Consider the following 115343-nt stretch of genomic DNA (forward strand, 5'->3'; position numbering starts at 1 on the left):
ATGCGTAGAACAAAGAACTTAGAGCCTTTCCGTCTTCAACGGAAAAGCTCTATAGCATTTCCAGCAAAAGTGCGCAGCGGTTTTGCGTCCGGAAATGCGTAGAACAAAGAACTTAGAGCCTTTCCGTTTTCAACGGAAAAGCTCTATAGAAGCGCATCAACAGGAAGGTATGCCCAATGACTGGTTTGGTTCGCAGCAGCTCTGATCTTGACCCGCGCCGCAGGCGCATTTTGTTTCGCTGCTGGCATCGCGGCATCCGCGAGATGGATTTGGTGTTGGGACAGTTTGCCGAGGCCGAAATTGCCAATTTGAGTGATGCCGAGCTGGATGAGCTGGAACGGATCATGCAGGAAGAAGACAATGATCTGGTGAAATGGGTCACGGGTGCGCAAGAAACGCCAGACCATATCAAAGGTCCGCTTTTTACCCGCATTGCTGCCATCCGTCCCGATTTCTCGCCCGTTGTTGATCAATGATTTCTGTGTTTGATGCAAAAAAGGCGGCAGCCGCCAAGGCTGCTGTCACGCTTTCGCCTGTGCCGGATGGCATGGATGCGTTTTTGGTGGCGGAGCTTGCCCGTCAGGGCAGGCCGGTGGCGTATCTGCTGTCCGATTCCAGCCGGATGGCGGATATTGAGCAGATGCTGGGCTTTTGCGCGCCGGAAATTCCCGTGCTGTCGCTGCCCGCTTGGGACTGCCTGCCCTATGACCGCGTATCGCCCAGCGCCGATATTTCGGCAAAGCGCCTGTCTGCGCTCACAGGCCTGATTGCTCACGCTAAAAAGCCGCATCCGGGTATTGTGCTGGTCACCGCCAATGCCATGCTGCAAAAGATGGTGCCAGCCGAGATTATTGACAGTCTGTCCTTTTCGGCCCGTCCTGGCAATCAGGTGCGGATGGATGATATTGCCGCGCGCCTTGAGCGCAACGGCTTTGACCGTGTGGCCACCGTGCGTGAGGTGGGCGAATATGCCGTGCGCGGCGGTATTCTCGATGTTTTTGTGCCCGGCTCGGAAGAGCCGGTGCGGCTGGATTTCTTTGGCGATACGCTGGAGACCATCCGCAGCTTTGATCCCGCAAGCCAGCGCACCATTGCGCAGGTGCGTGAACTGAGCTTAAACCCGATGAGCGAAGTGACGCTGACGCCGGAGAGCATTGGCCGTTTTCGCAAAAACTATCTCTCGCTGTTTGGCGCATCCACGCGGGATGACGCGCTCTATACGGCGGTGTCTGAAGGTCGCCGCTATGCAGGCATGGAACATTGGCTGCCGTTGTTTCATGAAAAGATGGAAACTGTCTTTGATTATCTTCAGGGCTTTTTGCTGGTCACCGATCACACGGTGCGCGAATCGGCCGAAGAGCGCGCCAAGCTGATCCGTGACTATTATGAAGCCCGTCTGGATTCGGCCACGCCCGGTAAAGGTCATCTTGGGCAAGGCGCACCTTACAAGCCTATTCCGCCAGAATATCTCTATCTGAATGCCGAGGACTTCACCAAGGCGCTGGATGGGCTTAATCCGGTTCGCCTGACACCTTTTGCCGAAGTTGGCACGGCAAATCGCAAGATTATTGAAATATCTGCTCATTCCGGTCCACGCTGGGCCAAGGCGGCATCGGCAGAAAAGCCAGAAGACGGAGAGCGCGCCAACGTCTTTAATCAGGCGGTCACATATATCGCCGACAAGCGCGCCGCGGGCTCAAAGGTGCTGATCACCGGCTGGTCGGAAGGCTCACTGGATCGGCTGTTGCAGGTGCTTAACGAGCACGGGTTGGAGCGGCTGAAAAACGTCGCAAAGCTGGACGATCTGGAAAAGCTCAAGAAAGGCGAGGCGGCAGCCGCCGTTCTCAGCCTTGAGGGTGGGTTTGAAGCCAGCGATCTGGTGGTGGTTGGCGAGCAGGATATTCTTGGCGACCGCATGGTGCGCCGCTCCAGGCGTCGCAAGCGGGCTGCCGATTTTATCTCGGAAGTCGCAGGTCTGGATGAAGGCTCGATCGTGGTGCACGCCGAGCACGGCATTGGCCGCTTTGTTGGCCTTCGCACCATTGCGGCCGCAGGCGGCCAGCACGCCTGTCTTGAGCTGCAATACGCCGACGAGGCCAAGCTGTTCTTGCCCGTCGAAAACATCGATCTTCTATCGCGTTATGGCTCTGAGGGCAGCGAGGCGCAGCTGGATAAGCTGGGCGGTGGCGCATGGCAAATGCGCAAGGCCAAGCTGAAAAAACAGTTGCTGGATATGGCCGGCGGGCTGATCCGGGTGGCGGCTGAACGCATGATGCGCTCGGCACCCGTTTTATCCACAACGGAAGGTTTTTACGACGAATTTGCCGCGCGTTTTCCTTATGAGGAAACCGAGGACCAGATGAACGCGATTGAGGCCGTGCGCGGCGATCTCGGCGCTGGCCGCCCGATGGACCGCCTGGTGTGTGGCGACGTTGGTTTTGGCAAGACGGAAGTGGCACTGCGCGCCGCCTTCATTGCTGCCATGAACGGTATTCAGGTGGCCGTGGTGGTGCCCACCACGCTGTTGGCGCGCCAGCATTTCAAGACTTTTTCAGAGCGTTTTCGTGATCTGCCGATCCGCATTCAGCAGGCATCGCGCCTTGTGGGCACCAAAGAGCTGAACTTGGTTAAAAAGGAAGTGGCAGAGGGCAAGACCGATATTGTGGTGGGCACCCATGCCCTGCTCGGTGCCGGGATCAAATTTGCCAACCTTGGCCTGTTGATTATCGATGAAGAACAGCATTTTGGCGTCAAGCATAAGGAACGCCTGAAAGAGCTGAAATCCGATGTGCACGTGCTCACCCTTTCGGCAACGCCTATTCCGCGCACGCTGCAATTGGCGATGACCGGTGTGCGGGAACTGTCGCTGATTACCACGCCGCCGGTGGATCGCATGGCGGTGCGCACCTTTATCTCGCCGTTTGATGGCCTTGTGATTCGCGAAACCTTGATGCGCGAGCATTATCGCGGCGGTCAGAGCTTTTACGTCTGCCCGCGTCTGGCGGACCTTGCTGACATCAAGGCGTTTTTGGATTCGGATGTGCCGGAATTGCGGGTGGCGATTGCCCATGGGCAAATGGCAGCGGGCGAGCTGGAAGACATTATGAACGCCTTCTATGAGGGGCGCTATGATGTGCTGCTCTCAACCACCATCGTTGAGTCGGGGCTGGACGTGCCAACCGCCAACACATTGATTGTGCATCGTGCCGATATGTTTGGTTTGGCGCAGCTCTATCAGATCCGTGGCCGCGTTGGTCGCTCCAAGGTGCGGGCTTTTGCGTTGTTGACGCTGCCGGTCAACAAAGTGCTGACGGCCAGCGCGGAGCGGCGGCTGAAAGTGCTGCAATCGCTGGATACGCTGGGCGCTGGCTTCCAGCTTGCCAGCCACGACCTTGATATTCGCGGTGCGGGTAATCTGTTGGGCGAGGAGCAATCCGGCCATATCAAGGAAGTCGGCTTTGAGCTTTACCAGCAGATGCTGGAAGAAGCCGTGGCTGAGGTGAAGGGTGAAGACCAGATCGTGGATAGCGGCTGGTCGCCACAAATTCAGGTCGGCACCTCGGTGATGATTCCCGACAATTATGTGCCGGACCTGCACCTGCGTTTGGGTCTCTATCGCCGCCTGGGTGAATTGACAGAGCTGAACGAGATTGATGCGTTTGGGGCCGAAATGATCGACCGTTTCGGACCCCTGCCTATCGAAGTGCAGAATCTGCTCAAGATCGTTTATATCAAGGCGCTGTGCCGCAAGGCGAATGTTGAAAAGCTCGATGCGGGTCCAAAGGGTGTTGTGGTACAGTTCCGCAACAAGGAGTTCCCCAATCCGGCAGCCCTTGTGGGCTTTATTGCCAAGCAAGGCACCATGGCCAAGATCAGGCCAGATCACAGCGTTTTCCTGACGCGCGATTTGCCGACGCCAGAAAAGCGTTTGGCCGGTGCCGCAAAAATCATGGTGCAGCTTGCTGAAATGGTAAACCAGAAGTGACCCATAAGTCACATTGCCTGTGTCCCACACCCATGATGTCGATCTTAGCTCGCTTTTATCCAAGTGGCGTAGCAGGATCGACATCACCTCGTCATGATCTCGTGATGGATTGAAACGCATTCTGTATTTTTCAGAATGCTAAATCTTTTCAGGAGGTTATATGCGAACTCTATTTTTAACCGCGGTGGTTGCTTCCATGATGGCCTCTTCCAGCAGCTTTGCGGCACAACCGTCATCATGGCCCGACACGCCGATTGCAAGGGTGTCGGCTCTTGCCGTCCTGCAATCACTCAATGCTGATCTGCTCAGCCACGACAGCGCCACGCTGACGCTTGATCGCTGGTGCAGTGATCACAAGCTGGCCGATCACGCCAAAATTGTTGCCGAGCCGGTTAAGGGTGTCGATAAGCCCGCGACAGCAGAGATTCGCGCAGCCTTGAAGGTTGGCGAGGCGGATAAAGTTGGTTATCGCCGCGTGCGTCTGATGTGTGGTGAGCGTGTGTTGTCCGATGCCGATAACTGGTATGTGCCATCCCGTCTGACGGCAGATATGAACAAGGCGCTGGAAACCACCGATGCTGCATTTGGCCGTGTGGTGAAACCTCTGAACTTCCAGCGTCACACGCTCTCGGCAAAATTGCTGTGGCAACCTCTGCCTGAAGGCTGGGATATGGGGGCGGCAATTCCGGCAGCCAGCGATAAGGCCCTTGAACTGCCCGATCATGTGATTGAGCATAAGGCTCTTTTGAGCTTGCCGGATGGAGCACCGATTAGCATGGTGGTTGAAAGCTATACGCGGCATGTGCTTGATTTTGCGCCACCAACGGTGAAGTAAAGCTGACATCAATGGCGAAACGCGGCGCGAAAACGCCTCGGCGGGATTTTCTGAAAACGCTGGAGTTTGTCTGGTTCAATCTGGACCTGACAGACTCTCGCGTTTCGTCTTTCTCTAGAAAAGCGATTCTGACAGCACCGTTTTGCATGAAATTTTTTGTTGGACAGAAAACCCCCAAAAATGACGTTTCCCTGTGAAATCGCGATCCTCTATTGATTTTCACTTGCGTACACATGACCCAAACATAACGTCAACGCATGTTCCACAATGTCGTGAATTGGATGTGATCGTTGAGGAAATTTACAGCGCCGTGCGCCATATATGGCGCAAAAAGGTCGGCGTAACACTTTTAGCCGACTGCATCATTCTCAAATCGATTCCGATTTAAGAATGATGCAGTCGGCAGAACATTTGCCGTGGAGCAAAATAATATGCGTTCAATGGATCATCTGGTCCTGCCTGTGTCAGATCTCGAAATCGCGCGGACACGTTTGCAATCCCTTGGCTTCACTGTTGCGGCCAATGGGCGTCATCCCTTTGGCACAGAAAACGCCTGCGTGTTCCTGCCTGACAAAACCTACCTCGAACCTTTGGCTGTTGCGGATCCGGCAGAAGCAGAGGATGCGATTGCGCATGGAAATTTGTTTGTTGCACGGGACAGGTTTTTTCGCCAGCATCGTGCTGAAGGCCTTTCTGCCATTGTGGTTCAGTCGGATGATGCTTTCGCTGATCGAGAAGCATTCACTGCCGCTGGAGTCGGTGAGGGCGGCGATATTCTGGAGTTTTCCCGCCCGGTGCGTCTGCCAGACGGTCAAGAACGCATCAGCAGCTTTCGCCTCGCCTTTGCGATTGATCCTCTGGTCGAAACCTTCTTTCTCTTCGCATGCCAGCGGTTAAATCCCTTGTCGGTTGATCGGGATGTGCTGGAGAAACATGCGAATGGTGCCCTCGGCGTCAAACGTATCCTTATTCAAACCGGTCAGAACAATTATCAGGCGTTGATGACGCCGGTCTTCGGCTGTGCCAGCCGCGAGATTACCAACGGGCAAGCTTTTGATGCGGGCAACACGTCCGTTGAGGTTGTTGTGGGCAATGATGCGAATATTGGCATCATTGTGCTTGCGCTGGTGTTTACAGTGGCTGATCTTGAGGTGACAGCGGCGGCTCTGGCTGCTAATGGCGTAAGCCATGTAAGAACACAGGACGAGATTGTCGTTCCGGCAGCACCTGGCCAGGGCGTCACCTTCCTGTTTGAGGAGAATGCATGATGACGTCCCCCAATTCCACAGTTGTTGTCGGCGAAGGCGATCGCCAGGTTTCCTTTTCAAATACAGCGCGCTTTTCATTGATCTGCGGTCCCTGCCAGATGGAGAGCCGTGAGCACGCCTTCATGATGGCGGGCAGCATCAAGGAAATTTGTAACAAGCTGGGCATTGGTCTGGTCTATAAATCTTCCTTCGATAAAGCCAACCGCACGTCCTTGAAGGCCGGTCGCGGCATTGGTCTTGAAAAAGGCTTGCAGGTTTTCGAAGAGCTCAAGAAAGAATTCGGCTTTCCGGTGCTGACCGATATTCACCGCGAAGATCAGTGTGCTGAAGTCGCGAGCGTGGTGGACGTGTTGCAAATCCCGGCGTTTTTGTGCCGCCAGACTGATCTTCTGGTGGCCGCTGCCGAGACTGGTCGCGCCATCAACATCAAGAAGGGTCAGTTTTTAGCCCCTTGGGATATGAAAAACGTGATGGAAAAAATCACGCTATCGGGCAATCCCAACGTCATGCTCTGTGAGCGCGGCGCATCCTTTGGCTATAACACGCTGGTGTCTGACATGCGGTCCTTGCCGATCATGGCAGGCTTTGGCGCGCCCGTGGTGTTTGATGCGACTCACTCGGTGCAGCAGCCGGGCGGGCAGGGTGGATCAAGCGGTGGCCAGCGCGAATTTGTGGAGACTTTGGCCCGTGCAGCCGTGGCGGTGGGCGTTTCTGGCCTGTTTATCGAATCGCATCAGGATCCCGATAATGCGCCATCAGATGGCCCGAATATGGTGTATCTCAATGATCTCGAACGATTGCTGGACAAGCTGTTGGCTTATGATGCGGTAACCAAAGCGCTATGACATCAATATTCCATCGTAGACTGTCATTGTAATTTTTCTTTCATCGGTTAAGACAATTCAATCGGTTCAGATGGGGCGCATTTTGCCCTGTCAATCTACACAGCAGGGAGCGAACATGACCGCTATTACCGACATTATTGCCCGCGAAATTCTCGACAGCCGCGGCAATCCAACCGTTGAAGTTGATGTTTATCTGGAAGATGGCAGCATGGGCCGCGCGGCGGTTCCATCTGGCGCATCCACAGGTGCCCATGAAGCGGTTGAATTGCGCGATGGTGGCAAGCGTTACCTCGGCAAGGGCGTCGAAAAGGCTGTTGAAGCTGTTAATGGCGAAATTTTCGACGCCATTGGCGGTCATGACGCTGAAAACCAGATCATGATCGACAACATCATGATCGAACTGGACGGCACACCAAACAAGTCGCGCCTCGGCGCAAACGCCATTCTTGGCGTGTCGCTGGCTGTTGCCAAGGCGGCGGCTGAAGCCTCTGGTCTGCCGCTTTATCGCTATGTTGGTGGCCCCAACGCTCGCGTTCTGCCTGTGCCGATGATGAACATCATCAACGGTGGTGCACACGCTGACAATCCAATCGACTTTCAGGAATTCATGATCATGCCGGTTGGCACGGACAATATCCGTGACGCGATCCGCATGGGCTCTGAAGTGTTCCACACGCTGAAGAAAGAACTGTCGTCGCAAGGCTTCAACACCAATGTTGGTGACGAAGGTGGCTTCGCACCGGGCTTGAAGAGTGCGCCAGAAGCACTTGATTTTATTATGAAGTCTATTGAAAAGGCTGGCTATCGCCCTGGCGAAGACATGTATCTGGCACTCGATTGCGCCTCGACTGAATTCTTCAAGGATGGCAAATATGTGCTGGCTGGTGAAGGCCGCACGCTCGAGCCTGAAGCCATGGCAGATTACCTGGCAGAACTGGCTGGCAAATATCCAATCATTTCCATCGAAGATGGTATGGCAGAAGATGACTGGGCTGGCTGGAAATATCTGACCGACAAAATCGGCTCCAAGACACAGCTGGTTGGTGACGATTTGTTTGTGACCAATTCGGCTCGTCTGCGTGACGGTATCCGCATGGGCGTTGCCAACTCCATTCTGGTGAAGGTCAACCAGATCGGCTCGCTGTCCGAGACGCTGGATGCCGTGGAAACAGCCCATAAGGCTGGCTACACTGCCGTTATGTCGCACCGCTCTGGCGAAACAGAAGATTCGATCATTGCTGATTTGGCAGTTGCCACCAATTGCGGACAGATCAAGACCGGTTCGCTGTCGCGCTCTGACCGTCTGGCAAAATACAATCAGTTGATCCGCATTGAAGAAATGCTGGGCTTGCAGGCATCCTATGCTGGCACTTCCATTTTGAAGGGCTAATTAGCCACCAAAATTTTGATGTCTTACGCCCGCATCGTCATCTCGATGCGGGCTTTTTTTGTGCTGTGTTGCTATGGTCAACGATCGGTTAAGCAAATTGGTTTAACGTCGCAATGTTCAATGTCGTCCGATGTGTGGCATTGAGGGTAAGTATCGGAGCATGATGCTCACGTTCAACAGTTTTGCGTTGCAGGGCCTTAGCCAATATGTGGACACGCCACCATAAAAACAGAAAATTCGGCCGGCTCGTTCTTCCTGCCGTCACCATCGCATTTCTCGGCTATTTCGGTTATCATAGTATTCACGGCGATTACGGCCTTAAGGCCGGCGAAAAGCTTGATGTGCTGCTGGCAACGCGCAATAGCGAGCTTGCAAGTCTTGTTCACGCGCGCAAAAAGCTAGAGACCCAGGTTCGGCTTCTAAGTGATGGATCGCTTGATCGCGACATGATGGATGAGAAAGCGCGCTATCAGCTCAACATGTCCAAACCCAATGAAATTGTGATTTTCAACCGATAAACCCGTCTTATTTTATGGATTTCCAAATTAACCGAAATTCGGTTAATCTTAAAAAACTCTTTGTTTTCTGTTGTTTATACAGAATACAAGGCATGCATTTAATGCATTGCGACTTTGCTCTTTCTTGAATATGGTGGTGCCAACTAAAAAACCCTTACACAACTCAGGGAGGGATGAATGGCACCGCGCACTAACGCGACTGCTTCTGGTCGGAAGAATACGGCCAAGCCTGCTAAGGGCGAATTCGTCGAAGGTACTATTGTGGAGTTTGATCGCGATCAGGAGCTTAAGGCCTATCGCGAAATGCTGCTGATTCGCCGCTTTGAAGAAAAAGCCGGTCAGCTCTATGGCATGGGCTTCATTGGTGGTTTCTGTCACCTTTACATCGGTCAGGAAGCCGTTGTGGTTGGTATGCAGTTGGCGCTGAAAGAGGGTGATCAGGTTATCACCGGTTACCGCGACCACGGCCACATGCTGGCGTGCGGCATGAGCGCGCGCGGCGTTATGGCTGAATTGACCGGACGTCGGGGCGGCTTGTCGAAGGGCAAGGGCGGCTCCATGCACATGTTCTCCAAGGAAAAGCATTTCTACGGCGGCCACGGTATCGTTGGTGCTCAGGTGTCCCTCGGCACGGGTCTGGCTTTCGCCAACCGCTATCGCGGCAATGACAATGTTTCTCTCGCTTACTTCGGCGACGGCGCTGCCAACCAGGGTCAGGTTTACGAGAGCTTCAATATGGCTCGCTTGTGGAACCTGCCGGTGATTTACGTGATCGAGAACAACCGTTACGCCATGGGCACCTCGGTTGCCCGCGCTTCGGCGCAGACCGACTTCTCTCAGCGCGGTGTGTCGTTCAACATCCCCGGCATGAAGGTCGATGGCATGGATGTGCGCGCGGTTCTGGCTGCTGCCGAACAGGCTGTCGATCATTGCCGTTCGGGCAAGGGTCCGGTTATTTTGGAAATGGAAACCTACCGTTATCGCGGCCACTCCATGTCCGACCCTGCCAAGTATCGCTCCAAGGATGAAGTGCAGAAAATGCGCTCCGAGCATGACCCGATTGAGCAGGTGAAAATCCGCTTGATGGAGCAGGGCTGGGCATCGGAAGAGGATCTCAAGCTGATCGACAAGGAAGTGCGCGATATTGTGGCCGATAGTGCCGATTTTGCGCAAGCTGATAAAGAGCCGGATGCATCCGAGCTCTACACCGACATCCTGTTGTAAGCGAGGGAGGGTTATCCATGTCCGTCAATATTCTTATGCCCGCCCTGTCTCCCACGATGGAAGAGGGTACTCTTTCCAAGTGGCTGAAGCAGGAAGGCGACACCGTTAAGTCTGGCGATGTGATCGCTGAAATTGAAACCGACAAGGCAACCATGGAAGTGGAAGCTGTTGACGAAGGCGTTATCGGCAAGCTGCTGGTTGCGGCTGGCACTGAAAACGTCAAGGTCAATACGCCAATTGCTGTTTTGTTGCAGGATGGCGAAAGCGCTGATTCGGTCGCTTCCGCTCCAAAGGCTGAAGAGGCTGCTCCTGCTGCCGCTGAGGAAAAGCCTGCGTCTGCGCCGGTTCCTGCTGCTCCGGTCTCCAACGCCGCATCTGATCCTTCTATTCCAGAAGGCACAGAAATGGTGACGATGACAGTGCGTGAAGCTCTGCGCGAAGCCATGGCCGAAGAAATGCGCAGCAATGAAGACGTGTTCATCATTGGTGAGGAAGTTGCCGAATATCAGGGCGCTTACAAGATCACCCAGGGCCTGCTGGCCGAGTTTGGTGATCGTCGCGTTGTTGATACGCCGATTACCGAGCATGGTTTTGCCGGTGTGGCTGTTGGTGCTGCCATGGCGGGCCTGCGTCCAATCGTCGAATTCATGACGTTCAACTTCGCCATGCAGGCGATTGACCAGATCATCAATTCCGCTGCCAAGACGCTTTACATGTCTGGCGGTCAGATGGGTGCGCCAATCGTATTCCGCGGTCCAAACGGTGCAGCGGCCCGCGTGGCGGCTCAGCACAGCCAGGATTATGCGGCATGGTATAGCCATATTCCGGGCCTGAAGGTGATTGCGCCTTACACCGCAGCCGATGCAAAGGGTCTGTTGAAGGCGGCAATTCAGGATCCGAATCCTGTGATCTTCCTTGAGAATGAAATTCTCTACGGTCACAGCTTTGAGGTGCCAAAGCTGGATAATTTCGTGCTGCCAATCGGCAAGGCACGTATCCATAAGCCCGGCAAGGACGTGACAATTGTGTCGTGGAGCATTGGCATGACCTATGCAACCAAGGCCGTTGAAGAACTGACCAAGCTTGGTATCGATGTTGAATTGATCGACCTGCGCACCATCCGTCCGATGGACCTGCCGACCGTTATCGAGTCTGTGAAGAAGACTGGTCGTCTGGTCGTGGTTGAAGAAGGTTATCCACAGTCGTCGGTTGGCGATTTTGTGGCCAACAGCATCCAGCGCGAAGCGTTTGACTATCTCGATGCACCGGTGTTGACCATTGCTGGCAAGGATGTTCCGATGCCATATGCGGCCAACCTTGAAAAGCTCGCTCTGCCGAATGTCGGCGAAGTGGTCCAGGCCGTCAAAGCCGTCTGCTACAAATAAGGGGAGGCGAGGCATATGCCGATCAATATCACCATGCCAGCCCTCTCTCCCACCATGGAAGAGGGCAATCTGGCCAAGTGGCTGGTCAAGGAAGGCGACACCGTCAAGTCTGGCGATGTGATTGCCGAGATTGAAACCGACAAGGCAACCATGGAAGTGGAAGCCGTGGACGAGGGTGTTGTGGCCAAGCTGGTTGTTCCGGCTGGGACCGAAGGCGTCAAGGTCAATGCCTTGATTGCCATCCTCGCCGCTGACGGTGAAGATGTGTCTGCTGCCGCCGCTGGCGGTGGTGCTGCGGCTCCTGCAAAGACAGAGGCCAAAGCAGAAGCTCCCGCGGCTGAAAAGCCAGCAGCCACGGCTGCTGCACCTGCTCCAGCTCAGGCCGTTGCGCATTCCGGTGAGCGCGTATTCGCTTCGCCATTGGCGCGTCGTCTGGCCAAGGATGCTGGTCTCGACCTTAAGGGTGTTGCTGGCTCCGGCCCGCATGGCCGTATTGTCAAGAGCGACATTGAAAAGGCTGTCAGCACTGGCGGCGCAAAGTCAGCTGCTGCCGCACCTGCGGCTGCTCCAGCCAGTGCACCTGCTCCGGCTTTGGCAAAGGGCATGTCGGACGATGCTGTGCTCAAGCTGTTCTCGGAAGGCTCTTACGAGCTGGTTCCGCACGACGGCATGCGCAAGACCATTGCCAAGCGCCTGCAAGAATCCAAGCAGACCATTCCGCATTTCTACGTGTCCGTGGATTGCGAATTGGATGCGCTGCTGGCACTGCGCGCTCAACTGAACGGTTCTGCGCCTGAAAAGGATGGCAAGCCGGTCTACAAGCTCTCGGTCAACGATATGGTCATCAAGGCCATGGCGCTGGCGCTGCGCGATGTGCCGGATGCCAACGTATCCTGGACCGACAGCAATATGGTCAAGCACAAGCACGCCGACGTTGGCGTGGCTGTGTCGATCCCCGGCGGTCTGATCACCCCGATCATCCGTCAGGCCGAGCTGAAGAGCCTGTCTGCCATCTCCAACGAGATGAAGGATCTGGGCAAGCGCGCCAAGGAACGCAAGCTGAAGCCTGAGGAATATCAGGGCGGCACCACTGCCGTGTCCAACATGGGCATGATGGGCGTGAAGAATTTCGCAGCGGTGGTCAACCCACCACATGCGACCATTCTGGCCGTTGGCGCAGGTGAAGAGCGCGTTGTTGTGAAGAAGGGCGAGATGAAAATCGCCAACGTCATGACCGTCACGCTGTCCACTGACCACCGCGCGGTTGATGGAGCCTTGGGTGCCGAACTTCTCGGAGCCTTCAAGCGCTACATCGAAAGCCCGATGGGTATGCTGGTGTAACCTGAAAGAAGTGGCATGAAATCCGTTCTTTGCTACGGCGATAGTCTGACCTGGGGTTACGATCCCGTATCCCTTGGTCGGCATGACTACCAGAACCGCTGGCCGAGCGTGCTGCAAAAGGCGCTGGGGCCAGAGGTGACGGTGATTGCCGAAGGCTTGAACGGACGCACTACCGCCTATGATGACTATCTGGCCGATTGTGAGCGCAATGGTGTCAAGCTGTTGCCAAGTGTTTTGGCGACCCATGCACCGCTGGATCTGGTCATCCTGTTCTTGGGCACCAATGATCTCAAACGTGGGCCGGCTGGTACGGCCCACGCTGCAACAAAGGGCATGAAGCGGCTGGTGCAGCTTATTCGCCATCATGCCTGGCCCATGGAAACCGATGGGCCGGATATTCTCATCGTTGCCCCGCCGGTTATTTGTGAAACCGCCAATGAACCCTTTGCGGCGATGTTTCGCGATGCGCTGGAGGAATCGGCCATGGTGGCCAGTCTCTATAGTGATCTGGCCGATGAGCTGGAGTGCAGCTTTTTTGATGCCGGATCGGTGGCGAAATGTTCGCCGCTGGATGGTATTCATCTGGATGCCGAGAATACGCGCGCCGTTGGGCGCGGGCTGGAGCCAGTGGTTCGGGTGATTTTGGGTGTTTAACGCGGTTGGTTTCAATCGGGTTGATCAACATCAAGGAGGTATTTTGTGGCGTGGCTAACCTGATCTCGTAGACCTGAAGAGGAGAAGGGATCATGGCAAACACACCGCATCAATTGACGGCTGAATTTCCTGAATTTGTGGCGCTGATCCACCATTTGAAAATGACAGACGGGCATTTTGCCAGATTGTTTGACAGCTACCACGATGTGAACGGGAAAATTCATCGCGCTGAAACGAATATAGAGCCGGTAGACGATTTCCATATGGAAGACATGCGGAAAACCCGGATGCGGCTCAAGGATGAAATCTACGGGATGCTGGTTCACCATGAACCGGAAGCCGAAACGCCGGAAGTATAAGCCGGGCTGCTTCCAATCCCGTGACCGGCGATCACCAAGCGGTGGTTGCCGCAAGAAACCGAGGAGTGGAAACGCCCATGTCGAATGCTTATGACGTCATCATCATCGGGTCTGGCCCCGGCGGCTATGTGACCGCGATCCGTGCCGCCCAGCTCGGCCTGAAAACCGCGATTGTTGAGCGGGAACATCTGGGCGGTATCTGCCTCAACTGGGGTTGCATCCCCACCAAGGCGCTGCTGCGCTCCGCCGAAATTCTTGATCATGCCAACCATGCCAAGAGCTATGGCCTGACGCTGAACGGCACGATGACCGCCGATGTGAAAGACGTTGTCGCCCGTTCGCGTGGCGTTTCTGCGCGCTTGAACGGCGGCGTTGCCTTCCTGATGAAGAAAAACAAGATCGATGTGATCTGGGGCGAGGCAAAGCTTTCCAAGCCTGGCGAAATCTTGGTTGGCAAAACAGCGAAGCCTGCTGTGCAGCCTCAGAACCCCGTGCCAAAGGGCGTTTTGGGTGAGGGCACCTATACGGCAAAACATATTATTGTTGCTACAGGCGCACGTCCACGCGCACTGCCGGGCATCGAGCCAGATGGCAAGCTGATCTGGACCTATTTCGAAGCCATGAAGCCCGATTTCATGCCGAAATCTTTGGTGGTCATGGGTTCGGGCGCGATCGGCATTGAATTTGCCTCTTTCTACCGCTCCATGGGCGTGGATGTGACGGTGGTTGAGCTGATGGCCAACATCATGCCGGTGGAAGATGTGGAAATTTCCACCATTGCCCGCAAGGCGCTGGAAAAGCGCGGCATGAAGATTATCACTGAGGCCAAGGTTTCCAAGGTTTCCAAGGTTGAGAAGGGTGCAAATTCCATCACCGCCCATGTTGAAACCAAGGACGGCAAGGTGCAGCAGATCACCGCTGATCGTCTGATCTCGGCTGTTGGCGTGCAGGGCAATATCGAAAACCTCGGCCTTGAGACGCTGGGCGTCAAGACCGATCGCGGCTGCATTGTCATCGACGGCTATGGCAAGACCAACGTGCCGGGGCTTTATGCCATCGGCGACGTGGCTGGTCCGCCAATGCTGGCCCATAAGGCCGAACATGAAGGCGTGATCTGCATTGAAAAGATTGCGGGCCTGCCCAATGTTCACCCGATGAACAAGTCGATGATTCCGGGCTGCACCTATTGCAATCCGCAGGTTGCGTCGGTTGGTCTCACCGAAGCCAAGGCCAAGGAGCAGGGCCGCGATATTCGCGTTGGCCGCTATAGCTTCAATGCAAATGGCAAGGCTATCGCGCTTGGTGAAGATAATGGCATGATCAAAACCATTTTTGATAAGAAAACCGGCGAATTGATCGGCGCACACATGGTTGGCGCGGAAGTGACCGAGCTGATCCAGGGCTTTGTGGTGGCGATGAACCTTGAAACCACCGAGGAAGAACTGATGCACACCATCTTCCCGCACCCAACCTTGTCTGAAATGATGAAGGAAAGCGTGCTGGATGCCTATGGCAAAGTGCTGAACGCCTAAGGGTTGGTTGCGATTGAGCTGCCCGCAGCCTATATAGTCGGCGGGACAGCACATATAAGGAGCCGCTGATGACCGGATTTGAATTAGGCTGGTTCATGACCATCATCGTCGGCGGCCTTGCTGGCTGGTTGGCGGGCAAGCTCATGGATATGCGCTTTGGCATTTTCATGAATATCATTGTCGGCATTGTTGGTGCCGCTCTGGCCTCCGCAATTTTCCGCCGGTTCGGAATTTTCGTGGAAGGTGATTGGCTCGGTTATATGATCACCAGCTTTGTGGGCGCAAGCCTTCTGCTGTTTGTTGCCAAACTGGTGCGCCGCTAAATTTTTACTGCCGCAGAGCTGCGGCTTGGACAGGTCAAAATCATGGTCACGATCCTCGATAGAACGCAAAGCCCTGAAAAGCGCATTCGTCACCCGGAAAAGGCGCATAAGCCTGATACCGAGGTGCTGCGCAAACCGGAGTGGATCAGGGTCAAAGCGCCGACGTCCAAGGGCTATCAGGAAACGCGCGAACTGGTGCGCAGCCACAAGCTTGTGACAGTCTGCGAAGAGGCAGGCTGCCCCAACATCGGCGAGTGCTGGGATAAGAAACACGCCACCTTCATGATCATGGGCGAGATTTGCACCCGCGCCTGCGCGTTCTGCAATGTTGCCACGGGCAAGCCGAATGCGCTGGATCTGGACGAGCCTGCAAACGTCGCCAAGGCCGTCAAGCAGATGGGTCTTTCGCATGTGGTGATCACCTCCGTGGATCGCGATGATCTGGCTGATGGCGGTGCTGAGCATTTTGAGAAGGTTATCTGGGCCATCCGCGAAGCCTCGCCACAGACGACCATTGAAATTCTGACGCCTGACTTTTTGAAAAAGCCCGGTGCGCTGGAGCGCGTTGTGGCCGCCAAGCCAGACGTGTTCAACCACAATATGGAAACCGTGCCCGGCAATTACCTGACGGTGCGTCCCGGCGCACGCTATTTCCACTCGGTGCGCCTGCTGCAACGGGTCAAGGAACTGGATCCAACCATGTTCACCAAATCAGGCATCATGGTCGGCCTCGGTGAAGAGCGCAACGAAGTGCTGCAATTGATGGATGATCTGCGCAGTGCCGATGTGGACTTCCTCACGATTGGCCAATATCTCCAGCCCACCCGCAAGCATCACAAGGTGGAAAAATTTGTGACGCCAGAAGAGTTCAAATCCTACGAGGATATTGCCTATACCAAGGGCTTCCTGATGGTATCTTCCAGCCCGTTGACCCGCTCTTCGCACCATGCAGGGGATGACTTTGCCCGCCTGAAAGCCAACCGCGAAAAGAAGCTGCTGGCTGCTGCCGAGTGAATTTTTTATAACAGCCTTGCATGGTTTGAGACCCGGCGCTTATAAACGCCGGGTTTATTTGTTTCGGGGGTGCGGCATTGGTGAGATATCTCAAAACTGACCCTGAAGCGGCAAGCCTTGTAAAACAAGCCCAACGCATCTGCGTGGTGGGTTGCTCTGGCAGCGGCAAAAGCACGCTGTCGCAGGCGCTGTGCAGTCTTTTAAATCTCACCTATATTTCCATGGATCGCGATGTTTTCTGGCTTCCGGGCTGGCAACTCCGGCCTCGTCCCGAAGCGATTGAGCGGATGAAGGGTTTTGTCGCAGGCGAGCGCTGGATCATTGATGGCAACAGCCCTGGCACCTTGCCAGCGCGCTTGGCTCGTTGCAATCTGGTCATCTGGATGCGTCCACCGCGCTACGCCTCGATGTATGGGGTGGTGTCCCGCTGGCTGAAACATCGCGGGCAGGTTCGGCCCGGAATGGCGGAGGGCTGTCCGGAAAAGATCGACTTGGAGTTTTTGAAATACATCTGGAATTTTGAAGCCAAAGAAGTGCCGCAGTTTCAGGAACAGTTTGAAAAGGCGAGGGACGATCTTGGGGTGATTGTGGTGACATCCCGCAAGCAAAGTGCAAAGCTGTTGTCGGAATTGGCCAAAATACACCCTTGAGGTTTAAGTCATGGTGCATTGTGCGCAAAACCTCGAAGAAGCTGCTGAAATTTTGAAAAGCAGCAATCGTATTCTGGTTGTTGGCTGCTCTGGTGGCGGCAAGTCTACGCTATCGATGAAATTGTGTGCGCGGTTCGGTCTTGAGTTTATCTCAATGGATCGTGACATCTTCTGGCTGCCAAATTGGCAGGCCCGTTCGCGATCGGAACAACGGGAGATTATTTCAAACATGGTCGCCGCAGACCGTTGGCTGATGGATGGTAGCAACCCATCCAGCTTCGATTTGCGCTTGCCCCGAGCCGATATTGTGCTGTGGGTAAGGTTGCCGCGCTGGCGGTGTCTGTTGGGGGTTTATCGGCGGGCATTTCGAAACTACGGCAAAAAGCGGCCAGAGATGGCCGAAGGATGTGTTGAAAAATGGCCCGATAAAGATTTTCTCAGCTATATCTGGAACTTCGAGCACAAACACGCCCCCATCTTTATTCGCAACTTCGATCTTTACGGCCCGCAAGTGCCGGTTTTGGTGTTAAAATCCCGGCGCGAAGTGTCGCAGCTTCTTGATCTTGTTGGCGCACAGGCTTAAGTGCCATTTATGCCAAAGTTTGAAACTCGCCGTCCTGTCAAGCACTCTCCTGACCGCATGTATGCGCTGGTTGCGGATATTGAGCGCTACCCCGAATTTGTGCCGCTGTGCGATGCACTCTCTATCCAGTCACGCAAGGAGCGCGACGGTAAGGAGTTGCTGATTGCCAATATGTCGGTGGGCTATAAAGCGATCCGTGAGACCTTTACCACGCAAGTGCTGCTGAAGCCCGAAGAGCGCGCCATCGATGTTCAATATATCGAAGGCCCGTTCAAATATCTCGACAATCGCTGGCGGTTTGAAGAAACGGCTGACGGCGGCTGCATGGTGCATTTCTTCATCGATTACGAATTCAAAAGCCGCATCCTCGGGGCCTTGATGGGCTCGATGTTCGACCGCGCCTTTCGGATGTTCACCGAAGCGTTTGAAGCCCGGGCTGACAAGATTTACGCAGACGGCTGAACAAGGCTTGAGAGCATCGCAATCGCGGTTCTGATGGTCTCAAGGCGCACGGTTTCGCGGCCTAAGTCGCCAAGGCGTATTGCTTTATGAAGCGTCTTGCCCGTTCTGGCCATTGCTGCGAGATGCACAAGCCCTACGGGTTTTTCCGCTGATCCTCCACCGGGGCCCGCGATGCCGGTGACGGCAACGGCGAGTGACGCGCCGGAGCGATAGAGTGCGCCATGGGCCATGGCCAATGCTGTTTCGCGCGAAACAGCGCCATAGGTTTCAAGGGTTGTGGCAGGCACGCCCAGCATGTCCATTTTGGCCTGATTGGAATAGGTCACGTAGCCACGATCGACCACGGCAGATGAACCGGCAATCTCGGTCAAAAGCCCGGCAATCAATCCGCCGGTACAGGATTCGGCGGTGGCAATGGTCAGGCCGCGTTTGCTGAAATCTGCAATCAAGGCCTGAGCCGTCTGTTCAAGATCAGCGGGAAACAGGCTCATGCGGCCCTCCCTTGAAACACCACCGTTGCCGTTGCAATGGCTGCAATGCCTTCTTTGCGGCCCACAAAGCCGATTTTTTCATTGGTGGTGGCTTTGACCGAGCAACGGTCGAGCGAAATCTCCAGAATTTCAGAGAGCTTTTCGCGCATGGTCTGGCGGTGTGGACCAATTTTCGGCTCTTCGGCAATCAAGGAGATATCGGCATTCATGATCGTGCCGCCAGCATCGCGCACGATCTTTGCTGCGTGCTCCAGAAAAATACGCGAGGCGGCACCGCGCCATTGCGGATCAGAGGGTGGAAAATGATCGCCAATGTCGCCAGCGCCGCAGGTTGCCAGCAGCGCGTCGGTCAGCGCGTGCAGCGCAACATCGGCATCAGAGTGCCCGCTTAAGGCCTGTGTGTGGGCAATGAAAACGCCGCAAAGTGTGACACCATCGCCGGGCACCAATTGGTGGACATCATAGCCATTGCCGGTGCGAACATCGGGAAGTAGCATGGTGGAAAGGCGGGCGTCGGCCATCTCAATATCTCGCTTCACAGTCAGTTTTACGTTGTCGGCCAGACCTTCCACCAGTCGCACCGGCATGCCTGCCCATTCGGCAATGGCGGCATCATCGGTAAAATCATCCCGACCAGAGGCTGCGGCCTTTTTATGGGCGTTCAAAATCTTGGCGTAGTTGAAACTTTGTGGTGTCTGGGCTGCGAAAAGTCCAGCGCGCGAAACGGTATCGCTTACAAAGCCATCATGGTTGCCACGCTTGAGTGTATCAGCCACCGGCATGGCTGGCAAAACAGCATCAGCGCCCTCATCAAGGGCCTTGCCTATCCGATCCAGCAGCATTTGGTCAAAAAATGGTCGCACGGCATCGTGAATCATCACATGGTCTGGAGCTGTGGCCTGCAACGCATTGAGACCCGCTAAAACCGACTGCTGGCGCGTTTTGCCGCCATGGGTGACGATAAGCTCTTGTGTAAGATGAGCAATGGGATCGAGGGCCTTGGCCAGCAGCTGTTCATCATCGGGATGAATAACCACCACGATTGTTGCATCCGGCAAATGGCTGCGAAATTTCTGCACGGTGTGCAAAATTACAGGTTTTCCGCCAATGGTGCGATATTGTTTTGGCCCTTCTGTCGAGGCACCAGCGCGTTCTCCGCGGCCTGCGGCGACCAATATCACCGCTGTTGACCTTGCTCCACTCGCTTTAGTATGCACCATAGTCTTTCCAGTCGATTAGCAGGTTTTAGTTGTCTAGCGATGCTTTTGGAGGTTTTCCAGCGCGGTTGCGAAAAAATATCTGTATCGCCCGGAAAGGGCTTGGCATGAAAGAATTTTATGTCTAAAAATCAGGCAAACTAGCTTCATGCTCGAAAGATAATCACTTGTTACATCCACCTCTTGATCAAGGGTTCACGATAGCGTCGGTTGCAATCCGCAATCGCGTGGTGCTTGCTCCTATGTCGGGTGTTACGGATTTGCCGTTTAGGCAGCTGGCTTTTCGCTATGGTGCCGGGCTGGTGGTGACCGAAATGGTTGCCAGTCGGGAGCTGGTGTTCAATGCTGCCGAGAGCTGGTCTCGCCTGAAGGGGGCAGGATTAACGCCGCATATGGTGCAACTGGCAGGTCGAGAGCCGCGCTGGATGGCGGAAGCGGCCAAAATTGCCGAGGCCAATGGCGCAAATATTATTGATATCAATATGGGCTGTCCCGCCAAAAAAGTGATTGGCGGCTATGCTGGATCGGCATTGATGCGCGAACCAGAGGTGGCGCTCGCGTTGATTGAAGCGACCGTGAAGGCTGTGTCGATACCCGTGACCGTGAAGATGCGTCTGGGATGGGATGACACTTCCATCAATGCGCCAGAGCTTTCGCGCCGTGCCGAATCAGCTGGTGTTCAAGCCATCACCATTCATGGCCGCACCCGTATGCAGTTTTATGAGGGCAGGGCCGATTGGGATGCGATTGCCCGAGTTCGCGACGCAATCTCTATTCCGCTGATTGCCAATGGCGATGTGGAAACCAAAGCCGATGCCGCTGAGATTTTGCGACGCTCTGGCGCAAATGCCGTCATGCTTGGTCGCGGATGCCAGGGCAGGCCGTGGCATGCGGGGGTGCTTGCTGGTCACCAAGGGCCGAAAGCCGCAGAGATCCCTGATGTTGCGGTCGAGCACTATCGCCTGATGATGGAGCATTACGGCGCAGATGTTGGTGTGCGTCATGCGCGCAAACATGTGGCTTGGTACTTGGACCGGCACGGTGCGGTTTTATCTGCGCAGGAAAAAACGGCAGTGATGACATCGAAAGACCCCGAGTTTGTGGCCCGGAGCCTGCACGAGGCGTTGGCTAAAGCGGTTTGCGCACCGCAGGAAGAGGCTGCATGAGCAATGACATGATGAGTGCGGGCAATCCGTTGGCAATGGCAGTGCTCAACGCCATTCAAAATCCGGTTGTTCTGGTCAATGCGGAAGGTTTGATTGCCTTTGCCAATTGGGAGGCTGAGGCCTTTTTTGGCGCAAGCGCCAGTCATTTGGCGCGTTATAAGATCTCCACCTTCATTCCTTTTGGCAGCCCACTTCTGGAATTGATTGAGCAAGTGCGCGAGCGCCGTGCGCCGGTCAATGAATATCGGGTGGATTTAAGCTCGCCCCGGTTGGGTCAAGACAAGCTGGTTGATCTCTATGTCGCCCCGGTGGTTGGCGAACCGGGCGCGGTTGTGGTGGTATTTCAAGAGCGCTCGATGGCCGACAAAATTGACCGCCAGTTGACCCATCGCGCTGCGGCCCGTTCCGTCACGGGCCTTGCATCCATGCTGGCGCATGAGATCAAAAACCCGCTCTCCGGCATTCGGGGTGCCGCGCAATTGCTGGAAACCTCCGTGCCGGATGAAGATCGCAACCTGACACGGCTGATTTGCGATGAAACCGATCGCATCGTGTCGCTGGTTGACCGGATGGAGATTTTCTCGGACGAGCGGCCGGTGGATCGCACATCGGTCAATATCCACTCTGTGCTGGACCACGTCAAAGCCATTGCCCAGGCGGGCTTTGCGCGGAATATCAAAATCACCGAGAGCTACGATCCATCCCTGCCGCCGGTGTTTGCCAACCGGGATCAATTGGTGCAGGTGTTTCTCAATCTGATCAAAAATGCCTCGGAAGCCGTCGGAGATAAGCCGGATGGCGAGATCCATCTGACAACGGCCTATCGTCCCGGCATTCGCCTTTCTGTCGCGGGCTCGCGCGAAAAGATTTCGCTGCCGCTGGAATTTTGTGTGCATGATAATGGCCCCGGCGTGCCAGCGGATTTGCTACCGCATCTTTTTGATCCTTTTATCACCACCAAAACAAATGGCTCCGGTCTTGGACTGGCGCTTGTTGCAAAAATCATTGGTGGCCATGGTGGCATTGTTGAATGCGACAGCCAAGCCAACCGGACGACATTTCGCGTGCTGATGCCTGTTTCGAGAGAAGCAGCAGAAGATGACGCGCCGTTTGCCAAAGACACGGGAAAAGCCAGATGACCGCAACCATTCTTGTTGCCGATGACGATGCCGCCATTCGCACTGTATTGAACCAGGCTCTCAGCCGCGCTGGCTATGATGTGCGTATCACCTCCAATGCCGCAACCCTGTGGCGGTGGATTTCGGCAGGCGAGGGGGATCTTGTGGTCACCGACGTGGTGATGCCCGATGAAAACGCATTTGACCTGTTGCCGCGCATCAAAAAGGCAAGGCCAGACCTGCCCGTCTTGGTCATGAGTGCGCAAAACACCTTCATGACCGCCATTCGTGCCTCTGAAAAAGGGGCTTATGATTATCTGCCCAAGCCGTTTGACCTCACCGAGCTGATTGCCATCATTGGCCGTGCGCTGGCCGAGCCCAAAAAGAAACCGGCGCGGCTGGGCGATGATATGCAGGACGGCATGCCGCTGGTGGGGCGCTCTGCGGCGATGCAGGAAATCTACCGGGTGTTGGCCCGTTTGATGCAAACCGATCTGACGTTGATGATCACCGGCGAATCCGGCACCGGCAAAGAATTGGTGGCCAAGGCGCTGCATGATTACGGCAAGCGCCGCAACGGCCCATTTGTTGCCATCAACATGGCAGCGATCCCGCGCGATTTGATCGAATCCGAGCTGTTTGGTCACGAAAAAGGTGCTTTTACTGGCGCGCAGAACCGCTCATCGGGCCGCTTCGAGCAGGCCGAAGGCGGAACGCTGTTTTTGGATGAAATTGGCGATATGCCAATGGATGCACAAACGCGGTTGCTGCGCGTGTTGCAGCAGGGCGAATATACCACGGTGGGCGGGCGCACGCCGATCCGCACGGATGTGCGCATTGTGGCCGCCACCAATAAGGATTTGAAACAGTCGATCAATCAGGGCCTGTTCCGCGAAGATCTCTATTATCGCCTGAATGTTGTGCCTTTGCGCCTGCCGCCTCTGCGAGATCGTGCCGAGGATATTCCCGATCTCGTACGCCATTTTGTGCAGCAGGGCGAAAAGGAAGGGTTGGACGCCAAGCGGTTTGAGCAGGAAGCGCTTGAAGTGATGAAGTCCTACGCTTGGCCGGGCAATGTGCGCGAGGTGGAGAACCTCATTCGCCGGTTGATGGCGCTTTATCCGCAGGATGTCATTACCCGCGAAATCATTGAGCAGGAATTGCGCTCCGATATCAACGACAGCCCCATTTCCAAATCGGGCACGGTGAGTGGCAATGTGACCATTGCTCAAGCCGTTGAGGAGAATATGCGCAGCTACTTCGCCTCCTTTGGCGATGCGCTGCCACCACCCGGCCTTTACGACCGTGTTTTGACAGAAATGGAATATCCACTGATTCTCGCAGCCCTCACGGCTACACGCGGAAATCAAATCAAGGCCGCTGATCTGCTGGGGTTGAATCGCAATACATTGCGCAAAAAAATTCGCGAGTTAGGCGTTTCTGTGTATCGCAGTTCGCGCAGTGCTTGACATTGAGGCAGGTAGCGTTGCAATTTCGCCACAATGCGTTGCTCAATAGCAACGCATGAAAGACTCAATTCGGCTGTGTTGTTTTTGTCACTCGATCTTTCCGGGTTGCAAAAATGGACAGCGATTTGAGGGGTGGCGATAAGGTTGTCGATTTCTTAGAGTTTGTCAGGGAAAGGTGGAAGCCGGTTTCCCCGAAAAGACAAACGAAAACAAAAGAATTCAGAGTCTGTCAGGTTCAATCTGAACCTGACAGACTCTACCGACCTTATCAGTCTGGAATCTTTCGCGCTGTGCGAAAACAAGACTGGATAGAGATGCGCCGAGCGGCAACACATTCTGAGCGAGAAGCGACTGCTGTATTGCAGCAGGAGCGGCGGTCCTCATTCGCATTGCCGGGTTTGTTGCTGGCGGGTGGCGCGCTGGCATGTGCCATTTTTTCGCTGCCTGTTCTTTTGGGGCTGACACCAATTGCGCCGACGCAGACCGTTCTGATCGGCTCAGCCATTGTTAATTCTCTGTTCGTCGTCTGCCTCATTTATCTGATTGGTCGTGAGGTTCATCGGCTGGTGCAGGCCCGCCGACGCGGAAGGGCAGCCGCGCGCCTGCATGTGCGCATTGTGGCGCTGTTTTCCATTGTTGCCATCACGCCGGCGATTTTGGTGGCAATTTTCGCCACAATCACGCTGAATGTGGGGCTGGATCGCTGGTTTTCCATTCGCACGCAATCAATCGTCAGCTCGTCGATGAATGTTGCGCAGGCGTATTTGATGGAGAACGCCAGCTATTTGCAGGGCCAGACCATTTCTATGGCCAATGACCTTGAGCGCAATCGATCACTATTTTTCCTCGATCGCACCGGCTTTATTGATTTGATGACCCGCCAAGCCAAGGGGCGCGGTTTGCTTGGTGCATTTCTTGTCCGCAAGGACGGGACTCCCATTGTTGAGGCCAATATTGCCACGAACGGCACTTTGCCGCCGATACCTGAAGACGCGCTTGCCAAAGCTGCCGCTGGCCAACCCACGTTGATTCCGCCAGGCTCCACCAATCTTGTGGGTGCCATCATGAAGCTGGAATCCCTGAGTGGTGCCTTTCTTTATACCATCCGTGCCGTTGATCCCAAGGTCATGCAGGCGATGCGTGAGATGGAGGATAACACCGCCGAATACAAGGCGATGGAGGCGGGGCGGGCGACGTTGCAAATCGCGTTTGCGGTGCTTTATCTCGGTTTTGCGCTGATTGTGCTTCTAGCCGCCATCTGGACCGCGATTGCCGTTGCCGACCGCATTGTGCGCCCTATTCGTTTGCTGATTGGTGCTGCCGAACACGTGGCGTCTGGCGATATGAATGTGGTGGTGCCGGTGCGTGTGGCCGATGGCGATGTGGGCAGCCTGTCACGCACCTTCAATAAAATGATCTCGCAGATCAGAACCCAGCGTGATGAAATTCTCGAAGCGAAAGACGAGGTCGATGACCGCCGCCGGTTTATCGAAGCGGTGCTATCGGGTGTGACGGCGGCCGTGATTGGCGTTGAGGATGATGGCTCAATCACCATTGTTAATCCATCTGCTGAGCTGTTTCTGGCGCGCACACAAGACGAATTGATGGGGCAAAAGCTTGATGCCGTAGCGCCCGAAATCAATATCGTGTTTGCCGAGGCGGCCCTTCGCCATCGCGGAGACTTCCGCAAGCAGGTTAATTTTATTCGTGGTGGCAAAGAGCGGACACTCTCTGTGCAGGTGACTCGCGAAGAAACTCGCAATGCGGCCGAATCCTACGTTATCACCCTTGATGACATTACCGATCTTGTGATTGCCCAGCGCTCAACCGCGTGGGCGGATGTTGCGCGCCGCATTGCCCATGAGATTAAAAATCCGCTGACCCCCATCCAACTCTCTGCCGAGCGGCTGAAGCGTCGGTTTGGCAAGCAGATTGATGACGCTGATCGACCCGTGTTTGATCAATGCACAGACACGATCGTGCGGCAGGTGGAAGATATTGGCCGGATGGTGGATGAGTTCTCGTCCTTCGCCCGTATGCCAAAGCCGACCAAACAAAGCGCCGATCTGCGCGACATTTTGAAAGATGCAATCTTTTTGCGCGAGATGGGGCACAGCGATTGCAGCTTCACGCGCGAATTGGGCGATGCGCCGTTGCAAGGGTCGTTTGACGCGAGAATGCTGGCGCAGGCCTTCGGCAATCTCATCAAAAATGCGGTTGAAGCCATTGAGGCGGTGCCAAGTGATGCGCCACAATTGCCCGGTCACGTCTGGATCTTGACCCGGACTGACGAAAGCCGCGACAGCTATGTGGTGGACATTATCGACAATGGCAAAGGATTGCCGGTGGAAAACCGTCACCGCATTCTGGAGCCCTATATGACAATGCGTGACAAAGGCACCGGCCTGGGTTTGGCAATTGTCAAAAAAATCATTGAAGAACATGGTGGTCAGCTTGAATTGCATGATGCACCAGCCGAGTTTGACGGAGGCCGTGGTGCGATGATCCGCGTTGTGCTTCCGAGACAGGCTGGCACCGCCTCTGCTGACGCGCATAACGGTGAGGAAGTAGCCTATGGCCTCTGACATTCTGGTTGTCGACGACGAGGAAGATATTCGCGAGATTGTCTCTGGCATTCTCAGTGATGAAGGGCATGAGACGCGCACGGCCCATGATGCGGACAGCGCGCTTGCGGCCATCTCGGATCGTGCGCCGCGCCTGATTTTTCTCGACATCTGGATGCAGGGCAGCCGGTTGGATGGTCTGGCGCTGCTGGATGAAATCAAGGCCCGGCATCCCGATCTGCCAGTTGTGATGATTTCCGGCCACGGTAATGTCGAGACAGCGGTCTCTGCCATCAAGCGGGGCGCGTTTGATTTTATCGAAAAGCCGTTCAAGGCGGATCGGTTGATTTTGATTGCCGAGCGGGCTTTGGAAAACTCCAAACTCAAGCGCGAAGTATCGGACCTGAAACGCCGCACAGGTGATTCCAGCGAGTTGATTGGCACGTCCGTTGCCGTTTCACAATTGCGCCAGACCATTGAAAAAGTGTCGCCAACCAACAGCCGTATCATGATTGTCGGGCCGTCTGGCAGCGGCAAGGAATTGGTGGCGCGCATGATTCATAAGAGGTCGTCGCGGGCTGCAGGGCCGTTTGTGACCTTGAATGCCGCGGCAATCACACCGGACCGCATGGAAGTTGCCCTGTTTGGCACAGAGGGTGGCCCCGGCCAGGCGCGCCGCATTGGTGCGCTTGAAGAGGCCCATCGCGGCATTCTCTATCTCGATGAAGTGGGCGAAATGCCGCGCGAGACCCAGAACAAGATTCTGCGGGTTCTGGTGGATCAGCAGTTCGAGCGCGTTGGCGGCTCGAAGCGGGTCAAGGTGGATGTGCGGATCATCTCTTCTAGTGCCTACAATCTCGAAAGCATGATTTCGGATGGCGAGTTTCGCGAGGACTTGTTTCACCGCTTGGCTGTTGTGCCAATTCGGGTGCCCGCCTTGTCGGAGCGGCGCGAGGATATTCCGTTTCTGGTGGATATGTTTGTGCGCCATATTGCCGAGCAAGCGGGCATTCGTCCGCGCAAAATCGGTGACGATGCCATGGCGGTGTTGCAGGCCCATGATTGGCCGGGCAATATTCGCCAGTTGCGCAACAATATCGAACGCCTGCTGATCCTTGCACAAAGCGATAGCCCGGATACAACAATCACCGCCGAAATGCTGCCAGCGGATCTGGGCGAAATGCTGCCAAAAGTCTCTGGTCGCAGCGATTACCAGATCATGACGCTTCCTTTGCGGGAGGCGCGGGAGATGTTTGAGCGTGATTATCTGATTGCGCAGATCAATCGTTTTGGCGGCAATATTTCACGCACCGCTGAATTTGTGGGCATGGAGCGGTCAGCACTTCATCGTAAACTCAAATCCCTCGGGGTTTGATGGGGTGTTCCGAGCGCAAAGCGATCTGGCAATGAATTCAAATGGATTTTTCCAGATTGCGGAATGCTCGCTGATTTGATACCAAACTCTCCCAAGGGGCATGAGGGCAGTTTGTCCAAAAAATCAGATAGAAAATCTCCAACCGGTATCCCCGACCGGCAAAATAGAAAGAAGCGGCGCCATGGCGGAACGTTCTCAGAATTTGCAGGACCTTTTTCTCAATACGGTTCGCAAGCAAAAAATTTCATTGACGATTTTTTTGATCAATGGTGTTAAATTGACCGGCGTTGTCACCTCGTTTGACAATTTTTGTGTGCTGCTGCGTCGCGATGGGCATTCTCAGCTCGTTTACAAGCATGCCATTTCAACCATCATGCCCGGTCAACCGATGCAGATGTTTGAAGGCGAAGAGAGCACAGCTTAATCTTCAGCGCACCCATCGGTTCATTCTCTTTCCCCGGTGATCGCGCCGGGGAATTGGCGTTTCTATTTCAAGACAGGAAAACGGCTATCTCAAATCGGGACACAACATCGGATTCTATTATCCCTGAACAGGAAATGCACCGCGATGATATGCGCGCAGTGGTGCTCGTACCTGTGCTCAAGCAGGCACGTTCGGCTGAAAAACCGACAGGAGAGAGTATTCCGGCGCCCACCCGCAGCAATGAGAGCCGTTTGGAAGAGGCAATGGGGCTGGCCCGCGCCATTGATCTCACCGTTGTTGAAGGGTTGATTGTGTCGATTAATCAGCCGCGCCCGGCAACCTTGATGGGCAGCGGCAAGATTGAAGAAGTAAAGGCATTGCTGGATCATCACGATGCGGGTCTGGTGATCATTGATCATCCGCTCACGCCCGTTCAGCAACGCAATCTCGAAAAAGAATGGAATGCCAAGGTCATTGACCGCACGGGCCTCATTCTTGAAATTTTCGGTCGTCGCGCCTCCACCAAGGAAGGCACGTTGCAGGTTGATCTTGCCCATCTGAACTATCAAAAGGGCCGTCTGGTGCGCAGCTGGACCCACCTGGAGCGTCAGCGCGGTGGTGCCGGTTTCATGGGTGGTCCCGGCGAAACCCAGATTGAAGCCGACCGGCGCATGCTGCAAGATCGCATTGTGCGGCTGGAGCGTGAGCTGGAGCAGGTGGTGCGGACCCGTCAGCTTCACCGTGCCAAGCGCCGCAAGGTGCCCCATCCGATTGTGGCGCTGGTTGGTTATACCAATGCCGGAAAATCCACGCTGTTCAACCGTATCACGGGTGCTGGCGTGTTGGCCGAAGACATGCTGTTCGCCACACTGGACCCGACCCTTCGGCGCATGAAACTGCCGCAAGGTCGCACGGTTATTCTGTCAGACACGGTTGGTTTTATCTCCGATCTGCCAACTCACTTGGTTGCCGCCTTTCGTGCGACGCTGGAAGAGGTGTTGGAAGCAGACCTGATCTTGCATGTGCGCGACATGGCCGATCCGGACAATGGCGCGCAATCGGGCGACGTGCTGCGCATTTTGAGCGATCTCGGCATTGACGAAAAAGCGCGTGATGAGCGCATCATCGAAGTTTGGAACAAGATCGACCGGCTGGAGCCGGAAGCCCATGACGCCATTTTGCAAAAAGTCGCCGCCCGCAAAAACGTAATTCCGGTCTCGGCCCTGAGCGGCGAGGGCGTGGATGCCCTGATGGATGTTATCTCGCAGCGGCTTTCAGGCGTGCTGACAGAAGCAACCGTTATCATCCCCGCCGATAAACAGGCCGTTGTCTCTTGGGCCTATGAGAATGCGGTTGTTGATGGTCGCGAAGACATGGAAGACGGCTCCGTCAGTCTTGATTTGCGCCTCACAGATCGCCAGGCCGATGAGCTGGAGCGAAAGCTTGGCGTTTTGCAAGGCCAAGTGAAAGAGGATTGGGAGCGGGATTAAGATCCCGCTATTCCTCGTTCCAACTTTTTAGCCTCCTGCCAAAGCTCTTCCATGCGGGCGAGGCTGGCATGTTCGAGGCTTTCTCCGTTGGCGCGCAATGTTTTTTCGATATAGCCAAAACGGCGACGGAATTTGACGTTTGTGCCGCGCAATGCCTGCTCCGGATCAGCTTTGACATGACGGCCGATGTTGACCAGTGCGAAGGTGAGATCGCCCAATTCATCCTTGATCTTGTGTTGATCGCCCTCGCGCATGGCTTCGCGCAACTCGGCAATTTCTTCCTCGATCTTGTCGAGGATCGGCTCGGCCTTATCCCAATCAAAACCAACTTTTGCGGCCTGTTCTTGCAGTTTCACGGCTTCGGTGAGGGCAGGAAATGTGCGCTGCACAGAGCCAAGCAGGCCGTCTTGAAACACATCCGCCATGCCACGCGCTTTACGGCGGGCTGCCCGTTCGCTCTTTTCCTGCTTCTTGATGGTGTCCCACTGCTGCTTCACCGCGTCTGGCGTGTCGGCATCTGAGCGAGCAAAGACATGCGGATGGCGGCGGATCATTTTTTTGGTAATCGCCTCCACCACGTCCTCAAAGGTAAAAAGCCCGCTTTCCGATGCGATTTGCGCATGGAAAACCACTTGCAGCAGAAGATCGCCCAGTTCCTCGCACAGATCATCCGGGTCGTTGCGCTCTATGGCATCAGCCACCTCATAGGCTTCTTCCAGCGTATAGGGTTTGATGGTCTCAAATGTCTGGACAATGTCCCATGGGCAGCCGGTTTCCGGCTGGCGCAGAGCAGCCATGATCTCAAGCAGCCGCGCAATGTCCTTTGAAGGTTCCATGAGTCCCTATCCTTTTATAGGTTTTTAATTCAGCGGGATGGCGTTGCCGCTTTTGCCGGATTGATATTCCGTGGAAAGATCCGCGTAGAGGCTGCGGATTTTCTGCGATTGGGCAAGAAGGCTGCTCCGTCTTGAATCATCCTCAACTTCGATCAGGTCTTCAATGGCAAAACTGTTCCAAAAGGCATTTTGTTTGCGATAGCCACCCGGCTCAAGACCAAATACTTCTTTGAGAATTTTCAAATCATGCGGAATGGCAAATGCATCGCGGCTGTCTTCATGGGTGAAGAAATAGTAGAAATTATCAAAGCCCGCCCAGGTGATGGCCGACATGCACATGGTGCAGGGTTCGTGCGTGGAGAGAAAAATCAGGTCTTTGGTGTCTGGCCGTTCGCTCATCTCATAGAAGCGCTTCAACGTGTGCACTTCGCCGTGCCACATCGGATTTTCCAACTCGTTATTGGTTTCAGCTATCACCAGAGACAAATCGGATTTGCGCAAAACGGCAGCACCAAACAGCTTATTGCCAGCCGCCACCCCTTGTTGGGTGAGGGGAATAATATCATGTTCAATCACGTCAAGCAGGCGCGCAGTCAGGTTTTGGTCGGTCATGGCTAGCCTCATATGAGAATCTTGTCTGGCATTTAGCCTTAAAGGGGAGTTTGAGGCAAAGGTCGGTCAATAAAATAAAGAAAATTGTGCGCTGCGGGTTGCTTTTGCTATGATCAGCAAACAGGCTAGCAAAGAAATATCGGCATGGAACAGAAGGCGGATTTCTGTTTCTTCAACAAACTGGTATTTGCACCGATAATGCCGCTAAACAAGGGATTGGTCCATTGAGCGTTGATTCTGAAAAACTGTCGGTCTTTCCGGCCTTCTTTCGCGTTGAAGGCGCGAAAGTGGCTGTGTTTGGCGATGGTGATGAAGCGTTTGCCAAAGCGCGCTTGATCAGCAACACATCAGCGAAGATCATTGCCTTCACTGCGGATCCTGAGCCAGACTATGCTGCCTTTTTAAAGCGCAAAGCCATTGAGGTCGATGGTTCGTCTTTTTCGCCAGTCTTGCTTCAGGGCATGTCTTTGGTGTTTGCGGCCACCGGCGAGGGTGCTTCTGATCGTGTGATTGTGGATGCTGCCCGTGCTGCTAAAATTCCGGCAAACGCTGTGGATCAGCCCGATTACTGTGATTTTTATACGCCCGCACTGGTGAACCGTGCACCGATTGCCATTGCCATTGGCACGGAGGGTGTTGGTCCAGTTTTGGCGCAAATGATCCGCGCCGGTATTGATCGGCAATTGCCGCGCTCTCTCGGCAAGCTTGGTCGTTTGGCCAACAGCTATCGCCGCGCTGTTGATCGACTTGTGCCGCGTGGCGTGGCGCGCCGCCTGTTCTGGCGCTCGTTTTTTCAAGGTGACGTGGCTGATGCGGTGGAAAGCGGTGATATCAGCGCCGCGCGCCGTCAGGCGACAAAATTGCTCAAGGGTGCCGCCACCGCCTCTCGCGAAGGTCGGGTGTTTCTGGTGGGTGCAGGGCCGGGTGCAGAAGATCTGCTTACGCTTCGCGCTCATCGTTTGATGATGGAAGCGGACGCGATTGTGTTTGACGCTCTGGTGCCTCAGGCTGTTGTTGATATGGGCAGGCGCGATGCCGAGCGCATCTCTGTTGGCAAGCGCAAAGGCTGTCATTCCAAATCGCAAAACGAGATCAATGATTTGCTGGTCGAGCTTGGACGGGCCGGCAAGCGTGTGGTGCGGCTTAAATCAGGCGATCCGCTGATCTTTGGGCGCGCTGGCGAAGAAATGGCAGCCCTGCGCAATGCCGGTATTGCCTATGAGATTGTGCCGGGCATCACCTCTGCTTTGGCGGCGGCAGCGGATTTTGAACTGCCCCTGACGCTGCGCGGTGTATCGTCTACGCTTGTGTTCACCACCGGCCATGATTTGAACGGTGATGTCTTGCCAGATTGGGCGCGGGTTGCTCTGTCAGGTGCAACTGTTGCCGTGTATATGGGGCGAAGCGTTGCGGCCTCGGTTGCAGAACGGCTGATGGCTGGTGGTCTGGCTCCGGATACCACGGTTGCCGTGGTGGAAAACGCAGGCCGCGGCGACAAGCGCTTGCTGCATGGCACGCTTTGCGAGTTGCCGGACCTTGAAAACCGCACCGAATTGACCGGGCCGGTGATGGTGATTATTGGCGATGCCGTTGCGGGCGCAAATTTTGTCCATTCTGAACCATTGGGTGCAACCATTGGTGCCGAACACAACATGATGAAGGTATGAGCATGGCAGAGAAAGTCTTGACTGCAAACCGCTTGAGCGATGGCATTGCCGTTTGGCTTGATGCTTCAGGTCAGTGGACCGAAAAATTGCAGGATGCATTTGTGGCGCGCCATGCCGAGGCCGAATCTGCACTTGAAAACACCGGAAAGCAGGCTTTGGCCGACAATCTGGTGGTTGATGTCAACATTATTGATGTGGAAGAGCGCAATGGCACGCTTTGGCCCTTGCGCTTGCGCGAACGTATTCGCGCGGAAGGCCCAACCATGGCCTATGCCGATGGCCACGGTTTTGCCGATCCTGATTTTATAGCCGCCTGAGGAAGACTATGTATCGTTACGATGAATTTGACCACGCTTTCGTGTCCGCTCGCGTGGACCAGTTTAGTGATCAGGTGGCACGCCGTCTCAAGGGCGAAATTTCGGAAGACGCTTTCAAGCCGCTGCGCTTGATGAATGGCGTATACCTGCAGTTGCATGCTTACATGCTGCGCGTTGCCATTCCTTATGGCACGTTGAATGCAAAACAGATGCGGATGCTGGCCCATGTGGCGCGGAAATATGACCGTGGTTATGGTCACTTTACCACCCGCCAGAACATTCAATACAACTGGCCAAAATTGTCGGACACTCCGGCGATTTTGAAAGATCTGGCCAGCGTTGAAATGCACGCCATCCAGACCTCGGGCAATTGCATTCGCAACGTCACGGCAGACCATTTTGCCGGTGCGGCGCAAGATGAAGTGGCCGATCCGCGCCCCTATGCCGAGATTTTGCGGCAATGGTCTTCCGTTCACCCGGAATTCTCCTTCCTGCCGCGCAAGTTCAAGATTGCCGTAACGGGTGCCGAGCGCGACCGCGCCGCTATTCAGGTGCATGACATTGGCTTGCATGTGAAAAAAGACGAAAACGGCAATCTTGGTTTTGCGGTTTACGTGGGCGGCGGCCAGGGCCGTACGCCGATGATTGCCAAAAAGGTCAAGGACTTCCTGCCCGAAGAAGATATGCTGTCTTACATCACCGCCATTGTGCGGGTGTATAACCTGCATGGCCGCCGCGATAACAAGTACAAGGCCCGTATCAAGATTTTGGTGCACGAAACCGGCACGGAAGAGTTGACCCGTCAGTTTGATGCCGAATTCGCAAACCTGAAGGACAGTGTGTTGAAACTGCCCGAGGGCGATATTCGCGCCATCGAGACCTATTTTGCCATGCCGGACCTGCCAGCCCGCGCAGAAGGCTGGGAAGCGCTGGCCAAGGCGAAAAAGGCTGATCCAGCTTTTGCCGCTTGGGTATCGCAAAATGTGCAGGCCCATAAAAACCCTGACTACGGCATGGTGACCATTTCGCTGAAACCCATTGGCGGCACGCCGGGCGATGCCACGGATGCGCAGATGGAGCTGGTGGCTGATTTGGCCGAGCGCTACGCTTTTGATGAAATCCGCGTCAGCCACGAGCAGAACCTGATTTTGCCGCATGTGGCAATGGCCGATCTGCCAGCGCTGTATGAAGCGCTCAATGGTGCCAAATTGGCCACCGCCAATGCCGGTTTGATCACCGACATCATTGCCTGTCCCGGCCTGGATTATTGCGCGCTGGCCAATGCGCGCTCTATTCCTGTGGCGCAGGCGATTTCCAACCGCTTTGGTTCGCAAGCCCGTCAGGCTGAAATTGGTGAGCTAAAGATCAAGATTTCCGGCTGCATTAATGCCTGTGGTCACCACCATGTGGGCCATATTGGCCTGCTGGGCGTGGAAAAGAAGGGTGCCGAGCTTTACCAGATCACGCTGGGCGGTTCGGGTGATGAAAATTCGTCGATTGGTGAAATCATCGGTCGTGGTTTTGAGCCGGAGAAGGTCACGGATGCCGTTGAAACGGTGGTCAACACCTATCTGGGCCTTCGCCTTGATCCGAAGGAAACTTTCCTTGAGGCTTACCGCCGCGTGGGGCCAAAGCCCTTCAAGGAAGCCCTGTATGGCGGCGCAACCGCTGAAGCTGCGTAAGGAGTGCTGCCAATGACCCGTATCTGGAAAGAGGCTGGCTTTGCGGAGCAAGACCCTTGGATTATCGAGACGGAAGAGCTGAAAGCAGGCGAGGGGCAGAAAGCGCTCCTGCCGCTGGATGATTTTCTGGCAGCGGTGGAAGAGAGCAACACCGTTGATTTTGGCGTGGTCATCGCCCCGGCTGACGATGTGACCAAGCTTGCACCTTATCTCGACCGTATCGCGCTGGTTGCGGTGAAGTTTCCAGCGTTTAACGATGGCCGTGGTTTCAGCCATGCGTCACTGCTGCGCGATCGGCTGAACTATCAGGGCGAAGTGCGGGCCGTGGGCGATGTGTTGATCGACCAGATCCCGCTGATGTTGCGCACCGGCTTTGACAGCTTTGCCGTGAGCAATGCGGTGGCTTTGGCGCGGCTGGAAGAGGGGCGTTTGCCCGGCATTGCCAACCACTACCAGCCTGCCGCGCGCGGCAATGGTGCGGTGGAAGGTTATAGCTGGCGCCGCCGCTCGGCCTGAGGAATGATGATGAGGCGCACAAGTGCAGAGCCGCACTGTCCATACCGCCAAAGCCTCTCTGGTTTTTGGCGGTAATTTCGGCTATAGGCTCCGCACAGGCGGTAAATTTAAAATTGCTACAGCGCGCTTGATGAACTGCTGCGCTGTCGAGACGAGATTTGAAGGATTCGACCTCCCATGAACGCTCCCGTAAAGACCGACAATGCCGAATTGATCGTGCCAGAAGGCGTTTACGCCGAAACGGTGCTGAGCGTGACGCATTACACCGACCACCTTTTCCGGTTTCGCATGACGCGGCCTGCGGGCTTTCGCTTCCGCTCTGGCGAATTTGCCATGATTGGCCTGATGGTGGAGGGCAAGCCGCTCTATCGCGCCTATTCTATCGCCAGCCCAAGCTGGGATGAAGAGCTGGAGTTCTTCTCCATCAAGGTGCCAAACGGCCCGCTGACCCAGCATTTGCAAAAAATTCAACCCGGCGACAAGGTTTTGATGCGCAAAAAGCCCACCGGCACGCTGGTGCTGGACGCGCTCACCCCCGGCAAGCGCCTCTACATGTTCTCCACCGGAACCGGCATCGCGCCCTTTGCCAGCCTGATCCGCGACCCAGAAACCTATGAAAAGTTCGAGGAAGTCATCCTCACCCACACCTGCCGCGATGTGGCCGAGCTGAAATACGGCTTTGATTTGATCGAAGAAATCAAGGCCGATGAAATGCTAAGCGAAATCGTTGGCGACAAGCTGAAACACTACGCCACTGTCACCCGCGAAGACTACGCCTTCCAGGGCCGCATCACCGACCTTATTGAAAACAGCAAACTCTTCACTGATCTCGGCGTTCCCCCACTCAACCCCGAAATCGACCGCGGCATGATCTGCGGCTCCACCGCAATGTTGAAAGACACCAAGGCACTGCTGGAAAAGGCAGGACTGACCGAGGGGGCGAATAACAAGCCAGCCGAGTTTGTGATTGAGCGGGCGTTTGTGGGGTGATTTGTGTTGTCCTCTTGCGGGACTACTGCACTTCTCAAGATAGGTTTTCTTTTGTTTGAAGAAAGCTTGATGGGTAGCAAAGCGTAAAAAAATCGCGCTTTTACCGAAAGTAAGTAGCTTTTAAGCGATAAGAGAAGCGCATAAATTGCGCTTATGTCATGTGACGAGGCGTTGTCAGCTTTGCGCCCTCGTTGCGGATATCCGTGCTCTGTAACTGAACCGAGGTGTTATATCGTGGTGGAAAGCTTCGGGGTCGAATTTTCTTAGGTCTAGGTGAGCAGACTGGCTGCGTTGAGCATCGGCATGGTTGGCTTTAATTTCTGACATGACAATTTCTTTCTATCTCGATGGAGAAGAATGGAAATGAATGAGAGCCTTTTGATCTCGTGATCGAAGGGAAGCCATCAATCTGCGACTGGTAAAACTTAACGATCGGCACTGTCGTAACAGGTCGATAGGTGTGAATACACGCCGCGGTCGTTCAGCAGAAAACACGCGACGTCCGGTCCAGTTCGAGATAACGGTTAACGTTAGGGTCAATTTCCTTATTTGGTTCATTCCAGGCCGCACTGTTTCCTGTGGGGGGCTTGTCGATGAAGGTTACGCACACTTATTTTTTCTGCTATCTATGATTTATATGCGGGTTGGGGAACGCGTTTTATGAATGATGTGCATTTTTCAGTTAATACGCGTCTGACAAGACTTCTTGGTGAAACCTATCGATCGAGTGAGGCAGCCCTAAAAGAATTGGTAGACAACGCATGGGATGCTGATGCCGAAAATGTCTGGATCACATTGCCTACGCCTATGTCGACTGATCCGATTATTGTCCGGGATGACGGTTCTGGAATGACATCTCTGGAAATGAGGAAAGAATATCTGAACATTGCCAGCGATAAGCGGGCACGCACAGGCGAAAGGACACCTGTACTCAAGCGGAAAGTCAAGGGTCGTAAGGGCATCGGTAAGTTCGCCGGTCTGTCATTGGCAAGCAGGATGGATGTTTCAGCTGTCGCCCGAGGTCGGAAATGCAACCTGACGATAGACAAGCTCGTTTTAGCCCAGAATGAGAACGATCTGGAAGCTGTGCCTCTACCATTCATCGAGGAGGATGCAGGCGAAGCTCATGCAGGCACGACAATCATTCTGTCCGGTCTCGATAGCCGATTGAATTTTCCTACGCCCGATCGTTTTCGAGAGATCCTCGTCCACGAATACGGCCGGGAGGATGCCTTCAAGGTATTTGTAAATGAGGTGCAGTTGTCGGTAGATGATGTTCCGGGCGTATTAAAAGAACATGAGAAAACTCTTGCAGAGAGCGGCTCAGCTCGCCTGAAGTTTACCATTGCAGACGGCAAGAAAGCACCCAAATCACCGGGCATAGTGCTCAAGGTTGACGGAAAAGTCGTCGGGAAGCCGATGATGTTCGGCTTAGATGATGACGAGGAAATTCCCGTCAAGCTGTTGAGTAGAGTTTACGGAGAGGTGCAGCTCGAGGGAAGCGACCATTTCGTAACTGCCGATTGGGGTGGGGTAATTGAGAATAGCAAGGCGTTTCAGGAAGTCCAATCTTATGTGAAGTCGATTGTCAAAGAAGCGCTTAAGGAGAGCCACTCTCGCGATATGAGCCTTCAGCTAGCTCGATTGAAGAAGCAGTTGGATGCTAGGTTGAAAGACCTTCCGGAGCATCGCCGACGGTATGCTGAGGAAGCGCTACATAGAATTCTACAGCGTTTCTATAGGGAAAGTGAAGAGCGCATTGCGACTATCGCAGAGGTCGCGCTTGACGCAATGGAACATGATGCCTACTGGGCCGTACTCGAGCGGATAAATGCCACCGACCGCACAGATGTCAGTTCCTTTGCAGCGGCGCTTGAAGATTTTGGTATAGTTGAGCTCTCTGGGATCGCTGCACAAGCGACCAGACGGTTGAGATTTCTGGACTATCTGGAGGAGCTTATTAACAACGAGGCGACCCTTGAAATGGATGTTCATAAGGCTTTCGAGACGAATTTGTGGCTTCTTGGTCGCCAGTACGCTCTAATGTCATCAAACACCACATTGAAACGAGTCATCGCGAACTATAGTGACAAGAAATTTGTGGGCGAACGGGCGTCGAAGCGACCTGATCTTCTTTTGTCGCAGGATCTAGCCGACAGCTATCTGCTTATTGAGTTTAAACGCCCCAACCATCCGATTTCTCGGGATGACATTGCTCAAGCCGAGCAATATCGTGATGACTTGTCGGGGACGATCACGTCAAGTAGCCCGTTGAGGATATTGATGATCGGTAAAGGTGCCGCAGCTGCTATGGACAAGAGATATGGGACGGACATGACGACAGTCAGTTCTTACGCAAGCGTCCTCTCGTCCGCTCGGAGGGAACTCGAGTGGCTGATTTCATCTCTAACCCGTCCGTAGATCGTCCGTTCGTTGGTTAATATCGTCGTAAACCACATGACAGTATTGACAAGCTGTTGATCTACAGGGGCCGGTGCATGCCGCTACTTTTGGCGCCGCGTTAGCTAAACCCATTACTTATCACGTAAAGCGGCAATTCCGCTCCCGGCCCCCGTGTTTTAATTCGAATCTTTGCAAAGTGATTTTAAATTTGGCACGGCTTATTGTCTCACATAGTAGCAGTTTGTCCCCGGTCCAAGTATCCCAACAACGCCACCATCGCTGCCTTCGCAGCACCCTCATCCCCATCCTTAATCGCCCGAATAACCCCCACATGCAGCGACACCGAGCGGTCCATCTTCTCCAGCGTTGCTGTTGAATACCAAATCCGGCGGGAGTGCGTTTGGAGGGGTTGCAGCGAGGCGGTGAGGAAGGGGTTGGGGCAGGCGGCTTCCAGAATTTCGTCAAACACTTTGTCGGCGGCCAGAAAGTCGTCAATGCTGCCTTCTGTTGCGGCACCCGTCATGGCTTTGGCGCATTGAACCAAGGCTTGTCGCTGTTCCGCGCTGGCGTTGGTGGCGGCGAGGGCCGCAGCCAGGGGTTCCAATTGTTGGCGTACAGTCATGATCTGGCTGTGGTGTTCTGGCGCAATCTGCGAGATTTGCAGCCCAACGCGCGGGCGCACCACAATCAGCCCTTGCCATTCCAATTTCTGAATTGCCTCGCGCACCGGCGTGCGGCCATGGCCTGCAAGCTCGATCAGCTGCTTTTCCGTCACCTTTTCGCCGGGGGCGAGCTTGAGGGTCACAATCAAATGCTCCAACGCGCGATAGGCGTTGCTACTCTGCGATGTTTGAATGTCCGACATGCGCTCTCCCCAAAAGCCGATCAACGCGCCCTGAATTTGTCCGTCTATAGCGGATTTTTCAAAAATTCACCAACTGATATATCAGGGGCAGATAGTGGAAATTAACATATGTGGTTTGCGCTGATATATCAGAGCTTGTTTTATGCAGCCCAAAGAGTGCGGAGTGGCTGGGGTTTTATCCTAGTAGAAAACACAGGAAACGCAGGATGAAGGCATCAAAGTTCATTGCTTCAGTGCGCGATTTCAGCAGCGAATTACCGGTGATTTTGAGAATGTGGCGACCTGGCCTTGGTGGTCGTAATTAGTAATTCATTAACCATAGCAACAAGTTATTCAATAAAGGCTTTAACCATAATCGTATTTTTGCCATTTTGTCCCCATGTAGATTATGGCACGATCTGTTTCATTCGGGGACAGTAATGTGTGTTTCAGGTGTGAGTGACCGCGTCGCGGTACAAGCCGGTGTCTTGGTACGTTGATGGGGATGAGTATCTTGAAAGTTCGTGGTCCAGTTTCAGTCTCGCTGCGTTTGGCCGTTGTGGTTATGGCAGGTGCAGCCGTGGCTTCGTGCGGCACCACGCATTCTGGTGACAAGGTCAGCAGCTCCAAAAAGCGCAGCAAGGAATATTTCGCCGAATCCGCTTATGGCGTAAAGGCCAGCCCGCGCGTGGTAAATGGTGGTCCTGTGCCGAAAGGTGGCGGTCGCCGTTTGGTTGGTGATCCCTATGTGGTTGCTGGCAAGGTTTATAAGCCCCGCGAAAATCCCAATTATGACGCAACCGGCCTGGCCTCGTGGTATGGTTCGGCCTTCCATGGTCGCTACACCGCCAATGGTGAAGTGTATGATCAATACGGCATTTCTGCTGCTCACCCCACCATGCCGCTGCCCAGCTATGCCCGCGTAACCAATCTTGATACCGGAAGCTCGGTGATCGTTCGCGTCAATGACCGCGGACCATTCCATGCCAATCGCTTGATCGACCTTTCGGAAAAGGCGGCACAGTTGCTGGACGTGAAAGGCCATGGCACAGCCCATGTGCGGGTAAAATATGTCGGTCCTGCGGATATGAGCGGTCATGACATGCCTTATTTGATGGCCTCTTATGTGCGTAAAGGCCAGCGCGGCCCGGGCATCGATCCCATGGGCGGTGGTCAGATTGCAAGCGGCGTGATGGTGGCTTCCAATGCGCCAGTTGCACCAAAGGAGAGCTTCTTTGGTCGCTTCGCTGGCCCGGCAGAAACGCCTCGGCCAATCGCAAAATCAGCGAAGCCAACCGCCGCCCCATCGCCAGCTATGGCCTATACCAAGCCAGCAACCCATGCAGACGTCGCGATTGCATCGCATAACGAAGCTGTGCCTATGCCAGCCCAGCGCCGGGAGGCTTCCTGGAGTGCTCCTGTAACGCGCAGCCATACGCCAGCGGTTTCCGTTGCGCGCAATGAAGCACCATCTTATGCGCCAAAGCCTGCTCGTACAACGCCAGCCAAGCCTGCTGCACCGCGTTCCAACGGCGGCTTGCCGCCGGGTTGGGTTGTTGGTCCATCGGGCATTGGGACGTAAGCGGCTTAGATTTTTCTGGACCCGGCCAGCTGGAAAATCTAAGCATGGGAAGAAGCAGAGCGATTCTTTTATGCTGTGATTTCTTCCTGAAAACAGGCGTTTGGCGCGGATGCGTCCAACGTTTTTGCAAGAGGTGGCAATGCATCTGAGCTTGCCGATCAAAAAAAATGCCCTTGGGTTTGCCAGCGCCTTTGTTGTGCTGGCTTTTGCAGGTGTGCAGCTTGCCACGCCTGCGTTTTCGCAAAACCCGCCTGCCGCAACAGATAGGCCTGCGTCCAATTCGTCAGCGCCAGCGGTGTTTGCCACAGAAGCCAAGCAGGTGTTGTTGGTTGAAGAAGAGACCGGCAGTGTTCTCTTTGAGAAAAATACATCAACACCTTTCAGTTCGGCCTCGCTCTCAAAATTAATGACAGTGGAACTTGTGCTGGATGCCTTGAAATCCGGCAAGCTCTCGCTGACGCAAGAATTTCCTGTGTCGGAATATGCCTGGCGCACGGGTGGCGCCCCCTCGCGCACCGCTGCCATGTTTGCAGCCGTGCGCTCCCGCGTTCCCGTCGAGGCTTTGCTCAAGGGTGTCATGGTGCAGATGGCCAATGACGCCTGCCTTATTCTGGCCGAGGGCATGGCAGGATCTGAAGAGAATTTTGTAAAATTGATGAACGAGCGGGCCATTGCCCTTGGTTTGAAAGATAGCCATTTCGCCAATGCCACGGGCCTGCCAAACCCGGACAATAAGGTCAGCGCCCGTGACTTGATCACGTTGGCAGAGCACATCAAAAACACCTATCCTGAGTTCTACAAGCTCTACTCCCAGCCTGAGTTCGAGTGGAACCGCATCACGCAGCGCAATCGCAACCCGCTGTTGGGGCAGGTGCCGGGCGTTGATGGGTTGGTCGCCGGTTTTGCTGAGGGCGAGGGCTATTCTATAGTGGCCTCCGCCGAGCAAAACGGTGTGCGGCTCTATCTGGCATTGGCCGGAAGCGCCACCGAACAGACCCGGCGCGATGATGCCGCAAGAGCGTTTGCCTGGGGTTTTTCCGCGTTTGAGAAGAAGCGGTTGTTTGAGGCCGGGCAGATCGTGGGCAAAGCGAGTGTCTATGGCGGCGAACCCGGCGAAATTTCTTTGGCCTCTCCGCAGGCCGTGGATGTTTACGTGCCAAAGGATGCGGCGGGCAAGCTGACAGCAAAGCTTGTTTATCGTTGGCCCTTGCGCCCGCCCATCGAGCAAGGGCAGGAGGTGGCGCGCCTTCACATTCTGCTTGGCGATAAAGAGTTGCGCGATTTGCCTTTGCAGGCGGTGGAGCCTTCAAAGCTCGGTGCTTTGATGAAGCGGGTGCGTGACGCCTTGGTGGAATTGCTGTTTTCGTGGGTTTAAGTGCCAACAAAGGACCATTTCTGCGTTCGTTTGAGCATGCAGAGGTTTCGCGTCTTTGCGGCTTGCGATAAACAGCAACCATTCAAACCTGACGCCCAGAGAGTTGGGCGAAAGAAAGAGCGTAAAATTGGCATTGGGTCGTGGATTGTTCATCACTTTTGAAGGCGGCGAGGGGGCAGGTAAATCCACCCAGATCAAGCTGTTGCAGGCGCGCCTGACGGCTTTGGGCTTTTCGGTGGTGGTAACGCGGGAGCCGGGCGGCTCGCCCGCCGCCGAAGCGCTGCGGCATGTTCTCTTGTCTGGTGCTGCCGAGCCATTCGGGGTGGAGATGGAGGCAATTCTCTTTGCTGCTGCCCGCAACGATCACGTGGAAACGCTGGTGCGCCCGGCCCTGTTGCGCGGTGATATTGTGTTGTGTGACCGCTTCATGGATTCCTCCCGTGTTTACCAAGGGGCGACAGGCAATCTGCAACCCGCCTTTATTGAAGAGTTACAGCGTTTGGCGGTGAACGGCGTTGTGCCGGATCTGACCATTATTCTCGACCTTCCGGCCAAGGCCGGTCTGGCACGCGCACAAAAGCGGGCAGGGGATGCTGGCGAAAATACCCCTGATCGCTTCGAAAAAGAGGAATTGGCAACCCATGAACGTCGCCGCGATGCTTTCTTGATGATTGCCAAGGCGGAGCCGCACCGCTGCCGCGTTGTCAATGCGCAGGCTGAGATCGGGCAGATCGAAGAGGATATTTTCGAGGTGTTGCAGCCGCTTTTGAGCGGCTTTGAGCATGATGCGAAAAAGGTGAACTGATATGGAAACACCCGGTATTCTGGATGGGGCCATTGCACCCTTTGCCAACACAAGGCTGTTTGGTCACAATGATGCCGAGAATTTCCTGGCGCGTTCCTATCAATCGGGCAAACTGCACCACGCCATTCTGATCGAAGGACCGCAGGGCATTGGCAAGGCAACGCTGGCGTTTCGCTTTGCCCATCATGTTTTGTCGCATCCAGAGCCAGAAGCTGCCCCCGTTGTGCTGTCTGATCCCGATCAGGATTCCTTGGTAGGACGGCAAATTGCCTCTGGTGCGTCCCATAATCTGCTCCATTTGAGCCGCCCGGTCGATGAAAAAACCGGCAAGGTAAAATCCTACATCACGGTGGAAGAGGTGCGCAAAGCGGGGCATTTCTTCTCTCAAACCTCCGGCAGTGGCAATTGGCGCATCGTGATTCTTGATCCTGCCGATGATATGAACCGCAATGCGGCAAATGCCATTTTGAAAGTGCTGGAAGAGCCGCCAAAACGGTCACTGTTTCTGGTGCTGTCGCATGCACCGGGCAAGCTCTTGCCGACGATTCGCTCGCGCTGCATGCCTTTGAAGCTGAATCCGTTAAGCGTGCCGGATCTTACCCAGGCCTTATCGCATCTTGGCACACGGATCTCGCCCGAACAGGCCGCCATGCTGGCAACCGATGCCAAAGGCAGCGTGTCGCAAGCGCTGAAACTGATCAATTATGGCGGTGTGGATATTATCAATTCTTTCAATGACATGTTGGCCAATCAAGGGCCTGCGGCGCGAAGACAGATGCACAAGCTGGCCGATGTGCTATCGGCCAAGGACAGTGACGTTATTTTTCAATTTTTCATTGAGCACATCACCGAATTTCTGATGGATAATGCAAAGCACGCCGCAATGGCGGGCGATATCAACCGCGCCGAAAAACTGTCGCGGCTTTCCAGTGGCATTATTGAAAAACTCGGCGTTGCGTCTGCCTATAATCTTGATCGCAAGCAAAGCTTGCTGGAAGTGTTGGCTGAAGTGGCTGCGTGAGGGCAGCCACAGCAGTCCACTCAATGAGTGATAAGTTTTAAGGCCACAATCACCAGCACGATGGCAAGGGTGGTGCGCACGGCTTTTTCTGGCAGTTTTGGCGCGGCATAGCTGCCCAGAATGATACCGGGAATCGACCCGATCAGCAGCGAAATCAGCAAAAGCCAGTTCACATCGCCAATCATCCAATAGCCCAGGCCGCCAAGTAAGGTCAGCGGTATGGCATGCGCAATGTCTGAACCAACGATGTCATTGATTTTGGCGCGCGGATAAAGAAAAAGCAGGGCGGTGACGCCGATGGCTCCAGCGCCAACCGAGGTCATCGTGACCAGCACACCCAAAATAATGCCCAGTAGCAGCGTGGCCGCATCAATTGTTCTGGGGCTTGGCGTGCTGTGTCTTTTCAGCCATTGCATTTCATAACGCATCAAAAGATCGCGAAACAGCAGGATCAAAGCCGTTATCATCAGCATGATGCCGAGGCTTGTGGTCAAAATCGCCACAGAATGGGCGCTCTTGCGATCCATGCCACTCATAACCCAAAGGGTGATGGCGGTTGCTGGTATGCTGCCCAAAGCCAGAAGCCCCACCAGGCGCCAACGAATATGGCCGTGGCGATGGTGAACAGCCGTGCCGGCCATTTTGGTAATGGCGGCGTAGAGAAGGTCTGTTCCAACCGCTGTGGTCGGGTGAATTCCAAAAAGAAGAACCATGAGCGGGGTCATCAGTGATGCTCCACCCACACCCGTAATACCCACCAGAGATCCAACGAGAAAGCCGGAAAGCGATAGCAGCGGGTCAAAAGAAAAATTTGTCAGCAAACTATGTCTCCGGGTGTGCCACCCTGTGTGTTCTCGACCTGATCTAAAGAGCTTTCAGCCATGGACTCACGATGAATGACGTATTTTCAAATAGTTAGGAGGCTATACCACTTCTGGCGATAGGCAGCCAAAGATTTTCTGGTCTTGTTTTTGCCTCAATGAAGAAAAGACTCCCTGAAATTTCCTCTAGGTCAGATATTTGTTTCTCCGGCATGGGGCGCAGAGCAGCACCGTAAATGCAGTGAACCAAATGCAGGGCAATCTGGTCAAGTGCAATCCGCATCTTTGCGCAAACGGTGTTTAGGAGAGAGATAGAACCAGACATGCACAATCGTTGCGCAATCCAATAAATCGCATGGCGCTTTAAAAACTTGTTGTTTCGCATAGTGCCAACATGCGTTAAGAGCGGCATACACTTTATAAAGACAAGACGCGGACTCCAAAGGCCGATCCATGAAAGACACATTCTACATTACCACCGCCATTTCCTATCCAAACGGCAAGCCGCACATTGGCCATGCCTATGAGTTGATCGCAACCGACGCTATTGCGCGGTTTCAGCGCCTCGATGGCAAGGATGTGTTCTTTCTGACCGGCACAGATGAGCACGGTCAGAAAATGCAGCAGACCGCGCGCAATGAAGGCATTACGCCGGAAGAGCTGGCCAAGCGCAATTCCGATGAATTCCGGGCAATGGGCAAGCTGCTGAATGCTTCCAACGACGATTTCATTCGCACCACCGAGCCGCGCCATCATGAGGCTAGCCAGGCGATCTGGAAGCGAATGGAAGCCAATGGCGATATCTATAAGGATAGCTACGCTGGCTGGTATTCGGTGCGCGACGAGGCCTATTACACCGAGGATGAAACCTCGGTGCGCGATGGCGTACGCTATGGGCCACAAGGCACACCCGTGGAATGGGTGGAAGAGGAAAGCTATTTCTTCAAGCTCTCAGCCTATGAAGACAAGCTGCTGAAACTGTACGAAGACCAACCCGATTTCATTGGCCCCAATGAGCGCCGCAATGAAGTGATGTCGTTTGTCAAATCCGGCCTTAAGGATTTGTCGGTGTCGCGCACCACGTTTGACTGGGGCATCAAGGTGCCCGGCGACGACAAGCACGTCATGTATGTCTGGGTCGATGCGCTGACCAATTACATCACCGCAACCGGCTATTTGACCGATGAAAATGGCCCGCGCGCCAAATATTGGCCAGCCGACGCCCATATCATCGGCAAGGATATTATTCGCTTCCACGCGGTGTACTGGCCAGCGTTTTTGATGTCTGCCGGTTTGCCGCTGCCAAAGCGGATCTATGCGCACGGCTTCTTGCTCAACAAGGGCGAGAAAATGTCGAAGTCGCTGGGCAATGTTGTTGATCCGGTTAATCTGGTCAATCACTTTGGTCTCGATCAGGTGCGTTTCTTCTTCTTGCGCGAAGTATCGTTTGGACAGGACGGCAGCTATTCGGAAGAGGGCATTGGCACCCGCATCAATGCCGATCTCGCCAATGGCATTGGCAATCTTGCCAGCCGTTCCTTGTCGATGATCGTCAAGAATTGCGATGGCAAAATTCCGCAGCCCGGCGAATTGACTGAAGCCGACAAGGCTATTCTGGCTGTTGCCGATTCTGCGATCACCATTTGCCGCGACGAAATGGCGACCCAGCAGGTTCACAAAGCTGTTGCGGCCATCATGAACATCGTCAACGAAACAGACCGCTATTTCGCGGCTCAAGAGCCATGGGTGCTGCGCAAGACGGATGTGCCACGCATGGAAACGGTGCTATACGTCACCGCCGAAGTGGTGCGCCAGATTGCCATTCTGTTTCAGCCGATCATGCCAGACAGTGCGGCAAAGCTTCTTGATCTCGTGGCCGTGGCACCACAAGATCGCAGCTTTGCCAAGCTGGGCGAGGCGGGTCGCCTGACACCCGGAACCGTTCTGGAAGCACCTACTCCGGTGTTTCCACGCTATGTTGCCCCTGAAAAGGCTTGAGACACCATGCTGATTGATACCCATTGCCATCTGGATTTTGCCGATTTCGACAGCGAGCGAGACGAACTCGTCAAGCGCGCCCATGATGCTGGCGTAAAGCAGATGGTGACAATTTCGACACGCGTGGCAAAGTTGGATGCGCTGCTGGCATTGACGCAGCGCTATCCATCGGTGTTCTGCTCGGTTGGCACCCATCCGAACAATGCCAATGAAGAGCTGGATATTTCAGCAGATGATCTGGTGCGACTGGCCAATGCCCATGACAAAATCGTGGCGATCGGCGAATGCGGTCTGGATTATTTTTACGATACGCAAACGCCGCAAGACCAGAAAACGGGCTTTTTGCGCCATATTGATGCTTCACGCCAAACCCAATTGCCGCTGGTGATCCACAGCCGCAGTGCGGATGAGGACATGGCAGCGATTTTGACGGAAGAGACAGACAAGGGGGCCTTCCCCTTCATTCTGCATTGCTTCTCTGCTGGTGAAGCGCTGGCCAAAACCGGGGTTGAGCTTGGAGGCTATATCTCGTTCTCAGGCATTCTAACATTTCCGAAGTCGCAAGAGCTTCGCGATATTGCCAAGGATGTTCCGCTCGATCGCCTGTTGGTGGAAACAGATGCGCCCTATCTTGCGCCCAAGCGCTGGCGCGGCAAGCAAAATGAGCCTTCTTACGTGGTCAACACCGCCGAAGTGCTGGCCGAGGTGAAGGGGTTGAGCTATGCCGAAATGGCAAAAATCACCACGGACAATGCGTTGAAGCTGTTTTCCAAAATGCCAAGGCTATGATTGATCCATGACCTATCGCCGTCGTTTCACCATTTTGGGATGTGGCTCTTCGCCGGGCGTTCCGCGGATCAATGGTGAGTGGGGCAATTGCAATCCCGATAACCCGAAAAATCGGCGCACAAGGGCTGCGTTTCTCATTGAGCAATGGCATGAGGACGGCGGCAAAACCACGGTTCTGGTGGATACCGGCCCTGATGTGCGCGAACAGATGGTGCGTGCAGGCGTCAGCGAAATTGACGCTGTCGTCTACACCCATGCCCATGCGGATCACCTGCACGGTATTGATGATTTGCGTGGCTATGCCATGATCCAGCGGCGGCGCATTCCAATCTATGCTGATTCTGAAACCATGCGTCGCATTGAGGCCGGTTTCGGCTATTGCCTGAAAACACCAGAGGGCAGCAGCTATCCACCGATTGTGGAACCGCATGTGATTGAAACACTGGATCAGCCGGTGGTGATTGAAGGGAAGGGGGGGAGCATCCCTCTGCTGCCGCTGTTGCAGCATCATGGTGATATCACGTCTTTGGGCTTTCGCATCGGCAATGTGGCTTATTGCAGCGATATTTCCGACTTCCCGGCGGAAACGGTGCAGCGCTTGTCGGGCTTGGATGTGCTGGTGATTGATGCCTTGCAATACAAAGAACATCCAAGCCATCTCTCGCTGGAGCAGGCGCTTGGTTGGATCAAAACCCTGTCACCTCAGCGCGCTATTTTGACTCACATGCATATTCCGCTTGATTACGACAGAGTCATGAGTGAAACGCCTGCCAATGTAGAACCTGCCTATGATCAGATGCAATTTGAAACCAGTCTGGTGACATTTGAAATTTGATCCAACCAGCCCGTGATCGGGTGAAGTTTCGATGTTGAACAAGCCATTCCAATCTCCCGGTATTGCCAGCTTTCTGGATAATATGCGGCGCTCGCGGCTACAGGCCATGTTTAGGCGTGGTGAGCTGTCGCTGGTGGTGCTTGCCGTGTGTACGGGCGTTTTGGCAGGTCTTCTTGTTTCTCTGGTTCGTTTCCTCAGTGAAAGCCTGCATTTTTGGGTTTTTGGTGTTGATGATACCTTGAGCGGCAGTCAAGTTAGCGGCCCGATTGTGCTGTTTGGACCGATTATCGGCGGCATTTTGCTTGGTATTGTGGTGTTTATCCTGTCCAAGACCCGTAAAAAGCCGATGGTTGACCCAATTGAGGCCAACGCCCTGCATGGTGGACGCCTGTCGCTCACCGACAGCATTATTGTCAGCGTGCAGAACATCATTTCCAATGGGTTTGGTGCCTCCGTGGGGCTTGAGGCAGGCTACACGCAGATTGCTTCCGGTGCGGCCTCCAAGCTGGGGATCAAGCTGAAACTGCGGCGAGGGGACATGCGCATTCTGGTTGGCTGTGGCGCGGCGGGTGCCATTGCCGCGGCCTTTGATGCGCCATTGACGGGGGCTTTTTATGCGATTGAGCTGATTATCGGCTCTTATACGGTCATCACCCTCGCTCCGGTGATTGTCTCTGCGCTGGTGTCCAATCTGGTGGCTAATCAGATCGCCCATCATGGACTTTCCATCGATGTCGGTGTGATGGGTGTTGTGACACCGCTGGATTATGTGCCGACGATCGTCCTTGGTATTATCTGCGCCGCCATTGGTATTGTGCTTATGCAGGCGGTGTCTTTCATTGAAGAAACGGCTCGCAGAAGCTCGATTTCGCAAGTGTTCAGACCCTTTCTTGGTGGCATCGTTGTGGGGCTGCTGGGGCTTGTGTCGCCACAGGTGCTATCGAGCGGCCACGGCGCGCTACATCTCAACCTCAATTCGCATTCACCCCTTGGCGCGCTGGTGATGCTTTTCATGCTGAAGTCGCTTGCCAGTGCGGTGTCGATTGGCTCAGGCTTTCGCGGCGGTCTGTTCTTTGCGTCGCTGTTTATGGGCGCACTGCTGGGCAAAATATTCGTGTTTGGCGCGGATTTCTTTCCGCAATTGACACTGACTCCGACGGTTTATGCCGTGGTTGGCATGAGCGCTTTTGCAGCTTCTGTCATTGGCGGTCCATTGACCATGACCTTTCTGGCGCTGGAGTTGACCGGCGATTTTCCCATTACCGCTCTGGTGCTTGCGGCTGTTGTCACGGCATCTTTGGTGGTGCGCGTGTCCTTTGGTTATTCCTTTGCCACATGGCGTTTTCATTTGCGCGGTGAAACCATTCGCAGCGCTCATGATGTTGGCTGGATACGCGATTTGACCGTTAATAAGATGATGCGCGCCGATGTTCGCACCGCCAAACTCTCTATGGGGCTGGATGAATTCAACAAGCGTTTTCCGCTTGGCTCCACGCAGCGCGTCATCATGGTCAATGATGAAGGCCGCTACAAGGGCATTGTGCTGGTGCCGGAAGTCTATGCCGATCCCATGGACCGCAACGGCGATGAGCGCACGCTGGAAAGCTATCTGCGCTACACCAAAGACGTTTTGCTGCCAACCATGAACGTCAAACAGGCGGCCGCGATTTTTGACGCGACCCACAGTGAAGCGTTGGCCGTGGTGAATGATCTCGGGCAGGTCAAGCCCATCGGATTGCTCACAGAGAGCCACACATTGCGTCGCTACAGTGAAGAACTCGACCAGCGCCGCCGCGAGGCATCAGGAGAGATTTAATGTTCACGCGTCCTTGCATTGGTGTAGAATAGAGCCGTTCATCGATCAGGATACTAATTAAAGTTCCATAACCTTCCTTATCTGATTTCTTTATTGAACTGGGGTGGGTTCATTCTATTTCCAAGTGCTATCAGGACATCGCGTCGTCAAAGCCGTATGGCTGTTTCCTCTTTCGCGGTCTTGATCACCATCATGGTGACGAAACGTGCCACATTGATCTCGTCGCGAAACAGCCGATCACACAGCGCATCGAATTCCTCCATGTCACGCAGCCGCAGCATTAAAACAACGTCGGTCTCACCGGTCACGGCATAGGCCTGGGACACTGCTTCCTCGTGAACGACGATATCCAGAAAGCGGCGCATATGCTGCTCGCCATGCAGTTTCAGCTCCACCGTCACCAGCGCCTTGATCACGCGACCGGACTTTGTCGGGTTCAGGATTGCCACGATTTTTTCGATAATGCCGGATTTGTGCAGGCGCTGGGTGCGCCGCAGGCAGCTGGACGGAGATAAGCCCACCTCTTCCGCGATTTCAACGTTTGTGCGCGATGCATCGCGCTGCAAAAGGGCGAGTATTTTTCGATCAATCCTGTCCATGGTGCCAGCTTAACCAGTCAAAAGCGACTTTTGCAATAAAATTGCAAGAAAGCGCAATCTCTGACCAAAAATGCGAAGCGGATTAGGGTAGGAACAACTGGCCAACGATGAGGAGATTCCCGTGCCATTCCTTGCCCCTGCCCTTCGAAAAACACGCGATATAACAGAGATTTATTGGGTTTTGATCCGGATCACCATTCCGATCACCATTTTGACCGAAGTGCTATCTCGAATGGGCGTGATCAAGGCCATTTCGCCGGTGTTTGAGCCGATCATGAGCCTGTTTGGCCTGCCGCCAGCGCTGGGGTTGGCCTGGCTGACAGGCATGCTTGTTGGCATTTGGGGCGCTGTGCCGCTTCTTTTTACGCTCGTGCCGGTGTCATCCTTGAGCCTTGCGGATATTACCGTGTTTTCGGCTCTGATCCTGTTCGCCCATGCGCTGCCGATTGAGCAAAAAATCATTCAAAAGGCCGGGCCGGGCATGGTTATCACCACCGTTCTGCGCATTGTTGGCGGCATGATCTACGCATTTTTGTTGCATCATCTGCTGGCGCTGACAGGCTGGCTGTCTGAACCGGTCAATCCGGTCTGGGTTCCGATCAGCAATACGCCCGATTGGGGCGCTTATTTCCTCGGGCTAGGGGAAACCATGGTCTGGATGTTTGTCATCCTGTTTGTGCTGTTCTGGGGGCTTGAACTGCTAAAAGCAACGGGTGTTCTGGCGTGGCTGATGAAAGTGCTCTCCCCGGCTCTGCGTCTGGCTGGTATTCGCGGCGAAGCTGGCCATCTCACCGCTGTTGGCCTGTTTCTGGGCATTTCCTATGGCGGTGGCCTTTTGATCCGCGAAGCCCAATCCGGCACCATTCCACCACGCCAGATTTTTCTCTCTTGTGTGTTCATGGGCTTTGCCCATAGCGTGATCGAAGACACGCTTGTGGTGATGGCGCTGGGGGCTGATGTCTATGGCGTGCTATTCGGCAGGCTCGCATTTGCCGTGGTGGCAACGGGTTTGATCGCGCTTTTGCTCCGCCGCCTGTCAGATGATGCGTTCTTTGCACGTATGTTTCGGGTGAGTGCTTTGAAAGTCGGCGCTTGATGCGAGAAACTACTGCATAAGTCCTTAAATCGGAATCGATTTAAGGTAAAAATTATGCAGCAGATTTAAAGTGTTACAGCGTCCTTCGTGCGCCATATCACAGTACACGACGCATAGGTTTTACCGTGTAGCTCACCCCCCTCTGCCCTGCCGGGCATCTCCCCCACAAGGAGGGAGATCGACAAAAAGCAACCCTATTGCTCAACAGCATACGTCCTATGTGTCGGAAATCACAGGTTCATTGTTAAAAACGAGCGGGAGCGCCTATCCGATCTCCCTCCTTGTGGGGGAGATGGCTGGCAAGCCAGAGGGGGGGTAAACGGCACATAAAGGCGTTTGTGTCGTGTACTATGGCACCATATTTGGCGTGCGGCGCTGTAGGAATAGCCTGTCGCGCACCAGTAGCCCCCTCATCCCTCGGTCCTCGACTTCTCCCCTTTGGGAGAAGAGCGTTGACGCGACGCCTTGCTCAAAATCGACGCCAGTTTAAGGAATTTTGCAGTAAACGAGTTGCAATGCTATCAGCGTTTTTTCTTCTCTCCCACCGGCAGCCGGATGAAGTAATCTTTACCGCCAAATCGGGCTCAGAGCGCCCCTGCTCCAAATCGCGCAAGGTTCCGAGCGGAATCTGGTAACGAGCCGAAAACTCTTCCTGCGTTAGCGACAAAACGCGACGGATTATATTCACCCGCGACATATGCGGTGCCTTTGCCAACTGCTCTTCAGACATTGGAAAATTATCAGGATCAGACAAATTTGTGGCGTGATAACTGTATGTTTAATGTGATTTTTACCCAAGAACAATAGCTTTATTAGAGCTTATGAATTTATTGCCTGAAAAAAATAGTCTACCGTCTACTATTAATCTGTCGTCCGAAAAAATAGCTGAGCATGGCGCTGGTAATTTCCCTCGCACTTTGACGAGCAATGCTTCTTCATATTCTGGAATATTGAAATCATCTAAGACTTTAATTTCCGTTTCATTCATATTTCCTCTGTCTTTAAAAAATAACTCAAAATCAATTCTATGTATTTTCGATTTTATAATGAGCTTAGGCGTCCTAGGTGTAGCTTCAATTTCATCTACATTATTTCGGCAAATCCAATCGTTTTTTCGCATTACGGCTATTGGATTTAGGCACGTATCATAAATTTTCAGAGAAAGTGTATCATAACCATCGTCGTCCTTTTCGAAATATATCATATCTATGCCACGAGCAGTCAGCATCGCAGTGCAATCGTATGCATAGTTCCCACCACAAGCAAAAACGGTGTGCTTTCGGCGCCAATTGAATTTACTTTGAACGCGAGTGTGGTTGTTCTTTTTTAAATTCCTCAATTGTTCATTAGTAAATGCACCAGAGTCAGCCTCGTTGTGATGTCTTGCGCATAATGCAATCATTCCTTCTGCACTATGGTGCTTATTAATTCGCCAAGGTGGGTCAAAGTGATGATATTCCAAGTGCGGATTTCCACAAAGGGGGCAACCGAAGCCAACTTCGCGGCGTAGTTCAAGGCGCACATCAGGAGGAGGCGTTCTCGCTATCTGACTCTTAGATTTCATCTCTTCTGATTTCTCCATTGAAGCGATATAACACCTAACCAGTAAGAAATTGCCATAATTATATAAAAAGCCCGGAGTTTCCCCCGGGCCAAATCCATTTCAAACCTCAGCTAATTAGCTGCACCCACTCGTCGAACCACAAGTGTCGCACTTCTCGCATGTGCCATTGCGTACCATGGTAAAGTTCTGGCATTCGGAGCACATGTTTCCGGTGTAGCCTTGTGCGATGGAGCGCATGCGGCGGGAGGCTTCGAGCTTTTTGGCTTCAGCCTTGGCGGCTTCGGCGTCTTCTGCGGCTGCATCCGAGAACAGCGCTTCAGAGGCCATGTCTTCCACCAGTTCCGCGGCCTTTTCCTCGTAATCGCGCTTAAACGATACGACTTCTGAGGTGGAAACGGCTGTGGTCACTTCCAGCTTGCGGGCTGTGTTGCCTGAAAAGGCGGTGACATTGCCTGCGCCAGAGGCCGATGCCTTGGCAGGTGTGCCGGTGGCGGCACCGCGTGGTTCTGCTGTGCCTGCTGCCGTGCTGGAAACCAGCGTTGGCTTGTAGCCACGGGTCAGACCCTTGGAGACCACGTCTGCCTTGCCTTCGGTCACGCCGCGGCCAAGGGCCGTGTTGGCGAAATCGGAGGTGTCAACATGGGCCAGATCGTTGCGGCCGAGGTAGGAGATCGCCAGTTCGCGGAACACGTAATCGAGGATCGAAGTGGCGTTCTTGATGGCGTCATTGCCTGTCACCATGCCAGCTGGCTCGAACTTGGTGAAGGTGAAGGCGTCAACATATTCTTCCAAAGGCACGCCGTATTGCAGACCGAGCGATACCGAAATGGCGAAATTGTTGATGAAGGCGCGAAGAGCAGAGCCTTCCTTGTTCATATCGAGGAAGATTTCGCCAAGGCGGCCGTCGTTATACTCACCCGTGCGCAGGAAGATGGTGTGACCACCAATCTTGGCCTTCTGGGTGTAGCCCTTGCGGCGGGTTGGCAGCTTTTCCTGCTCACGCACCACGCGCTCAACAATCCGCTCAACAATCCGCTCGGTGATGGTCACAGCCTGAGCTGCCTGTGGCTGAGCCGCCAGGGCTTCCACAGCATCATCCTCGTCTTCGTCTTCGATCAGCGACGCATTCAGTGGCTGGCTGAGCTTGGAGCCATCGCGATACAGCGCATTGGCCTTCAAAGCCAGCTTCCATGACAGCATGTAAGCCGCGCCGCAGTCCTCAACAGTGGCCTCGTTTGGCATGTTGATGGTCTTGGAAATCGCGCCTGAGATGAACGGCTGGGCCGCTGCCATCATGCGGATGTGGCTTTCAACTGAAAGGTAACGCTTACCAATCTTGCCGCAAGCGTTGGCGCAATCGAACACAGGCAGATGCTCATCCTTCAGGAATGGCGCGCCTTCCAGCGTCATCGCACCACAAACGTGGATGTTGGCAGCTTCAATGTCCTTCTTGGAAAAGCCAAGATGTTCCAGCAGGTTGAAGCTCATGTCTGTGAGCTGCTCGTCGGACACCTTCAAGGTGTCTTTCAGGAAGTCAGCGCCCAGTGTCCACTGGTTGAACACGAACTTGATGTCGAAAGCAGATTTCAAAGCACCATTGACGGCTTCAATCTTCTCGTCGGTGAAGCCCTTGGCCTTGAGCGCGCCGGGGTTGACGCCCGGTGCCTGATTGAGATTGCCATGGCCAACGGCATAGGCTTCAATCTCGGCAATCTGGCTTTCGCTGTAACCCAGCGTGCGCAGCGCTTCTGGCACAGCGCCGTTGATGATCTTGAAGTAACCGCCACCGGCGAGCTTCTTGAACTTTACCAGCGCGAAATCAGGCTCGATGCCGGTAGTGTCGCAATCCATCACCAGACCAATGGTGCCGGTTGGGGCCACAACGGAGACCTGCGCATTGCGGTAGCCGTGCTGTTCGCCAAGCTCCAGCGCCTTGTCCCAAGCGGCTGTGGCATGGGCAATCAGGGCCGGATCAGAGCAATCGGCATGCACCAGCGGAACAGGGTTGACCGAGAGGGCTTCATAGCCATCAGCCAGACCATGGGCCGCACGGCGATGGTTGCGGATAACCCGCAGCATGTTGTCGCGGTTTGGCGCAAAGCCCGGGAATGGGCCAAGCTCGGAAGCAATTTCTGCCGATGTGGCATAGGAAACGCCGGTCATGATCGCGGTCAGCGCACCGCAGATGGCGCGACCTTCCGCCGAGTCATAAGGAATGCCGGAGGACATCAGCAACCCGCCGATGTTGGCATAGCCGAGGCCGAGCGTGCGGTATTCGTAAGACAGTTCAGCAATCTGACGCGATGGGAACTGCGCCATCATCACCGACACTTCAAGAACAACCGTCCACAAACGAACAGCGTGTTCGTAATCGGCAATGTTGATCTTCTTGGTGGCCGCATCCTTGAACTGAAGCAGGTTCAGCGAAGCAAGGTTGCAGGCTGTGTCGTCCAGGAACATATATTCCGAGCAGGGGTTGGATGCACGGATAGGACCAGCGGCTGGGCAGGTGTGCCAGTCGTTCATGGTGGTGTTGTAATGCAGGCCCGGATCGGCAGAGGCCCAGGCGGCGTAGGAAATCTTTTCCCACAGGTCGCGTGCCTTCAGCGTCTTCATCACCTTGCCGTCGCGGCGGGCGGTGAGGTTCCACTCGCCATCGTTTTCAACGGCGCGCAGGAAGTCATCCTTCAAGGAGACGGAATTGTTGGAGTTCTGGCCTGCAACAGTCAGATAGGCTTCCGAATCCCAATCGGTGTCATAGGTCTTGAATTCAAGATCCTTGTAACCCTGCTGGGCAAACTGGATGACGCGCTTGATGTAGTTTTCCGGCACCATATCCTTCTTGGCAGCGCGGATTTCGCGCTTCAGGGCCGGGTTTTCATTCGGGTCAAAGCAGGCGTCATTGTCGGCCGAGCAATTGACGCAGGCTTTCATGATGGCCTTCAAATGCTTGGACACAATCTTGGAGCCGGTAACGAGGGCGGCAACCTTCTGCTCTTCCTTCACCTTCCAGTCGATATAGGCTTCAATATCGGGGTGGTCGATGTCCACAACCACCATCTTGGCCGCACGACGGGTTGTGCCGCCAGACTTGATGGCACCGGCTGCGCGGTCACCAATCTTGAGGAAGCTCATCAGACCAGAGGATTTGCCGCCGCCGGAGAGCTTTTCGCCCTCGCCGCGCAAATGCGAGAAGTTGGAACCCGTGCCGGAGCCGTATTTGAACAGGCGGGCTTCACGCACCCACAGGTCCATAATGCCGCCTTCGTTGACGAGATCGTCTTCGACCGACTGGATAAAGCAGGCGTGTGGCTGTGGATGCTCATAGGCCGACTTGGACTTGGTCAGCTTGCCGGTGAAGGGGTCCACGTAGAAATGGCCCTGCCCCGGTCCGTCAATGCCATAGGCCCAATGCAGGCCGGTGTTGAACCATTGCGGGCTGTTAGGTGCCACGCGCTGGGTGGCCAGCATGTAGGCCAGCTCATCGCGGAAAGCGAGTGCATCTTCTTCTGTGGTGAAATACTTGCCCTTCCAGCCCCAGTAAGCCCAGGTGCCAGCCAAACGGTCGAAAACCTGACGCGCATCGGTTTCCGAGCCATAACGCTCTTCAGCAGGCAGGTCTTTCATGGCCTTTTCATCGGCAACCGAGCGCCAGAGGAAGGAAGGAACATCGTTTTCCTCAACCTTCTTCAAAATCTTCGGCACGCCCGCCTTGCGGAAATATTTCTGGGCCAGAATATCGGCGGCAACCTGGCTGAACTGCGCAGGCACATCAATATCTGCCAGCCGGAAAACGATGGAGCCATCCGGGTTCTTGATCTCACTCACGGCTTTGCGAAATTCGATTTCCGCATAGCGTGACTGGCCTGCCTTGGTGAAACGACGTTCGATGCGCATCTTGCCTAGTCCTCGTTGGTCCCGCACCCGAAAATGGGCACAAAATTAGTGTGTCGCCTGCATCGGTAACAACGCAGCCGTTGGTTCGCTGTCGCTCTTTATGTCTGCTGCATCATTTTCTCTTTAAACCGAGCCCGGTTTAAAGAATTTTGCAGGAGGAGCGAGGCCGATCATGATGATGGTCCGCTCTATATCTTGCGCCGACCTGAACTGCGATAAACAATATATAGTATCCACAGTCTATTTATGCCAGCGCATTATGTTGTGCGGAGAAACAAAAAATCACGCAGGAAAAACGCCAAACAAGACCAGATAGCCCTGCCCGTTTCCATCGTCATGATGTTTACTGATTTGAACCGGCCCTCGTAAATTTCCCGGTTCAGCCGCCGCCGCAACATGGAATTCATTAACCTTGGAAGGCCCCTCCCCGTCAAGGGCTTGGATATGACGAAAATATATACGCAATATGTTGTGGTCTGTACCTGTGGAAAACGGGGAAAGGGGCTAGCCTAGAAAATTCATGGGCTTGGGCGAAAAGTTTGATGGTTAACGTTTGGTGAGGCTCATTGTTTTCCACCGCTGTGATTTTTTTTGAAGAAATCATTGTCTTGCGCTGGGCGGTGCCAAAACACGCAGATGGCGCATGCAGAGCTGCGAATCGTTCATAAATAAAGCCGGAGGCATATGCACCTCCGGCCTGTATCCACAGCAAATTCTCACCACAAGATCGCGGCGTCAGTTCGATGTCAGAGGGCGTCGAGGTTGACACCGACGGTGATGGCACCAATTGCTTTTCCCGTCTCATCCACAATGGTCATGCTGACTTGCGATTGCAGGGCTTGAGTGGATTCGTCTTTCTCAACCTCGTCCACAAACAGTGTGTTGGGGCCAACATCGAATGTCTTTTTAAATTTTGCTTCGTCGCCCTGCCAGTAATCGGAGGTGATATCGCTTTGACCAACGTTGAGGCCCTTGTTGTCCACCACGAAAACTTCCGCAATCGCACCGTTTGAGTCAGCCTGTTTGGCTTTCAAAAATGCAGAGACATCATTTGCTAAAACGGCCTTGATCATCGGCTGGTCACTGGACTGCACCTCTGCACGCCATTTTTTGTCCAAAGCATCAATATCTGCATCTTTGAGGTTGGCGTGCTCAGCATTCTGCGCTTTGATGGCATTAACAATCGTGGGATCTTGTACCCACGTCGCAACCTTTTCCTTCATAAACGCTGTAACGGGAGCCACATGCGCCTCTTCAGCGTTTGCAGGTGCTGGAATAAAGGCATAGGTTGCAGCGATAAACATGGCAGTTGTCAGCAGGTGTCTCATGGAATTGTCTCCTCAACGGTCATATTGAAATTGAAAGGAATGCACGTCTATTTTTTACTCAGAACCCACAGGCTGTGGTTTCCGCCCACCCTGATCAAGCGCGCCGCAATTGCGTGAGGGTATCGAAGGTCTGGCCAGCCCCGCGCGTTGAACCTGTCTTGAACCGCCCCATATTGTCTTGCATGCTCCGGCTCAGTTGCAGCAGGTCGTGACATGCGGCGTTGGTTTCTTCCACCATGGCGGCGTTTTGCTGGGTCATCTGGTCCATGTGGTTGATGGAACTGTTGATTTCACTGATGCCGGTGGATTGCGCCCGATAGGAGCTGACAAGGCGGGTAATGCCATCGTTGATATTGTTGATATGCTCTTCAATGCCCAACAGCGCGTCACCGGTTTCGTTGACGAGCGTAACCCCGCCCGCAACCTCTTCATTGGAAACCTGAACCAAATGCTTGATCTCCTTGGCAGCATTGGCAGAGCGCTGCGCCAGCTCACGCACCTCCTGCGCGACAACTGCGAAACCTTTGCCCGCCTCACCGGCTCGTGCAGCTTCTACGCCCGCATTGAGGGCAAGGAGATTGGTCTGAAATGCAATTTCATCAATCGAGCCGATAATCTGACCAATCCTCGCCGAGGAATCCTGAATCCGATCCATGGCTCCAATGGCATTGCGCACAACAGATGCAGAGTTTCTGGCTCCCGCCTTTGCCTCATCAACCAATTGCACAGTGGATTCGGCAAATTGCGATGACTCCCGGATGGTATTGGTGACCTCGCTCAGGGCTGCGGCAGTTTGCTCCAGCGTTGCCGCCTGATGCTCGGTCCGCTTGGCGAGCTGGTCGGCGGATACTGTCAACTGGGTTGCACCATTCTCAACCGACAAAGCCGAAGATTTGGCGTCAGCGATTGCCTCGGATACAGCCTCGACCATTGCATTAAAATTGCGCTCCAAATCCGCAAACTGTGGATCAAGGCCCCGCAAATTATAGCTGAAGTCACCACGAGAGAGGTTTTCGAGGGCAACAGCCAAGGTATCCGTGGCGTGCTTTTGCCTGGCGGCTGCGGCTGCGGACCGATCGGCAAAACCTTGGCGCTCCTCGTCCAGTTGCAAACGCTGCGCCGCAGCCTTTGCATCACTCTCGACCTTGTTGATCGACTCTGTTCTGAACGTTTCCAGAGCGCGCGCCAGCACACCGATTTCGTCGCTCTTATCGAGAAAAAGCACTGGCGTTTGCAGATCTCCCCGGTGCAGATCCAAAATTCGTGACGAAATGATCGCCATCGGCTTTCCTACCATTTTGGTCATGGCAAAAAGAAACACACCAACAACAACCGCAATGACAAGAGCTTCCATGCCAAGCGTCAGAAGGGCTTTTTGTGTCGCAGCGGCAATGAGCGCCTCAACGGTCCAGGATGTCACAAGATAGCCGCTCGCCTTGCCGGACTTATCGGCTGGCAACGGCACAACGACCGTCAACAGGCCATCGCTGACGCGGCTCCAGTCTATTGAGAGATTTGGTGTCGAGGCAAGTTTACGGACGTCTTCCACGGACAGCCCGTTTTCCTGCCCGGCGCGCAACCATGTATCAACAACATCAAGGTTGGCGTTTAATGCTGTGAACTGGGCGAGATGCAAATTTTTATCATCACGATAGAGCACATAGGTTTCTTTGATGGCGGCAGCTTTGCCCCATTTTATACCACCAGCGGCGACGGAGGCGAGTTGTCCCGTATCTTTCAGCCAATTGGTTGAGGCCATTTGCAGCATTGATGCGCGTTCGACGCTGGACGTATAAACGGCAAGTGCCGCCAGGCCGCATAAGTTGACAAGCACAATGATCGTGGCCAATTTTAGCGTAAGTGACCAATCTCTGAATTTTCGAAACATTCATCAGATTCCCTAAAAAGACAGTCTGGGAAACACACTGTTTTGCGCACAAATCTAACATGTGATTTTTATTTATTCGAATATAGGAATATTATTTATTAATAAATAAAAAAGCCGAAAGGCGATTTTGTCGGGCGCGGCGAAAAAAACCTCCGATTTTACCCCCTCAATTTATATTAAGATTCATGTGAAATAATGCTTTCTATATGTGTGATATGACATCACGCGGGCTTAGGGCATGCAGAACGCTACGAGGGCGGAATGCATGTAAAAGGGTTCATCATGAACATCACCAATCTTTCTATCTTGAAGAAGGTTAGCCTTCTTGTGGTTCTCATGGGAATAGCGGCGGGCACCATTGCAGCTGCGGGTGCACTTGGGCTTCTGCATCTGGGCAATTCACTGCGCGATACCGGAGCAAGAGAAGAAGTCGCGCGCGAAGCCATGGATTTGCGTGTTGATATTATTGCGATTAGCCGAATGACCTACCAATTGGCATTCGCGCCTGACAAGGCAGCGGATTTTGCGGTAGAAACAGAAAAGCGCTCCAAGGAAATGTTGGAACGCTTGCCGAAAATCGCCTCCACGGCGGACGCAAACGAGAAAAAAGAGCTGGAGAATATTCGCGCAACGCTCAACAGCTATTTTGATGTTATCCGGAACATGGTCAAGGTTGCTGGCACCGATGCCGTAAAGCAGCCGGGCACAATGATAAGCGAGTTGAACAAAGCGCTCGATGCTCAAAAAACGGTGACGGCCGCTGTCAAGGTATACAGCAATTACTCTGCCAAATCGCTTGAAGCTGCGCGTAGCAACGCGATTGCAGGCTCCGAACGCACCATGATCGTGTTGATTACGACCGCGGTCGTGAGCATTGTGCTGGGTGTTTTTATCAGCGTTGTCATTGCTCGCCGTGGCATTGTTAACCCCATTTCCACCCTCACCGCCACAATGGCGAAAATTGCCAAGGGCGAATTGAACGACAAGGCACCCGGCACAGATCGCGGTGACGAAATCGGGGAAATGGCGCGCACGCTGGAAATCTTCCGGGCCAACCGTCTGCAAATGCAGCAAATGGAGCAGCAAGAAGCCGCCTTGCATGGCCAAAGCCGTGACTTGCAGAGCAGTATCAGCGTCATTGTGGCCTCTGCTGCGGCTGGCGATTTCTCCAAACGTATCATCAAGACCTATGACGACAAGGATTTGATGAATTTCGCCAGCAGCGTTAATCAATTGGTTGAGAATGTTGATCTTGGCATTACCGAGGTGCGGCGCGTGGTGGCGGCCCTTTCCGCATCCGATCTGACGCAGTCGATGCAGGGTCAATTTCAGGGCGCATTTGCCGAGCTGCAAACCAACGTCAACCAGGCTATGTCGACCTTGCAGAGCACCATGCAAAGCATTCGCGGAGCCGGAACCACGATCAGCGATAATTCCAGCGAACTCAGCTCTTCCGCCAATCAATTGGCACGCCGTACAGAGCAGCAGGCCGCAGCCCTTGAGGAAACGGCAGCCGCCCTTGAAGAAATCACCACCACCGTGCGGACCTCCACAGAGCGCGCCAACGAGGCAAGCAAAATGGTGGAGCAAACCCGCGAAAGTGCCGATAAATCGGGCACCATTGTGCGCAGTGCCATTGATGCCATGGGACGCATTGAGCAATCCTCGCAGAAAATTGGCCAGATCATTTCGGTGATCGATGAGATTGCCTTTCAGACCAACCTTCTGGCTCTTAACGCTGGCGTTGAAGCCGCCCGTGCCGGTGAGGCGGGACGTGGCTTTGCGGTTGTTGCGCAAGAGGTGCGTGAACTTGCTCAGCGGTCGGCCAATGCAGCCCGTGAAATCAAGGGCCTGATCACGACATCGGCGGACGAAGTGAAGGGTGGCGTCTCGCTGGTGCTTTCGACCGGCGAGTCCCTTGATGAAATTGTCGAGCTGGTCAATCGCGTCAATGGTCACGTTGCCAGTATTGCCCGTGCCGCTCAGGAGCAATCCATGGCGCTTGGGGAAATCAACACCTCGGTGAACCACATGGACCAGATGACCCAGCAAAACGCAGCCATGGTGGAAGAAACCACCGCAGCCAGCCAGGTGCTGGCCCATGAAGCAAAGCAGCTTCAAATGCAACTCGACCAATTCCGGTTGGAAGGCGCTGCATCGGCACAATATGGTCATCGCACCGCTGCGTGACCTTGGGAAGGTTAAAAAAAGCGCCGGCATCGACCGGCGCTTTTTTATTTGCCTGAAGTGCTTTAGCCCTTGGAGCCCTTGGCGATTGGCTCCTGATAGGTAAAGCCCATATCCCATGGGAAATAGATCCAGGTGTCCTGGCTCACTTCTGTCACAAAAGTATCGACGGTGGGAACACCCTTGGGCTTGGCATAGACGCAGGCAAAATGAGCCTTTGGCATGAGGCTGCGCACTTCCAAAGCGGTTTTGCCGGTATCGGTCAGATCGTCGAGAACCAGAACGCCCTGCCCGCCATCAGCCATCAGCTCAGGTGTGATACCTTTCAGCAATTGGAAATCGCCTTGGTTGACATAGTCGTGATAGGAGGCAACGCAGACGGTTTCAATCAGCCGAATGTTCAACTCACGCGAGATGATAGCCGCAGGAACAAGGCCGCCGCGGGTGATGCAGACAATAGCGCGAAAATCCTGACCCAGACCGGCCAGACGCCATGCAAGCGCGCGCGCATCGCGGTGAAATTGATCCCATGAAACAGGAAAGGCTTTATCGGGAAGAGACATGCTTTGGCTCCGCAAACATCTGAAAACTGTGACGACAAAGCGTCCTTGCGAAGCCTAGAGAACAAACCCTTATACCTATGTGCGTTTGTTGAAACCCACCTAGCTTCAGGGGAAAGCCAAAAAGCGACCCGTAGCACCGACCACGTAATCTGATACCCGCAAGGGCAACCCAGTCTTTGGCCGTTGCTATTAGCGTTTTTTTAGTCGGCAGTGCAAGAGCAAAGCCTGCATGCTTATCGCGACAGAAGCGTCAACGCGGTCATGGAATCCAGCACGGTTCGGGTGACGCCGCCAAACAACACTTCCCACCAGCGTTTGTGAGAATAAGCACCCATCACGAGCAAATCGATTCCCGCATCCGACAGCCGATTTTCGATGTGAGAAGCGGCTGCAAGCTCGCCCTTTTCTTCCTGCGTGACGGTGATGTTCACCCCGTGGCGTGCAAGCGTGGCGGCAATTTCGGCGCCGGTGATGAGCTTTGACGCTTTTTCGTTGCCGTCCTCCACCACCGAGAAGATTTCGACAGCCTCCGCCTGTTTCAAGAATGGCAAGGCATCAAAGGTGGCGCGTGACGCTTCGCGCGAGCCATTCCATGCAATCAGGACGCGCTTGATCGGCTTGGGTGTTTTTAAAATATAGGGCACCAGAAGAACCGGGCGTCCGCTTTCAAACAGCGCGGCCTCCATTTCGCTGCGCCCTTCCGAGAGAGCGCCACTATCACCTTGCGCCACCACCAGCAAATCGGCGCAACGGCCACTATCAATCAGAAACTCCGTTGAACCGACCGCGGTTGCAATAGTGCGCCATTCGGATGAAACACCTTCGCGCTGGCTGGCGCGGGAGAATATTTCAGCAATTTTTGCAGTCTCTTTTTCCGCAAGATCCTGCATGGCCTGAACTGCGACGGGATCGGGCATTTCCATCGGGGCCATCATCGGTATCCCCGCGACCGCTTCGCAATGGAGACCGATGACATGTGAGCCATACTGTTCGGCAAGAGCAATCGAAAAATCGGTCACTTGTTGTGCCGTCTTCTGGTTATCCAGAAGGCTGAGAATTGTCTTGTAGCCCATTTTCATCTCCCTGACGGTATGTATCAACTGATACAACAATGCGCCCAAACACAAGCTGTTCCTTGATTTCGGTCAATCTCCGGTAGCGATCACGCTTCGAGCGTGACTGTTTTGGATGACTTGATGGCCGCAATCATCTCCTCGACCGCAACAACGGCGGCATTCAACACCTCTTCTGATCGGGCACGCACCACAAGCTCTGTGTGAAAACCTTTGGAGCCATCATAGCGCGGATAAGAGCCGATACTGGTTTCCGGATGGGCTTTTTGAACGGCGGCCAGATCCGTGCCAATCTCTCCTTCACCATAGGGGCAGGCGATGGCCCGAGACAGCACTTTCACACCGCTTTTCAACGTCTTGGTGACTTCTTCCAGCATGGCTTGAAACACCTGCGGAACACCCGCCATCACATAGACATTCTCCACCCTGAAGCCCGGTGCGGTGGAAACAGCGTTGGGAATATGCTCTGCCCCTTCTGGCATTCGGGCCATACGCTGACGCGCCTCGGTAAACTCAAGACCACGCCGTGCATACATCTCTGCCATCATCTGCATGGCCTTATCATCATGCACGCAAGGAAGACCGAAAGCTTTGGACACGGCATCGGCAGTGATGTCGTCATGGGTCGGACCAATGCCGCCTGAGGTAAACACGTAGGTGTAACGGCCCCGCAGCGCATTCAGCGCCTCCACAATGGCGTCTTCCTCATCGGCAACAATGCGCACTTCTTTGAGATCAATACCCGCCAGCGTCAACACATCGGCCAGATGGCCAATGTTTTTGTCTTTGGTGCGGCCAGAAAGCAGTTCATCACCAATAGCAAGCATGGCGGCGGAAACGAGGGTGGATTGTGGCATGGGATAGGGCTTTCTAACCTGAAGAATTATTCTGACAATGTGTAGCGTTGCAGGCGACAATTCAAGGCGGGTTTCATCAACCAATAAAGCCTTGCCCAGATATATTCCGGCTACCAATCTGATGCATAAGTTTTGGATTTTGCTTGGGATCGTAAAATTTGTGAAAAACAACCCCTTGCATTTCCAACCCAAGTCGTTGAAAACGCGAATATGCGGACGTGGCGAAACTGGTAGACGCAAGGGACTTAAAATCCCTCGGCCTTAGGCTGTACGGGTTCGACCCCCGTCGTCCGCACCAAATACCTCTCTCTTCTACAATAGTCCGTTGGCTTGACGCCGCGTTACGAGCGCGCGCCCTCGCGGCTGGTATAGATTTGTCAATTATTGGCCCATAAGCTGACGTCCCTGTACGGTGGGGCGAAATGGCACAAGAGGGTGAGTTCAAATCGACCATGATCGAGACGTTGAATGGGATTTGCCAGCAAGCGATGCGTCGCCCGATTTCTCCCGATGACGATCTGATCCAGAAGGGATTGAATGCGAATCGCGCCTTGAAAATCATCAAGGCATTCTGGATTGGCACGGGCATTGAACTCGACGTCAACATTTTCTATCGCTGCCGCAGCGTGCGCGCCATTGTCAATGCTATCAACAGTGGCGCGTTGTTTGATGCTGGCAAAATCATCACCTTGCGTGAAGGCGACGCAAACAGACCCCTGTTTATCTATGCGGGCGGCGTGAGTTTTTTTCTTGAAATGCAGGAATTGATCAATGCCATTCGTTATGATGGCACCATCTATGGGATAAGACACAAAGATTTTGATGTTGAGCGCGATAATCCGCCGACAATCGCTCAGGAAGTCGAGGTGTCGCTTGCGGCCATCACCGAGATTGATCCCCGCGGACCATACCGCCTGCTGGGTTATTCTTTTGGCGGCGTGCAGGCGCTTGAGCTTGCGCGCCGCTTGAAAGCGGAGGGGCGTGATGTTGCCTTTTTGGCAATGCTTGATTCGCCACAAAATGATCACAGCTGGCGGTGGCGCGATTGGGCAGGCTTGATGCGGCGCATCGTCTTTCGCCAGCTAAAGAGCAGATTGAGCCTGAAAAAAAGCCCAAAGCCCATACCATCCTCTTCACCTTCAGATAACGCCCCGGGGCAAAGCCCGCCACGGCGCGGGCATCAGTTGATGTTTCGCTTTCGAAATCCCAGACATCCGGATTATCCTACATTTGCACCGCAATGGGCGGGCGGGCACACGCCGGTTTACGTCAACTCGGCCCGGCAGATTATTCAGATGAAAGGGCTTTATCGGCCAATGCCCTTCGATGATGATGTTCTGTTTTTCTATTCCAAAGGCGGCTCACCCATTGATTGCGACGCCCGCACCATCTGGACGCCTTATCTTCCCCGTGCCGAGTGGGTTTGCTGCGCTGGCAACCATCAAAGCATGATTGTCGGGCGCAATGCAAAGGCCCTTGCCGCCGAGCTGGATGAGAGGCTCGGCAGCACGGCTGTTTGAGCCAAACCGACCCTTAATCCGATTGCTGTTTTAAAAGTGCTGGCAGATCCTGGAGAAGGGAATCGCGTGCACGAATTCCGGCAGATATTTTTTCACGTTTTTCGTCTTTGATCAGCCGAACAAACACAATCCGACGACCGTCTTTTTCGCCCCAACCAACATACCAGCCCCAAGATCTGGCATAGTCAAACGAGCCGTCTGCACCTCTTGGATAAGCCATGCCGGTCTTGCCCTGAATGGTCCAGCCATCTGGCTTTTTATCCTGAGTCTCCACAATGGCGATGGTTTTTTCCATTGCCGATTTTGACAATGGCAATTTGAAATTCAGCAGCCGGGTCAGAAAATTGGCCTGTTCCATCGGCGAAATTTGAAGTGACGAGGCTATCCATGCGCGTTCAAGCCCGTTGTTTTTGCCGGGGTCGCCATTCACATCCGCATTGCCATAGTCAATGCGTTTTACATAGTCAGCAAATTTTGCGGCACCCAGCTGGTGCGTGATCTGTTGTGAATACCATACAACGGAATATTTCAGCCAGCGTGTCGGGTCGGTTGGCTGCTTCCAGTTTTCTCCACCCCAATCGGGGTAACCGGGTTGAAAGTTCAGGGTTGGAGCATGGGCGTCCTTTAAAACTCCTGTATCATAGCCTATGGCTGCCAAGGCAATTTTAAAAGTTGAGGCCGGTGTCACGCGGCTGTTGCAATCGCCCTGCATAAATAGTTGCGTTGATGTTGCGCTATCCATGATCAATGTGCAGAGATTTTTCGCCTGTGCCATTGATGCAGATGCCGTGAGGGTAGCAAAACCTATTGCGACGAGTGTTGCGTTTTTCATCATGATTTTTTCCATAACGCCCCACCCGACGCATGCATGATGCATGCGTCGGGTGTTTTGTTTCACAATCACCAATATTTGAAGTGAAAGATCCGTCAAAACCATGGCACAGCCGCTCATAAACAACCTTCTGCCCACCAAATGCTTGAGTGGTGCCGGATAAAGAGCTAGGGCGAACAGGCGCGCCAAGTCTTTCCTCCCAAGTGGCTTGGCGGCGCACAACACATGTGGCCGAAATCGACAGCCTTGGTGGAACACCTTTCGACCGGCCACGTTATACCGTTTTGGCACCGCGCGTTGAGCTTGTGAGCCTTCGATGGCAAGCATGGTTCGGGCGCAGGCCAGCACATTCATCATGCTGTTGCAGCCTTGCTGTGGCGCAACACAAAGAAAAAAGATTCGAAAATGGCAGGAATTCAAACCGCTGTGCGCAACAACGCGCACATAGACGCCCCCGGAAACTCCTACACTGGTCCGCTGGTTGCCCTCACCTCTCTCTTTTTCCTCTGGGGCTTTATCACCTGCCTCAACGACATTCTCATCCCACATCTGAAGAATGTGTTTCAGCTCAATTATACCCAGACCATGCTGATTCAGCTTTGCTTCTTTGGGGCTTACTTCATCGTGTCCTTGCCAGCCGGTGCTCTGGTCAAGCGCATCAGCTATAAATGGGGCATTGTCACTGGCCTTTTGATTTCGGCCCTCGGCTGCGCCCTGTTTATTCCGGCAGCAAGTTACCGGGTTTACGCTCTGTTTCTGGGCGCGCTTTTTGTGCTGGCGTCTGGCGTTACCATTCTTCAGGTCGCCGCAAACCCCTATGTAACGGTGCTTGGCAAGCCTGAAACCGCCTCCAGCCGCCTAACATTGACACAGGCTTTCAACTCACTTGGCACAACGGTTGCGCCAATTTTTGGTGCATTTTTGATCTTGTCATCGGCAACGGCTGCGATTTCAAACCCAACACCAGAACAGTTGGATGCCTTGCACATCGCTGAAGCAAGCGCTGTCAAATTCCCTTACCTGCTGCTGGCAGGCGCTTTTCTTGTTCTCGCCGCCATTTTTGCAGCGCTGAAACTGCCCGTGGTTGACGATGAAGAAGAAGAGGTTGCCCATACCGGAGAGGCTGCTGGTTCTGCCTGGAGCTATCGCCATCTTGTGCTCGGTGCCGTAGGTATTTTTGTGTATGTTGGTGCGGAAGTCAGCATTGGCAGCTTCCTTGTAAACTTCATGGCTGATCCGGCAATTGCGGGCATGCCAGAGCAAACAGCGGCGCATTACGTGTCTTACTTCTGGGGAGGTGCCATGGTCGGCCGCTTCATCGGCTCTGTGGTGATGCGTTATGTGGATGCGGGCAAAACACTGACAGCCAATGCAACCGTGGCCGCCATTTTGCTGCTGATAACTGTGCTGACCACTGGCCATGTGGCGATGTGGAGTGTTTTGGCTATCGGCTTCTTCAACTCCATCATGTTCCCTACCATTTTCAGCCTGGCGCTGAAAGGGCTCGGACGCCACACCAGCCAAGGCTCTGGCATTTTGTGCCTCGCCATTGTCGGCGGTGCGCTTTTGCCACTGGTGCAGGGTGGCCTTGCAGACACCATCGGCATCCACATGGCCTTCCTGATGCCAATCATTTGCTATCTCTACATCGCCTATTATGGCGTTCTCGGCTCCAAGCCAAAGGCTTGATTTCTTCGACGCAAGGAAAAGCCGCCTCATCGGGCGGCTTTTTTCATGCGCGAAGCAATCTCAGCGCATTGAGCGTCACCAGCACGGTGGCTCCCGTATCGGCCATAATGGCTGGCCACAGGCCGGTTATTCCGAGCAGCGTTGTGACCAGAAAGACAGCTTTCAAACCCAACGCAATCGTGATGTTCTGGCCAATGTTGCGCATTGTGCGTTTGGACAACAGGATCATCTCTGCCACATCCGACACGCGCCCGTGGAGAATGGCGGCGTCCGCAGTTTCCAGCGCCACATCCGCGCCGCCACCCATGGCGATGCCAATGTCCGCTGCGGCCAGCGCGGGGGCATCATTGATGCCATCGCCAACCTTGGCCACAATCCGACCCCTACCCTGCAATTGCGCAACAATTTGCTGCTTGTCCTGCGGCAACAATTCGGCCCGCACATCAATGCCAAGATCTGCACCAATTGCTTTTGCCGTTTGGTTGTTATCCCCCGTCAGCATGAGGGTTTCCACGCCCATGTTTTGGAGCGTCCTCAGCGCCGCAATCGCATCTTCTCTTGGCTCATCGCGCATGGCAAGTGCGCCAGCCACCACGCCATCAATCACCAGCACAGAGACGGTTTTACCCTCTGCATGCAATCTGGCAATTTCGCGTCTTTGACCATCAGTCAGACCGGCCCGCTCTTCTGCGGCAATGGGTGAGCCTAAAAATAAGCTCATGCCGTCAATTGTCCCAAGCACGCCCTTGCCCCCCACAGCTTTCGCCTCGGAGGCTTGCATCACAGAGACACCTTCACTTGCCGCCTTCGACAGAATGGCCTTTGCCAGCGGATGATTTGAGCCGGATTCCAATGCTGCCGAGAGGCGCAACACCTTTTCAGCATCCCCCGAGACGGCCAGAACATCGGTCACCACCGGCTTACCTTCTGTCAACGTTCCGGTTTTATCAAAACAAACAGTGTTGATCTTGCCAAGACGCTCCAGCACAGCACCACCCTTAAGCAACAAACCGCGCCGCGCGCCCGCCGAAAGCGATGCCGCAATAGCGGCTGGCGTGGAAATGACCAAGGCGCAAGGGCAGCCAATCAGCAAAATCGCGAGCCCCTTGTATATCCACTCCGCCCAATCACCCGCTGCAAAAAGAGGTGGCACCAGAGCAACCAGCGCGGCAATCAACACTACACTTGGCGTGTAATAGGTTGAAAAACGATCAATAAACCGCTCTGTCGGGGCCTTGCTCTCCTGCGCCTCTTCCACCAGCCGAATGATGCGGGCAATGGTATTGTCTGTTGCTGCCGCAGTGACCTTGATGCGCAACACGCTATCGGCATTGACCGTGCCAGCAAACACCGCGTCATCTGGTCCTTTACGCACAGGTGTGCTCTCGCCAGTCACCGGCGCTTCATCAATCGCGCTTTCGCCGGAAAGAATTGTGCCGTCGGCCGAAATACGATCACCGGGGCGCACAACGATAACATTACCAACAACAAGATCTTCTGCCGGTATCTGGCGCGTTGATGCGCCATCTTCAAGCAAAGCTGTCTTGGGCACCAGCGACGCCAGAGATTGAATACTGGCGCGGGCCTTGGTTGCAGCCATGCCTTCGAGCAATTCGCCAATCAGAAACAGCACTACAACAGTTGCCGCCTCCTCCTGCGCGCCGATAATCACCGCCCCCACGGCCGCAATGGTCATTAGCATTTCAATGGAAAATATCGTGCCAAAACGCGCCGCCATAAACGCGCGGCGTGCGATGGGAACAAGGCCAACAAGCAATGCAGCCGTAAAAATCCACCCTTGATAGGCTGGTAAAAGATGCCCAACACCATAGGCCAATGCCAGCGCAGCAAGATTATAGAATGTCAATTTCGCTTTGCTGCTTGTCCACCACGTCCCCGTCATTGCAGCATGATTGTGGCCGTGGAGATCGACGGGAGCGTCATGCGGCTGTTCATCGGTGTGCTTGTGCTGGTGCTCTTCATGATCATGATCATGATGTCCCGCGCAACAAGAAGAAGTCTTCGCATGTGTGTGTGGCTGCTCGGTGTCAGCCAGCACAGATGCACTGTAGCCAAGCTGCTTGACGTGCTGTTGCACAGACAGCAGTAAATCGCTGGAATCGCTGTGCTGCACCGTCATTGTGCCGGTGGCAACCGAAACCGATACATCTTCGACGCCCCTGACACGGCGAACAGCTCTGTCGATTTTTGTGGCACACGAGGCACAATCCATGCCCTCCACCCGAAAACGGGTCTGATCCATCCTCTTATCCATAACGCATCCTCTTGATCACATGGATGCAGGATAGGATCTCTAGCGACTAGAGCTTCAAGAGGCTTGCGTTATTATTTTAAGAAAAATAATATGCCAAATGACGGAACCTCCGTCAAAATCTCAATATTTCAATAGCTTGGTCAAAAAAAATCGATATCGCCGAGGTGCGCCTTTCGTGCGCCGAACCCAGCGAAGCAAACAATTATCACCTCAACGGTGATCAATTCCGGTCAAGCATGCAATCAATTGATCGCATGCTCAACCTCGTTCCGGCCGTTTAGCGCGCGGCCTTGGCAACCGAATTTCCTGCCGATTGCGTCGCATTGACAGTGCTGGCGGCGTCTTTGCCCATGCCGCGAATGGTGTTGCCACATGAAGACAGGGCTGCTGTCATCAGGACGATGGATGCAATTGTGAAGATTTTTTTCGAGTGCATTTTAAAAACCCCTGTGGCGACATCTGGCGCATAACGCGCTTTGCGTTCATATAATGCGGCAGGCCGGAGAAAGTTCCGCGGGCTTTCCAATGTTTGTGATTAAATAAGGTCGAGACGTGATGCCGGCTTTCATTGCAGGCAGAGCAGCCTCTACAAGTTGGAAAAAAACGGGGAGTGGTCGTGGTTCCAAGAGATGCACAGACAGTTTTGGTGATGACGGCAGGAGGCCCGAATCCATGGATGGTTATCAACGCGCTCCGGTCGCATTTTTCTGTGCATGTTCTGCTCGAAGAGCCCGAAAGCAAACAAGAGATCTTTCAACGCCGAAAGAAACGACTCGGTGCCGTTCAAGCATTTGGCCAGTTGGCGACAATGGCATTTGCCAAGCTGCTGCGAGGGGCCGCACAGCGCAGAACCACGGAAATATGTAGGCTTTACAATGCCAACCCGCATTTCAATCCAGATGTTCCGGTCACAACCGTGCGCAGTATCAACAGTCCAGAGGCGCTGGAGTTGGTGCACCAATGTCATCCCGGTGCGATTTTACTGGTCAGCACCCGCTTGATGAAACGCGATATGCTGGAAGCACTCAATGTGCCGGTGCTTAATCTTCACGCCGGGATCAACCCTGCCTATCGTGGCCAGATGGGCGGCTATTGGGCGCTTGCCAACGGCGATGCCGATAATTTTGGCGCAACGGTTCATATGGTTGACGCAGGAACGGATACAGGCGCTTTGCTCTATCAGGTCCGGCCAAAGCCTGAAAAAACCGATTTTATCTCAACCTACCCTATGCTGCTCACCGCTGCCGCCCTGGATGTGACCTGTAAAGCCGTGGGCGATGCTTTGCAGGGGCAGCTAAAACCCGGTGCGTCCATGGGCCCATCAGCGCTGCATTTTCCTCCAACCCTCTGGCGCTGGCTGTGGAATGGCGCGAAAAACGGTGTCTGGTGAATGTGCAGGCTCTCCTATGCCGCCATGCACTGCGAGACAAAGCTTCGATCACCCAAAACACAGCGAACGTAATCGGCAACGGCGTTCACAGGCGCACTTGCATCATCGCGCAGCGCTATGCCGATATCATAGGTGCCAAGCTTCGGCAGTCCGTCGCGCTCTGTCAGCTCAACCATGTCATCTTGCAGCAGAAAGCGCGCCACCGGCGCAACAGCGATATCAGCGCGAATGGCTGCCATTTGCCCCATATGGTGACCACAGAAATAGGCGATCCGAAACGTCGTGCCTTGTTTGGTCAACTCATCTAGCGCGCGCTGGCGCCAGATACATCCCTCATTCCAGACAGAAACTGGCAAAGGTGATTTCAAATGGGCCTGACCGTGTTTTTTACCGGCCCACACCAGATCCTCAGTCATCACGCGCATCGATGGACTGGCCACGACACCATCGAGAAAGTTGAACAGCGTCACATCCAGCCGCTTTTCATCAATTGCCTTTTTGAGCGCAATGGAACTGTCAATCGTCACCTCAATGGCAAGATGCGGCCATGTCTGGGAGAGATGCACCAAAATACCGGGCAGGATCAGCTCGCCAATATCGTCAGGCGCGCCCAATCGCACCACACCGTTCATCTCTGGCATCAGAAACCGCGATACAGCTTCATTGCTCAGAGCAAGCATGCGTTTTGCATAACTTAGCAACATTTCGCCGTGCGGCGTCAGCGAAACTGAGCGCGCGTCACGGCGAAACAGTGAAACGGAAAGCTGTTCCTCAAGCTTTTTGATCTGCATGGACACAGCCGATGGCGTGCGAAACACCTGCTCCGCCGCAGCGGTAAAACTGCCTGTTTCTGAAATGGCGACAAATGTTCTGAGAACATCGTTCTCCAGCAAAGGCAAATTGGCAGACTGGATCAGCTTCATGATCTACCCTTCAGATTTTTTCATCTTAAAGATCATATCGTTTCGTTTGATTGAATGTCAATTCGGTTTCATGCTGTGTGGACGGTCACACAAGGAGAGATGTCATGGAAATTGTCCAGAAAGGGCGCCCACTCCACGTCGAGGTCCGCCAGAACACACGTCTGACAGCAATCAAAGAGTGGGTGCGAGGCCATCTCGAGCAAAGAAAGCGCAAGGCAAAGCGCGCGCAGACCATCGCTATCATCATGAACCTTCCGGAGGATATACGCCGCGATATTGGCATTGTTGATGATAGCTGGATGCACCAACAAAATTGATGAATACCATCAAAAACATTCGATTTATTGATAGGCGCAATGCTGTCATTTTAAACTGGCGATAGATGCCCGGCGGCATCGCGTTGAAGGAAAGGAAAATGGAGATGACTTATATCGCGCAGTGTTCGACACAGACGCACCCCCCACAGGTGCCAACCCTATTCACGACATTGGAGCGCATATTCCTGCGCTGGAAGGCGAGGTTTAACATCTGGAACGAGCAGCGAAAGCTGCTTCTCGCGCTCGAATCCATGCCTGTCGCCATGCGCAAAGATCTAGGCTGGCCTGCGATTGACGCAGAACGCTTGCCAGCAGCCGATCGATAATCATTTTGAACCACGGTGCCGAATGGCGAGAAATGTCATTTTTGTGATGAAAATCAATATTTGCCAATGGGATCGGTCTTTTCCCAACCCCATATGAGTGGCGCGTTGACGTTTATGGCCCGCCATTTTCATCCTATGGCTGATAAATATAAAATATTGCTGTCGTTATATGTCGTGATACTGTCGTATTTGGGCAATTGACTTATTTAAAAAATGTCAATTTTGCCGATCTCCACAGTATGGTGACGCTATGAGCAAAACGCCGATCAAAAAACGCAGCATAGTCTTTTTTCTGGTTCCAAATTTTACGCTTTTGCCATTTGCAGGTGCAGTCGAAACGCTGCGTATCGCGAACCGAATGTTGGGTTACAGCGCATACGAATGGCGGATCTGTTCTGTGGATGGCACCAAGGTGTCATCCTCGTCAGGTATCTGCATCGACGTGGATACAGCGCTCGCCGATGAGCGTCGCAAACTTTCCGGTGAAAACCGCCCCAATATGGCGATTGTCTGTTCGGGGGTCTATGTGGAAGAGTTTCACAATAAATCGGTCAATGCGTGGCTGCGGGAAGCCTATGGTCGCAATGTAGCCATTGGCAGTCTCTGTACGGGCTCTCATATTCTTGCTCAGGCGGGCCTTTTGAACGGCAAGCGCTGTGCGATCCATTGGGAAAACCTGCCTGGCTTTGCTGAAGCCTTCCCGCAAGCCGAGGTCTATGCGGACCTCTACGAGGTCGATGGCAATCTCTACACCTGCGCTGGCGGCACGGCATCTCTGGACATGATGCTGAATCTTATCGGTCAGGACTTTGGCGAGGCGTTGGTGAACAGGGTTTGCGAGCAGCATCTGACCGACCGCGTGCGCGCAGCCAGCGACCGCCAGCGTCTGCCGCTTCGTGCCCGCCTTGGTGTACAAAACAACAAGGTCTTGCAGATCATAGAATTGATGGAAGCCAGCCTTTCCGAGCCCATATCGCTGCTTGATATCGCCGATAAAGTTGATCTGTCCCGTCGCCAGATAGAGCGACTGTTTCAGCAGGAAATGGGCCGTTCCCCTGCCCGTTACTATCTGGAAATCCGACTTGACCGGGCTCGCCATTTGCTGGTGCAGTCCTCCATGCCGGTGGTGGAGGTTGCGGTGGCCTGCGGCTTCGTTTCCGCGTCGCATTTTTCAAAATGTTATCGCGAATTCTACAATCGTTCGCCCCAGCAAGAGCGCGCCGAGCGCAAACTGGCCGGTGCAAGCAGCAAACTCAAAATCGCCGCGTGATTTTTTTGAAAAGCCTCCGGTTTTCAACGGTGGCTTTTCAGGCAATTTACTCAAGCATCGTCTGCGGTATTCGACGCTGCGTGACTTGCTTTATAGACCGAAATCATTTTTTCCAATGAAATGCCGTCAATGGTGACACCCGTCAGGCGGCAATTTTCGATTTCAAGACCGGACAGGTTTGCATTTTGAAGCCGCGCACCCGATAGATTGACGTCGTTTAATTTCCAACCCGTCATATTGCTGTCATTGACGCGCGTGCCTGAAAAATTGATTTGGTTAAATTCGCTGCCAGACAGATTGGCATCATTGTATTGAGAACCAGACAGATTGGAATCATTCACGTCCAATTGCTCAGTCACACGATGAAGTTTCATTTCAATCACCTCAATCGATAAAAAGACCGCGCAACATGGGTGCTGCGCGGCCTCAACTTTCATCAACTCATGCGATTTCGCAAGCTTATTTTGGCAACTTGTCGTCTACGCCTTGAACGTAGAAGTTCATGCCAAGCAGTGTCGCATCGTCAGCCTTTTCGCCAGCCTTGAGCCAAGGTGTGCCGTCCTGCTTGGTGATTGGGCCGGTGAAGGGGTGCAACTCACCGGACTTGATCTTGGCTTCGGTCTCTTCGGCCAGCTTCTTCACATCGTCAGGCATGTTTGTGTATGGTGCCATGGTCAAAATACCATCCTTCAGGCCATCCCAGCTCTGCTCGGACTTCCATTTGCCATCCAGCAGTTCCTGTGTGCGCTTGATGTAATAAGCGCCCCAGGTGTCAACAATAGCGGTCAACTGCGATTTTGGACCAGCCTTGATCATGTCAGATGCCTGACCGAAAGCCTTGATGCCACGCTCTTCAGCCACTTGCATCGGTGCTGTGGTGTCGGTGTGCTGGGTGAGGATGTCTACGCCCTGATCGAGCAATGCCTTGGCAGCATCGGCTTCCTTGCCTGGATCGGCCCAGGAATTAACCCAGATGACCTTCATCTTGAAGTCTGGGTTTACAGATTTTGCGCCCTGTTCAAAGGCGTTGATACCCATAACCACTTCTGGGATCGGGAAGGATGCGATGTAGCCAGCCTCGCCCTTCTTGGACATTTTGCCAGCAATAACGCCAAGGATATAGCGGCCTTCATAGAAGCGCGAGTTGTAGGTCGCAACATTTGGAGCCGCCTTGAAGCCGGTTGCGTGCTCAAACTTTACCTTCGGGAATTTCTTGGCAACCTTGATGGTGGCGTCCATGAAGCCGAAGGATGTCGTGAAGATCATCTGGCAGTTGTCGCGTGCAAGGCGCTCAATTGCACGTTCTGCATCAGGGCCTTCCGGAACGTTTTCCAGATAAGGTGTGTCAATCTTGTCGCCAAAATGAGCCTGAAGCTCCTGACGGCCACGATCTTGCGCCTGTGTCCAGCCGCCGTCGGTCTTGCTGCCAACGTAAACGAAGCAGATCTTCGTTTTGTCAGCGGCAGATGCCGCAGCAGACATGGATAGCACTGTGGCAACGGTGGCTGCAAAAGCCAGTGTTAGTTTCTTCATAATTTCCCCTATTGGTTTGCAGGATAAATTGGCTCTTTCAGCGATCTGGGACAAAGGGCTTTCCGAGCGAAGCAGGTGTATTGATGAGCGTTGTACGTCGATTTTGCGATATAACCACCAAAACAACAATCGTGGCGGCATAAGGCAAAGCGGATAAAAATTGCGAAGGCAGCCCAATACCAAAGGCCTGAGCGTGAAGCTGGCCTATTGTGACCGCTCCGAAAAGATACCCTCCCGCCAGAACACGCCATGGCCGCCAGGACGCAAACACCACGAGCGCCAATGCAATCCAGCCGCGTCCGGCGGACATATTTTCCACCCATTGCGGTGTGTAGACAAGTGATAATTGCGCACCCGCCAAACCAGCACAAGCCCCGCCAAACATGACGGCAAGGTAGCGAACCTGAACAACCTTGAGCCCCAACGTATGCGCTGATGTGTGACTGTCACCTATTGCGCGCAGCATAAGCCCCGTGCGGCTTTTGAACAGGAACCAGTGAACGCCAATCACCAGAACAATCGAAAGATAGAAGAACAGGTCTTGATGGAAGAGTATCGGGCCAACAAACGGAATATCGGACAGAAACGGAATGGTGATGTCGGGCATGCGCACGCCGGGCTTCCCAACAAAGCTCTCGCCCAACTGTCCGGAAACGCCAAGACCCAAAATGGTCAAAGCCAAGCCTGTTGCAACCTGATTGGCCACCAGTGTGAGGGTCAGGAAAGCAAAGAGAAGCGAAAAAACAGCACCTGCCGCGATGCCAGCAAGAATACCGAGCAGCGGCGAGCCGGAAGAATAGGAGGCCGCAAAAGCGGCAACCGCCCCCATAATCATCATGCCTTCCACGCCGAGGTTCAAAACCCCTGCCCGCTCCGTGACCAGCTCACCCATGGCGGCAATGACCAGCGGCGTTGAGGCCGTGATAATCGTGAGCAGAATTGCTTCCAGAATCATGGGGTGCCTCCACCCAGCGCCGAGCGGGCCTTGGTCCAGACAATTCTGATTTTATAATAAATCAGCGTGTCGCAGGAAAGAACGAAAAACAGCAGCAAGCCTTGAAACACGCGCGTCACCTTATCGGACACGCCAATCGACAATTGCGCACCTTCGCCACCGAGATAGGTCAATGCCAATACCAAACCTGACGCAATAATGCCGAGCGGACTCAGACGTCCGAGAAAGGCGACGATAATGGCTGTGAAACCGTAGCCCGGCGAAATAGACGGCTGCAAGTGACCAATGGAACCAGACACTTCGGAAATGCCTGCAAGGCCGGCCAAGCCACCCGAAAACATCATGGAAAACCAAACCATACCCTTAGAGGAGAAGCCAGCAAACCGCCCGGCCCGCGCCGATTGCCCCAACACGGAGACTTCAAAGCCCTTCATGGTAAAGCGCACCATGAACCAGACAAGGATCGCCACGAGAATGGCAATAACAAAGCCCCAGTGTGCGCGGCCAGAATCCGGCCAGATCGCCGGAAGCACTGCCTCCTCGACAAATTCGCGTGTCTGGGGAAAGTTGAAGCCCTGCGGATCGCGCCACGGTCCGCGCGTAAGATAATCCAGCAGCAATTGGGCGATATAGACCAGCATCAAGCTGCTGAGAATCTCATTGGTATTGAACCTTGTTTTCAACAGCGCGGGAATGGCAGCGTAAAGTGCGCCGCCAACCGCGCCAAGCACCAGCATCAGCGGCAAAAGCAAAGGCGAATGCCATTCGTAGAAAATCACCGGTATGTAGCTGCCAACCAAAGCGCCAACGATAAATTGACCTTCCGCGCCGATATTCCAATTGTTTGAGCGATAGCAGATGGAAAGGCCAACACCGATGAGAATAAGGGGGGCTGCCTTGATGGCCAGCTCGTGCAGAGACCAGACTTGGGTCAACGGGTCGATGAAAAAGCTGTAAAGGGCGAAATACGGATCTTTGCCCATCAGCTTAAACATGATGCCGCCAAACAGCAGAGTCAGTACCAAAGCCAGCATTGGCGACGCGAAAGTGAAAAAAACAGACGCGCGTGCGCGCTTTTCAAGCTCAATGCGCATCTGCGCTCTCCAAGCCATGTATCCCGCCCATGAGCAACCCTATTTTTTCCCGTGTCATCGTGCGGGCCGGATAGATTTTAGACAGTTTGCCCTCAGAGATGGCGGCAATCGAGGTCGCCACCTCAAAAATTTCATCCAGATCCTGACTTATAATCACAACAGCAGAGCCATGCTTCGCCAGATTGACAAGTGCTTGTCTGATTCTGCTGGCAGCACCCGCATCCACACCCCACGTCGGTTGATTGACAACCAGCACGTCAGGCTGCCGATCCAGCTCTCTTCCAACAATGAATTTTTGCAGATTACCGCCAGAGAGTGATCCCGCCAACGGATCATCTCCGCTTTTGCGCACATCCATTTCCGCACAAATCTGGCTGGTGACATCTTTAAGAGCGTTGCGGCTGATCAGGCCGAGCATGCCTTTTACAAACCGCGCCCGATCGGAGCCATGTCTCGCAAGCAACAGGTTTTCTGAAAGTGTAAATGTCGTGATGGCTGCGTGGCCATGGCGCTCCTCTGGTACAAAACCTGCGCCCAACAAACGCCGCTCATTGATGCCCGATTGACCTGCGGCTTGCCCGGAGATTTTTATGGATTGGTGATTTCTCACCGGATATTCGCCCGAAATCGCGTCAAACAGCTCGCTTTGGCCATTGCCAGCCACACCTGCAATGCCAAGAATCTCGCCAGCACGTACACTCAGAGAAACGCCTTTCAGCGCCATGGCAAAGGGGGTGCGTGGTGGCACATTCAGATCCGTGACACACAAAAGCTCATCACCGAATTCAGGGGCGGCTTCCTGGATTACGCCAGCCACATCACCGCCAACCATCAGGCTCGCCAATGATGCTGCCGTTTCCTTGCGAGGCTCACAGGCACCGACCACCTTGCCGTGTCGCAGCACCGTTGCGCGATCGCAAATCCGCTGCACCTCATCCAGACGATGGCTGATGTAGAGAACCGACCGGCCTTCCGCTTTCAACTTGTCGAGCGTCTCAAACAGCCTGTCAGCTTCTTGCGGGGTGAGAACAGAGGTTGGCTCGTCCAAAATGATCAGTTTAGGGTTTTGCAAAAGCGCCCGAACAATTTCAATGCGCTGGCGTTCGCCCACCGACAAATCGGCCACATGGGAATTGGGATCAAGCGGCAACCCGTAGGAGATGGAAAGGGCGCGTGCTTTTTCCGAAATATCGGCGATAGAGACGGACTGATCCAGTGAAAGCGCGATATTCTCAGCAACAGTCAGAGCTTCAAACAGGGAAAAGTGCTGAAACACCATGCCAATACCCAGTTTGCGTGCTTGCGCGGGCGTGGCAATGTTCACATGATCGCCGTTCCAGACAATATCGCCGCTATTGGGGGCAAGAACACCAAACAGCATTTTGACCAGAGTGGATTTTCCGGCACCATTTTCACCCAGCAATGCATGAATTTCTCCGGGGCTGATCTCGAGATCAATCCCATCGCAAGCCGTGAAAGAACCGAACCGTTTCGTCAACTTCCGCACAGAAAGCAGCGAAGCATTCATCGATTCCTGACTGTGCGACACCTTACCCCCTTTGTCTCATCCGGCATGACACCGCTGGAACGAAATGTAAAACTGTACAAATTCCAAAGCCTGGAATCGTTATTACTACAGCGCTGCTCGCTACATTGGGCGCATCAAAGCTTCACTGTAGATTTCCATGGTTTTGTGCAATTGTTCAAACCAATTCAGATCTAAACAAGCATGCAACGCCGCCAACGGACCTATTACACTGCATTGATACTGACTTTAGCGTATCACACAACCGTCATACCGACTATTTTTTAGATGGTGCCATAAAATCAGGCAAAATTGGAAGATTAATTTCGGCCCAGGTTCGGAAAAATCTGCAAAATACCACCGATAACATAGAGATAGACGCCAGTTGCGACGAAGGGGACCAGCACGAAAAACGGTGTGGAAAAATCCATCAGCAGTGCATATATGCCCAAAGCACTCCACACGAAGAAGACGCCCAGATTGATAGCGCGCAATCGCTTCACACGCACAGGGTGGAGAAAGTTGATGGGCAGGAACGTCAGAAGAACCGAGATCACCACAACCGTCATCGCTGTTGTTGCCGAGGCATCAACAACAAACAGGCTGAAGATCACCATATTCCACACCACCGGGAAGCCGGAGAAGAAATACTCTTCGGTTTTCATGCCTGTATCAGCATAATAAATTGCGCTTGATACAACAATCATTCCCGCCGCAACAAATGACCAAGGCTGCCCGATCATGCCGCTTTGATAAAGCGCAAAAGCAGGCAACAGCACGTAGGTCACATAATCAATGATGTTATCAAGTGTATCGCCTGACCAATTGGGTAGCACTTCCTTCACCCTCACCTTACGGGCAATTGGGCCATCTATGCCATCGACCAACAGGGCAAGCCCCAACCACCAGAACATGCTGGTAAAATTTTTATCGGCGGCAGCCACAACGCCCAAAAATGCGAGAAACGATCCTGATGCCGTAAGAATATGCACGGAAAAGGCGCGGATCTCCGCATAGGGTACACGCTTGTAGTTGAAAATCTTCATGGTTCGCCGGTATCTGTCCCTATGGTCGGTGAGCGCGATATTCTCCGAATTCCTTTCAAATGCAACCTTTCAAACGACGCCTTGTGGCTTTCAAAGCGTAAACCCTCCGTTTTTTGGGGATTTTTATTGCCATCCTTTAGGGATTTTCTCGCGCACTGCGCCAATTCGGCCCATGGATTTTGCGCATGTTCAGCATTACATCTACCATGTTGCGCGCGCTATGTGGCGCATAAAGGTCCGCTGTAGCGCTTCATATCGCGCGATGCAGTTGGAAAGACCATCAAGGAGCAGGCTGTGGAAAAAAAAGAGGTCGTTATCGTTGGAGCAGGTCTTGCCGGTTCGGTGGCAGCGATTGCGCTATCTCGACGCGGGCGCAAAGTAGCCCTCGTGTGCGGCAAGGCCCATGTTCAAGATCGGCGTACAACGGCCCTGATGGATCAATCGATTCGTTTTTTGGATCGCCTTGGCCTTTGGGAGGAGCTGAAGCCCAAAGCCGAAGCCCTTTCGACCATGCGAATCATTGATGGCACCCGGCGCTTGTTGCGCGCTCCACCGGCTAATTTTCTGAGTTCGGAAATCGACCTGCCCGCTTTTGGCTATAATTTCAACAATACGGATCTGTTGACCACGTTTGAAACGGCGATTGCGCGTGAGCCAAACATTACACTCTATCGCACCAACGCATCCTCGGTTCATTTTGGCAATGATGATGCCATGGTGACGCTTGATGATGGAACCGAGCTTGGCGCTGACCTGATTATTGGCGCAGACGGACGTAAGTCCATGACGCGCGAAGCGGCTGGCGTGTCTGTGCGCACCTGGTCTTACCCACAAACGGCGGTAGTGCTCAATTTTGCCCACGCTTTGCCGCACAATAATACATCCACAGAATTCCACACGGAATCAGGGCCTTTCACGCAGGTGCCTCTGCGCGGCAACCGCTCCAGCCTGGTGTGGGTGGTGCAGCCCACGGAGGCTGAGCGCTTGATGGCCATGCCGGTCGAAGAACTGAGCAGCGTTGTGGAAGAGCGCATGCAATCCTTGCTCGGCAAGGTGACCGTTGAGGATGGCGTACAGGCATGGCCTTTGTCGGGCATGACAGCTTTGCGCTATGGCAAGGGGCGCGCGGCCTTTGTGGGTGAAGCAGCCCACGCCTTTCCTCCAATCGGAGCCCAAGGGCTGAACCTCAGCCTGCGCGACGTTATGGTGCTTGACGATCTGGTGGGTGAAGATCTGAGCAAGCCGATTGGAGCAACAATCGGCAGTCGTTTCGACCGCCGCCGCAAGGTGGATGTCTTGAGCAGAACCGCCAGTGTCGATTTGCTAAACCGTTCGTTGCTGTCGCCATTTCTGCCGGTTCAGATGGTGCGGGCGGCAGGCATTCATCTGCTTTCCAGCCTCTCACCGCTTCGCCAGTTTGTGATGCGCGAAGGCGTAGCTCCGGGGACGGGACTGGGCGCATTTCCTGAAATGCTGCGAAGCAAGATCACGTCGCGATTTTAAAGCCTGCCAGAGAGTGCATCATCCGATTCGGGAGAGAATCGGAAAGCTCTGCTGAAACCAGATTGCTAAATCGGTGACGAATCCGAAGATAAAAGCGAGGCCTGTCAGCACCAGCAGCAGGCCCATCAGCTTTTCGACCAGACCAAGATGACGGCGAAAGCGCGTTAGAAACCGCATGAACGCCCCGGAAAAGCCAGCGGCAATCCAAAACGGAATAGCCAGTCCCAGCGAATAGATGGCCAGCAATACAGCGCCCTGCCCCACAGTGTCCCGGGCGGCGGCCACAGCAAGGATAGCGCCCAGCACGGGACCGATACAGGGCGTCCAGCCGAAGGCGAAAGCAAGACCCATCACATACGCGCCTGTGAGCGTCGCAGGTTTGCCGCCGCTTGAAAATCGGGCTTCGCGGGCCAGAAGACCAATGCGAAAAAGCCCAAGAAAATTCAGACCCATGATGATGATGATAACACCGCCGATCTTGGAGAGAATATCAAGATGCTGGCGTAACATCATGCCAATTGTGGAGGCACCGGCCCCAAGCGCCACAAACACTGTGGCAAATCCGAGGGTAAAGCACAGCGCAGAAAAGATAACGCCGCTGCGCATGCGTGTATCGAGAGCCACCGTCGAGCCGCCTCTAAACTGCTCAACACTCACGCCAGCCATGTAACAAAGGTAAGGTGGCACCAAGGGTAAAACGCAGGGCGACAAGAAGGATAACGTGCCCGCGATGAGCGCCGTTAAAAACGGTATTTCAGCAATAGACACGACTTCCCCCGAAACATTACCAGACGCAGCACATGTTGCACGTGGTAGCGCTGTTTGCCATCACATGCCAATCATCTTTTTTTGCTGTTTCATAACAATGACCTGTTAAAAAGCTGCAAAATCTCACTTTTTTAGGTTGACCCAAAACATCCGCGTGACTATGTTCCGGCCACTTCCTGAGGCGCTGGTTCGCCTCACTTGGGAGAGCGTAGCTCAGCCGGTAGAGCAACTGACTTTTAATCAGTAGGTCATGGGTTCGAATCCCATCGCTCTCACCATTTTTCAGAAAATTTGAGATTGAATACCGGTGATATTTTATCTTGGTGCCTCTGGCGCTCGATAATCCCTTCATGCTCCATGCATCCAGCAATGCATTACAAGATGCCGCTTTTGCGCATGGCGGTGGCCTCGACTCACATGGCAGGAAGCAGGATCGGAAGCATGAGGGCCGTCATGATGATGGAAAAAATCCACCCTTAATATTTATTGGATTTTGCTGAGTGTCCCAAAATATCTGATTTCATACCAGGCGCGAGAGCGCGTATTTTGAGGTCAAACCTTCATATATGCTTGCTGCATTGGCAGATTTCCTATAAATCTTCACACGTTCGGGTATTTATGATCCCGGAGACTGGACTGATTGTATCACCGCGACTGGCTTGATGGCTCTGCGGCGCTGGAGGCTTAACCTCCGATGGTAGACGTCTTTTCCCCGTTATCTCGACTACCGACCTGCCTCTTTGTGAAAGGGGCGATCAATGTTTCATCCGGGTACCGGGCGAAGCAATACAAAAAACTCAAGGGAAAAGGACTTATCCCATGGCCATTAAAGGCGTTGTAAAATTCTTCAATCAGGACAAGGGCTTCGGCTTCATCACTCCAGAAGGCGGCGCGAAGGACGTTTTCGTTCACATTTCCGCTCTTCAGGCTGCTGGCATTCAGACTCTGCGCGACGGTCAGGAAGTAACTTTCGACACAGAAGCTGACCGCATGGGCAAGGGCCCTAAGGCTGTAAACATCAGCGCTGCTTGATTGTTTCGCCTTCGCCCTTTCGGCGAGGTTATTTTGAACGGCGCTCCTATGGGAGCGCCGTTTTTGTTTGAATTATGCAGACCTGACCAGTCCAGACTGGATATCAACGGCCGCGAAAGCCTGTGCAATAACCTCTGGCCCCGCACCGGGCTTAGGTCCATCTGCCGACAAAATCTGGCGAAACCGTCTGGCACCTGCGAAGCCTTGAAACAGACCCACCATATGCCGCGTCAAATGCACAAGCCTGCCGCCTTGCGCAATATGGCGCGCTGCCTGTTCCATCATCGAATCGCGGATTGCATCCCAATCGGTTGGCGTTTCCGGGCCGCCATAGATATGAGAATCGACTGCGGTTAAAATGGTTGCATTATTATACGCCGCACGGCCCAGCATGACGCCATCAACATGCTTGAGATGCTCCGATGCGTCATCCAGCGTGGCAATTCCACCATTGATGCCAATAAATAGGTCAGGGTTCTCTTCGCGCATGCGATAGACCAATGCGTAGTCGAGCGGCGGAACCTCGCGATTTTCCTTGGGGCTCAGGCCTTTAAGCCAGGCTTTGCGCGCGTGTATCCAGATTGCATCCGCCCCTGCCCCAATCATCCGCTTGAGAAAATCGGGCAGAACCTCTTCCGGCTGTTGATCATCCACACCGATTCGGCATTTTACCGTCACCGGAACCGTCGTCGCTGTCTTCATCGCGCGTATGCCAGCTTCAACGGTCTCCGGCTCGCGCATCAAACACGCACCAAAGGTTCCCGCCTGTACGCGATCAGACGGACAGCCGACATTGAGATTGAGCTCATCATATCCCCAATCGTTGGCAATCCGCACCGCTTCTGCCAGCTTATGCGGGTCTGAGCCACCCAATTGCAAAGCCAGCGGATGTTCGCTGGCATCAAAATCCAGCAATCGATCACGCTTGCCATGAAGAATAGCATCAGCAACGATCATTTCAGTATAGAGCAACGCTTTGCGTGTCAGGAGTCGATGGAATCTCCGACAAAATGTATCGGTCCAGTCGATCATAGGCGCAACAGCAAACACCTTGCCATTGGAATAGTGTGAAAACCCCGAATTTGCGGGCTTTTCGGCCATGGTGGTCATGTCTCGTCTTCTCTCATTCTCGCACACCAATACCCCTCACCATAGACAATGATGAGGGGTCAAAGCGGAAATAGCTCGCGTCCGTATAGAACGAAACGAAGAGATTACCAAACAGATCCCAGCAGGGCTGCTATGCTATCAAGCAACTTCGAGGTCAGAGAATTTTGTCCCTGTCACGCTTGTTGCAGATTGGGCATGCGACGTGTTCAGTCTGCGTGCAACGATATCGTGGTTGAGCCACTGAACCGGAGCGGAAGGATTTGATGATTCTGCAAAAATCAACTGCCCCGTTGCCTCGACCACCAAAGCACTCAGCAAATCACTGATCATCACCTTGTTGTCACGATGCATTTGCGTGATCTCGTTGGAGGTTCCGATGGTGAGATCCGCTTGCTCCTGGCTGTTGGCCATTGGCCAGGCCGAGAAGTCATAGAACGGACGCATGACAGCGCTTGCCTGCATATTGCCGATCTTGAGGAAAACATCCTCCAGAGTGTGACCGTCTGCAAGAAGTTGCTCGCAAGCCTTCCACTGCTCGGCGGCCCATTCGCCACCATTTTCTTTTTTCAAAGCAAGCAGCAAAGGAATCAAGGGCAGCTCGATACCTGTGAAGACATCCGAGGAATTGGTGCGGATTTCCGGGCAGTTGTAGACCGTAGCTTTTACGCCGTCTGCCCATGCCTGCTTGGCGATATTTTCCAGCCGCATCTTGGCATAGCCCTGCGTATAATTGGTGTAGGTCTGCCAACGATAATTTCCATCAATCAGCACGGCTGTTCCGTGATAGCCATAGGCCGTGTAGCGGACCTGACCGCCCGATGCTTGCACGCGCTCACGAATAGCTGCGCTGAAATCAATCAGATGCTTGAAGGTGTTGGCAGACACCTCGTCAAAATTCTGCAAAATGAGTTTGCCCATATCGCTATCAAGCAACGCCTGCGACGACATGTGACGGGAGCCGCGACCCTTGTAGATCCGGTTCGCCAAAACCAGAAACACCTTGGCCTTCGGGATGCCGCCAGCCATGGTGTGCGCAAAAAACACATTGCGGCCATCAGCGATCATGCCATCAAGAACGCTCATGACCTGAGTAAGTGCCGACGTAAAACGCTCCGTACCTATCGCACGACACCTTGCGATGTGGTCCCAATCCAGCTTCTCCTGTTCCCAGCCTTCCAGCGTCATATTGGCCAGAAGATCGGTTGGGGTCGGGGTGCCAGCGGGCGCATCAAGGTCAAAACCGGCCATGAGCGGCACATTGATGATCTTGCCACCCAGCCGGGCTTCTGCCTCAGCCAGCTCTTGATCATTGAGCGGGCGCAAAACGTTATTTTCGTCGCGCCGTCCAACGGTGATTCCAACAATGTCCATACCTGCGCGCCGGGCTTCTTCCAGCAATCCGGTCGCATATCCACGACCAAACAATTCTCCAAAAAGAACGAAAACGTCGCCCTTGCGGAACACGGTATTTTCGGAAAGGCGATTCAACGCGACCGGGTTTTCCATGCTTTGCACTCTTCTTCTCTTCAATGTTCAGCGACAGCCAACGGGAGCTTTGATAGTGACATGACCGCATTATCGTCAAATGGAAAGTCATATTAAGTAAACGTACATTTCAGAACGTGAAGTGCCTCGCATGTGGACAGGGTTGCAGATCGTGCGTTGACCTGCCGCAAAAGGAAGCGAGATTCGTCTACACTCGGGTATTCCGCCATGCGCTTTATCGGCAGAACTGCTTGACTCCGCACCATATCAAGAACATAAAAGGAACAAACGAAAGAGAAAAGCCATGTCAGACGCCGAGAAAATCATTATTGTTCAATTTAAAAAAAATCGCGCCGGAATTGTTCCTGGAGATATTCGGCAGGCGTCCAGTGTTGCGTCGGCAGAGAAAATCGCGAGTTCCATGGCCTCCCGCTGCATAGGTGTAGCCGCCTACGCGGTTACTGTGGATGAAGAGAGCGGTGGAATGACGAATCCAAGATTGCTTGTCTCGCATGGCGAGATTTCCGATCTGATGCCGGATTAATATCATGTTTAATGCTGGCGCTTTCCCATTCGAGCAGGCTTGACGGGCGCGCGCAAAACTATATTTCGTCTGCTATGGCGCTTCATTTGATTAAACTATGTGTCGGTGCGGAAAGTATCGACGATTTGAAACATTGGGTGGCGGAACGCTCCCTTGTGGCGATGGCGGCTGGGCTATCACCACAAAGCTCGCATGTAACACGCATGGTGCCCAAGCGGGTTGATGAGTTGCTGGATGGCGGCTCCCTTTACTGGATCATCAAGGGTCAGGTTTCGGCGCGGCAAAAAATATTGGATGTCGTGAGCTTCACGGATAGTGATGGCATAAACCGTTGCGAGCTGGTTTTAGGGCCTGAGGTGATTGAAACCACCCCTGCACCGCGCAGACCGTTCCAGGGGTGGCGCTACCTGTCGGAGGCAGATGCACCGCGCGATCTGTCGGCTGGCGGTGCCCAGATCGATGACATGCCGGATGATATGAAGCGAGAACTGGCCGAGCTTGGATTGTTATAAACCTCTATGACAGAAAGGCTTTCCCGGTTATGGCGCTGCTCTTCGCCGGCCGCCGTAAAGCCTGTCGCAGTGAATAGCATTCGTTGCAACGGGCTTTAGCGCCTTAAAATAAGGTCTTGCCAATCGCGGATAAAACGGCGGCGCTGGGCTTCATCTTGTGCGGCCAAAAGCGCAGGGCCAATACGAATCGGCCTGCCGATGCCGGATTCAATCAATGACAATGGACCATCCACACCGGGCGGAAGATCAAAGCCATTGGCGAAGAAAAATGACTTGTCTCTCGCGGTTTTGCGTCCACGGACAGATAGCAAATAATTTAGAAAACGCGCCCCCAGATCGGGATTGGCAGCCCGCAAGGGGATCATCGCGCCTCGCGAGAGAATCAACGTATAGTCGCGTGGAACGACGATCTTGAGATCAGGATTCTTGAGATATGCCGCATAGGCGTAGGAGCCAAGCACGTTATAGGCAATGCGAATATTGCCGTTGGCAATTTCGCCCAGCACCTCATTGTTACAGCAGCGGATAACTGCCGTCGTTCGGCTCAGACTTTCCAGCAAGCGACCATAAACCGTGGGCGCAAGGCGAGCGTCATTGAAAGCCAGCAAATAACCGACGCCGGAGGCGTTGATATCATAGGTGCCAATACGCCCTTGATACTCACCTGGCTTGCGCCGAAGCAGATCCGCCAGCGCCTCGTGGCTTTTGGGCACATCTTCTTTCGGCACATGCCGCGCATCGTAGACAAACACCGCCGGCTCAAAGGTGAAGCCAAAAACCTCGTTTCGCCAATTGGCCCAGTCGGGCACCGATCCGGTCTCAACCGATTGATGAGCACGCGCGCATCCGTCATTGGCCAGCTTCACCAACTGATCAACCGATGAAGACAGCAGGATGTCTGCGGTTTGAGACGCATCGGTGCAGGCAACCACCGCCTCTCGAAAGAGATCATTGGTGACATAATCGGCTATTTCGACGGCGGTATTGGGTTCCATTTGTTGGAAATCCAGCACTAACGGCCGCATTGCTTCCAAATCCGTTGCCGCATGAATAATAAGCCGACTTTCCTCGTGCCTCTGCGCTGGAAACACAATTCGCTCGCCTTCAACGGCAAAAACCGAGGTGGCAGAAAGGCAAAGTGTGAGACACAAGAGTGATAATCGTCGGTTCATTCTGCACTCACATTATGTATGGGCAGCTCCAGAAACGTTGTGAATCCTGTCGTTTCGTTTTTTTGTCGAAAGCCAATCCTCCCACCCAGCGCCGATGCCACATCGGATGCAATGGCAAAGCCAAGACCGGATGTTTTGCCGTCAGAACTGTTGGAAACAAAACGCTGCGTCACTTGCGGCCACAGTTCGGGTGGAATGCCTGGGCCGTCATCTTCAACTTCCACTCGCGCCAGATTTCCTGCTCTTGCCACGCGCACATCCAGATGGCTCTGCATGCCGTGTTTCAATGCGTTATCAATGAGATTGGTAATGGCTTCGCGCAGGCTCAGCATATCGGCCATCACCGTCAAATCCTCATCAGGTGCCTCAAATGACACGACGGCGTCGGGATCGATGGTAATGGGAACGGAGGCGCGAAAGGCTTTGCGGGCAACATCATTCAGCGACATGGGGGACAGTTGCGCCGAATCAAAACGGTGAATGACCATAGCGTGGTTGAGCAGTTGATTGGTAAATCGCCCCAGTTCCGCCGCGCGGTCGCGCACGCGCTCCAGATGCCTGCGGTCTTCCGGCTGCAAATTGTCTTCGTTGATCAGGCTCACTTGCGCCGATAGCGCCGTTAACGGCGTTCGAATTTGGTGCGCGCTGTCGGCCACATAGCGTTGCAGCAGTTTGACCCGCTGATCCAGACGGACGATAAAGTGATTGATCGAAGAGACAAAAGGCGAAATCTCGCGCGGAACATCCACCCTCAGCGGGGTAAGATCCTGCGGATCTCGGCTTGAAAGGGCCGTTCCGAGATCGGCCAGAGGCTTGAGAGAGTAGCGCGCCGCCAGTGCCGTTGCGGCCATTGCCAAACCACTCATCACCGCCACCAGCAAAATTGCCCGTGTGGTTAGTTCTGACACAAGATCTTGGCGAGCTTCGGTGGTTTGCGCCAGCACAATATAGGTCCAGCCCGATTTACCGGCGTCAGCAAGGGCGCGCGCCACCGTGACAATACGAACATCCGCACCGCGAAATTCGCCGTCGCGCAAAACCGGCCCGGAATGACTTTCTTGAGCGCTGGCATCATTTTGCAGATCACCGTAGCCCGTCAAAGTCGCACCGTTTGGACCGATGACGCGATAAAATATCCGATCCCTGCCCGCCAACCCGAGCAATTCAAAGGCGGACGACGGCAGGGCGATTTTCATATCGCCATCGGTGATCACAAGGCTTTCCACCATCTGAAGTGCCGCACCAACCAGAATGCGATCATAGGCATCATCTGCGGCTGTGTGCGCATAGAGCCAGGCAGCACTGACGAGAGAGACAGCTCCCAGCAGGACAATAAAACCGGCGCGCACCATCAGGCGCGCAAACAACGATGCGTTATTGATTGCTGTCATCTGACACCAGTTGATAGCCAACGCCTCGGATGGTGACAATGCGCGCGGCGGCCCCCTCAAGTTTTTTGCGCAATCGCCCAACATAAAGCTCAACCGCGTTGGCTCCTGCGGCCTCTTCAAAGCCAAACAATTGGTCCAGCAATTCGTCTTTGCTAAAGACCTTGCCGGGACGCGATGCCAGAATCTCCAGCAATGTCATTTCGCGGCGCTTCAATTGCACCTCACGTTTACCCACTTTCACGCTTCGATTGGCGCGATCGAGGCTGACATCGCCGCAAGCAATGATGTTGGTGGCTTCGCCCCCGCTTCGACGGCGTAGCAATACGCGGGCCCTCGCCTCCAATTCTCTGAAATCAAAGGGCTTTACAAGATAATCGTCTGCGCCGAGGTCAAGCGCGCTGACCCGATCATCAATTTCTGATCGTGCTGTCAGCACCAGAACAGGCACTGTGTTTTTTGCCTGACGCAAGTTGCGCAAAACGGAGAACCCGTCCATTCCCGGCAACATCACATCCAGGATAACCAGATCGTAGTCTGTAAAAGACAGGATATCAGAGGCTTCTGCGCCATTGGTTTGCCAGTCCACCGTATGGCCGGTGGTCTGAAACCGGCGGCAGATTGCCTCGCCCACATCAACGGTGTCTTCAACCAATAAAATACGCATGATTGGCAGATTACACGTCGCGACACGCTTATCAAGCGAGATTACCCGATAAAACACCGTGACAGGATGGTGACAGAATTGGGGCGTAAGTTAGGCGAGCTTATTGAGGCGTTCCAGCCTGAAAAGCTCCGGGGAGGAAATCCGGAAAAGCAGTTTGGGTCGACGATGCCATCACGTTGTGGGATTTTTCGCTTGCTTTTTCGCAGCCCGCTTTGCGTGAGGGCAGAGCGCCAAACCGGATAATGAACGATAACGGGAGGACACCTGATGAACAAAATTTCCAAAGCAATGCTGACAGGCGCAATCTGTGCTGCTTTTTCTGGCACATTCGCGTTCGCAGAACCGACGAAGCCAGAATGCCTTGCTGGCGCAAAGCCGGGTGGTGGTTTTGATCTGACATGCCGCCTTGCGGCTAATGCACTGCTTGAAACAAAAGAGATTAAGCAGCCGATGGCCGTGACGTATATGGAAGGTGGCGTTGGCGCCGTGGCCTATAATCACGTCATTTCCAAGCGCTCCAAAGATGGTAATCTGATCAGTGCAGCATCGTCCGGTTCTGCACTTTTGCTCGCTCAGGGCAAGTTCGGTAAATATGACGAAAACGCAGTGCGTTGGCTGGGTGCGCTCGGTGCAGACTATGGCGTGCTCGTTGTTGCTGCCGACTCTCCTTATAAGACGCTGGGCGATCTGGTCGCTGCATACAAAGCCGATCCGTCAGGCTTCGCCATTGCTGGCGGCGGTGCTGTTGGTTCGCAAGACTGGATGAAGGGCTCACTGCTGGCCAAGGCTGCCGGCCAAGACCCGAAGAAAATGCGCTACGTTGCCCTTGAAGGCGGCGGCGCGGTTTTGACAGCCCTCGAAGGTGGTCACGTCAAGGTTGGCTCCGGTGATGCCGCTGAAATGGTCAAGCATCACGTTGCTGGCAAAATCCGCATTCTCGCCGTCATGTCGCCAGAGCGTCTTCCAGGCGAATTGTCGGGCGTGCCAACAGCAAAAGAACAGGGCTTTGACATCGATTGGCCCGTCTGGCGCGGCTATTATGTTGGCAAGGACGTTTCCGACGACGATTACAACTGGTGGGTCAAGGCCTTTGAAAAAATGAGCAAGACGCCAGAATTTGCAAAGGAACGTGAAGCGCGCGGTCTGTTCGAATTCACCTTGCTCGGCAAGGACTTTGAAGATCGCGTCAACTCGGACGTGACGAAGTTCAAGGTTCTGGCAAAAGAATCGGGCATGTAATCGCAGCCTATAAGTATTGTGTGTGCCGATCGTAGCCCGCACCCTCACCTCAATGATCCTCCGAAGACTTTGAGGGTAAAGCCCCCGCCATCTTGTTTCAGGGCGGCGGGGGCCGCCCTGTTTCAAGACATGTGGCCTACAGCCACTCTAAACAGGCCGACCATCAATTCCGGTAGAGACCCTTGTTTGGGTCAAATCAGGCATTGAGCGTATCATTCACCGCATTTTCATCATTCAAGGGGCCGACACTATGTCAGATACCCATTCTCCATCTTCCCGCGCTATCAAGCTGATCGGTCGCGCGTCTGGTCTGTGTTTGCTTGCCTTGGCAGTCGCCTATGGCATTGGCGGCTCTGTGATCGAATATTCATTCTCGTCTGACCCGCTCGGACCCCGCGTTTTTCCAATTGCTCTTGGCGTTATTCTTGGCCTGCTGGCACTTTTGCATCTCAAATCGCCCGGTGGTGCCGAAGGCTTCCCCGAGGGAAAGCTGCTGGTGCGCGTGCTGGCGATTCCGGTGCTGATGGTCATCACAGCGTTGCTGTTTGAGCCAGCGGGTTTTGCCGTTTCCATTTTCATTCTCACCTTCGGAACAGCGCTTATTTTTGGGGCGTCTCTTAAAATGTCGCTGATTGGTGGCGTTGGCCACGCAGCCCTATGGTGGGTCATTTTCTCCTATCTTCTGGAAGTCTATCTGCCTGCCGGCATGTGGCTTGGCTGAACAAAGACCTGAACCGGAAAGGAATTTCGCATGAGTTTCGATTATCTCTGGCATGGTTTTGCCGTAGCGCTGACCGGGCAGAACCTGCTGATCGGTTTTATTGGCTGCTTCATCGGTACGCTGGTTGGTGCGCTGCCTGCCATTGGCCCCATCAACGGCATCGCGCTTTTGCTGCCTATCGCCTACACAATGGGGCTCCCGGCTGAAAGCACGATGATTCTGCTGGCCTCCATTTACTGTGGGGCCGAATATGGCGGTCGTATTTCGTCAATTCTCCTCAATGTTCCGGGTGATGCCGGTGCGGTCATGACCGCCCTTGATGGTTACCCGATGGCCAAACAGGGGCGCGCTGGCGAAGCGCTGGCACTGTCCGGTCTTTCTTCTTTCGTTGGCGGCATTCTTGGCTCGATTGGTTTGGCACTGTTTGCGCCAATGATGGCCGGTCTCGCCATTGGTTTTGGTCCTGCCGAATATTTCGTGCTGATGGTGTTTGCCTTTGCAACACTCGGCTCCATGGTTGGCAGCCAACCTGTCAAAACTCTGATTGGCTGCACGCTCGGCCTGATGCTGGCAACGGTCGGTCTGGACGCAACGTCTGGTGCCTATCGTTTCACCTTTGGGGAAGCGGAGCTGGGCGATGGTATTGAATTTGTTGTTCTGGTGATTGGTCTTTTCTCAATCTCCGAAGCATTGATTATCCTTGAGTATCAGGGCCGTGGCTTCACGGTTATTCGTGAACTGGGCCGGATGACGGCTCGGATGACCGACATCGTAAAATGCACTGGTACAACGTTGAGAAGCTCGCTCATCGGTTTCGTTGTCGGTGTTTTGCCGGGCACAGGCGCATCTGTCTCCAGTGCAATTTCCTACACCACCGAAAAGCGGCTTTCCGACACTGAAGGCACGTTCGGTAAGGGCGACGTTCGTGGCCTTGCAGCACCGGAAGCCGCCAACAATGCCACAGCTTGCGGTGCGTTTGTGCCGATGTTGACGCTGGGTGTTCCGGGCTCCGGCACCACCGCTGTGATGCTGGGCGCGCTGATGCTGTACAACATTCAGCCCGGCCCGATGCTGCTCACCGAGCGCCCCGAAATCGTCGGCGGTCTTGTTGCCTCTCTGTTTGTTGGCAACTTTATTTTGCTGGCGTTGAACCTGCCATTGGTCAATATTTTTGCCCGCGTGCTGACCGTGCCCAATTGGTTGCTGGTGCCCGGCATTCTGGTGCTGTCGATTGTTGGTGTTTATTCCACCCACGCCTCGGTGTTCTCGATCTTCCTTATGCTTGGAATCGGTATGGCAGGCTGGCTGTTGCGAAAGGCCGGTTTTGATATGGCACCGATCATTCTTGGCTTTGTTCTGGGCCGGGTGATGGAAGTGAACCTGCGCAATGCGCTGGCAATCAGCGGTGGCGATGTCGCAATCCTGTTCCAGAGCACGATCTGCAATGTCCTGTGGGTCATGGCAATCGGCGTGGCACTCGTGCCAGTCTTCCTGTCGCGCCGTGCCAAGCGCCGTATGGCGGCGGCGGCAGAGGCCTCATCGCACGCTCCACAATAAATGCGCTAAGAAAGTTAAGGGCCGGGGCGATCAACATCACCCCGGCCCTTTTTTATATCAGCATTCCACCACATTGACCGCCAGACCGCCCAGCGAGGTTTCTTTATATTTCTCGCTCATGTCATTGCCCGTCTGGCGCATGGTTTCAATGCAGGCATCCAAAGGCACAAAATGGTTGCCGTCTCCCTTGATGGCCAAGGATGCCGCCGTGACCGCTTTGACGGCTCCAAGGGCGTTGCGCTCAATACAGGGCACCTGCACGAGACCAGCCACGGGATCGCAGGTCATGCCGAGATGATGTTCCAAGGCAATTTCAGCGGCATTTTCAATCTGTTCGGGGCTGCCGCCCATCACGGCCGCCAAACCGGCGGCCGCCATGGCCGCCGCCGAGCCAACCTCGCCCTGACAGCCAACTTCGGCACCTGAAATGGAGGCGTTGTGCTTGATAATTCCACCAATAGCAGCGGCCGTCAGCAAATAATCGCGCACGCCTTCCTGATCCGCATCAGGATGAAAATGCTTGTAATAACGAATGGTGGCTGGCATCACACCTGCCGCACCATTGGTGGGCGCAGTTACCACCCTGCCCCCGGCAGCGTTTTCTTCATTCACGGCCATGGCATAGACCGATAACCAGTCATTGGCCAAAAGCGGATTGAGGCGATTGGATCGCCATTCGTCCTGAAGCTTATCATGAATGGCCTTTGCGCGCCGCTTGACCTTAAGCCCTCCCGGCAAAGTTCCCTCTACACGTAAACCACGATCGATGCATCCGCTCATCGCGTCCCAAAGACGATCAAGGCCAGCATCAAGCTCTTCCCGGCTCATGGTCACTTCTTCATTGGCGCGCTTCATCTGGGCAATGGTCAAGCCCGAGGATTGCGCCATTGCCAGCATTTGCCGCGCACTGGAAAAGGGGTAAGGCACTTTTGTTCCGCTCGGGGCTGCTTTCTTGGCATTTTGCATGCCTGCCAGCTCGGTATCCGTCACCACAAAACCACCACCGATCGAATAATAAATCGCGGTCAGCAGCAACCGTCCCTGCTTGTCATAAGCCGAAAAGCGCATGCCATTGGCATGCCCCGGCAAAGGCGTCTTCTTATCCATCACCAGATCGGTGCTTGGTTGAAAATCATAGACGGGATGACCTGGAGGACAGATTTTACCGCTGCTTTGCACCGCGGACACAATGTCGTCCATGCGATCAGGATCGACCTTGTGCGGAGCTTCGCCGGTCAAGCCAATAATGACAGCACGGTCTGTGCCGTGACCAACACCCGTGTAGGCGAGAGAGCCATGCAGACTGACTTTCAAACCGGCCACTTCGGCACCTGCCGGGCGGGGCCATTCATTGGAAAGAATCAGATCGAGAAAGCGCAATGCGGCGGACATAGGCCCCATTGTGTGAGAGCTGGAAGGTCCAATACCAATCTTGAAGACGTCAAACACGGAGAGAAACATGGATGGCCTTTTTGAAGCAGCCCGGTGCGGGCGTGTGGTTCGTGCCTGGGCGAATGGGTAGGGAAAGCCCAATTTCAGGGCAAGTGTAAAGGACAGTCAGCCATTTTCATGATGAAGGATCGACATAAGCTCAATCCGCTGCGACATCCCTATCAATAAAAACAGCGCGGCTTTTATCAAGCCGCGCTGTCGTCCCCCGCCGAGAAATGAGTAAGCCCACCTACAAGCGGTAAGGTTGAGCACCTTCCCCCGAAAGGCTCAACCATAGGCATAGAATATCGAATACGCTTTCTCAACAGTTAACCGCTATTGTTTTTCACAAAAGCCGCATATCACTGGCTTGATAAAGCAAAACAGTTAATTTTTGACGAGAGAGGCGCAAACACCCATGACCAATCTGGATTATTGCGCTCTGGTGCTGTTTGGCGCGAGCTGGTTGCTGTTTGCTTCACTTACCAGTGGCCGCATCGCTCTGCCGCGGCCAAGTCTGACCAAAGTGATGTCCATGCGCCGTCGCATGTGGATTTACAATGCAATCAAACGCGACCTTCGCATGATCGATACGCAAATTATGGCCGGATTGCAAAATGGAACGGCGTTCTTTGCATCCACCTCCATTATTGCCATGGGCGGTTGCTTTGCCATGCTGGGCGCAACTGACGAAGTTGACGCCGTGTTGCGCGACCTGCCCTTTGTGGGGGTTGGTGGACGCGTGGCGTTTGAATTCAAGGTCTGCGGCCTTATCGCCATTTTGGGCTATTCGTTTTTCAAATTTGGCTGGTCCTATCGCCTGTTCAATTATTGCACCATCCTGTTTGGATGCTTGCCCATGGCCGAAGAAGCACGCCGCAATCCAGAACGTACCAAGCGTGATGCCGAAGCCGTCATTGCCATCAACATCATTGCGGGCATGAATTTCAATGCGGGATTGCGGGCAATTTTCATGTCCATCGGCTATCTCGGCTGGTTCCTGAATGCCTATATGTTTATGGTCATGACAGTCTTCATTTTTTCGGTGCTGGTCCATCGCCAGTTCTTTTCCAGTGCCCGTCTGGCTGTGATGGCACAAACCGAGCTGGATGGCGCAGAAATTGGCGTTGAAAGCCATGAAAAAGACGAGTTTCAAGGCTCTGCCAAACAGGCATCTACGCTGCCGCATAGCTCCTGACGCGGGAATCTGATTAGGAGTTCCGCAGGCAAACAGGTGCAACAATAGCTTTCAGATAAGGCTTGCTGCATTTTTACTGCATAATTCCTTAAATCGGAATCGATTTAAGGAGAAAATTATGCAGCAGTTTTAAAGTGCTACAGCACCGTGCGCCATATATGGCGCACGGTGCTGTAATCGTCGATCCAGCATGAAGGAAATATCGTGGGCGTTCAAACCACTTCGACGCAACCGGGGAAAGCAACAATCCGCATTGGAATGCTGGATGGTTTGCGCGGCCTTGCTCTGCTGGCCATGGCATCCTATCACTTCACCTGGGATCTGGAGTTTTTCGGCTATATCGAACAGGGCACAGCGGTCACCGGCCCCTGGAGGCTCTATGCGCGCTGCATTGCCTCGACATTCCTGTTTCTCGTCGGCTTCAGCCTGTTTCTCGCCCATGGTCACGGTATCCGCTGGCAAGCATTTGGCAAGCGTCTGGGACAAATCGCAGCAGCAGCAGTTTTAATCTCCATCGTTACCTATTTCGTCATGGGCGACGGCTGGATCTTCTTTGGTATTTTGCACGGCATTGCGCTGATGAGCGTGTTTGCACTGCCGTTTTTGCGATTGCCTGCCGCGTTGACCCTCGTGGTGGCGGTGTTGTCGTTTGTCCTTCCCGCCTACGCCCGCTCGCCAGTATTTGACCATGCGATGTTCTGGTGGCTTGGCTTGTCTGAAAATCTGCCCCGCTCAAACGACTATGTGCCGCTGTTTCCTTGGTTTGCGGCTGTCCTCGCCGGAATTGCCGCGGCACAGATTGCAGATAAATTCGGTTTGCTTCAGCGATTGGCGACGGTTCCCGCCGGGCCGCGCATTCTGTCACTGGCCGGGCGTCACAGCATGGCGTTTTACCTCATCCATCAACCAGTCTTGATTGCACTGGTCTATCTGGCATCGCTTCTGGCGCCGCCTCCACCACCGGATCGGGCGGCGGAATATAGCCGCAGCTGTCAGCAATCTTGCGTGGCGGGCGGCAGTGCTGCGAATTTTTGCACGCAGTTTTGCGGCTGCACATTGGGGAAATTGCAAGACCAAAAGCTGCTGCAACCACTCCAGTCTGGCGCAATCATAGCAACGCAAGATGAAAGGGTCCTGAAGCTGGCACGGGAATGTACGATCGCCAGCCAATAAAGGGTCCTCACATGAACTACCGTATGAAGCCGCTAAAATACCCATGGCCGCCGCTTCTGTATATCGGTGCCTGTGTTACTGCCTTGTTGCTTGATGATTATGTTGCGATTGCCCCTCTGATTGATCCAAAGGGGACAATTGCTTTGACAGCCGGTGCAATGATTGCCACCGGCGCGATTGCCTTCAATGTTTGGGCAATCCATACACTGATGTTGCATTATACATCGCTGAGCCTGCATCAATCCAGACGCCCGCTGATCACAGATGGGCCTTATCGATACAGCCGCAATCCCATCTATCTCGGCTATACGCTTCTGATGGTGGCATGTGGCTTGATGCTGGGCAATGGCTGGCTGATGATTGCGGCCCCCATTGCCGCTCTTCTGACAACGCTCATTGCCATTCGCTACGAAGAATTGCACCAGCTGGTGCGTTTTGGGGTGGATTTTGAGCGCTATTGCCAACGCACACGGCGATGGATTTAAATTTCAAAACGGTGTCGGGTCAGTTATGAGCCGACACCAATTTCCACCAATCGGGTCAGGCAGGCTTCTTCAGCCTGATCCAGTTCTGCAAGGGTCTCGTCGATATCCTTGCGTTTTTGGCGCAGCTCGTCACGCTTTTCATCGATACGCGCCATCATCAGTTTCAGCTGACCAATCTCGCCGGGTGGCTGTTTATAAACCTGAATGATCTCCCGGATTTCGGCGACGGTAAAACCAATGCGGCGAGCGCGCAAAATCTCTTTCAGCATGTGGCGGTCAGCCCCACGATAAACACGGGTACGGCCCTTGCGTTCGGGCTGAAGCAAGCCTTCGTCTTCGTAAAAACGCAGGGTTCGCGTGGAAACGCCAAACTCGCGCGTTAACTCGGTGATGCTGTAATATTTCTTCAAGGCCATAAGATTCCGTATCCGTCGGACCGCAATGATATTAACTTTGACGTAAAAGTCAATTTTTTCATTGCATCGGTTCGAAAGACACCTGATGCCGTAGCGCTATAAACTTGCTGCATAACTTTCTCCTTAAATCGATTCCGATTTAAGGAATTATGCAGTAACGCAATAGTTTGGTGGCGTTATATCGAAAACCACCAGCTGGCGAGGCCAAGAAACGAGAAAAAGCCGGTAATATCCGTGACCGTTGTTACAAACACCGCAGAGGACACAGCCGGGTCGGCCCCTATTTTATCCAGCAACAGAGGAATAAGGATGCCTGCAATGGCTGCGGCCATCATGTTGATCAGCATTGCTGCGGCAATAATACCGCCAATATTGACATCATGGAACCAAAAACCGGCAAACAGACCAATCAGCAGCCCAAAAACCACACCATTAATCAGCCCCACACCGGCTTCACGACGCACAACACGCCATGCATTGTGAATGTCGAGATTGCGGGTGGCGAGCGCACGCACGGTCACGGTCATGGTTTGCGAACCGGCATTGCCCCCCATGCCTGCCACAATCGGCATAAGAACGGCCAAGGCCACGATCTGTTCAATGGTTGCCGAAAACAGCGAGATGACGGAAGCCGCCAAAATCGCCGTCACCAAATTCACCGCCAGCCATGAGACGCGAGACCGCGAAATTTCCGGAATGCTGTCCGACAGTTCTTCGTCACCCACCCCGCCAAGGCGCATCAAGTCTTCTTCGGCTTCTTCCTGAATAACGTCAACCACGTCATCAATGGTCAGAACGCCGACCAGACGACCACTCTCATCCACCACAGCGGCAGACAGCAAGTCATATTGCTCAAACACCTGCGCCGCCTCTTCCTGGTCCATTTCGGCCGGAATCGGGTGGTTTGTGTCGCGCATAATGCCTTCAATCTTCTCCATGCGCTTGGTGCGCAGGATACGATCAAGATTGACCACGCCCAGCAGTTTGAACGTGGGATCGATGACGAAAATCTGAGTGAAGCTTTCGGGCAATTCCTCTTCGTCGCGCATGTAGTCAATGGTTTGGCCCACCGTCCAAAAAGGCGGCACAGCCACAAACTCCGTCTGCATACGACGACCAGCCGAGCTTTCCGGGTAATCCAGAGCCCGGCGCAATCGCACCCGCTCTGTAAACGGCAGCTGGGCCAGAATTTCGTCGCGATCTTCCTGATCGAGGTCTTCAAGAATGTAGACCGCATCGTCCGAATCGATCTCGCCAATCGCTGCCGCAATCTGCTCATTGGGCATTTGATCGACGATCTGCATACGGATGGATTCATCCACCTCCGTCAGCGCCGTCATGTCGAAGTCGTCACCCAGCAGGGTGATCATCGGCAAGCGCTGATCGGGATGGATTGCTTCGATCAGATGGCCAAGCTCTGATTCATGCAGCGAGGCGACATTCTCGCGCAAAAACAGCACATCGCGGTCAGCAATGGCCGCTCCGACGAGCGTCAGGAAATCGCTGCGGATGGAACCATCCTCATCATAAATATCGTCAGGTTCCGCACTGCGCAGATGTCCGGGCCTTACCTGCTCATCAATATCGGTCATGGCTTGGCTCCCGGTCTTTGAGAATCGGAGGATAGTTGATCACCACAGCCATATCCAAAACTCATTGATAGAAAATGGTATAACCGGAAAAAACATGCCGGCGGGAGTGGGTTCATGAAAATTCATGGTACCTGCGGATAGATAGAGCAACATCCAACAGAATACAGGCTCTTCAGCCAATAAAATTCACGCTGGAACAAAGGGCAACGAGAGCAAGTCCGACCCACCACGCACGGTCCATCAAAGCAATGCCGCTCAGGATGTCAGATGCGCCAATCTTGCGCCGCCCGGCTGCATTCATCATCGGCTCACTCACCCTTTCGCCGCCATAGACCCGCGGGCCAGCCAAGGCCACATCCAGAGCGCCTGCCGCTGCGGCTTCGGGCCAGCCAGAGTTGGGTGAGCGATGCAGACCATGATCGCGCATCATCACGTTGATACAGCGGCTTGCGGCATGGCCGCCAGCCATCAACCACGCACCGCCCGCAATCAAAAAACCGGACAGTCTTGCCGCAGGCCAATTGGCCACATCATCCAGCCGGGCTGCGACCCAGCCGAAATGCAGGTATTTTTCTGATTTATGACCAATCATTGAATCGGCCGTATTCAGCATTTTATAAGCCAGCAGGCCGGGAAGGCCGAGCACGGCATACCAAAAGGCCGGGGCCACCACGCCATCGGCGAAGTTTTCCGACAGACTCTCCAAGGCAGCACGGCTCACCCCTGCCTCATCCAAGGTGGAGGGGTCTCGACCCACAATCATCGACACAGCTTTTCGCCCGCCCTCAAGCCCGTTGCAGCGCAAACCATTTGCCACCGCACGCACATGGTCGAGCAAGCTTTTCTGCGCCAGAAACACCGCCGTCACCACCACTTCGAGGGCGGCCCCCAGAGGGCCAAGCGCCATGAAAACGTAATGTAAAAGCGCACCGACCGCCACGCTGATCAGCAGCAGCAGCACAATCGAGAGTGCTCCAAAAACACGACGGGACGTGGCAGGCCGCGATGGGCGGTTCAGCAAGCGATCGAAGAAGGAAATTCCTGCCCCAAACACAACAACCGGATGCGGCAGGCGCGACCACAGCCAAGGCGGGTCTCCAACCAAACGATCCAGCACAAGCGCCAGCCCCAACACAAGCAGCTGATACTCCATCAAGGCTGCGCTCCGCTTTTGGCCATCCATTTTTTGAGGGATGCCGCCAACCGCCGATCACCACCGTCATCAGGGGAGAGGCCAACGCGAAGCCAATGGGAATTATAATCAAAAATCCGGGTCAGGATGTGATCTTGGCAAAAATGGTCATGCAGCTCTGACGCCTGCGCATGCTCGACCAAAGAAAACAGCGGCGTACTGCCTGCAATCTTTAAACCGGCCCCCGCTAAAATCCGCTGAAGAGCAGCACTTCGATGGGCAATCTGTTGGCGGATCACATCCGCATCGCCCCGCAACAAATGGGAAGCAACCGCCAGCGCCGGTCCAGACACGGCCCAGGGGCCGAGCCCGTCGGTGAAGATTTGCGATATTGCATCCCCCGCGATCACAAACCCAAGGCGCACTCCGGCCATGCCAAAAAACTTGCCAAAGGAGCGGAAGATCACAAGATTATCGTGCTGTTCAACTGCCGGCGCGAGAGAAAGCGCAGGCTGGCAATCGCCAAAGGCTTCATCCACCACCAGCACTCCGCCCCAGTTTCGCAAGATCATCGCCAACTCAATCAACACGGACGGCTCAAACACCCGGCCGGTTGGATTGTTGGGATTGACGACCACAACCAGGCCATGGTCTTGGCTGATGTCATCCAAACTGTTGATGCGATCGACCGGAATGGCATTGAGCGCAAAACTGCGGCCATATTCGCCATAGGTAGGCGATAAAATAGCGGCGCGCTTGCCGCGCTTTAACAGCCTTGTCAAAAGCTGAATGGCGGATTGTGTGCCCGGCACAGCCAAAGGCAGGATTTTGCCGCTGCCATAAAAATCGCGCGCAGCTGCCTGCGCATCCTCCTCAAGCTCACGATCCGGCAAGCGGTGCCAAACCCTTGGCTCAAGGGCGGGCAAAGCGGGCGGACACGGGTTGATGCCCGTGGAAAGGTCCAGCCAGTCGCTTATGCGTCCACCATAGCGGGCAGAGGCTGCCGCCAAACCGCCGCCATGTTTAATAGCACCCGCCATCACGCGCCCTCACCCGCAATATCAATGATATGCATGTAAGAGCCGGCAATCATGCCACGGCGAAGCCCAACACTGCCCAGACTATTGCCCAAGGCATCCTGCGCTTCAAACAGCCGGTCAGCATCCCCTTCAAATGTGGCGGTCGAATAGTGAAACTCATGTCCGGTCATGGTTTGTGTGAAAAAGTCCGTGGCAAGCGGTTTGAGTCTGCGATAGCCGAGATGGCGTTTGCGCTCGGCAAAGCTGGTGTTGAGCGGCAGAAGGCCGAGCATGGCGTGATCAACGCCTTGCGCATCGGTCAAGGCATCGCCCAGCACCATATAACCACCGCATTCGCCAAAAATCTTCACGCCGCGCCCGGCCGCTTCCAGCATGCCTTGACGAAATTGCAAAGCGTGGGCAAGCGCTCCAGCATGCAGTTCAGGATAGCCACCCGGCAGATAAATTGCGTCTGCGTCCCGTGCCGGGGCCTCGTCATTGAGCGGTGAGAAAAACGAAATCTCAGCGCCGCGCCGCCGCCAGCCAAGCAACATGTGATCATAACAAAAGGCAAATGCCCGATCGCGCGCCACGGCAATTTTTGCCCCAAGAGGCCGCAACCGGTCAATATTGGCAGTGGATTCCCGATCAGGACTGCGCGTTGCAGCCCGAACAATGGCATCCAGATCGCAGCCCTTGGCCACCACCTGAGCAGCGCGATCAATGAAGCCATCGAGATCGGCATTTTCAGCCGCCTGAACCAGCCCCAGATGGCGCTCAGGCAATGCAAGTGTGGTATCTGTGCGAATAACACCCAGCACGGGCATGCGAATATCATCCAGCGCCTGCCGCAGCATTGCTTCATGCCGATCGCTGCCGACGCGATTGAGAATGGTGCCGACCACCAGCACGCCGGGGCGAAAATCGGCAAATCCTTTGACCAGCGCCGCAACAGAATGGGAAGTTTTGGCGCAATCGACCACCAGCACCACAGACAGATCAAGCATACTGGCAAGATCTGCGGCAGAGCCGGTGCCATCTGCGGCCCCATCAAACAAGCCCATCATTGCCTCAATCACCAGCTTGCGCCCACCACTGCGATGCAGGGCGGCGTTGGCGACAATCAATTCCTCGCGCATGGCCCATGGGTCAAAATTGAGGCAGGTTTCTCCGCTTGCAGCGACATGAAAAGCGGGGTCGATGTAATCCGGTCCCGCCTTGCCGGGAGCCAGTGCCCGACCGGCCTGTTTCAGTGCCCGCAACAATCCAAGCGTGATGGTGGTTTTGCCTGAGCCCGAGGAGGGCGCGGCGATCAAAAGTCCACTCATCGGCTCACTCCTTGCTTGCTCTTGGCAAAAGGATCGGTTTGCAAAACACGGCCAGATAGCGCGCCCAGCCAATCCAGTGAAGCCCTCAGGCGCACCACCTCGCCAACCACAACAATGGCCGGAGGCTCGACGGACTGATCGCGCAAGACCGACTCCGCTTCGCCCAAGGTGGTTTCCACCACCCGCTGCTTTTGGGTTGAGGCATTGCAAACAAACGCCAAAGGCTCATCATGGCTTCTGCCTGCGGCTATCAACTGCTTGGTGATAAAGCCAATATGCTTCATGGCCATATACATCACAATCACCGGCGCACCCTTGGCAATCGCTTGCCAGTCGATCTGCTTCGGCACTGCGCCCGTTGCATCATGGCCAGTCAAAAATGTCACGGCATAATTGGCATCGCGGTGCGTCACCGGAATACCGGCATAGGCCAAACCGCCAATGCCTGCCGTGACACCGGGCACGATGCGAAAGGGAATTCCATTCTCAACCAGCGTCAGCGCTTCTTCGCCACCGCGACCAAACACAAAGGGATCGCCGCCCTTGAGCCGCAGAACCCTTTTGCCTTCCCGCGCCAGCTCCACCAGACGCATTGAAATATCATGCTGTTTGGCAGAGGGCTTGCCGCCGCGCTTGCCCGCAAGCTCCAGCGCGGCCTTTGGCCTTGCAAGAGAGAGGCAGGCAGCATCCACCAAAGCATCATGCACAATCACATCCGCCTGTCTGAGCGCGTGCGCGGCAAGCAGTGTCAAAAGACCCGGATCACCGGGGCCTGCACCCACCAGCCACACGTGCCCCTGCTCAAGCTCTGGCAATTGCTGAAAGAGATCATCTGTCATGGTTCCAGCTCTATGCTGCCATGGTCAAAAATGCAATCGCGAGCCCCACCTTCCCCCGACATCACTCATTGATTATAAAGGGCTATGATTGATCCGGCGCAGCCCATGACAAGCACGATTGACAAGCACGATTCCAAAGCCCCGCGAAAGCCTCAAGGGCCGCTTCGCACTGGCTGGACCACAGGTGCCTGCGCAACGGCATCCACCAAGGCAGCGCTGACGGCTCTGCTGACTGGCACCTTCCCGGACCCGGTCAGCATACATCTGCCGGGTGGGCAGGAACCTGCCTTTGCGCTGGCGCTGGAAGCCAGCGGAGAAGGCTGGGCCAAGGCGGGCATTATCAAGGACGCCGGTGATGACCCGGATGTTACCCATGGTGCCACGGTTATTTCGCACGTGCGCCTGCTGCCGACCGGGCATGGCATCCAGTTCAAAGCGGGCGATGGCGTTGGCACAGTGACCAAGCCGGGTCTGCCTTTGGCCATTGGCGAACCCGCCATCAATCCAGTGCCACGCGCCATGATGGTGAGTGAAGTCGAAGCGCTCATGGCCGCCAACAGTTTGGCGGCTGATGTCGAAATCACCATTTCCATTCCCGGCGGACAGGAGATGGCGCAAAAGACATGGAACCCGCGTCTTGGCATCGTCGGTGGCCTTTCCGTTCTGGGCACCACCGGCATTGTCCATCCGTTTTCTTGTGCTGCATGGATTCACTCCATCCACCGTGGCATTGATGTGGCGCGCGCCATGGGCCTAAAACACGTGCTGGGCGCAACCGGCTCAACCTCGGAAAAGACCGCGCAAAAGCTTTATAATCTGCCCGATCAAGCCCTGCTGGATATGGGGGATTTTGCTGGCGGACTGTTGAAATATTTACGCCTACACCCCGTGGAGCGGCTTACAATAGCGGGAGGGTTTGCGAAAATGAGCAAGCTTGCCCAAGGGGCGCTGGATCTGCACTCATCACGAAGTCAAATTGATAATTTATTTATGAAATCAATAGTTTATGATGAATACTTAAATGAAAACATTATAAATCAAATTCAAAATGCAAATACAGCACTTGAAATCCTTGAAATATCAAAAGAAATCGGATTCGATATCGCCAAACCTATTGCGGAACGCGCCTTAAACACAGCACGTGCTACGCTGCGTGATGCCGACATTTCAGTGGATATCATCATAACCGACCGAAAGGGCGAAATCCTTGCCCGGGCGTGTTGAGAGATATCTTATTCTGGGCGGGACAGCCGAAGCCGCCAGCCTTGCTGCCACATTGACGCAGGCAGGTGAAGCCGAGGTCATCACCTCGCTGGCGGGGCGCACTGCATCTCCCGAGCCCCTGCCCGGCCTCGTGCGCATCGGCGGATTTGGCGGTGTTGACGGCTTGGTTGGTTATCTGAGAGCCGAAAGCATCACCCGCGTTTATGATGCCACCCATCCGTTTGCCAGAACCATATCTGCCAATGCCGCAGCGGCCTGTCAGCAAACCGGCATTCCCCTGCATGTCATGACACGGCCGATGTGGCAACAGCATCCAGACGATATGTGGATCAACGTTGATACGCTGGAGCAAGCAGTGAAGGTGCTGCCGGAAAATGCGAGGGTATTTTTAGCACTTGGCAGGCAGTATATTGAGGCGTTTTCCCACCGCAAAGACTGTCACTTTGCTCTGCGCATGGTCGATGCGCCAGTGCATGATCCGGGGTTTGCAGATGCTCACATTATTTTGGGCAAGGCGCAGGCTGATTGGACCAAAGAAAAGCAGATGCTAGAGAGCTTCAATATCACCCACGTGGTGGCGCGCAACTCTGGCGGTGATGCGGGTTATGGCAAGATTATCGCGGCCCGCGCACTGAGAATTCCCATCGTCATGATTGGCCGAAGCTGCAACGTTGCACCTGCAAAAACGTAAAGCAGCCTGAGATAGTAGCCTACAGTGGCCTTCGCCATATATGGCGCACAGCAAACTCAGAGCGGTAAAACTCTTTTCAATTGAATGACTTTTGACGGGGTCGCGATTTTTTCTGGCTTCAATGGCAGGTACTCAGCCTTACCAGAGACAGGCCAATAATTCAGCTTGCAGCCTGAAACGCCGCCAAACTGCGTTTCAATCACAGCGATCCGCTTTTGAGCAAGGAAAGCTAAAGCAAAACGCACGTTTCGCTCACCCACATTATAATAGGAATTCCAAGGACTTGCGCCGCCAAATACCTTGGCTTCCAGCCGCCGAAGGTCTGCACCATGCGCGAGCAGGTCATCGACCAATTGATTCATAAGGTGCGAACCATAACGCGACACATCGCCACCCACAGGCGCACCGCTTGGCGTATGCGGTTCCGGGAGAACAAAATGATTCATACCGCCAATGCCCAGCTTGGGATCACGAATGCAGGCTGACACACAGGATCCCAGCACTGTGGTGATCACCGCATTTGGGTCACCAAGCACAACATATTCTCCTTGAGCTATGGATACGCGGCGCATCTTGCCGGGCACCGCTCCATCTTGTGTCATACCCATAATCAACACTGAACTCTCACGCAATTTCATTAGACCAATTGCACTCGATTAATTTATTATATTCTAAATATCAAACAAAGCATCCACGCGCAATGATGCATGTGCCAGGCCCATTCAATTCGGAAAGGCCAGTTATCAAGTTGTGTTATACAACGCAACACAATTTAACACATAGTAAGCTCTGCTGACTATTTTATATCATGGAAATCATGCAAATATGGTGTCTGCTTGGTTCAGATTGAACCAAACAGACATGTCTTTCCCATTTTTGTTTACCGGTTTAGCAAAAGCAATGTCTGCTTTTGCTACTGCATAATTCCTTAAGTCGGAATCGATTTAAGGAGAAAATTATGCTGCAAGTGCACCCTGCCCTCAGCTCTCTTGCACAGAAACAATCGTGTCGTGGATCAGCTTCAATACCGCATTTGCATCAATATCGACGCAGGCATTCTGGCTCGGCAGATTGTCCCAATCGCTTGGACCAAAGCCCATATGGTCTGGCTTTTGAATGGTTTGCCCATCAGCAAGGCCACCGCAGATAACGCGCATTGCGCCACTGCGGGTTTTAAACAGCTCCGGTGCCACAACATAGGCACAGGCGCAAGCATCATGCACCACCATGCCATCGGGCACCCGGCTCTCATAAAACTTGATATAGAATTGTGAGAGATCAAACAGCAATTCAGCGCGTTTGCCAGCCGCATCGCGAATATCAGCCAATTGCTGACGGGTCATGACTGTGCGGGTGGTGACATCCAGACCAACCACCACAACCGGCCATGTGGCGGTCAACACGATGTCTGCGGCTTCTGGATCGCCATGGATATTGGCCTCCGCGGCAGGTGTTACATTGCCGTTTACATCAAAGGCACCGCCCATGATCACAATCTCTTTGACCAGTGAGACAATCTCCGGGTCTTCCTTGAGGGCATTGGCAAGATTGGTCATGCGGCCAACCGCAACCAGCGTTACCTCGCCGGGATTTTCGCGAATGGTATCGACAATAAACCGATGAGCGGGACGCGAATCCAGTGGCACATCCACCACATCCGGCACGCCAATATTGCCCAGCCCATCATCGCCATGGATGAATTTTGGCGGCTCGTGGCTAACACGATGCGGAATGAAAGTCTCGCCTGCACCACGCGCGACAGGCGCATCAATATTCCATTCGCGCTTGAGATAGAGCGCGTTCCGTGTGGTGGTCTCAATGGTGGCGTTGCCAAACACGGTGGTGATGCCCAAAAGGTCAATCTCTGCATGGTGATGCAGGAAAAGCAGGGCCATGGCATCATCAACGCCGGGGTCTGTGTCAAAAATCACCTTATGCATCGCTCAATCCTTCAACCTATCTTCTCGCAGACATTACCGCGCTTATGCAATGCTGCAACCAGTGCGGCACTCAACCCACCTTCTTTTTCTTGCCCACATTGCGCAGCACATGGGAAAAATCAGAGTTATACAGATCGCTATCGCGAAACGCGACATTGCCAAACACCTTGCCCACCATCACCAGCGCCGTGCGGGTAATCTTGGCCTTGCGCACCTCGTCTGCCATATCCTTCAGCGTGGTGCGAATGAACAGCTCATCAGGCCATGTGGCGCGATAGGCAATCACCACCGGGCAATCCTCACCGTAGTAAGGTGTCAGCGTATCGCGGATATGAGCGAGATTACGGATGGACAGGTGAATGGCCAAGGTGGCGCGCGACTTGCCCAAGATCTCCAGCGTCTCAAATTCCGGCATGGAGGACGCCTTCATTTCCGTGCGGGTGACAATCACCGTCTGGGCGATTTCCGGCAATGTCAGCTCGGTTTTCAGCCGGGCCGCCGTGGCAGCAAAGGCAGGCACGCCCGGCACAACATCATAGGGAATATCCAGCGCATCCAGCCTGCGCATCTGCTCGGCAACCGCGCCATAAATGGCCGGATCGCCGGAATGCACCCGTGCCACATCCTGCCCCTTCGCGTGAGCTGCGGCCATCTCGGCAATGATCTCATCGAGATGCATGGGGGCTGTGTCTTTCACCAGCGCATCCTCGGGCGCTGCTTTTACAATCTCTTCCGGCACCAGTGAGCCAGCAAACAGACAGACCGGGCAGCGCTCAATCAACCGCAAACCGCGCACGGTGATCAGATCAGGCGCGCCGGGGCCTGCACCGATGAAATAGACGGTCATTGCTGTGCTTCCTTCTGCATTGCTGTGTCTGCCTTGCCGGAATATCCGCGTGGCGTATAGACCCATGTTTTGCCATCACCGGTCGTGACGGTCCGGCTTTCAGACGAGCCAACCACCACCACGGTGAGCATATCCACATCATCGACATTCAGCTTGGCAAGCGGCACGGTGCGCACCAGCTCTCCCGGACGGCCAAGATTGGTGGCGAGAATGACGGGCGTGTCGAAGGGACGGTATTTTAACAGCTCGTCACGGGCATAGGCCAGTTGCGTGCGGCGCTTCATCGATACGGGATTGTAGAAGGCAATGACAAAATCGCCCTCGCCCGCTGCCTTCACCCGGCGCTGAATATGCTCCCACGGGGTCAAAAGATCGGAAAGCGAAATGGTGCAAAAATCATGTCCCAGCGGCGCACCAATGCGCGCTGCCGCCCCTTGCAAGGCCGAAATGCCCGGCGACACTTGCACGTCAATGCGATGGGCTGCATCGCTAATGCCGCCTTTGTCAAACAGCTCGAACACCAGCGTTGCCATGGCATAGATGCCAGCATCGCCGGAGCAGACGAGTGCGACCGTTTTGCCCTCACCTGCCAGCTCCATGGCATGCACCACACGGGCTTCTTCCTTGCCCAGATCAAAATCGTGGCGCGCCTTGCCTGCTGCCAAAGGCCCCAGCAAATCAAGATAGAGAGAATAGCCAACCAGATCGCTGGAGGCCGTGACCATGGCGGATACCTCTGGCGAGCGCCATCCATCCGACCCCGGCCCGATGCCGACCACAAACAGCTTGCCGCGCGCGCGCCCAAGGGTGTTGGCATTCAGAATGTGTGGTGCTTTGCCAATGGCCGCCGTTACACCTTTGGATTTGATCTTGGGCAGAGCAAGAGCGCCATCAGCCCCCACACTTGCCAAAGCCGCCCCTTCGGCAACGCCATGGCAGCCAACTTCGGCAAAAACCACATCAGACGGATTTTGCAGCCGCTCTGCCTCTTGCTCCAGCCGTTCTGCGGTGAAAAACCGGGCTGGCACGCCAAAATGGGCGGCAACGGCGTGAATAGCAATTTCATCCGCTTTCTCATCAATCGAAGCAATGGCAGCTAGGCTTTGGCGAGCAAGACCGCTCTCGTCCAAGGCTTTTGTTGCCAGCGCAATCGCTTCTTCAACCGAAGCATGACGCTCACAGCCCATGCCAAGCACCAGTGTTTGTGGGTGATAGACTAGTTCCAACGGCCCCGGCACATGGGCCTGATCCGTAACGGTCAAAGTCACCCGCCCATCATCAGCAAATGGCAAACGCGATTGCGTGAGCCAATCGGCATGACCGTTCAGCGTCACCGATGCTCCGGCCACCAGCTCTGCCATCACCGCCTTGGCTTGTTCGGGATTGGCCAGTTTATAGCCTTCCGGCGGCGCATCCAGCGCCACGCCGAAGCGCAAATCGCCTGCCGTGGTCACCGCCGCATGGGCGTGCAACGCATCGGCAAGGGAGCGCGCCAAATCATTGGCTCCATGATGCCCACCCAAAAGCGGCACAACGGATGTGCCATCTTCAGACATGCACAGCACCGGCGGCTCGGAATGCTTGTCATTGAGCAACGGTGCCAGCATACGTATCAAAGCACCAGAGGCCATGACGGCAACAATCGGCCGACCTTGGGAAAACAGCGCCTGGACATGGGTTTTCACATCGTCAAAGGCAACATCGGCTCCCGCCACGCGCGCGCGCGACCCATGCATCTCGCCATCAATCACAGCGGCAATCTTGCGGGCAAGTGTCAGTGCGCTTGGCATCAGCACAACAATGGCGGGTTTTGTTGTCAGCATCATAGCGGTCTTTCCGGCGGCTTTGCCTGGGTGTGCGCCCAGCCCTCAGCCCCCTTGTAGATCAGGATCATTGAAAAATAAGGCGCGACATCTTCGCTCACGTCAGCAAGCGGCATGAGTTTTTGGTTGGCCAGCGACACGCGCTCAACATAGCCTGCGTGTTCCGTCAGCCCCATGGCGGCAATCAAAGTACGAATGCGGGCAAAATGCCGACCGAGTTTGATGATGGCCACAGCAGAGGCGCTTTCGATCCGCAAGCTTAGATCAGCATCATCCATCGGCCCCGGCAGCACGCTCAACACATCATTGCGCGCAGCCAGCGGCCGACCATAGGCGGCAGCCGCTGCCATCATCGAGGACACGCCGGGAACAACCTCGGTAGGATAGCGGTGCGCCAAGCGTTCAAACAAATACATGAATGAGCCATAGAAGAAGGGATCCCCTTCACACAGAACCGCCACGTCTGATCCAGCATCAAGATGATGCGACAAGGTTATGGCGGCAGAATCATAAATCTCTTGTGCCGGAAACCGCTCGACCCGCATGGGCACAATCATTGGCACTTCCAGCTGATCGGCCCGCAGATAAGGGGCGGCGATCTGGCGGGCAAAGCTTGGGCCAGTATCAGGGGCCGGATAGGCAATCACCGGAGCGGAGGTCAAAATGCGATGCGCCTTCAGCGTGATCAATTCAGGATCACCGGGACCAAGGCCGAGGCCATAGAGTTTACCGCTCATCGCCAAGCCCCCGCTAAATCAAAATTGAAGGTCAAACCCGTGCCAATCTCTCCCCTTGAGGGGGAGATGTCCGGCAGGACAGAGGGGGGTAAACTCCGGTGAAAAACGCTCACTTCACCACACTCCACATCGTCACTGGCATCAGCGATTTCCAACCGCAAAACCGGCCAACGGGCGCGGCCCGCGAAACCGAAATCCGGCTCATATCCCCACCAAATTGACCGCGCAATGATATCAGCGCCGCCTCACCTTCCAGAGTTACCGCATTGGCCACCAGTTTGCCGCCGGGTTTCAGCGCCTGCCAGCAGGCCTCAAACAACCCATCTGTGGTGATACCGCCACCAATGAAAATCACATCCGGCTGCTCAAGTGCTGCAAGACATAAAGGTGCCTCGGCCTCGACAATCTCCAGATCCGGCACGCCAAGCCCATCCGCGTTTTCACGCATCATCGCCACGCGCTCAGGCTTTGGCTCAATGGCAATGGCGCGGGTGCCCATGCCTGCACGCATCCATTCAATGGCAATCGAGCCACAGCCAGCGCCAACATCCCACAACAGCGCGTTGGGATAGGGTGCAAGCTGAGCTAAAGTTGCGGCCCGCACCTCACGCTTGGTTAATTGGCCATCGTGACGAAAGGCATCATCCGGCAGACCGGCAAGCGGCGACAACACCGGGCCAAATGCTGCACAATCAATCGCCAACGTATTGAAATCACTCAAATCGGGTGCAAGCGTTTCCATATCCGCAGCAGTGTGGCGCACGATGCGCTCACGCGGGCCGCCCATATGCTCCAGCACATGCAACATTGAAGCACCAAAACCGCGCTTGACCAAAAGTGCTGCCGCATCCAGCACCGTGCTCGCATCAGAGGTCAGCGCCAACAGTCTGGCACCGGGCAGAACATGGCGATTGAGATGGGCAAGCGGCCTTCCATGCAGCGAAATCTGCGCGACAGACTGCAAGGGCCAGCCAAGCCGTGCTGCGGCCTGCGAAAAAGCCGAGGGCGATGGCAGCACCCGCATTTCATGCGTCTCAACATAGCGCCGCAAGGTTGCGCCAATGCCAAAATGCATCGGATCGCCTGTGGCGATGACCGTGACGGGCGTGCCGCGCAGTTTCAAAATCTCATCCAACGTGGGACGAAAACCCGCGCCCCAGGTCAAAATCCGGGTCACATCCGGAATGGCACCTCGAATGCCGTCGTGAAGCCGCTCACCCACCACCAACACCCGCGCTTCCTGCAAATGCGCGAGCTGAACCGGCGTCAGGCTTTGCAAGCCATTGTCGCCGATGCCAATGATGGTGAGCCATGTTTCAGCCATTGGTGCCAAGCCCTCCCGCCAGTGCATTTACCGCCGCCGATGCCATGGCGGAGCCGCCGCGACGCCCTTGCACCGCAATACAAGGCACACCACGGCTGTTGGCAGCAA

103 protein-coding genes and 2 tRNA genes (1 of these 105 running past the window's edge) are annotated in these 115343 nt (G+C 54.3%); 61 read left to right on the top strand and 44 right to left on the bottom strand.

Annotation, left to right across the window (positions count from 1 at the left end; all coding sequences use genetic code 11):
- Positions 1-176 precede the first annotated feature (176 nt).
- The 18 genes from E6C51_RS03760 to E6C51_RS03845 all read left to right on the top strand — a co-directional run bounded on the left by E6C51_RS03760 (position 177) and on the right by E6C51_RS03845 (position 18368).
- A complete protein-coding gene (locus tag E6C51_RS03760) occupies positions 177-476 on the top strand; it encodes an FAD assembly factor SdhE (protein ID WP_146930025.1) in 300 nt (99 codons plus the stop codon).
- Positions 473-3985, top strand: coding sequence for a transcription-repair coupling factor (gene mfd / locus E6C51_RS03765; protein WP_190235095.1), 3513 nt, complete (start codon positions 473-475; stop codon positions 3983-3985). The genes E6C51_RS03760 and mfd overlap by 4 nt, the downstream gene beginning before the upstream one ends.
- Before the next feature lie 160 nt (positions 3986-4145).
- Positions 4146-4820, top strand: coding sequence for a hypothetical protein (locus tag E6C51_RS03770; RefSeq protein ID WP_146930019.1), 675 nt, complete (start codon positions 4146-4148; stop codon positions 4818-4820).
- Between the two features lie 431 nt (positions 4821-5251).
- Entirely contained in the window at positions 5252-6088 is an 837-nt protein-coding gene (locus E6C51_RS03775) for a VOC family protein (protein ID WP_190235096.1), read from the top strand.
- Positions 6085-6933: a 3-deoxy-8-phosphooctulonate synthase gene (gene kdsA, locus E6C51_RS03780; protein ID WP_190235097.1), complete on the top strand. Its 849-nt coding sequence runs from the start codon at positions 6085-6087 to the stop codon at positions 6931-6933. Before E6C51_RS03775 ends, kdsA begins: the two co-directional genes overlap by 4 nt.
- A 115-nt stretch (positions 6934-7048) precedes the next feature.
- The gene (gene eno, locus E6C51_RS03785; protein ID WP_146930010.1) at positions 7049-8323 is read left to right on the top strand and encodes a phosphopyruvate hydratase; all 1275 of its coding nucleotides are present in this window, start codon (positions 7049-7051) and stop codon (positions 8321-8323) included.
- 206 nt (positions 8324-8529) lie between these two features.
- On the top strand, positions 8530-8841 hold the full coding sequence (locus E6C51_RS03790) for an FtsB family cell division protein (RefSeq protein WP_146930007.1): 312 nt from the start codon (positions 8530-8532) through the stop codon (positions 8839-8841).
- Between the two features lie 177 nt (positions 8842-9018).
- The gene (gene pdhA, locus E6C51_RS03795) at positions 9019-10065 is read left to right on the top strand and encodes a pyruvate dehydrogenase (acetyl-transferring) E1 component subunit alpha (protein ID WP_146930004.1); all 1047 of its coding nucleotides are present in this window, start codon (positions 9019-9021) and stop codon (positions 10063-10065) included.
- 17 nt (positions 10066-10082) lie between these two features.
- Positions 10083-11450, top strand: coding sequence for a pyruvate dehydrogenase complex E1 component subunit beta (locus E6C51_RS03800; protein WP_190235098.1), 1368 nt, complete (start codon positions 10083-10085; stop codon positions 11448-11450).
- A gap of 15 nt (positions 11451-11465) precedes the next feature.
- The gene (locus tag E6C51_RS03805) at positions 11466-12791 is read left to right on the top strand and encodes a pyruvate dehydrogenase complex dihydrolipoamide acetyltransferase (RefSeq protein ID WP_190235099.1); all 1326 of its coding nucleotides are present in this window, start codon (positions 11466-11468) and stop codon (positions 12789-12791) included.
- A 15-nt stretch (positions 12792-12806) separates the two neighbouring features.
- Complete coding sequence (locus tag E6C51_RS03810) at positions 12807-13445, top strand: SGNH/GDSL hydrolase family protein (protein ID WP_146929995.1); 639 nt, start codon at positions 12807-12809, stop codon at positions 13443-13445.
- Between the two features lie 92 nt (positions 13446-13537).
- On the top strand, positions 13538-13804 hold the full coding sequence (locus E6C51_RS03815; protein ID WP_146929992.1) for a YdcH family protein: 267 nt from the start codon (positions 13538-13540) through the stop codon (positions 13802-13804).
- Positions 13805-13881: 77 nt separating this feature from the next.
- Complete coding sequence (gene lpdA / locus E6C51_RS03820; RefSeq protein ID WP_190235100.1) at positions 13882-15336, top strand: dihydrolipoyl dehydrogenase; 1455 nt, start codon at positions 13882-13884, stop codon at positions 15334-15336.
- A 68-nt stretch (positions 15337-15404) separates the two neighbouring features.
- Positions 15405-15659, top strand: coding sequence for a GlsB/YeaQ/YmgE family stress response membrane protein (locus tag E6C51_RS03825; RefSeq protein WP_190235101.1), 255 nt, complete (start codon positions 15405-15407; stop codon positions 15657-15659).
- A 42-nt stretch (positions 15660-15701) separates the two neighbouring features.
- Positions 15702-16673 carry a lipoyl synthase gene (gene lipA, locus E6C51_RS03830; protein WP_146929983.1) on the top strand — a complete coding sequence of 324 codons (972 nt, stop codon included), beginning with the start codon at positions 15702-15704 and terminating at the stop codon, positions 16671-16673.
- Positions 16674-16753: 80 nt separating this feature from the next.
- Positions 16754-17323: a P-loop NTPase family protein gene (locus E6C51_RS03835; RefSeq protein WP_230987053.1), complete on the top strand. Its 570-nt coding sequence runs from the start codon at positions 16754-16756 to the stop codon at positions 17321-17323.
- Positions 17324-17333: 10 nt separating this feature from the next.
- Positions 17334-17906: a P-loop NTPase family protein gene (locus E6C51_RS03840; RefSeq protein WP_190235103.1), complete on the top strand. Its 573-nt coding sequence runs from the start codon at positions 17334-17336 to the stop codon at positions 17904-17906.
- Positions 17907-17915: 9 nt separating this feature from the next.
- Positions 17916-18368, top strand: coding sequence for a type II toxin-antitoxin system RatA family toxin (locus tag E6C51_RS03845; RefSeq protein WP_190235104.1), 453 nt, complete (start codon positions 17916-17918; stop codon positions 18366-18368).
- Here the strand turns inward: E6C51_RS03845 and E6C51_RS03850 are convergent.
- Positions 18353-18859 (bottom strand): CinA family protein, encoded by a 507-nt coding sequence (locus E6C51_RS03850; RefSeq protein WP_190235105.1) that lies wholly within the window; start codon positions 18857-18859, stop codon positions 18353-18355. The two genes, E6C51_RS03845 and E6C51_RS03850, sit on opposite strands and share 16 nt — an antisense overlap.
- Positions 18856-20079 carry a bifunctional 2-C-methyl-D-erythritol 4-phosphate cytidylyltransferase/2-C-methyl-D-erythritol 2,4-cyclodiphosphate synthase gene (locus tag E6C51_RS03855; protein ID WP_190235106.1) on the bottom strand — a complete coding sequence of 408 codons (1224 nt, stop codon included), beginning with the start codon at positions 20077-20079 and terminating at the stop codon, positions 18856-18858. Before E6C51_RS03855 ends, E6C51_RS03850 begins: the two co-directional genes overlap by 4 nt.
- Before the next feature lie 164 nt (positions 20080-20243).
- Here E6C51_RS03855 and dusB point away from each other — a divergent pair, with 164 nt between their 5' ends.
- The 7 genes from dusB (at position 20244) to hflX (ending at position 29682) form a co-directional block, all read left to right on the top strand.
- Entirely contained in the window at positions 20244-21242 is a 999-nt protein-coding gene (gene dusB / locus E6C51_RS03860) for a tRNA dihydrouridine synthase DusB (RefSeq protein WP_190235107.1), read from the top strand.
- A complete protein-coding gene (locus E6C51_RS03865) occupies positions 21239-22381 on the top strand; it encodes a two-component system sensor histidine kinase NtrB (protein WP_230987054.1) in 1143 nt (380 codons plus the stop codon). The genes dusB and E6C51_RS03865 overlap by 4 nt, the downstream gene beginning before the upstream one ends.
- The gene (gene ntrC / locus E6C51_RS03870) at positions 22378-23829 is read left to right on the top strand and encodes a nitrogen regulation protein NR(I) (protein WP_146929959.1); all 1452 of its coding nucleotides are present in this window, start codon (positions 22378-22380) and stop codon (positions 23827-23829) included. The genes E6C51_RS03865 and ntrC overlap by 4 nt, the downstream gene beginning before the upstream one ends.
- Positions 23830-24143: 314 nt before the next feature.
- Complete coding sequence (locus E6C51_RS03875; protein WP_190235108.1) at positions 24144-26414, top strand: sensor histidine kinase NtrY-like; 2271 nt, start codon at positions 24144-24146, stop codon at positions 26412-26414.
- Positions 26404-27768, top strand: coding sequence for a nitrogen assimilation response regulator NtrX (gene ntrX, locus E6C51_RS03880; protein WP_190235109.1), 1365 nt, complete (start codon positions 26404-26406; stop codon positions 27766-27768). Before E6C51_RS03875 ends, ntrX begins: the two co-directional genes overlap by 11 nt.
- 181 nt (positions 27769-27949) lie before the next feature.
- Positions 27950-28192: an RNA chaperone Hfq gene (hfq, locus tag E6C51_RS03885; protein WP_075640898.1), complete on the top strand. Its 243-nt coding sequence runs from the start codon at positions 27950-27952 to the stop codon at positions 28190-28192.
- Positions 28193-28326: 134 nt separating this feature from the next.
- Entirely contained in the window at positions 28327-29682 is a 1356-nt protein-coding gene (gene hflX, locus E6C51_RS03890; RefSeq protein ID WP_190235110.1) for a GTPase HflX, read from the top strand.
- Here hflX and mazG read toward each other — a convergent pair.
- Together mazG and E6C51_RS03900 are read right to left on the bottom strand one after the other, a co-directional pair.
- Positions 29679-30518, bottom strand: coding sequence for a nucleoside triphosphate pyrophosphohydrolase (gene mazG, locus E6C51_RS03895; RefSeq protein WP_190235111.1), 840 nt, complete (start codon positions 30516-30518; stop codon positions 29679-29681). The two genes, hflX and mazG, sit on opposite strands and share 4 nt — an antisense overlap.
- 24 nt (positions 30519-30542) lie before the next feature.
- Positions 30543-31130, bottom strand: a complete 588-nt coding sequence (locus tag E6C51_RS03900; protein WP_190235112.1) for a deaminase — start codon at positions 31128-31130, stop codon at positions 30543-30545.
- Positions 31131-31354: 224 nt separating this feature from the next.
- Between E6C51_RS03900 and cysG the strand changes: the two genes are divergently transcribed.
- The 6 genes from cysG to E6C51_RS03930 all read left to right on the top strand — a co-directional run bounded on the left by cysG (position 31355) and on the right by E6C51_RS03930 (position 38723).
- Positions 31355-32797 (top strand): siroheme synthase CysG, encoded by a 1443-nt coding sequence (cysG, locus tag E6C51_RS03905; RefSeq protein ID WP_190235113.1) that lies wholly within the window; start codon positions 31355-31357, stop codon positions 32795-32797.
- Between the two features lie 2 nt (positions 32798-32799).
- Positions 32800-33114 carry a DUF2849 domain-containing protein gene (locus E6C51_RS03910; protein ID WP_075640894.1) on the top strand — a complete coding sequence of 105 codons (315 nt, stop codon included), beginning with the start codon at positions 32800-32802 and terminating at the stop codon, positions 33112-33114.
- Positions 33115-33122: 8 nt separating this feature from the next.
- Positions 33123-34796, top strand: coding sequence for a nitrite/sulfite reductase (locus E6C51_RS03915; protein ID WP_190235114.1), 1674 nt, complete (start codon positions 33123-33125; stop codon positions 34794-34796).
- Between the two features lie 12 nt (positions 34797-34808).
- Positions 34809-35312, top strand: coding sequence for a DUF934 domain-containing protein (locus E6C51_RS03920; protein ID WP_190235115.1), 504 nt, complete (start codon positions 34809-34811; stop codon positions 35310-35312).
- Between the two features lie 177 nt (positions 35313-35489).
- Positions 35490-36302, top strand: a complete 813-nt coding sequence (locus E6C51_RS03925; protein ID WP_190235116.1) for a ferredoxin--NADP reductase — start codon at positions 35490-35492, stop codon at positions 36300-36302.
- A gap of 660 nt (positions 36303-36962) precedes the next feature.
- Positions 36963-38723, top strand: a complete 1761-nt coding sequence (locus E6C51_RS03930; RefSeq protein ID WP_190235117.1) for an ATP-binding protein — start codon at positions 36963-36965, stop codon at positions 38721-38723.
- Positions 38724-38931: 208 nt separating this feature from the next.
- On the opposite strand, the gene E6C51_RS03935 is transcribed toward E6C51_RS03930, so the two are convergent.
- Positions 38932-39561 (bottom strand): GntR family transcriptional regulator, encoded by a 630-nt coding sequence (locus tag E6C51_RS03935; RefSeq protein ID WP_190235466.1) that lies wholly within the window; start codon positions 39559-39561, stop codon positions 38932-38934.
- Positions 39562-40114: 553 nt separating this feature from the next.
- Here E6C51_RS03935 and E6C51_RS03940 point away from each other — a divergent pair.
- The 4 genes from E6C51_RS03940 (at position 40115) to E6C51_RS03955 (ending at position 44332) form a co-directional block, all read left to right on the top strand.
- Positions 40115-41131 carry a septal ring lytic transglycosylase RlpA family protein gene (locus E6C51_RS03940; protein ID WP_230987084.1) on the top strand — a complete coding sequence of 339 codons (1017 nt, stop codon included), beginning with the start codon at positions 40115-40117 and terminating at the stop codon, positions 41129-41131.
- Positions 41132-41270: 139 nt separating this feature from the next.
- Positions 41271-42506 carry a D-alanyl-D-alanine carboxypeptidase family protein gene (locus tag E6C51_RS03945; RefSeq protein WP_190235118.1) on the top strand — a complete coding sequence of 412 codons (1236 nt, stop codon included), beginning with the start codon at positions 41271-41273 and terminating at the stop codon, positions 42504-42506.
- Positions 42507-42633: 127 nt separating this feature from the next.
- On the top strand, positions 42634-43311 hold the full coding sequence (gene tmk / locus E6C51_RS03950) for a dTMP kinase (RefSeq protein ID WP_190235119.1): 678 nt from the start codon (positions 42634-42636) through the stop codon (positions 43309-43311).
- Position 43312: 1 nt separating this feature from the next.
- The gene (locus E6C51_RS03955) at positions 43313-44332 is read left to right on the top strand and encodes a DNA polymerase III subunit delta' (protein ID WP_190235120.1); all 1020 of its coding nucleotides are present in this window, start codon (positions 43313-43315) and stop codon (positions 44330-44332) included.
- Between the two features lie 20 nt (positions 44333-44352).
- On the opposite strand, the gene E6C51_RS03960 is transcribed toward E6C51_RS03955, so the two are convergent.
- On the bottom strand, positions 44353-45153 hold the full coding sequence (locus tag E6C51_RS03960) for a sulfite exporter TauE/SafE family protein (protein WP_230987055.1): 801 nt from the start codon (positions 45151-45153) through the stop codon (positions 44353-44355).
- A 453-nt stretch (positions 45154-45606) separates the two neighbouring features.
- On the opposite strand from E6C51_RS03960, the gene metG reads away from it, so the two are divergent.
- The 4 genes from metG to E6C51_RS03980 are packed head-to-tail and all read left to right on the top strand — an operon-like array spanning position 45607 to position 50591.
- On the top strand, positions 45607-47151 hold the full coding sequence (gene metG / locus E6C51_RS03965) for a methionine--tRNA ligase (protein ID WP_190235121.1): 1545 nt from the start codon (positions 45607-45609) through the stop codon (positions 47149-47151).
- 6 nt (positions 47152-47157) lie between these two features.
- Positions 47158-47940: a TatD family hydrolase gene (locus tag E6C51_RS03970; RefSeq protein ID WP_190235122.1), complete on the top strand. Its 783-nt coding sequence runs from the start codon at positions 47158-47160 to the stop codon at positions 47938-47940.
- 7 nt (positions 47941-47947) lie between these two features.
- Entirely contained in the window at positions 47948-48775 is an 828-nt protein-coding gene (locus E6C51_RS03975; RefSeq protein WP_190235123.1) for an MBL fold metallo-hydrolase, read from the top strand.
- A gap of 31 nt (positions 48776-48806) precedes the next feature.
- Positions 48807-50591 carry a chloride channel protein gene (locus tag E6C51_RS03980; RefSeq protein WP_190235124.1) on the top strand — a complete coding sequence of 595 codons (1785 nt, stop codon included), beginning with the start codon at positions 48807-48809 and terminating at the stop codon, positions 50589-50591.
- A gap of 146 nt (positions 50592-50737) precedes the next feature.
- Here the strand turns inward: E6C51_RS03980 and E6C51_RS03985 are convergent, their stop codons facing one another.
- Positions 50738-51190: an Lrp/AsnC family transcriptional regulator gene (locus E6C51_RS03985; RefSeq protein WP_190235125.1), complete on the bottom strand. Its 453-nt coding sequence runs from the start codon at positions 51188-51190 to the stop codon at positions 50738-50740.
- A 121-nt stretch (positions 51191-51311) separates the two neighbouring features.
- On the opposite strand from E6C51_RS03985, the gene E6C51_RS03990 reads away from it, so the two are divergent.
- A complete protein-coding gene (locus E6C51_RS03990) occupies positions 51312-52286 on the top strand; it encodes a nucleoside recognition domain-containing protein (protein ID WP_190235126.1) in 975 nt (324 codons plus the stop codon).
- A 790-nt stretch (positions 52287-53076) separates the two neighbouring features.
- Here the strand turns inward: E6C51_RS03990 and E6C51_RS03995 are convergent.
- The 4 genes from E6C51_RS03995 to E6C51_RS04010 all read right to left on the bottom strand — a co-directional run bounded on the left by E6C51_RS03995 (position 53077) and on the right by E6C51_RS04010 (position 60963).
- A complete protein-coding gene (locus tag E6C51_RS03995; protein ID WP_190235127.1) occupies positions 53077-53868 on the bottom strand; it encodes a hypothetical protein in 792 nt (263 codons plus the stop codon).
- A 96-nt stretch (positions 53869-53964) separates the two neighbouring features.
- Positions 53965-57747, bottom strand: a complete 3783-nt coding sequence (locus E6C51_RS04000) for a vitamin B12-dependent ribonucleotide reductase (protein ID WP_190235128.1) — start codon at positions 57745-57747, stop codon at positions 53965-53967.
- Positions 57748-58493: 746 nt separating this feature from the next.
- Positions 58494-59075 carry a cache domain-containing protein gene (locus tag E6C51_RS04005; protein ID WP_210234987.1) on the bottom strand — a complete coding sequence of 194 codons (582 nt, stop codon included), beginning with the start codon at positions 59073-59075 and terminating at the stop codon, positions 58494-58496.
- Positions 59076-59169: 94 nt separating this feature from the next.
- Positions 59170-60963: a methyl-accepting chemotaxis protein gene (locus tag E6C51_RS04010; RefSeq protein ID WP_190235129.1), complete on the bottom strand. Its 1794-nt coding sequence runs from the start codon at positions 60961-60963 to the stop codon at positions 59170-59172.
- Between the two features lie 282 nt (positions 60964-61245).
- Between E6C51_RS04010 and E6C51_RS04015 the strand changes: the two genes are divergently transcribed.
- The gene (locus E6C51_RS04015) at positions 61246-63153 is read left to right on the top strand and encodes a methyl-accepting chemotaxis protein (protein ID WP_190235130.1); all 1908 of its coding nucleotides are present in this window, start codon (positions 61246-61248) and stop codon (positions 63151-63153) included.
- Between the two features lie 62 nt (positions 63154-63215).
- Here E6C51_RS04015 and gpt read toward each other — a convergent pair whose 3' ends face one another.
- The 3 genes from gpt to E6C51_RS04030 form a co-directional block, all read right to left on the bottom strand.
- The gene (gene gpt, locus E6C51_RS04020; protein ID WP_146929890.1) at positions 63216-63713 is read right to left on the bottom strand and encodes a xanthine phosphoribosyltransferase; all 498 of its coding nucleotides are present in this window, start codon (positions 63711-63713) and stop codon (positions 63216-63218) included.
- A gap of 233 nt (positions 63714-63946) precedes the next feature.
- On the bottom strand, positions 63947-64786 hold the full coding sequence (locus E6C51_RS04025; RefSeq protein ID WP_146929888.1) for a universal stress protein: 840 nt from the start codon (positions 64784-64786) through the stop codon (positions 63947-63949).
- 89 nt (positions 64787-64875) lie between these two features.
- Positions 64876-65643: a competence/damage-inducible protein A gene (locus tag E6C51_RS04030; protein ID WP_190235131.1), complete on the bottom strand. Its 768-nt coding sequence runs from the start codon at positions 65641-65643 to the stop codon at positions 64876-64878.
- A 212-nt stretch (positions 65644-65855) separates the two neighbouring features.
- Here E6C51_RS04030 and E6C51_RS04035 point away from each other — a divergent pair.
- A tRNA-Leu gene (locus E6C51_RS04035) sits at positions 65856-65941 on the top strand.
- A 124-nt stretch (positions 65942-66065) separates the two neighbouring features.
- Entirely contained in the window at positions 66066-67163 is a 1098-nt protein-coding gene (locus E6C51_RS04040) for a thioesterase domain-containing protein (RefSeq protein ID WP_190235132.1), read from the top strand.
- 13 nt (positions 67164-67176) lie between these two features.
- Here E6C51_RS04040 and blaOXA read toward each other — a convergent pair whose 3' ends face one another.
- On the bottom strand, positions 67177-67995 hold the full coding sequence (gene blaOXA / locus E6C51_RS04045) for a class D beta-lactamase (protein ID WP_190235468.1): 819 nt from the start codon (positions 67993-67995) through the stop codon (positions 67177-67179).
- 405 nt (positions 67996-68400) lie between these two features.
- Here blaOXA and fucP point away from each other — a divergent pair, with 405 nt between their 5' ends.
- Complete coding sequence (gene fucP / locus E6C51_RS04050) at positions 68401-69684, top strand: L-fucose:H+ symporter permease (RefSeq protein ID WP_146929879.1); 1284 nt, start codon at positions 68401-68403, stop codon at positions 69682-69684.
- 43 nt (positions 69685-69727) lie between these two features.
- On the opposite strand, the gene E6C51_RS04055 is transcribed toward fucP, so the two are convergent.
- Both E6C51_RS04055 and E6C51_RS04060 read right to left on the bottom strand, forming a co-directional pair.
- Positions 69728-71947: a heavy metal translocating P-type ATPase gene (locus E6C51_RS04055; protein WP_190235133.1), complete on the bottom strand. Its 2220-nt coding sequence runs from the start codon at positions 71945-71947 to the stop codon at positions 69728-69730.
- Positions 71948-72236: 289 nt separating this feature from the next.
- Positions 72237-72353: an entericidin domain-containing protein gene (locus E6C51_RS04060; RefSeq protein WP_407920775.1), complete on the bottom strand. Its 117-nt coding sequence runs from the start codon at positions 72351-72353 to the stop codon at positions 72237-72239.
- A gap of 414 nt (positions 72354-72767) precedes the next feature.
- Between E6C51_RS04060 and E6C51_RS04065 the strand changes: the two genes are divergently transcribed.
- The gene (locus E6C51_RS04065; RefSeq protein WP_330999752.1) at positions 72768-73349 is read left to right on the top strand and encodes a formyl transferase; all 582 of its coding nucleotides are present in this window, start codon (positions 72768-72770) and stop codon (positions 73347-73349) included.
- Between the two features lie 14 nt (positions 73350-73363).
- On the opposite strand, the gene E6C51_RS04070 is transcribed toward E6C51_RS04065, so the two are convergent.
- Positions 73364-74272 carry a LysR family transcriptional regulator gene (locus E6C51_RS04070; protein WP_146929870.1) on the bottom strand — a complete coding sequence of 303 codons (909 nt, stop codon included), beginning with the start codon at positions 74270-74272 and terminating at the stop codon, positions 73364-73366.
- A 104-nt stretch (positions 74273-74376) separates the two neighbouring features.
- On the opposite strand from E6C51_RS04070, the gene E6C51_RS04075 reads away from it, so the two are divergent.
- From E6C51_RS04075 to E6C51_RS04085, 3 genes are all read left to right on the top strand, one after another.
- Complete coding sequence (locus E6C51_RS04075) at positions 74377-74589, top strand: hypothetical protein (RefSeq protein WP_190235135.1); 213 nt, start codon at positions 74377-74379, stop codon at positions 74587-74589.
- Between the two features lie 98 nt (positions 74590-74687).
- The gene (locus E6C51_RS04080) at positions 74688-74915 is read left to right on the top strand and encodes a hypothetical protein (RefSeq protein WP_146929863.1); all 228 of its coding nucleotides are present in this window, start codon (positions 74688-74690) and stop codon (positions 74913-74915) included.
- A gap of 250 nt (positions 74916-75165) precedes the next feature.
- Positions 75166-76185 carry a GlxA family transcriptional regulator gene (locus E6C51_RS04085; RefSeq protein WP_146929860.1) on the top strand — a complete coding sequence of 340 codons (1020 nt, stop codon included), beginning with the start codon at positions 75166-75168 and terminating at the stop codon, positions 76183-76185.
- A 50-nt stretch (positions 76186-76235) separates the two neighbouring features.
- Here the strand turns inward: E6C51_RS04085 and E6C51_RS04090 are convergent, their stop codons facing one another.
- The 6 genes from E6C51_RS04090 to pcsA form a co-directional block, all read right to left on the bottom strand.
- Positions 76236-76559, bottom strand: a complete 324-nt coding sequence (locus E6C51_RS04090) for a pentapeptide repeat-containing protein (RefSeq protein ID WP_190235136.1) — start codon at positions 76557-76559, stop codon at positions 76236-76238.
- Positions 76560-76644: 85 nt separating this feature from the next.
- Complete coding sequence (locus E6C51_RS04095) at positions 76645-77718, bottom strand: BMP family ABC transporter substrate-binding protein (RefSeq protein WP_146929854.1); 1074 nt, start codon at positions 77716-77718, stop codon at positions 76645-76647.
- Positions 77719-77755: 37 nt separating this feature from the next.
- Positions 77756-78673 (bottom strand): ABC transporter permease, encoded by a 918-nt coding sequence (locus tag E6C51_RS04100; RefSeq protein WP_146929849.1) that lies wholly within the window; start codon positions 78671-78673, stop codon positions 77756-77758.
- Positions 78670-79767, bottom strand: coding sequence for an ABC transporter permease (locus E6C51_RS04105; RefSeq protein WP_190235137.1), 1098 nt, complete (start codon positions 79765-79767; stop codon positions 78670-78672). Before E6C51_RS04105 ends, E6C51_RS04100 begins: the two co-directional genes overlap by 4 nt.
- Positions 79757-81295, bottom strand: a complete 1539-nt coding sequence (locus E6C51_RS04110) for an ABC transporter ATP-binding protein (RefSeq protein ID WP_190235470.1) — start codon at positions 81293-81295, stop codon at positions 79757-79759. The genes E6C51_RS04105 and E6C51_RS04110 overlap by 11 nt, the downstream gene beginning before the upstream one ends.
- 317 nt (positions 81296-81612) lie before the next feature.
- Positions 81613-82338, bottom strand: a complete 726-nt coding sequence (gene pcsA, locus E6C51_RS04115) for a phosphatidylcholine synthase (protein WP_190235138.1) — start codon at positions 82336-82338, stop codon at positions 81613-81615.
- Between the two features lie 294 nt (positions 82339-82632).
- On the opposite strand from pcsA, the gene E6C51_RS04120 reads away from it, so the two are divergent.
- Positions 82633-83841 (top strand): UbiH/UbiF family hydroxylase, encoded by a 1209-nt coding sequence (locus E6C51_RS04120; RefSeq protein WP_190235139.1) that lies wholly within the window; start codon positions 82633-82635, stop codon positions 83839-83841.
- Between the two features lie 18 nt (positions 83842-83859).
- Here the strand turns inward: E6C51_RS04120 and E6C51_RS04125 are convergent, their stop codons facing one another.
- The gene (locus tag E6C51_RS04125; RefSeq protein ID WP_190235140.1) at positions 83860-84609 is read right to left on the bottom strand and encodes a cytochrome c biogenesis CcdA family protein; all 750 of its coding nucleotides are present in this window, start codon (positions 84607-84609) and stop codon (positions 83860-83862) included.
- Between the two features lie 202 nt (positions 84610-84811).
- Between E6C51_RS04125 and E6C51_RS04130 the strand changes: the two genes are divergently transcribed.
- Positions 84812-84887, top strand: a tRNA-Lys gene (locus tag E6C51_RS04130).
- Between the two features lie 541 nt (positions 84888-85428).
- Positions 85429-85641 (top strand): cold-shock protein, encoded by a 213-nt coding sequence (locus E6C51_RS04135; RefSeq protein ID WP_075640851.1) that lies wholly within the window; start codon positions 85429-85431, stop codon positions 85639-85641.
- Positions 85642-85713: 72 nt separating this feature from the next.
- Here E6C51_RS04135 and dusA read toward each other — a convergent pair whose 3' ends face one another.
- Positions 85714-86742, bottom strand: coding sequence for a tRNA dihydrouridine(20/20a) synthase DusA (gene dusA / locus E6C51_RS04140; RefSeq protein ID WP_407920776.1), 1029 nt, complete (start codon positions 86740-86742; stop codon positions 85714-85716).
- 147 nt (positions 86743-86889) lie between these two features.
- The gene (locus tag E6C51_RS04145; RefSeq protein WP_190235142.1) at positions 86890-88257 is read right to left on the bottom strand and encodes an enoyl ACP reductase FabMG family protein; all 1368 of its coding nucleotides are present in this window, start codon (positions 88255-88257) and stop codon (positions 86890-86892) included.
- A 283-nt stretch (positions 88258-88540) separates the two neighbouring features.
- Between E6C51_RS04145 and E6C51_RS04150 the strand changes: the two genes are divergently transcribed.
- Positions 88541-88780, top strand: a complete 240-nt coding sequence (locus tag E6C51_RS04150; protein ID WP_146929808.1) for a hypothetical protein — start codon at positions 88541-88543, stop codon at positions 88778-88780.
- Between the two features lie 74 nt (positions 88781-88854).
- The gene (locus E6C51_RS04155; protein ID WP_146929805.1) at positions 88855-89292 is read left to right on the top strand and encodes a DUF1489 family protein; all 438 of its coding nucleotides are present in this window, start codon (positions 88855-88857) and stop codon (positions 89290-89292) included.
- A gap of 95 nt (positions 89293-89387) precedes the next feature.
- Here the strand turns inward: E6C51_RS04155 and E6C51_RS04160 are convergent, their stop codons facing one another.
- The 3 genes from E6C51_RS04160 to E6C51_RS04170 form a co-directional block, all read right to left on the bottom strand.
- A complete protein-coding gene (locus E6C51_RS04160) occupies positions 89388-90287 on the bottom strand; it encodes an ABC transporter substrate-binding protein (protein WP_230987057.1) in 900 nt (299 codons plus the stop codon).
- Positions 90288-90460: 173 nt separating this feature from the next.
- The gene (locus tag E6C51_RS04165; RefSeq protein WP_190235144.1) at positions 90461-91855 is read right to left on the bottom strand and encodes a sensor histidine kinase; all 1395 of its coding nucleotides are present in this window, start codon (positions 91853-91855) and stop codon (positions 90461-90463) included.
- The gene (locus E6C51_RS04170) at positions 91839-92519 is read right to left on the bottom strand and encodes a response regulator transcription factor (protein WP_146929796.1); all 681 of its coding nucleotides are present in this window, start codon (positions 92517-92519) and stop codon (positions 91839-91841) included. Before E6C51_RS04170 ends, E6C51_RS04165 begins: the two co-directional genes overlap by 17 nt.
- Positions 92520-92786: 267 nt before the next feature.
- Here E6C51_RS04170 and E6C51_RS04175 point away from each other — a divergent pair, with 267 nt between their 5' ends.
- The 3 genes from E6C51_RS04175 (at position 92787) to E6C51_RS04185 (ending at position 96036) form a co-directional block, all read left to right on the top strand.
- Positions 92787-93758, top strand: coding sequence for a Bug family tripartite tricarboxylate transporter substrate binding protein (locus tag E6C51_RS04175; protein ID WP_230987058.1), 972 nt, complete (start codon positions 92787-92789; stop codon positions 93756-93758).
- Positions 93759-94008: 250 nt separating this feature from the next.
- The gene (locus tag E6C51_RS04180) at positions 94009-94479 is read left to right on the top strand and encodes a tripartite tricarboxylate transporter TctB family protein (RefSeq protein WP_190235145.1); all 471 of its coding nucleotides are present in this window, start codon (positions 94009-94011) and stop codon (positions 94477-94479) included.
- Positions 94480-94509: 30 nt separating this feature from the next.
- The gene (locus tag E6C51_RS04185) at positions 94510-96036 is read left to right on the top strand and encodes a tripartite tricarboxylate transporter permease (protein WP_190235146.1); all 1527 of its coding nucleotides are present in this window, start codon (positions 94510-94512) and stop codon (positions 96034-96036) included.
- Between the two features lie 57 nt (positions 96037-96093).
- Here E6C51_RS04185 and E6C51_RS04190 read toward each other — a convergent pair whose 3' ends face one another.
- A complete protein-coding gene (locus tag E6C51_RS04190; RefSeq protein WP_190235147.1) occupies positions 96094-97497 on the bottom strand; it encodes an L-serine ammonia-lyase in 1404 nt (467 codons plus the stop codon).
- A gap of 388 nt (positions 97498-97885) precedes the next feature.
- Here E6C51_RS04190 and E6C51_RS04195 point away from each other — a divergent pair, with 388 nt between their 5' ends.
- The 3 genes from E6C51_RS04195 (at position 97886) to E6C51_RS04205 (ending at position 100323) form a co-directional block, all read left to right on the top strand.
- Positions 97886-98665, top strand: a complete 780-nt coding sequence (locus E6C51_RS04195; protein ID WP_190235148.1) for a DUF599 domain-containing protein — start codon at positions 97886-97888, stop codon at positions 98663-98665.
- 204 nt (positions 98666-98869) lie between these two features.
- Entirely contained in the window at positions 98870-99838 is a 969-nt protein-coding gene (locus tag E6C51_RS04200; protein ID WP_407920769.1) for a DUF1624 domain-containing protein, read from the top strand.
- A gap of 11 nt (positions 99839-99849) precedes the next feature.
- Positions 99850-100323: a methyltransferase family protein gene (locus tag E6C51_RS04205; RefSeq protein ID WP_146929778.1), complete on the top strand. Its 474-nt coding sequence runs from the start codon at positions 99850-99852 to the stop codon at positions 100321-100323.
- A 23-nt stretch (positions 100324-100346) separates the two neighbouring features.
- On the opposite strand, the gene E6C51_RS04210 is transcribed toward E6C51_RS04205, so the two are convergent.
- The 6 genes from E6C51_RS04210 to cobA all read right to left on the bottom strand — a co-directional run bounded on the left by E6C51_RS04210 (position 100347) and on the right by cobA (position 106649).
- On the bottom strand, positions 100347-100739 hold the full coding sequence (locus E6C51_RS04210; RefSeq protein ID WP_186827641.1) for a MerR family transcriptional regulator: 393 nt from the start codon (positions 100737-100739) through the stop codon (positions 100347-100349).
- A gap of 176 nt (positions 100740-100915) precedes the next feature.
- The gene (gene mgtE, locus E6C51_RS04215; RefSeq protein WP_146929774.1) at positions 100916-102331 is read right to left on the bottom strand and encodes a magnesium transporter; all 1416 of its coding nucleotides are present in this window, start codon (positions 102329-102331) and stop codon (positions 100916-100918) included.
- A 172-nt stretch (positions 102332-102503) separates the two neighbouring features.
- Entirely contained in the window at positions 102504-103484 is a 981-nt protein-coding gene (gene cbiB / locus E6C51_RS04220; RefSeq protein ID WP_190235473.1) for an adenosylcobinamide-phosphate synthase CbiB, read from the bottom strand.
- Positions 103484-104503: a threonine-phosphate decarboxylase CobD gene (gene cobD / locus E6C51_RS04225; RefSeq protein WP_190235149.1), complete on the bottom strand. Its 1020-nt coding sequence runs from the start codon at positions 104501-104503 to the stop codon at positions 103484-103486. Before cobD ends, cbiB begins: the two co-directional genes overlap by 1 nt.
- Positions 104503-105810, bottom strand: coding sequence for a cobyrinate a,c-diamide synthase (locus E6C51_RS04230; protein WP_190235150.1), 1308 nt, complete (start codon positions 105808-105810; stop codon positions 104503-104505). The genes cobD and E6C51_RS04230 overlap by 1 nt, the downstream gene beginning before the upstream one ends.
- Positions 105807-106649 carry a uroporphyrinogen-III C-methyltransferase gene (cobA, locus tag E6C51_RS04235; RefSeq protein WP_190235151.1) on the bottom strand — a complete coding sequence of 281 codons (843 nt, stop codon included), beginning with the start codon at positions 106647-106649 and terminating at the stop codon, positions 105807-105809. Before cobA ends, E6C51_RS04230 begins: the two co-directional genes overlap by 4 nt.
- Before the next feature lie 105 nt (positions 106650-106754).
- Here cobA and E6C51_RS04240 point away from each other — a divergent pair, with 105 nt between their 5' ends.
- Together E6C51_RS04240 and E6C51_RS04245 are read left to right on the top strand one after the other, a co-directional pair.
- Complete coding sequence (locus tag E6C51_RS04240) at positions 106755-107873, top strand: cobalt-precorrin-5B (C(1))-methyltransferase (protein WP_190235152.1); 1119 nt, start codon at positions 106755-106757, stop codon at positions 107871-107873.
- On the top strand, positions 107857-108564 hold the full coding sequence (locus tag E6C51_RS04245) for a cobalt-precorrin-6A reductase (RefSeq protein WP_190235153.1): 708 nt from the start codon (positions 107857-107859) through the stop codon (positions 108562-108564). Before E6C51_RS04240 ends, E6C51_RS04245 begins: the two co-directional genes overlap by 17 nt.
- A gap of 56 nt (positions 108565-108620) precedes the next feature.
- On the opposite strand, the gene E6C51_RS04250 is transcribed toward E6C51_RS04245, so the two are convergent.
- From E6C51_RS04250 to E6C51_RS20120, 7 genes are all read right to left on the bottom strand, one after another.
- Positions 108621-109166: a chemotaxis protein CheD gene (locus E6C51_RS04250; RefSeq protein WP_230987059.1), complete on the bottom strand. Its 546-nt coding sequence runs from the start codon at positions 109164-109166 to the stop codon at positions 108621-108623.
- A gap of 378 nt (positions 109167-109544) precedes the next feature.
- Positions 109545-110504: a nucleoside hydrolase gene (locus E6C51_RS04255; protein WP_190235155.1), complete on the bottom strand. Its 960-nt coding sequence runs from the start codon at positions 110502-110504 to the stop codon at positions 109545-109547.
- A 70-nt stretch (positions 110505-110574) separates the two neighbouring features.
- Positions 110575-111351, bottom strand: coding sequence for a precorrin-4 C(11)-methyltransferase (gene cobM / locus E6C51_RS04260; RefSeq protein ID WP_146929748.1), 777 nt, complete (start codon positions 111349-111351; stop codon positions 110575-110577).
- Complete coding sequence (cobJ, locus tag E6C51_RS04265) at positions 111348-113177, bottom strand: precorrin-3B C(17)-methyltransferase (protein ID WP_190235156.1); 1830 nt, start codon at positions 113175-113177, stop codon at positions 111348-111350. Before cobJ ends, cobM begins: the two co-directional genes overlap by 4 nt.
- Positions 113174-113911 carry a precorrin-2 C(20)-methyltransferase gene (cobI, locus tag E6C51_RS04270; protein WP_190235157.1) on the bottom strand — a complete coding sequence of 246 codons (738 nt, stop codon included), beginning with the start codon at positions 113909-113911 and terminating at the stop codon, positions 113174-113176. The genes cobJ and cobI overlap by 4 nt, the downstream gene beginning before the upstream one ends.
- Before the next feature lie 109 nt (positions 113912-114020).
- A complete protein-coding gene (cbiE, locus tag E6C51_RS04275) occupies positions 114021-115235 on the bottom strand; it encodes a precorrin-6y C5,15-methyltransferase (decarboxylating) subunit CbiE (protein ID WP_190235158.1) in 1215 nt (404 codons plus the stop codon).
- On the bottom strand, positions 115228-115343 hold the final stretch of the coding sequence (locus E6C51_RS20120; protein WP_230987085.1) for a precorrin-8X methylmutase. Its footprint extends 517 nt past the window's final position; the window shows 116 of its 633 coding nt (coding positions 518-633); its start codon lies off the right edge, out of view — the gene reads right to left on this strand; the stop codon is at positions 115228-115230. The genes cbiE and E6C51_RS20120 overlap by 8 nt, the downstream gene beginning before the upstream one ends.

Source organism: Gillisella terrae (assembly GCF_004801395.1).
Classification (GTDB): Bacteria; Pseudomonadota; Alphaproteobacteria; order Rhizobiales; family Rhizobiaceae; genus Allorhizobium; species Allorhizobium terrae.

What these genes read in the sequence shown, in the direction of transcription:
- E6C51_RS04080 (WP_146929863.1), top strand. Translation starts at nt 74,688, where the DNA reads ATGGAGATGACTTATATCGCGCAGTGTTCGACACAGACGCACCCCCCA.
- mazG (WP_190235111.1), bottom strand. Translation starts at nt 30,518, where the DNA reads ATGGAACCTTCAAAGGACATTGCGCGGCTGCTTGAGATCATGGCTGCT.
- E6C51_RS04185 (WP_190235146.1), top strand. Translation starts at nt 94,510, where the DNA reads ATGAGTTTCGATTATCTCTGGCATGGTTTTGCCGTAGCGCTGACCGGG.
- cobI (WP_190235157.1), bottom strand. Translation starts at nt 113,911, where the DNA reads ATGAGCGGTAAACTCTATGGCCTCGGCCTTGGTCCCGGTGATCCTGAA.
- cobA (WP_190235151.1), bottom strand. Translation starts at nt 106,649, where the DNA reads ATGACAGATGATCTCTTTCAGCAATTGCCAGAGCTTGAGCAGGGGCAC.
- metG (WP_190235121.1), top strand. Translation starts at nt 45,607, where the DNA reads ATGAAAGACACATTCTACATTACCACCGCCATTTCCTATCCAAACGGC.
- E6C51_RS04105 (WP_190235137.1), bottom strand. Translation starts at nt 79,767, where the DNA reads ATGCGCATTGAGCTTGAAAAGCGCGCACGCGCGTCTGTTTTTTTCACT.
- blaOXA (WP_190235468.1), bottom strand. Translation starts at nt 67,995, where the DNA reads ATGAAAAACGCAACACTCGTCGCAATAGGTTTTGCTACCCTCACGGCA.
- E6C51_RS04025 (WP_146929888.1), bottom strand. Translation starts at nt 64,786, where the DNA reads ATGGGCTACAAGACAATTCTCAGCCTTCTGGATAACCAGAAGACGGCA.
- E6C51_RS04150 (WP_146929808.1), top strand. Translation starts at nt 88,541, where the DNA reads ATGTCAGACGCCGAGAAAATCATTATTGTTCAATTTAAAAAAAATCGC.
- E6C51_RS03850 (WP_190235105.1), bottom strand. Translation starts at nt 18,859, where the DNA reads ATGAGCCTGTTTCCCGCTGATCTTGAACAGACGGCTCAGGCCTTGATT.
- E6C51_RS03915 (WP_190235114.1), top strand. Translation starts at nt 33,123, where the DNA reads ATGTATCGTTACGATGAATTTGACCACGCTTTCGTGTCCGCTCGCGTG.
- E6C51_RS03790 (WP_146930007.1), top strand. Translation starts at nt 8,530, where the DNA reads ATGTGGACACGCCACCATAAAAACAGAAAATTCGGCCGGCTCGTTCTT.
- E6C51_RS04090 (WP_190235136.1), bottom strand. Translation starts at nt 76,559, where the DNA reads ATGAAACTTCATCGTGTGACTGAGCAATTGGACGTGAATGATTCCAAT.
- kdsA (WP_190235097.1), top strand. Translation starts at nt 6,085, where the DNA reads ATGATGACGTCCCCCAATTCCACAGTTGTTGTCGGCGAAGGCGATCGC.
- lpdA (WP_190235100.1), top strand. Translation starts at nt 13,882, where the DNA reads ATGTCGAATGCTTATGACGTCATCATCATCGGGTCTGGCCCCGGCGGC.
- E6C51_RS03995 (WP_190235127.1), bottom strand. Translation starts at nt 53,868, where the DNA reads ATGGAGAAATCAGAAGAGATGAAATCTAAGAGTCAGATAGCGAGAACG.
- E6C51_RS04060 (WP_407920775.1), bottom strand. Translation starts at nt 72,353, where the DNA reads ATGACAGCAGCCCTGTCTTCATGTGGCAACACCATTCGCGGCATGGGC.
- pcsA (WP_190235138.1), bottom strand. Translation starts at nt 82,338, where the DNA reads ATGAAGATTTTCAACTACAAGCGTGTACCCTATGCGGAGATCCGCGCC.
- E6C51_RS03875 (WP_190235108.1), top strand. Translation starts at nt 24,144, where the DNA reads ATGCGCCGAGCGGCAACACATTCTGAGCGAGAAGCGACTGCTGTATTG.
- E6C51_RS04255 (WP_190235155.1), bottom strand. Translation starts at nt 110,504, where the DNA reads ATGCATAAGGTGATTTTTGACACAGACCCCGGCGTTGATGATGCCATG.
- E6C51_RS03940 (WP_230987084.1), top strand. Translation starts at nt 40,115, where the DNA reads ATGGCAGGTGCAGCCGTGGCTTCGTGCGGCACCACGCATTCTGGTGAC.
- E6C51_RS04010 (WP_190235129.1), bottom strand. Translation starts at nt 60,963, where the DNA reads ATGTTTCGAAAATTCAGAGATTGGTCACTTACGCTAAAATTGGCCACG.
- cobJ (WP_190235156.1), bottom strand. Translation starts at nt 113,177, where the DNA reads ATGATGCTGACAACAAAACCCGCCATTGTTGTGCTGATGCCAAGCGCA.
- E6C51_RS03760 (WP_146930025.1), top strand. Translation starts at nt 177, where the DNA reads ATGACTGGTTTGGTTCGCAGCAGCTCTGATCTTGACCCGCGCCGCAGG.
- pdhA (WP_146930004.1), top strand. Translation starts at nt 9,019, where the DNA reads ATGGCACCGCGCACTAACGCGACTGCTTCTGGTCGGAAGAATACGGCC.
- E6C51_RS04160 (WP_230987057.1), bottom strand. Translation starts at nt 90,287, where the DNA reads ATGGAACCCAATACCGCCGTCGAAATAGCCGATTATGTCACCAATGAT.
- fucP (WP_146929879.1), top strand. Translation starts at nt 68,401, where the DNA reads ATGGCAGGAATTCAAACCGCTGTGCGCAACAACGCGCACATAGACGCC.
- E6C51_RS03810 (WP_146929995.1), top strand. Translation starts at nt 12,807, where the DNA reads ATGAAATCCGTTCTTTGCTACGGCGATAGTCTGACCTGGGGTTACGAT.
- E6C51_RS03770 (WP_146930019.1), top strand. Translation starts at nt 4,146, where the DNA reads ATGCGAACTCTATTTTTAACCGCGGTGGTTGCTTCCATGATGGCCTCT.
- E6C51_RS04055 (WP_190235133.1), bottom strand. Translation starts at nt 71,947, where the DNA reads ATGGATCAGACCCGTTTTCGGGTGGAGGGCATGGATTGTGCCTCGTGT.
- E6C51_RS04175 (WP_230987058.1), top strand. Translation starts at nt 92,787, where the DNA reads ATGAACAAAATTTCCAAAGCAATGCTGACAGGCGCAATCTGTGCTGCT.
- E6C51_RS03865 (WP_230987054.1), top strand. Translation starts at nt 21,239, where the DNA reads ATGAGCAATGACATGATGAGTGCGGGCAATCCGTTGGCAATGGCAGTG.
- E6C51_RS03985 (WP_190235125.1), bottom strand. Translation starts at nt 51,190, where the DNA reads ATGGACAGGATTGATCGAAAAATACTCGCCCTTTTGCAGCGCGATGCA.
- E6C51_RS04135 (WP_075640851.1), top strand. Translation starts at nt 85,429, where the DNA reads ATGGCCATTAAAGGCGTTGTAAAATTCTTCAATCAGGACAAGGGCTTC.
- E6C51_RS03920 (WP_190235115.1), top strand. Translation starts at nt 34,809, where the DNA reads ATGACCCGTATCTGGAAAGAGGCTGGCTTTGCGGAGCAAGACCCTTGG.
- E6C51_RS04085 (WP_146929860.1), top strand. Translation starts at nt 75,166, where the DNA reads ATGAGCAAAACGCCGATCAAAAAACGCAGCATAGTCTTTTTTCTGGTT.
- E6C51_RS04170 (WP_146929796.1), bottom strand. Translation starts at nt 92,519, where the DNA reads ATGCGTATTTTATTGGTTGAAGACACCGTTGATGTGGGCGAGGCAATC.
- eno (WP_146930010.1), top strand. Translation starts at nt 7,049, where the DNA reads ATGACCGCTATTACCGACATTATTGCCCGCGAAATTCTCGACAGCCGC.
- E6C51_RS04000 (WP_190235128.1), bottom strand. Translation starts at nt 57,747, where the DNA reads ATGCGCATCGAACGTCGTTTCACCAAGGCAGGCCAGTCACGCTATGCG.
- E6C51_RS04070 (WP_146929870.1), bottom strand. Translation starts at nt 74,272, where the DNA reads ATGAAGCTGATCCAGTCTGCCAATTTGCCTTTGCTGGAGAACGATGTT.
- E6C51_RS04030 (WP_190235131.1), bottom strand. Translation starts at nt 65,643, where the DNA reads ATGCCACAATCCACCCTCGTTTCCGCCGCCATGCTTGCTATTGGTGAT.
- E6C51_RS03855 (WP_190235106.1), bottom strand. Translation starts at nt 20,079, where the DNA reads ATGGTGCATACTAAAGCGAGTGGAGCAAGGTCAACAGCGGTGATATTG.
- E6C51_RS04065 (WP_330999752.1), top strand. Translation starts at nt 72,768, where the DNA reads ATGGCATTTGCCAAGCTGCTGCGAGGGGCCGCACAGCGCAGAACCACG.
- mgtE (WP_146929774.1), bottom strand. Translation starts at nt 102,331, where the DNA reads ATGACCGATATTGATGAGCAGGTAAGGCCCGGACATCTGCGCAGTGCG.
- E6C51_RS04230 (WP_190235150.1), bottom strand. Translation starts at nt 105,810, where the DNA reads ATGAGTGGACTTTTGATCGCCGCGCCCTCCTCGGGCTCAGGCAAAACC.
- E6C51_RS03930 (WP_190235117.1), top strand. Translation starts at nt 36,963, where the DNA reads ATGAATGATGTGCATTTTTCAGTTAATACGCGTCTGACAAGACTTCTT.
- gpt (WP_146929890.1), bottom strand. Translation starts at nt 63,713, where the DNA reads ATGTCTCTTCCCGATAAAGCCTTTCCTGTTTCATGGGATCAATTTCAC.
- E6C51_RS04040 (WP_190235132.1), top strand. Translation starts at nt 66,066, where the DNA reads ATGGCACAAGAGGGTGAGTTCAAATCGACCATGATCGAGACGTTGAAT.
- E6C51_RS03775 (WP_190235096.1), top strand. Translation starts at nt 5,252, where the DNA reads ATGCGTTCAATGGATCATCTGGTCCTGCCTGTGTCAGATCTCGAAATC.
- E6C51_RS03840 (WP_190235103.1), top strand. Translation starts at nt 17,334, where the DNA reads ATGGTGCATTGTGCGCAAAACCTCGAAGAAGCTGCTGAAATTTTGAAA.
- E6C51_RS03845 (WP_190235104.1), top strand. Translation starts at nt 17,916, where the DNA reads ATGCCAAAGTTTGAAACTCGCCGTCCTGTCAAGCACTCTCCTGACCGC.
- E6C51_RS03970 (WP_190235122.1), top strand. Translation starts at nt 47,158, where the DNA reads ATGCTGATTGATACCCATTGCCATCTGGATTTTGCCGATTTCGACAGC.
- E6C51_RS03805 (WP_190235099.1), top strand. Translation starts at nt 11,466, where the DNA reads ATGCCGATCAATATCACCATGCCAGCCCTCTCTCCCACCATGGAAGAG.
- E6C51_RS03975 (WP_190235123.1), top strand. Translation starts at nt 47,948, where the DNA reads ATGACCTATCGCCGTCGTTTCACCATTTTGGGATGTGGCTCTTCGCCG.
- ntrC (WP_146929959.1), top strand. Translation starts at nt 22,378, where the DNA reads ATGACCGCAACCATTCTTGTTGCCGATGACGATGCCGCCATTCGCACT.
- E6C51_RS03945 (WP_190235118.1), top strand. Translation starts at nt 41,271, where the DNA reads ATGCATCTGAGCTTGCCGATCAAAAAAAATGCCCTTGGGTTTGCCAGC.
- E6C51_RS04195 (WP_190235148.1), top strand. Translation starts at nt 97,886, where the DNA reads ATGACCAATCTGGATTATTGCGCTCTGGTGCTGTTTGGCGCGAGCTGG.
- E6C51_RS04165 (WP_190235144.1), bottom strand. Translation starts at nt 91,855, where the DNA reads ATGACAGCAATCAATAACGCATCGTTGTTTGCGCGCCTGATGGTGCGC.
- E6C51_RS03980 (WP_190235124.1), top strand. Translation starts at nt 48,807, where the DNA reads ATGTTGAACAAGCCATTCCAATCTCCCGGTATTGCCAGCTTTCTGGAT.
- E6C51_RS04190 (WP_190235147.1), bottom strand. Translation starts at nt 97,497, where the DNA reads ATGTTTCTCTCCGTGTTTGACGTCTTCAAGATTGGTATTGGACCTTCC.
- E6C51_RS04250 (WP_230987059.1), bottom strand. Translation starts at nt 109,166, where the DNA reads ATGACACAAGATGGAGCGGTGCCCGGCAAGATGCGCCGCGTATCCATA.
- cbiB (WP_190235473.1), bottom strand. Translation starts at nt 103,484, where the DNA reads ATGGAGTATCAGCTGCTTGTGTTGGGGCTGGCGCTTGTGCTGGATCGT.
- E6C51_RS04075 (WP_190235135.1), top strand. Translation starts at nt 74,377, where the DNA reads ATGGAAATTGTCCAGAAAGGGCGCCCACTCCACGTCGAGGTCCGCCAG.
- E6C51_RS04015 (WP_190235130.1), top strand. Translation starts at nt 61,246, where the DNA reads ATGAACATCACCAATCTTTCTATCTTGAAGAAGGTTAGCCTTCTTGTG.
- E6C51_RS04145 (WP_190235142.1), bottom strand. Translation starts at nt 88,257, where the DNA reads ATGGAAAACCCGGTCGCGTTGAATCGCCTTTCCGAAAATACCGTGTTC.
- dusA (WP_407920776.1), bottom strand. Translation starts at nt 86,742, where the DNA reads ATGGCCGAAAAGCCCGCAAATTCGGGGTTTTCACACTATTCCAATGGC.
- lipA (WP_146929983.1), top strand. Translation starts at nt 15,702, where the DNA reads ATGGTCACGATCCTCGATAGAACGCAAAGCCCTGAAAAGCGCATTCGT.
- E6C51_RS03910 (WP_075640894.1), top strand. Translation starts at nt 32,800, where the DNA reads ATGGCAGAGAAAGTCTTGACTGCAAACCGCTTGAGCGATGGCATTGCC.
- E6C51_RS04155 (WP_146929805.1), top strand. Translation starts at nt 88,855, where the DNA reads ATGGCGCTTCATTTGATTAAACTATGTGTCGGTGCGGAAAGTATCGAC.
- cbiE (WP_190235158.1), bottom strand. Translation starts at nt 115,235, where the DNA reads ATGGCTGAAACATGGCTCACCATCATTGGCATCGGCGACAATGGCTTG.
- E6C51_RS03900 (WP_190235112.1), bottom strand. Translation starts at nt 31,130, where the DNA reads ATGACCGACCAAAACCTGACTGCGCGCCTGCTTGACGTGATTGAACAT.
- E6C51_RS04100 (WP_146929849.1), bottom strand. Translation starts at nt 78,673, where the DNA reads ATGATTCTGGAAGCAATTCTGCTCACGATTATCACGGCCTCAACGCCG.
- ntrX (WP_190235109.1), top strand. Translation starts at nt 26,404, where the DNA reads ATGGCCTCTGACATTCTGGTTGTCGACGACGAGGAAGATATTCGCGAG.
- cobD (WP_190235149.1), bottom strand. Translation starts at nt 104,503, where the DNA reads ATGGCGGGTGCTATTAAACATGGCGGCGGTTTGGCGGCAGCCTCTGCC.
- E6C51_RS03800 (WP_190235098.1), top strand. Translation starts at nt 10,083, where the DNA reads ATGTCCGTCAATATTCTTATGCCCGCCCTGTCTCCCACGATGGAAGAG.
- cobM (WP_146929748.1), bottom strand. Translation starts at nt 111,351, where the DNA reads ATGACCGTCTATTTCATCGGTGCAGGCCCCGGCGCGCCTGATCTGATC.
- hfq (WP_075640898.1), top strand. Translation starts at nt 27,950, where the DNA reads ATGGCGGAACGTTCTCAGAATTTGCAGGACCTTTTTCTCAATACGGTT.
- E6C51_RS03815 (WP_146929992.1), top strand. Translation starts at nt 13,538, where the DNA reads ATGGCAAACACACCGCATCAATTGACGGCTGAATTTCCTGAATTTGTG.
- hflX (WP_190235110.1), top strand. Translation starts at nt 28,327, where the DNA reads ATGCACCGCGATGATATGCGCGCAGTGGTGCTCGTACCTGTGCTCAAG.
- E6C51_RS03955 (WP_190235120.1), top strand. Translation starts at nt 43,313, where the DNA reads ATGGAAACACCCGGTATTCTGGATGGGGCCATTGCACCCTTTGCCAAC.
- E6C51_RS04095 (WP_146929854.1), bottom strand. Translation starts at nt 77,718, where the DNA reads ATGAAGAAACTAACACTGGCTTTTGCAGCCACCGTTGCCACAGTGCTA.
- E6C51_RS04240 (WP_190235152.1), top strand. Translation starts at nt 106,755, where the DNA reads ATGACAAGCACGATTGACAAGCACGATTCCAAAGCCCCGCGAAAGCCT.
- E6C51_RS03925 (WP_190235116.1), top strand. Translation starts at nt 35,490, where the DNA reads ATGAACGCTCCCGTAAAGACCGACAATGCCGAATTGATCGTGCCAGAA.
- E6C51_RS04210 (WP_186827641.1), bottom strand. Translation starts at nt 100,739, where the DNA reads ATGGCCTTGAAGAAATATTACAGCATCACCGAGTTAACGCGCGAGTTT.
- E6C51_RS04110 (WP_190235470.1), bottom strand. Translation starts at nt 81,295, where the DNA reads ATGAATGCTTCGCTGCTTTCTGTGCGGAAGTTGACGAAACGGTTCGGT.
- mfd (WP_190235095.1), top strand. Translation starts at nt 473, where the DNA reads ATGATTTCTGTGTTTGATGCAAAAAAGGCGGCAGCCGCCAAGGCTGCT.
- E6C51_RS04180 (WP_190235145.1), top strand. Translation starts at nt 94,009, where the DNA reads ATGTCAGATACCCATTCTCCATCTTCCCGCGCTATCAAGCTGATCGGT.
- E6C51_RS04205 (WP_146929778.1), top strand. Translation starts at nt 99,850, where the DNA reads ATGAACTACCGTATGAAGCCGCTAAAATACCCATGGCCGCCGCTTCTG.
- E6C51_RS03825 (WP_190235101.1), top strand. Translation starts at nt 15,405, where the DNA reads ATGACCGGATTTGAATTAGGCTGGTTCATGACCATCATCGTCGGCGGC.
- E6C51_RS04005 (WP_210234987.1), bottom strand. Translation starts at nt 59,075, where the DNA reads ATGAGACACCTGCTGACAACTGCCATGTTTATCGCTGCAACCTATGCC.